At 73.0% G+C, this 115,343-nt stretch carries 65 protein-coding genes (2 of these 65 only partly in view); 38 read left to right on the forward strand and 27 right to left on the reverse strand.

Annotated elements, in window-relative coordinates:
* The 7 genes in view from SD460_RS22190 to SD460_RS22220 are tightly spaced (at most 44 nt apart) and all read right to left on the reverse strand, a layout consistent with a single transcriptional unit that may run on beyond the window.
* Positions 1–608, reverse strand: the beginning of a protein-coding gene (locus tag SD460_RS22190) for a type III PLP-dependent enzyme domain-containing protein (RefSeq protein WP_318306661.1). 676 nt of this gene lie to the left of the window's left edge; 608 of the gene's 1,284 nt are visible here — the first part of the coding sequence; it begins with the start codon at positions 606–608; the stop codon falls past the left edge of the window.
* The gene (locus tag SD460_RS22195) at positions 592–2,094 is read right to left on the reverse strand and encodes a class I adenylate-forming enzyme family protein (protein WP_318306662.1); all 1,503 of its coding nucleotides are present in this window, start codon (positions 2,092–2,094) and stop codon (positions 592–594) included. Before SD460_RS22195 ends, SD460_RS22190 begins: the two co-directional genes overlap by 17 nt.
* Complete coding sequence (locus tag SD460_RS22200) at positions 2,091–3,197, reverse strand: acyl carrier protein (protein WP_318306663.1); 1,107 nt, start codon at positions 3,195–3,197, stop codon at positions 2,091–2,093. The genes SD460_RS22195 and SD460_RS22200 overlap by 4 nt, the downstream gene beginning before the upstream one ends.
* Positions 3,187–4,536 carry a TrpB-like pyridoxal phosphate-dependent enzyme gene (locus tag SD460_RS22205; RefSeq protein ID WP_290056786.1) on the reverse strand — a complete coding sequence of 450 codons (1,350 nt, stop codon included), beginning with the start codon at positions 4,534–4,536 and terminating at the stop codon, positions 3,187–3,189. Before SD460_RS22205 ends, SD460_RS22200 begins: the two co-directional genes overlap by 11 nt.
* The gene (locus SD460_RS22210; RefSeq protein WP_290056785.1) at positions 4,533–4,772 is read right to left on the reverse strand and encodes an acyl carrier protein; all 240 of its coding nucleotides are present in this window, start codon (positions 4,770–4,772) and stop codon (positions 4,533–4,535) included. Before SD460_RS22210 ends, SD460_RS22205 begins: the two co-directional genes overlap by 4 nt.
* Before the next feature lie 44 nt (positions 4,773–4,816).
* A complete protein-coding gene (locus SD460_RS22215) occupies positions 4,817–5,560 on the reverse strand; it encodes an alpha/beta fold hydrolase (protein WP_290056784.1) in 744 nt (247 codons plus the stop codon).
* A complete protein-coding gene (locus tag SD460_RS22220; RefSeq protein ID WP_290056783.1) occupies positions 5,560–6,864 on the reverse strand; it encodes a glutamate-5-semialdehyde dehydrogenase in 1,305 nt (434 codons plus the stop codon). Before SD460_RS22220 ends, SD460_RS22215 begins: the two co-directional genes overlap by 1 nt.
* A 145-nt stretch (positions 6,865–7,009) precedes the next feature.
* On the opposite strand from SD460_RS22220, the gene SD460_RS22225 reads away from it, so the two are divergent.
* The 4 genes from SD460_RS22225 to SD460_RS22240 are packed head-to-tail and all read left to right on the forward strand — an operon-like array spanning position 7,010 to position 11,164.
* The gene (locus SD460_RS22225) at positions 7,010–8,011 is read left to right on the forward strand and encodes an aldo/keto reductase family protein (RefSeq protein ID WP_290056782.1); all 1,002 of its coding nucleotides are present in this window, start codon (positions 7,010–7,012) and stop codon (positions 8,009–8,011) included.
* A gap of 15 nt (positions 8,012–8,026) precedes the next feature.
* The gene (locus SD460_RS22230) at positions 8,027–9,082 is read left to right on the forward strand and encodes a fatty acid desaturase family protein (protein WP_290056781.1); all 1,056 of its coding nucleotides are present in this window, start codon (positions 8,027–8,029) and stop codon (positions 9,080–9,082) included.
* Positions 9,069–10,406 (forward strand): O-acetylhomoserine aminocarboxypropyltransferase/cysteine synthase family protein, encoded by a 1,338-nt coding sequence (locus SD460_RS22235; RefSeq protein WP_290056779.1) that lies wholly within the window; start codon positions 9,069–9,071, stop codon positions 10,404–10,406. The genes SD460_RS22230 and SD460_RS22235 overlap by 14 nt, the downstream gene beginning before the upstream one ends.
* Entirely contained in the window at positions 10,403–11,164 is a 762-nt protein-coding gene (locus SD460_RS22240) for a gamma-glutamyl-gamma-aminobutyrate hydrolase family protein (protein WP_318306664.1), read from the forward strand. Before SD460_RS22235 ends, SD460_RS22240 begins: the two co-directional genes overlap by 4 nt.
* On the opposite strand, the gene yczE is transcribed toward SD460_RS22240, so the two are convergent.
* Positions 11,113–11,748 (reverse strand): membrane protein YczE, encoded by a 636-nt coding sequence (gene yczE, locus SD460_RS22245; RefSeq protein WP_290056776.1) that lies wholly within the window; start codon positions 11,746–11,748, stop codon positions 11,113–11,115. The two genes, SD460_RS22240 and yczE, sit on opposite strands and share 52 nt — an antisense overlap.
* A gap of 116 nt (positions 11,749–11,864) precedes the next feature.
* On the opposite strand from yczE, the gene SD460_RS22250 reads away from it, so the two are divergent.
* On the forward strand, positions 11,865–12,173 hold the full coding sequence (locus SD460_RS22250; RefSeq protein ID WP_290056775.1) for an EthD family reductase: 309 nt from the start codon (positions 11,865–11,867) through the stop codon (positions 12,171–12,173).
* Here SD460_RS22250 and eno read toward each other — a convergent pair.
* Positions 12,157–13,440 carry a phosphopyruvate hydratase gene (gene eno / locus SD460_RS22255; RefSeq protein ID WP_318306665.1) on the reverse strand — a complete coding sequence of 428 codons (1,284 nt, stop codon included), beginning with the start codon at positions 13,438–13,440 and terminating at the stop codon, positions 12,157–12,159. The two genes, SD460_RS22250 and eno, sit on opposite strands and share 17 nt — an antisense overlap.
* 123 nt (positions 13,441–13,563) lie before the next feature.
* Between eno and tsaA the strand changes: the two genes are divergently transcribed.
* Together tsaA and SD460_RS22265 are read left to right on the forward strand one after the other, a co-directional pair.
* Entirely contained in the window at positions 13,564–14,088 is a 525-nt protein-coding gene (gene tsaA / locus SD460_RS22260; protein WP_290056772.1) for a tRNA (N6-threonylcarbamoyladenosine(37)-N6)-methyltransferase TrmO, read from the forward strand.
* 40 nt (positions 14,089–14,128) lie between these two features.
* Positions 14,129–14,479, forward strand: coding sequence for a UBP-type zinc finger domain-containing protein (locus tag SD460_RS22265; protein WP_290056770.1), 351 nt, complete (start codon positions 14,129–14,131; stop codon positions 14,477–14,479).
* A 7-nt stretch (positions 14,480–14,486) separates the two neighbouring features.
* Here SD460_RS22265 and SD460_RS22270 read toward each other — a convergent pair whose 3' ends face one another.
* Positions 14,487–15,140, reverse strand: a complete 654-nt coding sequence (locus tag SD460_RS22270; protein WP_290056769.1) for a DUF4230 domain-containing protein — start codon at positions 15,138–15,140, stop codon at positions 14,487–14,489.
* Between the two features lie 89 nt (positions 15,141–15,229).
* Between SD460_RS22270 and SD460_RS22275 the strand changes: the two genes are divergently transcribed.
* The 8 genes from SD460_RS22275 (at position 15,230) to SD460_RS22310 (ending at position 53,805) form a co-directional block, all read left to right on the forward strand.
* Entirely contained in the window at positions 15,230–15,364 is a 135-nt protein-coding gene (locus tag SD460_RS22275; RefSeq protein WP_290056767.1) for a hypothetical protein, read from the forward strand.
* Between the two features lie 30 nt (positions 15,365–15,394).
* Complete coding sequence (locus SD460_RS22280) at positions 15,395–17,470, forward strand: hypothetical protein (protein WP_290056766.1); 2,076 nt, start codon at positions 15,395–15,397, stop codon at positions 17,468–17,470.
* A gap of 791 nt (positions 17,471–18,261) precedes the next feature.
* On the forward strand, positions 18,262–19,560 hold the full coding sequence (locus SD460_RS22285; RefSeq protein WP_290056765.1) for a serine hydrolase domain-containing protein: 1,299 nt from the start codon (positions 18,262–18,264) through the stop codon (positions 19,558–19,560).
* 80 nt (positions 19,561–19,640) lie between these two features.
* Complete coding sequence (locus SD460_RS22290) at positions 19,641–37,241, forward strand: non-ribosomal peptide synthetase (RefSeq protein WP_438860850.1); 17,601 nt, start codon at positions 19,641–19,643, stop codon at positions 37,239–37,241.
* Positions 37,238–37,438 (forward strand): hypothetical protein, encoded by a 201-nt coding sequence (locus SD460_RS22295; protein ID WP_318306667.1) that lies wholly within the window; start codon positions 37,238–37,240, stop codon positions 37,436–37,438. The genes SD460_RS22290 and SD460_RS22295 overlap by 4 nt, the downstream gene beginning before the upstream one ends.
* A gap of 10 nt (positions 37,439–37,448) precedes the next feature.
* Positions 37,449–52,187 (forward strand): non-ribosomal peptide synthetase, encoded by a 14,739-nt coding sequence (locus SD460_RS22300; protein ID WP_318306668.1) that lies wholly within the window; start codon positions 37,449–37,451, stop codon positions 52,185–52,187.
* A 209-nt stretch (positions 52,188–52,396) separates the two neighbouring features.
* Complete coding sequence (locus SD460_RS22305) at positions 52,397–53,608, forward strand: MFS transporter (protein WP_318306669.1); 1,212 nt, start codon at positions 52,397–52,399, stop codon at positions 53,606–53,608.
* Positions 53,608–53,805 (forward strand): MbtH family protein, encoded by a 198-nt coding sequence (locus SD460_RS22310; protein ID WP_318306670.1) that lies wholly within the window; start codon positions 53,608–53,610, stop codon positions 53,803–53,805. The genes SD460_RS22305 and SD460_RS22310 overlap by 1 nt, the downstream gene beginning before the upstream one ends.
* Before the next feature lie 163 nt (positions 53,806–53,968).
* Here the strand turns inward: SD460_RS22310 and SD460_RS22315 are convergent, their stop codons facing one another.
* The gene (locus SD460_RS22315) at positions 53,969–55,204 is read right to left on the reverse strand and encodes an NAD(P)/FAD-dependent oxidoreductase (RefSeq protein WP_318306671.1); all 1,236 of its coding nucleotides are present in this window, start codon (positions 55,202–55,204) and stop codon (positions 53,969–53,971) included.
* Positions 55,201–56,574 carry a DUF2867 domain-containing protein gene (locus SD460_RS22320; RefSeq protein WP_318306672.1) on the reverse strand — a complete coding sequence of 458 codons (1,374 nt, stop codon included), beginning with the start codon at positions 56,572–56,574 and terminating at the stop codon, positions 55,201–55,203. The genes SD460_RS22315 and SD460_RS22320 overlap by 4 nt, the downstream gene beginning before the upstream one ends.
* Positions 56,575–56,766: 192 nt before the next feature.
* Between SD460_RS22320 and SD460_RS22325 the strand changes: the two genes are divergently transcribed.
* Positions 56,767–57,618, forward strand: coding sequence for an oxygenase MpaB family protein (locus SD460_RS22325; protein WP_290062873.1), 852 nt, complete (start codon positions 56,767–56,769; stop codon positions 57,616–57,618).
* 69 nt (positions 57,619–57,687) lie between these two features.
* Entirely contained in the window at positions 57,688–58,539 is an 852-nt protein-coding gene (locus SD460_RS22330) for a MerR family transcriptional regulator (RefSeq protein ID WP_290062872.1), read from the forward strand.
* Here SD460_RS22330 and SD460_RS22335 read toward each other — a convergent pair.
* Positions 58,508–58,795 carry a DUF3099 domain-containing protein gene (locus SD460_RS22335; RefSeq protein ID WP_290062870.1) on the reverse strand — a complete coding sequence of 96 codons (288 nt, stop codon included), beginning with the start codon at positions 58,793–58,795 and terminating at the stop codon, positions 58,508–58,510. The two genes, SD460_RS22330 and SD460_RS22335, sit on opposite strands and share 32 nt — an antisense overlap.
* A gap of 28 nt (positions 58,796–58,823) precedes the next feature.
* Positions 58,824–60,392, reverse strand: a complete 1,569-nt coding sequence (gene qcrB, locus SD460_RS22340; RefSeq protein WP_318306673.1) for a cytochrome bc1 complex cytochrome b subunit — start codon at positions 60,390–60,392, stop codon at positions 58,824–58,826.
* A 183-nt stretch (positions 60,393–60,575) separates the two neighbouring features.
* Between qcrB and SD460_RS22345 the strand changes: the two genes are divergently transcribed.
* Positions 60,576–61,058, forward strand: coding sequence for a TspO/MBR family protein (locus SD460_RS22345; protein ID WP_290061906.1), 483 nt, complete (start codon positions 60,576–60,578; stop codon positions 61,056–61,058).
* A gap of 4 nt (positions 61,059–61,062) precedes the next feature.
* Here the strand turns inward: SD460_RS22345 and SD460_RS22350 are convergent, their stop codons facing one another.
* Complete coding sequence (locus SD460_RS22350) at positions 61,063–61,341, reverse strand: hypothetical protein (protein WP_290061904.1); 279 nt, start codon at positions 61,339–61,341, stop codon at positions 61,063–61,065.
* A gap of 138 nt (positions 61,342–61,479) precedes the next feature.
* Between SD460_RS22350 and SD460_RS22355 the strand changes: the two genes are divergently transcribed.
* The gene (locus SD460_RS22355; protein WP_290061902.1) at positions 61,480–61,848 is read left to right on the forward strand and encodes a hypothetical protein; all 369 of its coding nucleotides are present in this window, start codon (positions 61,480–61,482) and stop codon (positions 61,846–61,848) included.
* Between the two features lie 96 nt (positions 61,849–61,944).
* Positions 61,945–63,390: an aldehyde dehydrogenase gene (locus SD460_RS22360; RefSeq protein WP_290061900.1), complete on the forward strand. Its 1,446-nt coding sequence runs from the start codon at positions 61,945–61,947 to the stop codon at positions 63,388–63,390.
* A 13-nt stretch (positions 63,391–63,403) separates the two neighbouring features.
* Here the strand turns inward: SD460_RS22360 and SD460_RS22365 are convergent, their stop codons facing one another.
* Positions 63,404–64,645: an exonuclease domain-containing protein gene (locus SD460_RS22365; protein ID WP_290061899.1), complete on the reverse strand. Its 1,242-nt coding sequence runs from the start codon at positions 64,643–64,645 to the stop codon at positions 63,404–63,406.
* Positions 64,642–65,346: a DUF6218 family protein gene (locus tag SD460_RS22370; protein ID WP_290061898.1), complete on the reverse strand. Its 705-nt coding sequence runs from the start codon at positions 65,344–65,346 to the stop codon at positions 64,642–64,644. Before SD460_RS22370 ends, SD460_RS22365 begins: the two co-directional genes overlap by 4 nt.
* Before the next feature lie 129 nt (positions 65,347–65,475).
* Here SD460_RS22370 and SD460_RS22375 point away from each other — a divergent pair, with 129 nt between their 5' ends.
* On the forward strand, positions 65,476–65,943 hold the full coding sequence (locus SD460_RS22375) for a DUF4231 domain-containing protein (RefSeq protein WP_290061897.1): 468 nt from the start codon (positions 65,476–65,478) through the stop codon (positions 65,941–65,943).
* A gap of 40 nt (positions 65,944–65,983) precedes the next feature.
* On the opposite strand, the gene SD460_RS22380 is transcribed toward SD460_RS22375, so the two are convergent.
* Both SD460_RS22380 and SD460_RS22385 read right to left on the reverse strand, forming a co-directional pair.
* Positions 65,984–67,435, reverse strand: a complete 1,452-nt coding sequence (locus SD460_RS22380) for a hypothetical protein (protein WP_318306674.1) — start codon at positions 67,433–67,435, stop codon at positions 65,984–65,986.
* Between the two features lie 14 nt (positions 67,436–67,449).
* Positions 67,450–68,940 carry a PKD domain-containing protein gene (locus SD460_RS22385; RefSeq protein ID WP_318306675.1) on the reverse strand — a complete coding sequence of 497 codons (1,491 nt, stop codon included), beginning with the start codon at positions 68,938–68,940 and terminating at the stop codon, positions 67,450–67,452.
* 284 nt (positions 68,941–69,224) lie between these two features.
* Between SD460_RS22385 and SD460_RS22390 the strand changes: the two genes are divergently transcribed.
* Entirely contained in the window at positions 69,225–74,069 is a 4,845-nt protein-coding gene (locus tag SD460_RS22390; protein WP_438860851.1) for an RHS repeat-associated core domain-containing protein, read from the forward strand.
* Between the two features lie 12 nt (positions 74,070–74,081).
* Here SD460_RS22390 and SD460_RS22395 read toward each other — a convergent pair whose 3' ends face one another.
* From SD460_RS22395 to SD460_RS22405, 3 genes are all read right to left on the reverse strand, one after another.
* Positions 74,082–77,816 (reverse strand): DUF8616 domain-containing protein, encoded by a 3,735-nt coding sequence (locus SD460_RS22395; RefSeq protein ID WP_318306677.1) that lies wholly within the window; start codon positions 77,814–77,816, stop codon positions 74,082–74,084.
* A 97-nt stretch (positions 77,817–77,913) separates the two neighbouring features.
* Positions 77,914–78,897, reverse strand: a complete 984-nt coding sequence (locus SD460_RS22400; RefSeq protein WP_290061604.1) for an SdiA-regulated/phytase-like domain-containing protein — start codon at positions 78,895–78,897, stop codon at positions 77,914–77,916.
* A 104-nt stretch (positions 78,898–79,001) separates the two neighbouring features.
* Entirely contained in the window at positions 79,002–79,439 is a 438-nt protein-coding gene (locus SD460_RS22405; protein ID WP_290061605.1) for a hypothetical protein, read from the reverse strand.
* Between the two features lie 207 nt (positions 79,440–79,646).
* On the opposite strand from SD460_RS22405, the gene SD460_RS22410 reads away from it, so the two are divergent.
* The 3 genes from SD460_RS22410 (at position 79,647) to SD460_RS22420 (ending at position 85,088) form a co-directional block, all read left to right on the forward strand.
* Positions 79,647–81,593, forward strand: coding sequence for a potassium transporter Kup (locus SD460_RS22410; protein ID WP_290061606.1), 1,947 nt, complete (start codon positions 79,647–79,649; stop codon positions 81,591–81,593).
* A 170-nt stretch (positions 81,594–81,763) separates the two neighbouring features.
* Positions 81,764–84,118, forward strand: coding sequence for an ABC transporter permease subunit (locus SD460_RS22415; protein ID WP_318306678.1), 2,355 nt, complete (start codon positions 81,764–81,766; stop codon positions 84,116–84,118).
* A 10-nt stretch (positions 84,119–84,128) separates the two neighbouring features.
* Entirely contained in the window at positions 84,129–85,088 is a 960-nt protein-coding gene (locus tag SD460_RS22420; RefSeq protein ID WP_290061608.1) for a glycine betaine ABC transporter substrate-binding protein, read from the forward strand.
* A 12-nt stretch (positions 85,089–85,100) separates the two neighbouring features.
* On the opposite strand, the gene SD460_RS22425 is transcribed toward SD460_RS22420, so the two are convergent.
* Positions 85,101–87,320, reverse strand: coding sequence for a hypothetical protein (locus SD460_RS22425; protein ID WP_318306679.1), 2,220 nt, complete (start codon positions 87,318–87,320; stop codon positions 85,101–85,103).
* 61 nt (positions 87,321–87,381) lie between these two features.
* Complete coding sequence (locus SD460_RS22430) at positions 87,382–90,330, reverse strand: AfsR/SARP family transcriptional regulator (protein ID WP_318306680.1); 2,949 nt, start codon at positions 90,328–90,330, stop codon at positions 87,382–87,384.
* A 299-nt stretch (positions 90,331–90,629) separates the two neighbouring features.
* Between SD460_RS22430 and SD460_RS22435 the strand changes: the two genes are divergently transcribed.
* The 11 genes from SD460_RS22435 (at position 90,630) to SD460_RS22485 (ending at position 106,762) form a co-directional block, all read left to right on the forward strand.
* Entirely contained in the window at positions 90,630–91,802 is a 1,173-nt protein-coding gene (locus SD460_RS22435; protein WP_318307203.1) for an ROK family transcriptional regulator, read from the forward strand.
* A 231-nt stretch (positions 91,803–92,033) separates the two neighbouring features.
* Positions 92,034–93,218, forward strand: a complete 1,185-nt coding sequence (locus tag SD460_RS22440) for an ROK family protein (protein ID WP_290059206.1) — start codon at positions 92,034–92,036, stop codon at positions 93,216–93,218.
* Positions 93,215–94,714: a sugar ABC transporter ATP-binding protein gene (locus SD460_RS22445; protein ID WP_290059205.1), complete on the forward strand. Its 1,500-nt coding sequence runs from the start codon at positions 93,215–93,217 to the stop codon at positions 94,712–94,714. The genes SD460_RS22440 and SD460_RS22445 overlap by 4 nt, the downstream gene beginning before the upstream one ends.
* Positions 94,711–95,709, forward strand: coding sequence for an ABC transporter permease (locus SD460_RS22450; RefSeq protein WP_290059204.1), 999 nt, complete (start codon positions 94,711–94,713; stop codon positions 95,707–95,709). The genes SD460_RS22445 and SD460_RS22450 overlap by 4 nt, the downstream gene beginning before the upstream one ends.
* A gap of 20 nt (positions 95,710–95,729) precedes the next feature.
* Positions 95,730–96,785 (forward strand): substrate-binding domain-containing protein, encoded by a 1,056-nt coding sequence (locus SD460_RS22455; RefSeq protein WP_290059203.1) that lies wholly within the window; start codon positions 95,730–95,732, stop codon positions 96,783–96,785.
* 78 nt (positions 96,786–96,863) lie between these two features.
* Positions 96,864–98,012: a Gfo/Idh/MocA family protein gene (locus tag SD460_RS22460; protein WP_290059202.1), complete on the forward strand. Its 1,149-nt coding sequence runs from the start codon at positions 96,864–96,866 to the stop codon at positions 98,010–98,012.
* Positions 98,009–99,013 carry a sugar phosphate isomerase/epimerase family protein gene (locus SD460_RS22465; RefSeq protein WP_290059200.1) on the forward strand — a complete coding sequence of 335 codons (1,005 nt, stop codon included), beginning with the start codon at positions 98,009–98,011 and terminating at the stop codon, positions 99,011–99,013. Before SD460_RS22460 ends, SD460_RS22465 begins: the two co-directional genes overlap by 4 nt.
* Positions 99,014–99,022: 9 nt before the next feature.
* Positions 99,023–99,877 (forward strand): TIM barrel protein, encoded by an 855-nt coding sequence (locus tag SD460_RS22470; RefSeq protein ID WP_290059198.1) that lies wholly within the window; start codon positions 99,023–99,025, stop codon positions 99,875–99,877.
* Positions 99,878–99,895: 18 nt separating this feature from the next.
* A complete protein-coding gene (locus tag SD460_RS22475) occupies positions 99,896–100,873 on the forward strand; it encodes a multicopper oxidase domain-containing protein (protein ID WP_318306681.1) in 978 nt (325 codons plus the stop codon).
* An 11-nt stretch (positions 100,874–100,884) separates the two neighbouring features.
* Positions 100,885–104,832: a ThuA domain-containing protein gene (locus tag SD460_RS22480; RefSeq protein WP_318306682.1), complete on the forward strand. Its 3,948-nt coding sequence runs from the start codon at positions 100,885–100,887 to the stop codon at positions 104,830–104,832.
* Positions 104,833–104,929: 97 nt separating this feature from the next.
* A complete protein-coding gene (locus SD460_RS22485; protein WP_290059195.1) occupies positions 104,930–106,762 on the forward strand; it encodes an OmpL47-type beta-barrel domain-containing protein in 1,833 nt (610 codons plus the stop codon).
* 75 nt (positions 106,763–106,837) lie between these two features.
* Here the strand turns inward: SD460_RS22485 and SD460_RS22490 are convergent, their stop codons facing one another.
* From SD460_RS22490 to SD460_RS22500, 3 genes are all read right to left on the reverse strand, one after another.
* Positions 106,838–108,379 carry a hypothetical protein gene (locus SD460_RS22490; RefSeq protein WP_290059194.1) on the reverse strand — a complete coding sequence of 514 codons (1,542 nt, stop codon included), beginning with the start codon at positions 108,377–108,379 and terminating at the stop codon, positions 106,838–106,840.
* A 2-nt stretch (positions 108,380–108,381) separates the two neighbouring features.
* The gene (locus tag SD460_RS22495) at positions 108,382–110,355 is read right to left on the reverse strand and encodes a hypothetical protein (protein WP_318306683.1); all 1,974 of its coding nucleotides are present in this window, start codon (positions 110,353–110,355) and stop codon (positions 108,382–108,384) included.
* A 247-nt stretch (positions 110,356–110,602) separates the two neighbouring features.
* Positions 110,603–113,479: an AfsR/SARP family transcriptional regulator gene (locus SD460_RS22500; protein WP_318306684.1), complete on the reverse strand. Its 2,877-nt coding sequence runs from the start codon at positions 113,477–113,479 to the stop codon at positions 110,603–110,605.
* Between the two features lie 110 nt (positions 113,480–113,589).
* On the opposite strand from SD460_RS22500, the gene SD460_RS22505 reads away from it, so the two are divergent.
* Complete coding sequence (locus tag SD460_RS22505) at positions 113,590–114,342, forward strand: hypothetical protein (RefSeq protein WP_318306685.1); 753 nt, start codon at positions 113,590–113,592, stop codon at positions 114,340–114,342.
* Between the two features lie 59 nt (positions 114,343–114,401).
* Positions 114,402–115,343, forward strand: the 5' portion of a protein-coding gene (locus tag SD460_RS22510) for a hypothetical protein (RefSeq protein WP_318306686.1). 255 nt of this gene lie beyond the right edge of the window; the window shows 942 of its 1,197 coding nt (coding positions 1–942); its start codon is at positions 114,402–114,404; its stop codon lies off the right edge, out of view.

Consider the following 115,343-nt stretch of genomic DNA (forward strand, 5'->3'; position numbering starts at 1 on the left):
TCGTCGACCTCGGTGAGGTTCGTGCCCATGTACAGGTGCAGGCCCGCCGCCTCGGCGTGCTCGCCCCCGGCGAAGCGGGCGGGCTCGGCGAGGATCCAGCCGGTGTCGGCGCCGAACTGCGACGGCACGCCGGTCATCGCCAGGCCCTGGCCCGGCACCGGCTGGTCGTCGTTGACGCGCAGCAGGTAGCGGGCGTGGACCCCGGCCTCGCCGGCGAGCCGGTCGAGCTGGGCGACGGCGTGCGGGGAGTCCACGGAGAACTCCCGCACCCCGGCGCGCAGGGCCGCCGCGACCTCGGCGTCCCGCTTGGCGGGGCCGGTGTAGAGCACCTGCGCGCCGGTCCAGCCGGCGTCGAGCGCGGCCCGCAGCTCGCCGGAGGAGCAGACCTCCGGGCGGGCCCCGGCCTCGCGCAACGTGCTCAGCACGTCCGGGTGCGGGTTGGCCTTGAGCGAGTACAGCAGCCCGGTGCCGCGGGGCAGGGCGCCGTCGAGCCGCCGGTGGTTGCGGCGGACCTCGGCCAGGTCGTAGACGTAGGCGGGGGTGGGCAGCGCGGCGAGGTCGCCGGGCAGGTCCGCGAGCCCCGCGGGACGCTCAGCGAGCAGCTCCACCGGACACCTCCTCGGCCAGCGACGCCAGCGCCTTGCGGTCGACCTTCCCGTTGCCGGTCAGCGGAAGCGCCTCCACCCGCAGGCAGCTCGCCGGGATCTTGAACTCCTCGATCCGGGTGCGCATGCCGTCGAGCACGCCGTCGGCGGCCAGCTCGCCGGTGACGAACAGCAAGGCCGGGCGGGTGTCCTTCGGGACCAGCACGGCGGCTTCCCGGACGCCGGGCACGCCGCGCGCGGCGGTCTCGACCTCGGTCGCGCTGACGCGGAACCCGCGCTCCTTGTAGATGTCGTCGCGGCGGCCGTCGAAGTAGAGGTAGCCCTCCTCATCGAGCCGGCCGTAGTCGCCGGTGCGCAGCTCGGGGAACAACCCGGCCACCCGCGGGAACTTCTCGGCGGTGAGCTCCGGGCGGCGCCAGTACCCGGCCATGACGTTCGGGCCGCGCACCACGATCTCGCCGACCTCGCCGGCGGGCAGCCGCTCGCCCGCCTCGTCGATGACGAACACCTCCGTGCCGGGCAGGGCCCGGCCGCTGGAGCCGGGGCGGGCCAGGTCGCCGTCCACCGGCATGATGGTGGCGCGCTTGCACTCGGTGAGCCCGAACATCAGCTGCACCCGGAGGCCGGGAACGGCTTCGCGCAACGATTCCAGCGTGCCGGTGGGCATCGCCGCGCCGGTGTTCGTCAGCAGCCGCAGCGCGGGGGCGGGCTTCGGGCGGCGCCGCAGCAGCGCGCTGAGCGCTTCGGCGACGGCCGGGACGGCGGGCAGCACGGTCGCGCCGGAGCTCACCAGGTTGCGGACCAGCGACGGCCCGACCTCGGTGGGGGCGCCCAGCACCAGGTGCGACCCCGCCGTGACGGACAGGAAGACCTGGTACAGCCCGTAGTCGAAGGACAGCGGCAGCGGGCTGTAGACGACGTCGTCGGTGCGGTACTCCAGCACCGAAGCGATCGCGCCGGTGGCGAACAGCAGCTGCTGGTGGGTGCTGACCACGGCCTTCGGCAGGGACGTGGTGCCCGAGGTGTAGATCAGGCACACCGGGTCGACCGGCAGCGGGGGAGCGGGTAGGTCGACGGCCCGGCCGGGACCGGCGGCCAGCTCCGCCACCGGGACGGCCGGGACGCCGGCCGCTTCGGCCGAGTGCCGCACGTCTTCGTCGTCGGTCACCACCAGCACCGGCTCGGAATCCGCCAGCACGTGGTCGAGGCTGCTGCCGCGGACCTGTTCGTGCAGCAGGGAAAACGCGACCCCGGCCCGGGCGGCGCCGAAGACCACGGCGGGCAGCAGCGTGCTCGCCGGGGCGTTGATCAGCAGCCGGTCGCCGCGGCGGGCGCCCCGGGCGGCGAGGGAGGCGGCGACCCGCTGGGCGGCGCCGGCGACCTCTTCGTAGGTCGCGGAGGTGCCGCGGCAGGTCAGCGCGGTCCGGTTCGGCCACAGCCGGGCGGCGTGGTCGAGCAGTTCGTGGAGCACTCGCGGTGCGTAGGTCATCGGGTTCCTCCTGCGGCCACGACGGCCCGGCACAGGCCGTCGACGTGGGTGAGTTTTTCCGGGACCAGGTCCTCGGCCGCGAATTCGACGCCGAGGTCGCTCTCGAGCCGCTCGACGATCTCCATCATGCGGAAGGAGCTGAAGCCGGGGATGTCGCCGAGCGTGCGCGCGTCCGCCGGGGGCTCGGTGCCCAGCACGGTCCCGATCACCGCGGTGACGGAGTCCCGGATCGTCACCGGCACGTCGATGGTGTCCACTGTGGATACCGCCGGGGTCTCGACCGGTCCGCTGAACGCGATGTGGTCCGCGGCGAGGCACTCGGCGAGGCGGGGGAACAGCGCGCGCGGCTCCTCGCGGCCCGCGCTCACCCGGCGGCTGGCCAGGTAGACCTGCTTCGCGATCGCGTCCCACTCGGCCAGGTGCGCCCGCACCGGATCGGTGTCCAGACCCATGGCCGCGGCGTGCAGGCGGCGGCTGCGGGCGAGCAGCCAGGTCTGCAGGGTCAGTCCCCGCATCGCCCGCTCGCGGTCGGGGTGGTCGGCGTAGGTCGCCACGAACGTGTCGGCTTCGGCCAGCTCCACCAGGGGCGTCCGCGCCGCCGGGGGCTCCCCGGCGGCGAGCTCGAACGTCAGCGCGCCCTCGGGAAGCGCTTCCGCGAACTCCGCGTGGCCGAGCGTCCACCGGCCCGGCCGGGCCGCACCCCACTCGGTGTCGTTGTGGTAGCCGTCCACGACGGTCACGCCGTCCTCGGCCGGCTCGACCAGGAAGCTGTGCTCCAGGTGCTTCCTGCGGTGGTAGGGGACCCAGGGCAGGTGGTAGGCGTCCGCCACCGCGTAGCAGCCGGGGCCGGGTTCGAGCTGGGCGGCGGTGTCGATCCGGGCGCGCCGGGTGACGCGCAACCCCAGCAGGGCGGCCGATTCCGTCACGTGGTCGTCGACCCGCGGCTCGACGGTGGGCAGCCCGTCCGCGCCCGGTCGGGGCCAGAAGCGCAGCAGCCGGCCCAGCGCGAGGTGCGTGCCGTCGCCGTGCCGCCGGTCGGCGAGCTCGGCCAGGTTCACCTGGACGCAGTCGAAGAGGCGGTGGTCCATCGGGTCAGAAGGCATGTCCACTCCCGGCGATCGCGAGTCCCGGGACCGGCTGCAGCCGGTCCATGGCCGTGACCAGCGCCTGCTCCGCGGGCGGCTCGGTGGTGAGCTCGCCGTCGAGCAGCTGCTGGTACGCGGAGAGGTCGAGGTAGCCGTGCCCGCTCACGCAGGCGACGACGCCGCGGGACGAACCGCCGTCGGCCGCCAGGCGTGCGGCGACGGCCAGCGCGTGCCCGGACTCCGGTGCGGGCAGCACCATCTCCGACCGGGTGAAGGTCTGGCCGGCCTGCAGCGCTTCGACCTGCCCGACAGCCTGCGCGGTGACCTGGTCGCGGTGCCGCATGGCGGAAATGACCTTCGCGGCGCCGTGGAAGCGCAGGCCCGCCGAATGCGAGTCGGGGATCGGGTAGCTGCTGCCGATGGTGTACATCGCCTCCATCGGGCTGACCCCGGTGGCGTCGGTCTTGTCGTAGGCGTAGACGCCGCGGGTGAGCTTCGGGGTGGTGCTGGACTCCGCGGCCACCAGCCGCGGGCACTCCGTCCCGGTCGTGGCGGCGTCGGCGAAGAAGGGCAACGCGATCCCGCCGAAGTTCGAGCCGGCGCCGACGCAGCCGACCACACTGTCCACAGTGGCCTCCAGCTCGGCGAGCTGGTCGATGGCCTCCAGCCCGATGACGGACTGGTGCAGGATGCTGTAGGTTTCGCCGCTGCCGATGCAGAACGCGGCCCCTTCGGTGCGCCCGGCGTATTCGACGGCCTCGCCGATGGCCAGCGCGAGGCTGTTCACCCCGCCGCCGACGCGGGCGGCCACGTCGGTCAGGTCGCTCGGACTGGCGTGCACGGTGGCGCCGAGTGCCCGCATCAGCGTGCCGCGGTAGGGCTTCTTCTGCAGGCTCGTGCCCACCATGAACACGCGGCAGCGCAACCCGAACATCGCGCAGGCGGCGGCGAGCGCGGTGCCCCACTGCCCGGCCCCGGTGCCGGTGACCAGCTCCTTGACCCCGGCCTTCGCGTAGTAGTGGGCTTGCGCGAGCGCGGTGTTCAGCTTGTGGCTGCCGGAGATGTTGCCGCCTTCGTACTTGACGTAGATCGGCACCCGCGCGCCGACGGCGTCCTCGAACCGGCGGGCCCGCCACAGCGGCGTGGGCCGGAAGGCGCGGTAGGCGTCGAACACCTCGGCGGGGATGTCCCAGAACTCGCGGTTCTGGGTGGACTGGCGCACCAGCGCGAACGGCAGGTTCACCGCCACGCCGTCCGAGCCGCCGGCGGGCGACTCCGGGCTCTGGTCCGGGGGCAGCGGCTCGTCCAGGTGCGGCAGCACGCTGCGCCAGCTGGCGGGCGGGGAAACGGTGTTCATCGCAGGGCCTCCGTCCCACGGGTTCCTTCGGCGACGACGTCCACGAGGTCGTCGACCGTCTTGAACGTGCGGCCGACGAACAGGTCGTCGGGCAGCTCGACGTCGAGCGCGTCCTCCAGGTGCACGAGCATGCCGACGAACCCCAGCGAGTTGAGGTGCAGCAGGTCGCCGTTGAGCGGCTCGTCGTCGTGGATCTCCTCCGGCGCCAGCGAAAGCCGCGATTCGGCGATCACCACGCGTTTCACGGAATCGGAGACCGTTTCACGATCTGGTCCGTTCGTCATCGTTTCCCTCCTGTTTTCGTGATTCGGGCGGGTTCTCCGGTCAGGAATTCGTCGAGATGGGTCAGTAGAGCGGGAAGCGCTTTCCGGTCGAAAACGTCGAAGTGACCGCACTCCAGTTCGCGGACCCGCAGCCGGGCGGACAACCGCGTCCAGTTCTCGACCTGGGTCCGGCGCTGCGGGCCCGCGCAGGCCACCAGCAGCGCGGGGCCGGGGTGGGTGCTGGTGACCCGGTGCCGTCCCGACGCGGTGACGTGCGCGTGCGCGGTGGCTTCGGCCCAGCGCTGGTCGCGGGGCGCGACCCTGGCGTGCACCGATCGCATGATCCGCTCGACGACCGCGGCCCGGTCCGTCGTGCCGAACTCGTCGCGCCGGGTGAAGCTGTCGATCATCACGACGGCGGGGGCCGGTCCGGTCGTGGACAGGCGCGCGCCGAGTTCCCAGGCGAGAACGCCGCCCATGGACCAGCCCACGAGCAGCTCCGGGCGGCGGGGCAGGGTGTCCAGCAGCGGCAGGTACCGCTCGGCCATGGTTTCGACGTCGTCATCGGGCCGTTCGCCGGCGAACAACCCGCCGGCCCGGATGCCGCTGACGCCGTGGCCGCGGGCGAGCCGCAGGGCGAGCGGCGTGTACGGGCTCAGGCCGCCACCGCCGGGGTGCACCAGAACCGCTTGCGCGGCGTGCGGACGCCGGCTGAGCGGAACCAGCAACGGCGGTGGCGCGAGCCGCGCCGGGGCCGACATCAGCTCGCCTCGCGCAGCCGGCCGTTGGCCTCGATCACCCAGCAGTAGTTCACCAGCGCGGCCAGCGTGATCGGCCCGCGGGCGTGCAGCCGGCTCGTGCTGATCGCGATCTCCGAGCCCAGCTCCAGCGTCGGCCCGTCGTTGAGGCGCAACGACCCGTTGACGACGATCGTCGCCGCGTCCACCCGGTCGGTGAACTCGCCGGTGACCGCCGGGTCGGTGGCCGCGATCGCCTCGCTGTGGCCGGAACCGTGGCGCTGGATGAACTCCACGGCCTCGCCGGGGGAGTCCACCGCCACCACGCCGACCGTGCTGTCGAGGAACTCGCGGCCCAGGTCGTGCTCGCCCAGCGGTTCCACCCGCCAGTCGCCGCTGGTTTCCGGCCGCTGGAGGCCTTCGCCGACCCGCACGGTCAACGGCCTGCCGTCGCGGCGGGCACCGTCGAGCAGGGCCGTCACGAAGTCGTCGGCCACCGGGCGGTCGACCAGCGCGATCTCGAGCGAGGTGCAGCCGGCCGGGGCGGGCAGCTTGCTGTCCAGCGCGATCGCGACCGCCTGGGCCAGGTCGGCGCTGCGGTGCACGTACAGGTGGTTGACGCCGCCGCCGCTGGCCAGCACCGGGATGGTGCTCGCGCGGTGGCAGTAGTCGATGAGGGACGGGCTGCCGCGGGGGATCAGCACGTCGATCGCGTCCGGACGGCGCAGCAGTTCCCGCAGCACCGAGCGGCTGGGGTCGTCCAGCACGGTGACCAGGCCCGCCGGCAGTCCCGCGTCTTCCAGTGCGGCGGTGACGGCGGCGCCGAGTTCGGCGTTGGTCCGCGCGATCTCCTTGCCACCGCGCAGGATCACCGCGTTCCCGGCGGCGGCGTTGAGCAGCGCGCCTTCGACGGTGACCGTCGGGCGAGCCTCGAAGATCATCAGCACCACGCCCAGCGGCCGCGGCACGCGGTGGCGCACGCCCCAGTCGCCGATCGGGGTGCCCGGCGGGCGGCTGGTCAGCTCGCGCAGCTCGCCGGCGACCGTCGAGGTCATGGTGACCAGCCCGTCGAGGTGCTCCTCGGTCAGCCGGAGCCGGTCGACGAGCACGTCGGGGAGGCCCTGGTCCCGCGCTCGTCCCACGTCGGTGTCGTTGGCGGCGCGGATCCGCGGCCACGCCGTGGTGAGCCGGTGGGCCAGGCTGGTGCAGAACCGCCCGTACGCCTCGGTGCCCAGCGGCGGTGCCGCGGTGGTCGCCGCCCGTGCGGCGTCGATGATCTCGTCGACCATTGTTCTCCCGATCTCGATTTCCCCCGTCGGATACTTCACGTTCTCAGCGGGAAATGATCGGGGCAAACGTGATCATGGACCTATTGATGGGGTCATCAATAGTTTTGATGACCCCATTCGCGGCCCCTTGTTCCGCGGTTTCAAACGTTGACTACGCGGAAATTTGCTTGGAGTGTCTTGGGGCATGGAACATCGTCGACTCGGCCGAAGCGGCCTCTCCGTGAGCAGGATTTCCTACGGCAACTGGATCACCCACGGCTCGCAAGTGGCGGAAGAAGAAGCCCGTAACTGCGTGGAAGCGGCGCTGGACGCCGGGATCACCACGTTCGACACCGCCGACATGTACGCCAACACCCGCGCCGAAGAGGTGCTGGGCCGCGCGCTGTCGGGCCGCCGCCGCGAGAGCCTGGAGATCTGCACCAAGGTCTACTGGCCGACGGGACCCGGCGGCCCCAACGACCAAGGACTGGGACGCAAGCACATCATGGAGTCCGCGCACGGCTCCCTGCGCCGGCTCCAGACCGACTACCTCGACCTCTACCAAGCCCACCAGTTCGACCCGACGGTCGAGCTGGAGGAGACCATGCTGGCCTTCGCCGACCTGGTGCGGCAGGGCAAAATCCTCTACGTCGGCGTTTCGGAGTGGACCGCCGAGCAGATCACCCGAGCCGCCGCGCTGGCCCGCGAACTGCGCGTGCCGCTGATTTCCAGCCAGACGCAGTATTCGATGCTGTGGCGGGTCATCGAGGCCCAGGTCATCCCGGCCTGTGAACGCGAAGGCATGGGCCAGCTCGTCTGGTCCCCGATGGCCCAGGGCGTGCTCACCGGCAAGTACCTGCCGGGCCGGCAGCCGCCGCCCGGCTCCCGCGCCACCGACGGCGAAGGAAGCGGTTACATGGTCCGCTGGCTGCAGGACGACGTGCTGCGCCGCGTGCAGGAACTGCGGCCGGTCGCCGAGCAGCTCGGCCTGACCATGGCGCAGCTGGCGCTGGCCTGGGTGCTGCAGAACCCCAACGTCGCCACCGCGATAACCGGTGCCTCGCGCCCGGAGCAGCTCACGGACAACCTCAAGGCCGTGGACGTCGTGCTCGACGACGCGGTGCTGCGGAAGATCGACGAGCTGCTCGACGGCGTCAGCCGCTTCGACCCGACGTTCATCGGCGTGCCGCTGACCGCCCTCGTCTGACCCCAGGGAGTACGCGTGTCCGAGACCGAGTGGGCCTACGACGGGAAGCGCTACCGGATGCACCGCTTTCCCGGCGAAGTCCGGGCCCGGATGAAACCCCTCAACCGCAGCGACAACTGGCACGCCGGACTGGCCTGGCTCGAGGACGCCGCCTGGATCGCGGCCTGCGTCTGGCTGTGCGTGGCCGTTTCGTGGTGGTGCTACCCGCTCGCGGTGCTGGTCATCGGCGCGCGCCAGCGGGGGCTGTCCACGATCCTGCACGACTGCGCGCACGGCGTCGGCGCCGCGGACCACCGGGTGCGGATGCTGCTCGGCACCGTGCTCACCGCGTACCCGATCTTCCAGCAGCACTACGCGTACAAGGTTTCGCACGTGTTCACCCACCACCCGCGGCTCGGCGACCCGGACCGCGACCCGGACCTGCGGTTCTTCATCGAGCAGGGTGCGTACCGGGCCGCCTCGCCGCGGACCTACGTCCGCCGGGTGGTGCTGGTCCCGTTGCTCGGCTCGCAGACGTGGGCCTACCTGCGGTACCTGGTCCGCAACCGCTACCAGGTGCTGCGTGCGGGCCGGACGGAGGAGGTGCCCCAGGTCCAGCGCCGCAAGCGGGTGCTCGACCGGGCCGGCTTCTGGGGGTTCTGGGCCGTCGTCGCCGCGGTGTGCTGGTCGCAGGGGTGGCTCGGCGAACTGCTGCTGTTCTGGTTCGTCCCCTACCTGACGAGCTTCCAGATCCTGGGCTGGTACATCGAACTGTCCGAGCACACCCCGCTCGTCCGGGACGCCCGCGTCGACCTGCACATGACGCGCAACCGCAAGAGCCGCGGCTGGGAGAAGTTCCTCACCGGCATCCACAACGACAACTACCACCTGGAACACCACCTCGATCCGCGCACGCCGTTCTGGAACCTCGGCAAGGCGAGGCGGGTGCGGCTGGCCGATCCGGACTACGCCGCGGTCGACGCCGTGCTGGGCGGGCTGTTCACCCGGGGTCCGCAGGGGCAGCCCAGCGCCGTAAGCGCGATCGTCACGTCCATGTCCGAACCGAGGGAGCTTTCCCATGCCGGTCACTGAACGGCCCGCCAGCACACCGAAGGAGTTCCGGCGGCCCGAATCCGCCGTGATGCACGCGGGCGCCGAGCTGCGCGCCGGCCCGACCGCGCCGGTGATCACGCCGATCTTCCAGACCGCGGCCTACGAGCTGCCCGGCACCGGTGCCGCCGCGGGCATCTTCGACCTCAGCGAGGACGGGCACGCCTACACCCGCCTCAACAACCCGACCTGCGACGTGCTCGAAGCGCGGATCGCCGCCGTGGACGGCGCCCCGGCGGCGCTGGCCGTCTCCACCGGGCAGGCCGCGACCACCGTGGCGCTGCTCAACCTGTGCCGGGCCGGGGACAACATCGTCAGCTCCGACGAACTCTACGGCGGCACGTGGAACCTGCTGGCCAACACCTTCGCGCGGTTCGGCGTCGAAACCCGGTTCGTCAGCCCGGAAGACCCGAAGAACTTCGCCGCCGCCACGGACGAGCGCACCCGCGCCTACTTCGGCGAGACCCTGCCCAACCCGAAGCTGCGCATCTTCCCGATCGAAGACGTCGCCGGGCTCGCGGAGCAGGCCGGCGTGCCGCTGGTGCTGGACAACACGCTGCTCCCGATGGTCTGCAACCCGCTGGACTTCGGCGCGAACATCCTGGTGTATTCGGCGACGAAGTACATCGGCGGCCACGGCAGCGCGCTGGGCGGGCTCATCGTGGACGGCGGCACCTTCGACTGGACGCGCCACGCCGAGCGGCACCCGCTGCTGACCGAGCCGGACCCCGCGCACGGCGGCGCGGTGTGGACCGAGACCGGCGCCGGGCTCGACAGCGCGCTCGGCCGCAGCCCCTACCTGCTCAAAGCGCGGGAAACGCTGCTGCGCGACCTCGGGGCGTGCCTGAGCCCGTTCAACGCCTTCCTGCTCATCCAAGGCATCGAGACGCTCCCGCTCCGGATGCGCGCGCACGGGGAGAACGCGGCCGCGGTCGCGCGGTTCCTCGCCGCGCACCCGGCGGTGTCCTCGGTCAGCCACCCGGCCCTGGCCGGCGGCGAGCAGCAGGACCTGCTGCGGCGCTACCTCGGCGGCAACGGCGGCCCGCTGGTGCAGTTCGAGCTCACCGGCGGGCAGGCGGCGGGCCGCCGGTTCATCGAGGCGCTCCGCCTGTTCGCGCACGTCACGAACATCGGCGACGTCCGGTCGATGGCGACGCACCCGGCGTCCACCACCCACGCCCAGCTGCCGGTGGCCGACCAGCTCGCGGCGGGCGTCACCCCGGGCTCGATCCGGCTGTCGCTCGGCCTGGAGCACCCCGACGACCTGCTCGAAGACCTCACCCGCGCGCTGGAGCGGGCCCGGTGAGCGCCCGGCCGCTGGTCGCGCTCGCCGCGTCGGCCGAATCCGTCGACGGGGTACCGCACACGGCGGTGCGCGAGGTCTACGTCCGGGCGCTGGAACGGGTTTCCGGCTGCGCGGTGGCCGTCGTGGGCGGTCCGGCGCCGGGGCTGGTGGACGTGCTCGACCGGTTCGACGGCGTCGTGTTCGGCGGGCACCAGATCGACGTGGCGCCCCCGCGCTACGGCGGCTGGCCCCGCCTCGCCCCGGTCGACCCGGACCGCGACGAACTCGCGCTGCGGGTGCTGCCCGCCGCGCTGCGGGCGGGGCTGCCGGTGCTGGGGATCTGCCGCGGGCTGCAGGAGCTGAACGTCGCTCTGGGCGGCACGCTGCGCGACCTGCCCGACGGCTCGCACCGCGAGGACGTTTCGCAGCCCCGGGACCGGCAGTACCGGCCCGCGCACGACGTCCACCTGCCCGAAGGCGGCGTGCTGCGGCAGCTGCTGGGGTACGCGAAGGTGCCGGTGAATTCCCTGCACCACCAGGCCATCGACCGCGTCGCCCCGGACCTGCGGGTGGAGGCGGTGGCCGACGACGGGGTGATCGAGGCGGGCTCGGCGGGCGACGGGTTCTGCCTCGCGGTGCAGTGGCACCCGGAGTGGTACGCGGAGACGGACCCGGTCTCGACGGCGATCTTCCACGCATTCGGCGTCGCGGCCCGGTTGGCCGCTCGTCAGGACTTTCCCTTGCCCCGCCCCATGTCCAGCATCGGCATGAACAGCTGAGCGAGCGGCCCGATCGCGCAGGCGTACAGCAGGGTCCCGATGCCCACGGTGGCGCCGAGGGCGAACCCGATCACGAGCACGGCGATCTCGATGCCCCACCGCACCGCCCAGATCGGGTACCCCCGCTGCGCGAGCCCGGTCATCAGCCCGTCCCGCGGCCCGGGGCCGGCTTGGGCCCCGATGTAGCAGCCGGTGGCGAAGCCGTTCAGCACGATGCCCGCCACGAGCACGACCCAGCGCAGCCACAGCTGCCCGAACGGCGGCAGGACGGCGAGTGCGAGGTCCATCGAGGTGCCGACGAGCAGGACATTGCAGAGCGTGCCGAGTCCGGGTTTCTGGCGCAGCGGGATCCACAGGAGGAGGACGAGGGCGCCGATGAGGTTGGTCCAGACCCCGATGCTGAGCCCGGCGGTGCGGGTCAGCCCTTGGGCGAGCGCGTCCCACGGTTCGACGCCCAGCCCCGCGGCCACGACCATGGCGTCGCTGACGCCGTAGAGGACCAGTCCGGAGAGGAGCTGGGACAGGCGCCGGACGGGCCTGCCGGGTGGTACCAACGGCGACTGCACCAGTTCGGCCACCCGCACGCGTGATCCTTCCGTTCGGCGTTTTCCCATCGTGCCACCCGCACCGCGACGCTGCGCGCCCGGCGTCCACGGCGAAGTGTGCGAGGGTGGAGGGGACCACCGACGAAAGAGGATCGATGCACCGGCTCACCGTGCTCTACCCGCCGCCCGCCGACGAAGCCCACTTCCGGGAGTACTACGAGGGCACCCACCTGCCGCTGGCCGCGAAGCTGCCCGGCCTGCTGCGCTCGCAGTACTCCTTCGACGTGGCCTCGCTCGCCGGGGACCGCAAGTACTTCGCGGTCTTCCACGCCGACTTCGAGTCGGCCGAGACCATGGCCGCCGCGCTCGGTTCCGAAGCGGGCAAGGCCGTGGCCGCGGACGTCCCGAACTACGCCACCGGCGGGGTGGAGATGATCCACTACCCGCTCAGCGGCGACCGCTGATCGTGCTCGCGCCGGCGTAGCGCGCCTCGGCACCCAGCTCTTCCTCGATGCGGATGAGCTGGTTGTACTTGGCCGTGCGGTCGGCGCGGGACAGCGAGCCGGTCTTGATCTGCCCGCAGTTGGTGGCGACGGCGAGGTCGGCGATCGTGGTGTCCTCGGTTTCGCCGGAGCGGTGGGACATGACCACGGAGTAGCCCGCCTTGTGCGCGGTTTCCACGGTGGTCAGCGTTTCGGTGAGGGTGCCGATCTGGTTGACCTTGACCAGGATCGAGTTGCCGATGCCGCGTTCGATGCCGTCGTCGAGCAGGTTCACGTTGGTGCAGAAGACATCGTCGCCGACGAGCTGGACGCGGTCGCCGATGGTGTCGGTCAGCTGCTTCCAGCCGGCGTAGTCGTCCTGGGCCAGACCGTCCTCGATGGACACGATGGGGTAGCGGGCGGTCAGGTCGGCGAGGTAGGCGACGTGCTCCTCGACGCTGCGCTTGCGGCCTTCGCCGGTGTAGTCGTAGACCTCGCCGGTGTAGAACTCCGACGCGGCCGGGTCGAGCAGGAGGGCGATGTCCTCGCCGGGGGTGTAGCCGGACTGCTCGATGGCGCGCAGCACGAACTCGAGCGCCTCGTCGGCCGAACTCAGGTTGGGCGCGAACCCGCCTTCGTCGCCGACGTTGGTGCTGTGCCCGGCGTCGTGCAGCGACTTGCGCAGCGTGTGGAAGACCTCGGAGCCCATCCGCACGGCCTCGGCGAACGTCGGCGCGCCGACCGGGCCGATCATGAACTCCTGGAAGTCGATCGGGTTGTCCGCGTGCGCGCCGCCGTTGATGATGTTCATCATCGGCATCGGCAGCAGGTGGGCGAACACCCCGCCGGCGTAGCGGTACAGCGGCAGGGAGCTGGCGGCCGCGGCCGCCTTGACCACCGCGAGCGACACACCCAGCGTCGCGTTCGCGCCGAGGCGGGCCTTGTTGGCGGTGCCGTCCAGCGCGATCAGCGCGCGGTCGACCTCCGCCTGCGCTTCGGCGTCCAGGCCGACGACCGCCTCGGCGATCTCGGTGTTGACGGCGTCGACGGCCTTGCGCACGCCCTTGCCGTGGAACCGGCTCTTGTCCCCGTCGCGCAGCTCGACCGCTTCCCGGGTGCCGGTGGACGCGCCCGAAGGCACCGCGGCCCGGCCGAGCGAGCCGTCCGCCAGCTCGACGTCGACCTCGACGGTCGGGTTGCCCCGGCTGTCCAGGACTTCGCGGCCCTTGACCCGGACGATGGCAGTCATTCGCGCTCCTCGGTGAGTTCGCCTAGCGGGGCGGCGCCACGGTGAGCCGCGAGAACAGGCGCGAGGCTAGCAGAAATCTCTGAATCGATCCCGAACTTTTCGTGGCCGGTCTAGGGTGGGGACATGGTCGATCCGTGGCGCGCGATCGGAGTGGTGCACACGTCCCGGCGGGACCTGGAGCGCACGCCGGTCCAGGCGGGCGCGAACCGGGCCGAGGAGGGCACGCTCGAGATCCACGAGCCGTACGTCGAAGGCCTGGCCGGACTGGCCGGCTTCGACTACGCGTGGCTGCTGACCTGGCTCGACCGCCCGGACACCCCCGGTCCGCCGTCGTTGACGCAGGTCCCGTACCTGCTGCGGCGAACGGGCCGCCGGCTCGGCATCTTCGCCACCCGTGGCCCCCGGCGCCCGAACCCGATCGGCCTCAGCCTGGTGCGCATCCTCGACGTCACCGGTGCGACGATCCGCTTCGCCGGCGTCGACCTGCTCGACGGCACGCCGGTCGTCGACCTCAAGCCCTACGTGGCGCGGTTCGACCGCCCGCCGGGGGAGCCGGCCTGCGGGTGGTTCGACGAGGTGGCGGTACCGGACGGCGTGACCCCGGCCGACCTGGCGGGTCCGGCGGCCGGCCGGCCCGGTTCGGTTTAGAGTCGGGTTCGCCCCCGCAGTCCCGAGCAGAGGAGTCCGCATGCAAGGAGTCGACCCCGCGGTGCCGCCGAGTGGCCCCGGCTGCGCGGACTGCGACGCCGCGGACCCGCAGGGCTGGTGGTTCCACCTCCGCCGGTGCGCGGCCTGCGGCCACATCGGCTGCTGCGACTCCTCACCCGGCCAGCACGCGAGCGCCCACGCCGCGTCCTCGGGACACCGGATCGTGCGCAGCTTCGAACCGGGGGAGGAGTGGTTCTGGGACTACGAGGAGGAGGCGATGTACGAGTCCGGTCCCGCGCTGGCCGCCCCGGAACACCGCCCGCTCACCCAGGCGGCCCCGGGCCCGGCGGACCGGCTCCCCGAGGACTGGCCCCAGCGCCTGCACCGCTGACGCGAAGTCAGCCTCCGGCGGGGTTGTCGGCGTAGTTCACGGCGACGGTCTTGAAGCCGAGCGACTGCAGCAGGCCGGTCAGCATCGTCTTAGTGTTCCGCTCCGCGTCGGCCACCAGCGTGCTCTTCGCGGCGGCGGCCTGGATCTGCTTCTGGGCGAGCTCGTACAGGGCCTGCTGCGAGTTCGGGTTGCCGCTGAGGAACTCGTTGATGCGGGTGAACAGGCCCTGCTGTTGCGCGTAGACGTGGGACTCGTGCACGTCCAGCGTCGCCGGCTCCAGCTGGGCGTGGGGAAGTCTGATGGTGGCTGATCGGCGGTCGTCCGAAACTTGGACGGCGTCGCCCTTGAGGCCGGAGAAGTCCACGTAGGCGTTGTCCGTGCCGACGCCGATGAACATCGTGTCGCTGCCCACGAGGAAGCTGGGCAGTGCGGAGGTGGTCGTGATGTCGACGACCACCTGGAACGACCCGCTGGCGGCCTCGTAGCGCGACAGCTCGACGATCGACTGCAGCAGCACCGGACCGGAATGCTCTTCGGTCTGCTGGGCGAACGGATTGCGCAGTTGGGGTAACAGGTGAACCGCCGATCCGACGAGCACGGCGGCCGCCAGTACCACGATCGCCACGCCGATTCCGATGAGCCGCTTGCCCCATGCACCCATGCCGGAGGGGATACCCAGGCACGCGCTTGGCGAACCGGCGTCGTGGGTACGTACGCGAGGCCGAGTTCCGCCGACGAGGGGAAAACGCCGTGCGCAAGTCACTGTGGCTGTGGGTCCTGGTGATCGCTCTGGTCATCTTGGTACTGGGCTTGATCTTCGGTGGCTATCGGAAGGGCGAGAAGCTCGGCGCGCCGGTGGCGGTCTGGACCACACTTCGGGGATGAACCGCGGGGGCCGGCGGGTAGATTGAGGCGGTGGCGGAGGGTGTCTCGAACGAGGTCGGCACGGCGTACGGGCCGGTCGTGCAGGCTCGGGACATCCACGGTGACGTCCACGTCCACCAGCCCGTTGCGCCGCCGCCGGTGGCTGCCCGGCCGATTTCCGGGTGGAGTGCGCGGGAGCTGGGGGTGCACGAGGCGATCGCGCTGGAGCCACCGGTGTCTGCCGGGCCGCCGCAGTACGTCGTGCCGCATCACCACGAGGCGATCGCGCTGGAGTCGCCGGTGCCCGCCGGGCCGCCGCGGTACGTCGTGCGGCGGCACGACCACGAGGTTCGGCGGCTGCTGGCGGAGGCCGCCGACGACAGCTTGATGGTCGTGCTGGTCGGAGGTTCGGCGTCGGGCAAGACCCGCGCCGCCTACGAAGCCGTGCGGGCGGTGCCGCACCTGCGGGACTGGCCCGTTGTGCGGCCGAGCGGGCCGCGGCAGCTGGTGGAACTGCTCGCCCGCGGCGGGCCGCCGCGGCGGGTGTGGTGGCTGCCCGATCTGCGGCGGCGGTTCCTCGACCTGCCGCACGGGCCGGCTGTCGCCGAAGCACTGGCGCATGCCCTGTCCGGTCCCGGGCCGTTGCTGGTGGTCGCCGACGTGTGGACGGCGGACTGGGCCCGCTTGTCCACTGTGGACGCACCGGCGCTGGTCGACCTGCCCCAGGTGCGGATGGTGCGGATCGCGGACAGCTTCGCGGGCGAGGAGGCGGAACTGACCCGGTGCGCCGCCCTCGATCCGCGGCTGGCGCTGGCCACGCGCACCGCCGAGCGGCTGGCGGTGACCCAGGTGCTGTCCGGCGGACCTCAGCTGCTCCGCTACTACGCCGAGGGCCTGCACGACCCACGGACGCACGCCGTCATCACGACGGCGATGGACGCGGCGCGCCTCGGCTGCGAAAGCGCGGTCTCCGCGGAGGTCCTGCACACGGCCGCGGCGGCCTATCTCGACGAACCGGACCGCGTGACCACCGGCGACTGGTTCGCCGACGCGCTGACGGTCGCGACCCGGCCGCACCACGGCATCGCCGCGTTGACACCGACGAGACGGGCGCCGGGACTGGGACCACCGGACGGCTTTGTCCTGCACGACTTCCTCGACCACTACGCGCGCGACGCACGGGCCCGCTGCCACCCACCGGCCGGCCTGTGGGCCGCGCTGGCCGAGCACGCAACCGCGGTCGACGACCGCGCGCGGCTGGCCGCGTCGGCCTGCCGGCGCGGCTTGTACCGGCTGGCCGCGCGGTTCGCCGAGCCCGCGGCCGAGTCCGGTGACGTCTCCGCGATGCGGCTGCTCGCCTTCCTGCTGGAGCTGCGTGGTGCGGTCGCGGAAGCACAAGCGTGGCGCCGGCGCACCGGCGACCTCGACCGTTCGGCGGCGCCGGTGGGGTTGCTGCTGTGGTATGACGACGCGGTTGAGGACGAGTCGCAGGCCGCGCCGGGTGAGCCGGGGCGAGGCGGCACGGCCGAAGACGAACCCCGGGCCGCGCCGGATGAAGCGGAGCTGTGGCGGCGAGCCGATCGTGGGGAGGCGCTCGCGGTGTCGATGCTCTCCGTCCGGTTGCGGCGCCGCGGCCTCGAACAGGAAGCCGAGGCGCTGCTCCGCTCCCACGCGCGGAACGGTGATCCCGCCGCGATGTGGTACCTCGCCTACCTGCTGGTGGACCACCAGGAGATCGACGAGGCGGTCGGCTGGTTCCGGCGAAGTGCAGAACTCAGCCTGCAGGCGGTACCGCTGCTGGTGGACGTCCTGGCCGGCCTCGGCCGCCTCGAAGAAGCCGAGGAGCCGCTGCGGATCCAGGTCGGGAACGGGCACGGGGTGGCGGCTGAGCGGCTGGCCGGGCTGCTGGAGCGGCTCGGCCGCGTCGGCGAGGCCGAGGCCCTGCTCCGGTACTGGCTGGAAGACGGCGACGAGTGGTGGCTGGCCGAGCCCCGTCGGCTGCGGTTGCTCGCCGGGTTGCTGGAGCGGACCGGTCGCGCCGGTGAGGCGGCTCGATTGGGCCGGTACGGGATCGAACCCGGCGGTCGCACCGCGGAACCCTGGGAACCGGAGCACTCGGTCAGCTGAACCGCGGATTCCGCCGCGCCGTGCGCTGAGCAGCCGCAGAAACCGGCGGACGGTTGCGGTGTCGCGAACCGACCTCGTGCTCCATTCGGAGAGCTTTCCGGCTAACGAACGCGGCCGCTTTGGTGAACGTCCGGGGACGCCGAAAAGGACGGTAACCCTCCGAATTGCGTGGCCTATTTCGTTACGGTCCAATCGGGTGGTCCGGTACTTGTCCGTTTTCTCGGACCGTGGGACGCGCGGCAAATTATGCGAAATAAAACCGCATCGGGTGCACGATACGGTGCACGTGCTTCCGGTTGTGCTGCTTGACTCCCCGGTAATCTGCGTGAGATAGGTCAAAAATCCGTGTTTCCGCAGTTGACGGGCTTGCGACGGTGTGGCGGGCCGGGCGCCGGAAAATCGGGTGAGATCAGCTGTTTAACCCCTCAGGTGGCCGGGTAACAGGGTTCCGCGGCTCTGGAAGGGCCGGGTGAACCACTCGGCGGGGGTGGTACGGCGATGGGCCGCTACCCGCCGTTGTTCGTCGTGCCCGCTGCCAGGAGAAACCGACGGGTAAATGGCGGTTCAACTCGTGGAATGCTGTCCTCGATGTTGCTACGTTGGGTAACTCCGAACCGGGGCGAACCTATGTTGGGATCCCACGATTGGCGGTACTGACGATCACCGGCGAACAGGCAGCGTATTAATTCCAGCGGCCCCCGCGAGGCGTTCTGGTGGGGATTGTGCGGGGCGGCCGCGGGCGTGGGCATTCGCAGTGGGCGAGTTTTCGGGCGATATCGGAGGGTCGGGTCATGCAATCCGTGCGAGACGGTCACAACGCCTCGGACAAGCAGCAGGTGACGGCGGAACGGCTGGACGCGGTGCTCGGCCGCGCCGCTCGCCGGCACCGGGTGCCGGGGGCGCAGCTCGCGGTGCTGCTGGACGGTGAGCGGGTGGTGGTCCAGACCGGTCTCGCGGACCAGGACCGGGGCACGCCGATGACCGGGGACTCCGCGGTGCCGTCGGGTTCGGTCACCAAGGTGGCCACCGCGACGGTGGTGATGGCGCTCGTCGCCGACGACGACCTGGAGCTGGACCACCCCGTCGGTGACGTCCTGGGCGTGGCCGGCCTGGACCGGACGCTGACCCCGCGCCGGCTGCTCAGCCACACGAGCGGGCTGCCGTCCGACCCCGCCGACCCCACCGCCGGGTGCCTGCGCGAAGTGCGCGAGGCGATCCCCGTCTGCCCGGCGGGCACCGCGTTCTCCTACTCGAACCTCGGGTACGCGCTGATCGGGGCCGTGATCGAAGCGGTCACCGGGATGACCTGGCGGGAGGCCGTCGAGGCGATCGTCCTGCGGCCGTCGAAGATCGAGCCGGTCTACGCCGGGAGCGCGCGCTGCGTCTCCGGGCACGGGCGGGCGACCGGGCCGGCCGGGGCGCGGCCGGTCGAGCAGGTGCTGCCGCCGATGCTGGAACCCGCCGGGGCGCTCGCGCTGAGCGCGCGGGACCTGGTCGAACTCGGCCGGATCCACCTGGGCAAGCCGGGTCTGCTCGACGTCGTGACCGCCGCCGACATGCACCGGCCCGTCCCGGAAGCCGAGCCGTTCGGGCTCGCGGACGGCTGGGGCCTCGGCATCGCGCACTTCGGCACCGGCGACGACGGCTGGCTCGGCCACGACGGCACCGCCGACGGCACCTCCTGCCACCTGCGCATCGACCAGGCCGGTGCCTGCGTGGTCGCCTTCACCGCGAACGGCGCGGCCGGCACGGACATGTGGCACGACGTCGCGGGTGAGCTGCGCGAACTGGGCCTCGACCTGCCCGCCCCGCGCTTCGGCGTACCCGGCGCCCGGCCCGTACCGGTTCCGGACGGCGACTTCGGCACCTACCGCAACGGGGCCATCGACTACACCGTCCGCCCCGACGGCGAGGGCGCCGCGCTCGTCGTCGACGGCGAGGTCTACCCCGAGCTCGTCCTGCACGACGACGGCAGCTTCACCGTCCGCGACCCCGCGACCGGCCGGGCCACCCCCTGCGGCCGCTTCCGCGGTGACCGCGGCGCGTCGACGGCGGTCGAAATCGGCGGCCGCCTCGCGCGGCGCTGCTGACCCCGGTACTCCGTTTCCCTTGGCCCGCCCCGCCGGCGGGTTCCTCAGCCTGCGCCCGGAAGGTGCGACCGACGATGACCGTGCAAGACTCCCCGGCGAGAACCGGGGCACTGACCGAACTGTTCGCCGCGCGCGTCCGTGAGACCCCGGACGCCGTTGCGGTCGACGGCGAAGACCGGCTCACCTACGCGGAGCTGGCCGACCGCGCCGAGCGGCTCGCCGCCCACCTGCTCCGGCTGGGACTGTCGCCGGAGGACCGGGTCGGCCTGCTGCTGCGGCGCTCGGCCGAGCTGGTCGTCGCCGAGCTGGCCGTCGTCCTGGCCGGTGGCGCCTACGTCCCGCTCGACCTGCGGGCCCCCGACGACCGGCTCCGGCTGGTGCTCGCCACCGCCGGGGTTTCGGTGCTGGTGACCGACGAACCCGAGCGGGCCGACCGGGTCCACAGTGGACCGGTGGTCGAAGCCGGGCGGCAGCTGCCGGAACGGGATCGCGAACTGCCCGATGGGGACGGTGACCGGCTCGCCTACCTCATGCACACCTCGGGCTCGACCGGCGCGCCGAAGGGTGTGGCGGTCCGGCACCGGGACGTGGCGGCCCTCGCCGCGGACCGCCGCTTCGCCGGCGACGCGCACCGCCGGGTGCTGCTGCACTCGCCCGCCGCGTTCGACGCGACCACCTACGAACTGTGGGTACCGCTGCTTTCCGGCGGCACGGTGGTCGTCGCCCCGCCCGGCGACCTGGACGTCGAAACCCTGCGCGGACTCCTCGAGCGGCACGCCGTCACGGCGCTCTGGCTGACGGCCGGGCTGTTCCGGATCGTGGCGCAGGAAGCCCCGGACTGCTTCCGGGGCGTGCGGGAGGTCTGGACCGGCGGGGACGTCGTCCCGGCCGGCGCCGTGCGGCGGGTGCTGCGGGCCTGCCCCGGCCTCACCGTGGTGGACGGCTACGGCCCCACCGAAACCACGACCTTCGCGACCAGTCACCGGATGCCGTCCGCGGACCGGGTCCCCGACGCGGTCCCGATCGGCCGCCCGCTGGACGACGTCGGCGTGCGGGTGCTGGACGGCGCGCTGAACCCGGTCCCGCCGGGCGAGCCCGGCGAGCTGCACCTGGCCGGGGCCGGGCTGGCCCGGGGGTACTGGGGCCGGCCCGGCGCGACCGCGGACCGGTTCGTGGCCGACCCGGCCGGCGCGCCCGGTGAGCGAATGTACCGCACCGGGGACCTGGTGCGCCGCAACGCCGACGGCGAGTTCGAGTTCCTCGGCCGCGCCGACGACCAGGTCAAGGTGCGTGGCTTCCGGGTCGAGCTCGGCGAGATCGAGACGGTGCTCGCCGCCGCGCCCGGGGTCGCCGAGGTCGTGGTGGTGGCCCGGGAAGACCGGCCCGGCGTCAAGCGGCTCGTCGCCTACGTCGTCGCGGCACCGGACGCCGAGCCCGGCGACCTGGGGAGCGTCGCCGCCGCGGCGCTGCCGGACTACATGGTCCCGTCCGCGTTCGTCGTCCTCGACGCGCTTCCGTTGAGCGGCAACGGGAAGGTCGACCGCCGGGCGCTGCCCGCGCCGCCCGCGGACCCCGGGGAGCACGGCACCGAGCCGCGGACGGACACCGAACGCGAGGTGGCGCGCCTGCTGGCCGACGTGCTGGGCGTGCCCCGTCTCGGCGTCGACGACGACTTCTTCGCCACCGGCGGCGATTCGATCCTCGCCGTACAGGCACTCTCGCGGGTGCGCCGGACGTTCGGCGTTCGGCTTTCGGCACGGGCGATCTTCGACGCGCCGAGCGTCGCCGGGCTGGCCCGGCTGCTCGAAGCCGCACCCCGTGCCGACGAGACCGTGATCCCGGTGACCCCGCCGGCCGAGGTGCTCCCGCTGTCGGCGGCCCAGCGGCGGCTGTGGTTCCTGGACGAGCTCGCGGGCGGCAGTGCCGAGTACAACACCGCCGTCGGCCTGCGGTTGTCCGGACCGCTCGACGTCGACGCCCTGCGCGGGGCCCTGGCGAAGCTCTGTGCCCGCCACGAATCACTGCGGACGACGTTCGATTCGGTGGACGGCGAGGGCGTGCAACGGATCGCCCCGACCGGGGAAATCCCGCTGCGAATCAGCGAAAACGCAGCCGACGAAGACGTGCTCGCGGCCGAGCTGGCCACTCCGTTCGACCTGCGCACCGGGCCGCTGACCCGGGCCGCGCTCTACCCGCAGGGACCCGACGAGCACGTGCTCGTGCTGTGCCAGCACCACATCGTCACCGACGGCCGGTCGATCGGCATCCTGACCGGCGAGCTGCTGGACCTCTACGCCGGGGACCCCCTGCCGCCGCTCCCGCTGGGCTACCGCGACTACACGCGCTGGCAGCAGCAGTCCGAAGTGGACACCCAAGCCGCATACTGGCGCGAACGGCTCGACGGGCTCGAACCGCTCGCCGTGCCGACGGACCGCCCGCGCCCCGCGCAGCGCGACACCGCGGGCGCCGTCCACCACCACGACCTGCCCGCCGATCTGGTGCGCCGGGTCACCGAGGCCGGCCGTCCGGCCGGGGCGACGCCGTTCATGACGCTGACCGCGGCCGTGCAACTGCTCCTGGCGGCCTACGGCGGGCAGCGCGACATCGCCGTCGGCACCGCCGTGGCCGGGCGCGACCGGCCCGAACTCGAACCGCTGACCGGCTTCTTCGTCAACACCCTCGTGCTGCGGTCCGAAGTGGACGGCGAGCGGCCGTTCGCTGACTTCATCGCCGGGTTCCGGGAGACCGTGCTGGAGGCGTTCGCACACGGCGACGTCCCCTTCGACCGCGTGGTCGAGGAGGTCCAGCCGGACCGCGATCCGTCCCGGACCCCGCTGGTGCAGGCCGTCGTCGTGCTGCAGACGCCGCTGGTCCGGCCGCGCGAGGTGGCCGGGCTGCGGGTGCGCGAGCACGACCTGCCGCGGCCGTCCGCCCGGTTCGACCTGGTCATCGAGTTCTGGCCGCGTGACGACGGCCTGCGGGTCACCGTGGAGTACGCCACCGCGCTCTTCGACGCGGCCACGATCGCCCGGCTGACCGCGAGCCTGGAGGTGCTCCTCGAAGGCATCGCCGCCGACCCCGCCCGTGCGGTGGGCGAGTTGCCGCTGCTCACCGAAGACGACCGGCAGTTCCTCTTTTCGGCCGCGGTCGACGCCGTTCCGCGGGAAACCGTCACCGACCGGTTCGACCGCGTCGCGGCCGAGCACGCCGGCGCACCTGCCGTGGTCTTCGGCGACGTCAGCTGGGACTACGGCGAACTGCGCGCGCGGGCCGACCGGCTCGCCCGGCGGCTGGTCCGCCTCGGCGTCGGCACGGAAGACCGCGTCGGCGTGCTGATGGACCGCTCGGCCGACCTGGTCGTGGCGCTGCTGGCGATCCTCAAGGCCGGTGGCGCCTACCTCCCGCTCGACCTGCGCGCGCCCGCCGACCGGCTGCGGCTGCTGCTCGACGGGACGGACGTCCTGCTCACCGACGACCACTGGCACGACACCGCGACGACCGTCCACGACGGACAGACGCTGGTCGTGACCGATGTGGACGAACCGGCGACGGCTCCCGGCCGCCTGATCCACCCGGACAACCTGGCCTACGTCGAGTACACCTCCGGCTCGACCGGCCTGCCCAAGGGCGTCGCGGTCCGGCACGCCGACGTGGTCGCGCTGGCCGCCGACCCGCGGTTCGCCGGCGGCGCCCACGAGCGGGTGCTGGTGCACTCGCCACTGGCCTTCGACGCGTCCACGTACGAACTGTGGGTGCCCTTGCTGTCCGGCGGCACCGTAGTCGTCGCGCCGCCGGGAGACCTCGACGCGGCGGCTGTCCGCACGCTCACCGCGGCGCACGGGGTCACCGCGATGTGGCTGACGGCGGGCTTGTTCCGCCTGTTCGCCGAGGAAGACCCGGCGTGCTTCGCCGGGCTGCGGGAGGTCTGGACCGGTGGGGACGTCGTCCCGCCCGAGGCCGTGCGCCGCGTCCTGGCCGCGTGCCCGGGCCTGGCCGTCGTCGACGGGTACGGCCCGACCGAGACCACGACGTTCGCGGCCTCCTACCGGATGACGGGCGTGGTGCCCGAAGTGGTGCCGATCGGCACGCCGCTGGACGGCATGCGCGCGTACCTGCTGGACGAGCACCTGCGCCCGGTACCGCGCGGGGCGCTCGGCGAACTCTGCGTCGCCGGTCCCGGCCTCGCCCGCGGCTACGCGGGGCGTCCCGGCGCGACCGCCGACCGGTTCGTCGCCTGCCCGTCCGGGATCCCCGGCGAGCGGATGTACCGCACCGGCGACCGCGCGCGGTGGCGCACCGACGGGACCCTCGAGTTCGCCGGCCGCGCCGACGACCAGGTCAAGATCCGCGGCTTCCGCGTCGAACCGGCCGAAGTGGAACGCGCGCTGGCCGCCGAGCCGGCCGTGGCGCAGGCGGTGGTCGTGGTCCGGGTCGCCGGGGGGCGCAAACGACTGGTCGGCTACGTCGTCCCGGCCGAGGGCGCCACTGTGGACACCGAGGCGCTGCGCCGCGCGCTCGGGCGCACGCTGCCGGACTACCTGGTGCCGTCGGCGCTGGTCGTCCTGGCCGCGTTGCCGTTGAGCGCCAACGGGAAGGTCGACCGGCGGGCGCTGCCGGACCCGGTGTTCGAGACCGGTGGCCGCGCGCCCCGCACCGAGCGGGAGGCCGTGCTCGCCGGGATCTGGGCCGAGGTGCTCGGCGTCGAACGCGTCGGCGTCGACGACAATTTCTTCGCCAGCGGCGGCGATTCGATCCTCAGCATCCAGGTCAGCGCCCGCGCCCGGCGGGCCGGCCTCGAAGTGACCACCGCCGACCTGTTCCGGCACCAGACGATCGCGGCACTGGCCGCGGTGGTCACCGAGGCCGGGGCGAGCCCGGTCCGCGGGCCGGTGTCCGGCGCCGTCGTGCCGACGCCGATCCAGCGCTGGTTCTTCGACACCGTCCGGGTACCCGGACGGTTCGACCAGGCGATCACCGTCGAACTGACCGAGGACGCCGACGAAGCCGCCCTCACCGCCGCGATCGCCGCCCTGGTCGAGCACCACGACGCCCTGCGGACCCGGTTCACGCGCGACGACGACGGCACCTGGCGGCTGCACAACGCCGCCGCCGGGGAGGAACATTCGTTGCTGCGCTGGTCGTTGTCGGGCCGCGTGCTGCACCTGGCCGCCCACCACCTCGTCGTCGACGGGGTCTCCTGGCGGATCCTCCTGGAGGACCTCGAAACCGCCTACCGCGGCGGGGACCTCGGCCCGCGGACGACGTCGTTCCAGGAGTGGGCCGGACGGCTTTCCGCGCACGCGGAGGCGGGTGGCTTCGACGACGAACTCGGCCACTGGCGCGCCTTGCCGGCCGCCACGCCGCTGCCGGTCGACGGCTCCGGGCCCAACACCGTCGCCCGGGAGCGCACGATCACCGCCGGGCTCACCGCCGAGGAGACCCGGACCCTGCTGCGGCAGGTCCCCGACGTCTACCGCACGCAGGTCAACGACGTCCTGCTGACCGCGCTGGGCCGGGTGCTGCGGGACTGGACCGGCGAAGTGCCGGTGATCGACCTGGAAGGTCACGGGCGCGAGGAGCTGTTCGACGGCGTCGACCTGTCCCGGACGGTCGGCTGGTTCACCAGCATGTTCCCGGTCGCTCTCGACGTCCCCGAAGACTGGGGCGCGGCCCTGAAATCGGTCAAGGAACAGCTGCGCGCGGTCCCGCGGCGGGGGATCGGCTACGGCGCCCTGCGGTACCTGACCGGCACCGCGCCGGCCATCGACCCGCAGGTCAGCTTCAACTACCTCGGCCGGTTCGACCTCCCCGGCGACCTCTACGCGGGCCCGCCCGGCGACGTGACCCTGGACGCCGACCTCGCCGACCGCCGCCCGCACCTGCTCGACGTCGTCGGCCAGGCCGACGGCGACACCCTGCGGTTCACCTGGCACTACGCCGAGAACGTGCACGACGAGGCCACCGTCGCCCGGCTCGCGGAGAGCTTCCTCGACGCCTTGCGCGGGATCATCCGGCACTGCGCCGAGCCCGGCGCGGGCGGGCGCACGCCGTCGGACTTCCCGCTCGCCGGCCTCGGCCAGGCCGCGGTGGACGCGCTGGGCGCGCACGTCGAAGACGCCTACCCGCTGACCCCGATGCAGGCCGGGATGGTCTTCCACGGCCTGGCCCGCCGCGGTGACCGCAACTACTTCGAACAGATCTGCTTCACCCTCGACGACGTGCCCGACCCGCGCCGCCTCGGCGAGGCCTGGCAGCGGGTCGTCGACCGGACGCCGGTCCTGCGCAGCCGGATCGCCTGGGAGGGCGTTCCGGAACCACTGCAGGTCGTCCAGCGGGCCGCCGAAGTCCCGGTGTCCTACCCGGACTGGTCCACAGTGGACGCGAACGCGGAACTGGAACGGCTGCTGGCGACCGACCTCGCCGACGGCCTCGACCTGACCCGGGCGCCGCTCATGCGGCTGGTCATCGCGAAGGACTCGGCCACCTCGGTCCGGGTGGTCTGGACGTTCCACCACGTGCTGCTCGACGGCTGGAGCGTCTTCGGGGTGCTGTCCGACGTCCTCGCGGTGCTGCGCGGCGCGGAACCACCCGTCCGGCGGCCGTTCCGCGACTACGCCGCCTGGCTCGCCGCCCAGGACGACGAGCGCGCCGAAGCGCACTGGCGGGCCGAACTCACCGGCGTGACGCCGACGCCGCTCCCGGGTGGCCGGACCGCCACCCGCGCGCACACGGCCAGCTCGACCGGCCGCGTCCCGGTCGAGCTCGACGACGAAGCCTCGGCTGCGGTCCAGGCGTTCGCTCGGCGGCACCACCTGACCGTCAACACGGTCGTGCAGGGGGCCTGGGCGGCGCTGCTGGCCCGCTACAGCGGCGAGGCCGAGGTGTGCTTCGGCGCCACGGTGTCCGGCCGCCCGGCCGAGCTGCCCGGCGCGGACGACGTCCCCGGCCTGTTCATCAACACGCTGCCGGTCCGGGTGCGGCTCGACCGCGAGCGCGGCGTCGCGGAGTGGCTGCGGGAGCTGCAGGCGAACCAGGCCGAGGCCCGCCGGTTCGGCCACCTCGGGCTGACCCGGCTGCAGGCGCTCGGCGGCAGCTCCGGGCAGAGCCTCTTCGACAGCATCGTCGTCTTCGAGAACTACCCCGCCGCGGAGGTACCGGGGCTGCGGGACGTCCGGGCGGCCGAGCGCACCAACTACCCGCTCGGCGTCGTGGCCTACCCGGGCCGCCGGTTGTCGCTGGTCCTGAACCACGACCCGGACGTGATCGCCCCCGCGCTCGCCGTCCGGCTGGCGCACCACCTCGCCGCGCTGGTCCGCGGGTTCGCCGCCGCCCCGCACGAGCCGGCGACAAGGATCCCGATGCTCTCGGTTTCCGAGACCCGGCAGCTGCTGGAGGAGCGCAACGCGACCGCGTGCCCGCTGCCCGGCGGCTCCCTGCCCGAGCTGTTCGCCGCCGCCGTCCGCCGCGACCCGGATGCGGTCGCGCTGGTCACCGACGAGGAGACCGTCACCTACGCCGAGCTGGACGCGCGGTCGAACCGACTGGCCCACCGGCTGCTCGAGCTCGGCGTGCGGCCGGAAGACCGGGTCGCGGTGCTGATGGACCGCTCGCCCGCGCTCGTCGTGGCCGAGCTGGCGATCGTCAAGGCCGGCGGGGCGTACCTCCCGCTGGACCTGCGGGCCCCGGCCGAGCGGATGCGGCTGCTGCTGCACGAGGCCGGCGCCGAGGTCCTGGTGGCCGACCGGAACTGGCTGGCCACCGCCGAAGACGTCCACAGTGGAGTGATCGTCACCGGCGCGGGCGACGCCCCGGCGACGCCGCCCGCCGTCACGGCCCACGCCGACCAGCTGGCCTACGTCATCTACACCTCGGGCTCGACCGGGACACCCAAGGGCGTGGCCGCGCGCCACCGCGACGTCGCCGCGCTGGCCGCCGACCGGCGTTTCGCCGCGCACGACCGCGTGCTGCTGCACTCCCAGCAGGCCTTCGACGCCGCCACCTACGAGCTGTGGGTGCCGCTCCTGAACGGCGGCACGGTCGTCCTCGCCCCGCCCGGAGACCTCGACGTGCACACGCTCGGCCGGGTGCTCACCACCCACGGCGTGACCGGCGCGTTCCTCACCACCGGCCTGTTCCGGCTGGTCGCCCAGGAAGCGCCGGAGGTCTTTGCCGGCGTCCGCGAGGTGTGGACCGGCGGGGACGCCGTGCCCGCGGTCGCCCTGCGCCGCGTCCAGGCCGCCTGCCCGGACACGCTGGTCGCCGACGTCTACGGGCCGACCGAGACCACGACGTTCGCGACCGTGCACCCGCTGCCCGGCGAGGTCCCGGACGTCGTGCCGATCGGGGCGCCGCTGGACAACACCCGCGTCTACGTCCTCGACGACGAGCTCCGGCTCGTCCCGCCGGGTGCGCCCGGCGAGCTGCACATCGCCGGTGCCGGGCTGGCCCGCGGCTACCTCGGCCGTCCCGGCCTGAGCGCCGAGCGGTTCGTGGCGGACCCGTTCGGGCCACCGGGGGAGCGGATGTACCGCACCGGCGACCTCGTGCGCTGGGACGACGAAGGCGCGCTGGAGTTCGTCGGCCGGGTCGACGAGCAGGTCAAGGTGCGTGGTTTCCGCGTCGAGCCGAGCGAGATCGAAGCCGCGCTGGGCGAGCACCCGGACGTCGTGCAGGCCGCGGTGCTGGCCCGCGCGGACGGCGGCGTGAAGCGGCTGGTCGCCTACGTCGTCGGCGAGACCGACGGCCTGGCCGAGTTCCTCGGCCGGACGCTGCCGGACTACATGGTGCCGGCCGCGTTCGTGCAGCTCGACCGCTTCCCGGTCAACGTCAACGGCAAGCTCGACCGCCAGGCCCTGCCCGCGCCCGACTTCGGCGGCCGCGACCACGTCGCCCCGCGCACCGACCGGGAGCAGCAGCTGACCGCGATCTGGGCCGAGGTCCTCGGCGTCGAGCGCGTCGGCGTCACCGACGACTTTTTCGAGCTGGGCGGCGACTCGATCCTCAGCATCCAGGTGGTGTCGCGGGCCCGCCGCGCCGGGCTGGAACTACTGCCCGGCGACCTGTTCACCCACCGCACGCCGGCCGCGCTGGCGGCGGCCGCCCGCACCGCTGAGGCGGCCGTCGAGCGCGGCCCGGTCAGCGGCCCGGTCCCGCTCACCCCGATCCAGCGCTGGTTCTTCGCGACCCAGACCGCCGACCCGGCGCACTTCCACCAGTTCGTCCGGCTGGGCCCGGACCAGGTCGACCTCGCCGCGGCCCGCCGGGCGGTGGACGCGCTCCTGGAGCACCACGACGCCCTGCGCATGCGGTTCACCGACGAGCGGCAGGAGAACGGCCCGGTGGGGGCGGAAACCCCGTTGGTGCGCCTGGACCTTTCCGCGCACGAAGTCCGCCTCGCCGTGCACCACCTCGTCGTCGACGGCGTCTCGTGGCGCGTGCTGACCGAGGACTTCGACCGCGCGTACGCCCAGGCGCTGGCGGGTGCGCCGATCGACCTCGGGCCGCGCACGACGTCGTTCCGCGAGTGGGCGACGCGGCTCACCGAGCACGCGGCGGCCGGCGGGTTCGACGACGAACTCGGCCACTGGGGTCGCCTGACCGGGGAATCCTCGATCCCGGTCGACGGCGAAGGGCCGAACACCGTCGCTTCGATGCGCTCGGTCACCGTCCGGCTCTCCGCCGCGGAGACCGAAGCGCTGCTGCGCGAGGTGCCCGCGGCCTACCGCACGCAGGTCAACGACGTCCTGCTGGCCGCGCTCGGCCGGGTGCTGCGCGACTGGACCGGCGGCGTGCCCCTCGTCGACCTGGAAGGCCACGGCCGCGAGGACCTCTTCGACGGCGTCGACCTGTCGCGGACGGTCGGCTGGTTCACCAGTGTCTTCCCGGTCGCGCTGGACGTCCCCGAAGACTGGGGCGCGGCGCTGAAGTCGGTGAAGGAGCAGCTGCGCGCGGTGCCGCGTCGAGGCGTCGGCTACGGCGCCCTGCGGTACCTGACCGGGACGGTCCCGGCGATCGACCCGCAGGTGAGCTTCAACTACCTCGGCCGGTTCGGCTCGGGCCGGCTCGAGTCCGACGAGAGCCCGCGCTCGGCACGGGCGCACCTGCTCGACGTCGTCGGCCGCGTCGAGGGCGGAGAGCTGGAATTGACCTGGTACTACGCCGAGGGCGTGCACCGGGAGTCCACTGTGGAGCAGTTGGCCGCCGGGATGGTGGCGGCGCTGGGCGAAATCGTCCGGCACTGCGGTGCCCCGGGTGCCGGCGGACGCACGCCGTCCGACTTCCCCCTGGCGCGCCTCGACCAGTCCACAGTGGACGAGCTGGCCGGTGACGGCCGGGACGTCGAGGACATCTACCCGCTCACCCCGATGCAGAGCGGCATGGTCTTCCACGCCCTCTCCCAGCGCGAGGAGCGCGTCTACTTCCAGCAGGTCGCCTTCGTCCTCGAAGGCGTCGAGGACCCCGAGAGGCTCGCCGGGGCCTGGCAGCGGGTCGTCGACCGGACCCCGGTGCTGCGCACGCGGATCGTCTGGGAAGGCGTACCCGAGCCGGTGCAGGTCGTGCGGCGGCAGGTCACCGTCCCGGTCACCCACCTCGACTGGCGGGGCACCGAACAGGACCAGGCGTGGCAGGACGTCGTCGCCGCGGACCGCGCCGAAGGCCTCGACCTCACCGCGAGCCCGCTGCTGCGGCTGACCCTCGTGCGGCTCTCGGACACCGAAGTCCGGGTCCTGTGGACGTTCCACCACGTGCTGCTCGACGGCTGGAGCGTCTTCGGTGTGCTCTCGGACGTCTTCGCCGCCTACGCCGGCGGTGAGCTGCCCGAGCGGCCGCCGTTCCGCGACTACGTGGGCTGGCTCGGCCGCCAGGACGACGCCGAGGCGCAGCGGTACTGGCGCGCCGAACTCGGCGACCTCGCCGCCCCGGCGCGGCTGCCCTTCGACCGCGCGCCGGCCCACGCCCACGCGACCCGCTCGTCGCGGTGGCTGCGCGTGCCGGTGGAGAGCTCGGCCCGGCTGCAGGACGCGGCCCGCCGCGCGGGCCTGACGATGAACACCGTGCTGCAGGGGGCATGGGCGGTGCTGCTCTCGCGGCTGAGCGGCGAGCGCGACGTCTGCTTCGGCACCACCGTGTCCGGCCGCCCGGTCGACCTGCCCGGTGCCGACGAGATCACCGGCATCTTCATCAACACGCTGCCGGTGCGGGTCACCGCGGACCGTTCGCCGGTCGCGGACTGGCTGGCCGCGCTGCAGGCCCGCCAGGTCGAAGCCCGCCGGTACGGGCACCTGCCGCTGACGAAGCTGCAGGCGTGGAGCGGGACCACCGGCAGCCTCTTCGACAGCCTCGTCGTCTTCGAGAACTACCCGGTCGACGCCGCCGCGGGCGCGGCGCACGGGCTGCGGCTGCGCGACGTGGACGCCGCCGAGGCGACCAACTACCCGCTCAGCGTCGTCGCCTCGCCGGGGGAGCGGATCACCCTCGACGTCGGCTACGACCCGGACCTGTTCGACGCCGCGACCGCCGAGCGGATCGCCTCTCAGCTCACCCGCGTCCTCGACGCCTTCGCCGAGGACCTGCACCGCCCGCTCGACGGCATCGACCTGCTCACCGCCGCCGACCGCCACCAGGTGCTGACCGCCTGGAACGACACCGCGCACCCGGTGCCGGACGGCACCCTGGCCGAGCTGTTCGCCGCGCAGGTGGCCCGCACCCCGGACGCCGTCGCGCTGGCCGGCGACGACGTCGAAGTGAGTTACGCGGAGCTGGCCGAGCGCGCCGGGCGGCTGGCCCGGCACCTGGCGTCCCTCGGCGCCGGGCCCGAGACGGTCGTCGGCGTGCTCCTGGACCGCTCGCCGGACCTGGTCGTCGCCGAACTCGCCACCGTCCTGGCCGGGGCGGCCTACCTGCCGCTCGACACCCGCGCCCCGGCCCCGCGGCTGAAGACGCTGCTGACCGGCGTGCCGATCCTGATCACCGACGAGAGCCGGGCCGGGACCGCGGCCGAGGTCCACAGTGGACACCTGGTGGCGCCCGGTGGTTCACGGGCGGAAGCCCCGGTGCGGCAGGCGGTTCCGGGCAACCTCGCCTACGTCATGTACACCTCGGGTTCGACGGGCAAGCCGAAGGGCGTCGCCGTGCGGCAGCGTGACGTCGTCGCGCTGGCGGCCGACCGGCGGTTCGCCGCGCACGAGCGGGTGCTGCTGCACGCTTCCCCGGCGTTCGACGCCTCGACGTACGAACTGTGGGTGCCGCTGCTGAGCGGCGGCACGGTCGTCGTCGCCCCGCCCGGCGACCTCGACGTCGACACCTACCGGCGGATCATCGCCGAGCACCGCGTCCACGGTGCTTTCTTCACCGCGGGTCTGTTCCGGCTGCTGGCGCAGGAAGCCCCGGACACCTTCCGCGGCATGCGGGAGGTGTGGGCCGGCGGCGACGCCGTCCCCGCCGCCGCGGTCCGGCGGGTGCGGGAAGCCTGCCCGGAGACCACGGTCGTCGACGGCTACGGCCCGACCGAGACGACGACGTTCGCGACCTCGCACCCGATGCCGGGCGCGGTGCCCGAGACCGTCCCGATCGGGAAGCCGCTGGACAACATGCGGGCCTACGTCCTCGACGCGGACCTGCGGCCGGTGCCGCCGGGCGCGCCGGGCGAGCTGCACCTGGCCGGCGCGGGACTGGCCCGCGGGTACTTCGGCGATCCCGGCCTGACCGCCGACCGGTTCCGGCCGGACCCGTTCGGGCCGCCGGGGGAGCGGATGTACCGCACTGGCGACCTGGTCCGCTGGAACGCGCGCGGCGAGCTGGAGTACACCGGCCGCGCCGACGAGCAGGTCAAGGTCCGCGGGTTCCGGATCGAACCCGGCGAGATCGAGGCCGCGCTGGCCGCGCACCCGGGTGTCGGCCAGGCCGCCGTGCTGGCCCGCGAGGACCACGGGATCAAGCGGCTCGTCGCGTACTACACCGGCGACGCCGGCGACCTCGCCGCGTTCCTGGGCCGCACGCTGCCCGACTACATGGTGCCCGCCGCGTTCGTCCGGCTCGAGAGCTTCCCGTTGACCGTCAACGGGAAGTTCGACCGGCAGGCCCTGCCCGCGCCCGAGTTCGGCGCGGCCGGCGCGCGCACGGCTCTCACCACCGACGCCGAGCGGACGCTGGCCGCGATCTGGGCGGACGTGCTCGGCACCGGCGAGCTCGGCGCCGACGCGAACTTCTTCGCACTCGGCGGCGACTCGATCCTCAGCATCCAGGTCGTGTCGCGGGCCCGCCGCGCCGGGCTGACGCTGCTGCCGCACGACGTCTTCCGGCACCCGACGCTCGCCGCGCTGGCCGCCCAGGCGGGCGGCGACCCCGGGCCGCGGGGTGAGCAGGGCCCGGTCACCGGCACCGCCCCGCTCACCCCGATCCAGCGCTGGTACTTCGCGGGCCAGCCGGACCGGTTCGACCAGCGCGTGGTGCTGGAGTTCGACGGCGACGTCGACGAACCCGCGCTGCGCCGGGCCCTGGCCGCGGTCTGGGCCCACCACGACGCGCTCCGGCTGCGGTTCGAGCAGACGCCGCGCGGGCGCGTCCAGCACGGCGAACCGGTCTGGCCCGCCGATCTGCTGGCCGAGCACGTCGACTTCGACGTCGAACACGGACCGCTGCTGACGGCCGTGGCCGAGGGGCGGCGGGTGCTGCTGGCCGTGCACCACCTCGTCGTCGACGGGGTTTCCTGGCGGATCCTGCTGGAGGACCTCGAAACCGCCTACCGAGGCGGGGACCTCGGGCCGAAGACGACGTCGTACCTCACGTGGGCCCGGCGGCTCGCCGGGCACGCCGCGGCCGGCGGCTTCGACGACGAGCTGGCGCACTGGCGGGCGCTCCCGCCGGTTCCGCCGCTGCCCGCCGACGGGGACGGGCCCGCGACGATCGGCGGGACCGCCGAGGTGACCGTCCGGCTCACCGGCGACGAGACGCGTGCGCTGCTGCGGGACGTGCCGGAGGTCTACCGCACGCAGGTCAACGACGTCCTCCTGGCCGCGCTCGGCCGCGTGCTGCGCGACTGGACCGGTCAGGTGCCGGTGATCGACTTGGAAGGCCACGGCCGCGAGGAACTCTTCGACGACGTCGACCTCTCGCGGACGGTCGGCTGGTTCACCAGCGTGTTCCCGGTCGCCGTCGACGTCCCCGAAGACTGGGGCGAGGCGCTGAAGTCGGTGAAGGAGCAGCTGCGTGCGGTGCCGCGGCGGGGGATCGGCTACGGCGCGCTGCGGTACCTGACCGGGACCGCGCCGGACATCGATCCCTTGGTGAGCTTCAACTACCTCGGGCGTTTCGACGACGCCGACGGCGGTCCGTTCCGGGCCGGGGCGCTCGACGCCGACGTCGACCCGGACGCGCCCCGGACCCACGCGCTCGACGTGGTCGGCCGGGTCACCGGCGGGACGCTGGAGCTGACCTGGGCGCACGCCACCGGGCTGCACCACCGGGCCACGGTCGAGGCGCTGGCCGAGCGGATGCTGGCCGCGCTGCGGGAGATCATCGCCCACTGCGCCGAGCCGGACGCCGGGGGCCGCACGCCGTCGGACTTCCCGCTCGCCGCGCTCGATCAGGCCGGAGTGGACACCCTGGTCGGCGACGGGCGGGCCGTCGAGGACGTCTACCCGCTCACGCCGATGCAGGGCGGGATGGTCTTCCACGGGCTTTCGCAGACCGAGCAGGGCATGTACGTCGAGCAGGCGACGTTCGTGCTCGACGGCGTCACGGACCCGGGGCGGCTCGGCGAGGCGTGGCAGCGGGTCGTCGACCGGACCCCGGTCCTGCGCACGGCCTTCGTGTGGGCCGGCGTCGAAGAGCCGTTGCAGGTGGTGCGAAACGAGGTGCGGCTGCCGGTCCGCCACCTCCACTGGACCGGGCTCGACGCGGCCGCGGAACTGCCGAAACTGCTCGCCGAGGACCGCGCGCAGGGGCTCGACCTCGCCGTCGCGCCGCTGATGCGGGTCACGCTCGCGCGGGTGTCGGCGACGGAAGTCCAGGTGCTGTGGACGTTCCACCACGTGCTGCTCGACGGCTGGAGCGTCTTCCAGGTGCTTTCGGACGTCTGCACGGCCTACGCCGGCCAGCCGCTGCCCACCCGGCCGCCGTTCCGCGACTACCTGACCTGGCTGGCCGGCCACGACCAGGCGGACGCCGAACGCTTCTGGCGCACCGCGCTCGCCGGTGTCGAAGGCCCGACGCCGATCCCGGGTGACCGGGCGTGCGCGAGCGTGCCCTGCTCGTCGGAGTGGCTGCCGGTGCACCTGACCGAAGCCGAGACCGCGCGGCTCGACGCGTTCGTCAAGCGGCACGGCCTCACCCACAACGTCGTGCTGCAGGGCGCGTGGGCGCTGCTGCTGGCCGCCTGCAGCGGGCACGACGACGTCGTGTTCGGCGCGACCGCGTCCGGCCGCCCGGCCGAGATCGCGGGCGTCGACGAGATCACCGGCATCTTCATCAACACGCTGCCGGTGCGGGTCGAGGTCGACCGCGGCGCCGGCGTGGCCGGGTGGCTGGCCGGGGTGCAGGCCGCGCAGGCCGAGGCCCGGCGGCACGGGCACCTGCCGCTGGCCCGCGTGCAGGGCTGGGCCGGGCTGCCGGGCGGGGTGAACCTGTGCGAGAGCCTGGTGGTGTTCGAGAACTACCCGATCACGGCCGCCGAAGCCGGGCACGGCCTGACCGTGCGCGACCTCTCCGCGCGGGAGACGACCAACTTCCCGCTCACCGTCGTCGCCTCACCCGGCCGGGAGCTGGCGGTCGACTTCGGGTACGACCCGGCGCTGTTCGACAGTTCGACGGCCACCCGGCTCGCGGGGCACCTGCTCACGCTGCTGCGGGAGCTGACCGCCGACGGCGGCCGGCCGGTCGGCGAGGTTCCGATGACCACGCCGGACGAGGAACGGCTGCTGCGCGAGTGGACGGCGACCGGCGCGGAGCCGCCGCCCCGCTCGCTGCCGGCGTTGTTCGCCGATCAGGTCCGGGCCCGGCCGGACGCGGTGGCGGCGGTGCTGGACGGCGAAGCGGTCAGCTACCGCGAGCTGAACCGGCGCGCGAACCGGCTGGCCAACCGGCTGATCGGGCTCGGACTGCGGCCGGAGGAGCCGGTCGGACTGGCCGTCGGGCGGGCCGGGGCGGTGGTCGCGGAACTGGCCGTGGTCAAGGCGGGCGGGGCCTACCTCCCGCTCGACACGCGGGCCCCGGCCGAGCGGCAGCGGCTGCTGCTCGACGGCGTCCGGTTCGTCGTCGCCGAAGCGGACCAGCCGTACGCGACGACCATCCTGCTGTCCTCCGTGGACGATGAACCCGACGCCGACCCGGCCGTCGACGTCGACCCGGAGCAGGTCGCCTACGTCATGTACACCTCCGGCTCGACCGGCACGCCGAAGGGTGTCGCGGTGCGCCACCGCGACGTCGCCGCGCTGGCCGCGGACGAGCGGTTCCGCGGCGGCGCGCACGAGCGGGTCCTGTTGCACTCGCCGCTGGCGTTCGACGCGACGACGTACGAACTGTGGGTGCCGCTGCTGAACGGCGGCACGGTCGTCGCCGCGCCCGGTGACGGCGTCGACGAGGTGACGTTGCGGGAGCTGGTCCGCGAGCACCGGCTGACCGCGATGTGGCTGACCGCGGGCCTGTTCCGGGTGCTGGCGCAGGAAACCCCGGACTGTTTCGCGGGCCTGCAGGAGGTCTGGACGGGCGGCGACGTCGTGCCCGCGGCTGCGGTGCGGCGCGTGCTGACGGCGTGTCCCGGGCTTCGGGTCGTCGACGGCTACGGCCCGACCGAGACGACGACGTTCGCCACTTCGCACCCGATGGCCGACGTGGTCCCGGACCGGATCCCGATCGGCCGTCCGCTGGCCGGGATGCGGGCCCGCGTGCTGGACCGCTCGCTGCGCCCGGTGCCGCCGGGCGTCCCGGGCGAGCTGTACCTGGCCGGCGCGGGGCTGGCGCGCGGCTACCGCGGCCGTCCCGGCCTGACCGCCGACCGGTTCGTCGCCGACCCGGCCGGCCCGGCGGGGCACCGCATGTACCGCACGGGCGACGTCGTCCGCTGGACGGCGGCGGGCACGCTGGAGTTCCTCGGCCGCGCCGACGACCAGGTCAAGCTGCGCGGCTTCCGCGTCGAACCCGGCGAGGCCGAGGCCGTGCTGGCCCGCCACCCCGAGGTGGCGCAGGCGGCGGTCGTCGTCCGCGAGGACCGGCCGGGGGTCAAGCAGCTCGTGGCGTACGTGGTGTCGGACGCCGGCCCGGAGACCCTGCGCGCGTTCCTGGCCGGGGTGCTGCCGGACTACCTGGTGCCGTCGGCGATCGTGGCGCTGGAGCGGATCCCGGTGAGCGCCAACGGCAAACTCGACCGGCGGGCCCTGCCCGCCCCGGCCGCGGGACCCGCCGAGCACGTCGAGCCGTCGACCGACACCGAGCGCGCCCTCGCGGCGATCTGGGCCGAAGTCCTCGGCACGGACCGCATCGGCGCCGAAGACAGCTTCTTCGCCCTCGGCGGCGATTCGCTGAAGAGCCTGCACATCGCGGCGAAAGCGAGCGCGCTGTTCGCGGTCCGCGTGACCCCGGCGGACGTGCTGACGTCGCGCACGATCGCGGGGCTCGCGGGCACCGTCGAGGAACTCATCTTGGGCGAGCTCGAAAGCCTCGCCTCCGACCAGGAGTCCCGATGACCCGCGAAGACCTGCCCGGCGCCGATGCCGCGAAGCTCCCGGATGCCCCCAATGTGGCGTTGGGTGCGCTGGACGCACCGAACGCCACATTGGGTGCGCTGGACGCACCCAACGCCACATTGGGGCGCATCGGCCCGCCGTTCCGCCAACTCATCTTGGGCGAGCTCGAAAGCCTCGCCTCCGACCAGGAAGCGTGAGGACGTCCCCATGACTTCGTCCAGACAGGACCGCATCGCGGCACTGCCCGCCCACCTGCGGGAACAGTTGCGCGCGCGGATGGCGGGGACGGCCGGTCCGGCTTCGGGGATCCCGGCCGCCGACCGTTCCCGTCCGCTGCCGCTGTCGTCCGCGCAGCGCCGGTTGTGGTTCCTCAGCCGGTTGCGGCCCGACGACCCCGAATACAACAGCGCCTTCGCGTTGCGCCTGACCGGCGTGCTCGACGTCGACGCGCTCGCGGCCGCGCTGAGCGCGCTGGTCGCCCGGCACGAACCGCTGCGGACGACGTTCGCCGAGGTCGACGGCGAGCCCGTGCAGCGGATCGAACCGCCGTACGAGGTCGCGCTGCCCGTCGTCGACGTCGGGGCCGCCGATCTGGACGCGGTCCTGCGGGCCGAGTACGCGAAGCCGTTCGACCTCGCGCGCGGGCCGGTGCTGCGCGCGCTGCTGGCCCGGCTCGGGCCGGCCGAGCACGTGCTGCTGGTGAGCGTCCACCACATCGCCACCGACGGCGCCTCGATGGGCGTGCTCACCGACGACCTGAGCGCGCTCTACCGCGGCGCGGACCTGCCCGCGCAGGCCCTGCAGTACGCCGACTTCGCGGCCTGGCAGCACGATCGCCCCACCCGGCCGGCGGGGCTCGCGCACTGGAAGCGGCAGCTCGCCGGGATCACCCCGCTGGACCTGCCCACCGACCACCCGCGGCCGGCGACCAAGGGGACCGCCGGCGCGGTCGCCGAGTTCGCCGTGCCCGACGCCGTTTCCGCGCGGCTCGCGGAGCTGGCGCGGACGTCGGAGACCACGCTGTTCACCGTGCTGCTGGCCGCGTGCCAGGCGCTGTTCGCGCGCTACTCGGGGCAGGAGGACATCGCGCTCGGGACGGTCGTGCAGGGGCGGGACCGGCCGGAACTGCAGCGGGTCGTCGGGTTCTTCGTCAACACCGTCGTGCTGCGGTCCACTGTGGACGCCGAACGGTCCTTCGCCGAGCACCTGGCGGCGGCCAAGCAGACCGTGCTGGACGCGTTCGCCCACGACGACGTGCCCTTCGACGAGCTGGTCGACGCCGGCCGCGATCCGGGGCGCAACCCGCTGTTCGACGTGATGGTGCTGCTGCACACCGCGACCGGCGGCGGGCTGTCGCTGCCCGGGCTGGCGGTCGAGCCGATGGGGGTCGGGCGTGACTCGGCGAACTTCGACCTCACGGTGGAGTTCGAAGAGTCCGGCGGGCGGCTGGCCGGGCTGGTCGAGTACCGCACGGAGCTGTTCGACGCCCCCACGATCGACCGGCTGAGCACGCACCTGGTGCGCCTGCTGACGGCGATCGCGGCGGAGCCGGCGCGGCCGATCGCCGAGTTGCCGCTGACGTCCGAAGCGGAGGAGCGGCGGCTGCTGGAGTGGGGGAGCACCGCCGGTGACGTCCCCGGCGGCACCGTCGTCGCCCTCCTCGACCACCAGGCCCGCACCCGGCCCGAAGCCACCGCGCTCGTCTGCGGCACCACCCGGCTCACCTTCGCCGAACTCGCCGCCCGCACCGACGCGCTGGCCGCGGACCTCGCCGCCCGCGGTGCCGGCCCGGACCGGGTCGTCGCTGTGCTCCTGCCGCGGTCCGCCGACGCCGTCATCGCGCTGTTCGCCGTGCTCAAGGCCGGTGCCGTGCACCTGTCGATCGACCCCGGCCTGCCGCCCGAGCGGGTCCAGGTGCTGCTGGCCGACACCGACCCGGTCGTCGTCGTGCTGGACGACGCCGGGGCCACCGGCGGCCCTCGGCCGGAGGGGCCGCACCCGGCCGACGCCGCCTACGTCATCCACACCTCCGGCTCGAGCGGGACCCCCAAGGGCGTCGTCGTCGAACACGCGGCGCTGATGAACCTGCTCGCCGACCACCGCACCGTCTTCGGCCGCGAACCCCTGCGCGTGGCCCTCACCGCGACGCTGTCCTTCGACACCTCGTGGGAAGGCCCGCTCCTGCTCGCCGACGGGCACGAGCTGCACCTGATCGACGACGAGACCCGCCTCGACCCGGCCGCGCTGACCCGGTACGTGCGGGACGAGCACGTCGACTTCCTCGACGTCACGCCCTCCTACCTGCGGCAGCTGCTGCCCGCCGGCCTGCTGACCGGCGAGCACCGGCCGCGGTTCCTCATGGTCGGGGGCGAAGCCCTGCCCGAGGACCTCTGGCGCGAACTCGCCACCGCGGACACCGAGGCGCACAACTACTACGGTCCCACCGAGTCCACTGTGGACGCGACCAGGACCCCGATCACCGGTGCGCGGCCGGTGATCGGGCGGCCGCTCGGGAACGTCCGCGCGTACGTCCTCGACGACCACCTGCGGCTCGTCCCGCCCGGCGTCCCCGGCGAACTCTGCCTCGCCGGCGCCCAGCTCGCCCGCGGCTACCTCGGCCGCCCCGGCCTGACCGCGGACCGGTTCACCGCCGACCCCTTCGGCGCACCCGGCACCCGGCTCTACCGCACCGGCGACCGCGTCCGCTGGACCGCCGACGGGCAGCTCGAGCACCTCGGCCGCCTCGACGACCAGGTCAAGGTCCGCGGCTTCCGCATCGAACCCGGCGAGGTCGAGGCGGCTCTCCGCGCCCAGCCCGGCGTCACCGACGCCGCTGTGGACGCGCGCGGCGGCCGGCTCGTGGCCTACGTCGTCGGCGACCCCGGCGGCCTGCGTGCCGCCCTCGGCCGGACGCTCCCGGCCCACCTCGTGCCGTCCGCCTTCGTCGCGCTCGACCGGCTCCCGCTGACCCGCCACGGCAAGCTCGACCGCCGCGCGCTGCCCGACCCCGAACTGGCCGCCGCCACGGAGTACGTGGCGCCGCGCACCGAACGCGAGCAGCTGGTCGCCGACGTCTGGGCGGAAGTCCTCGGCGTCGAGCGCGTCGGTGTCGACGACGACTTCTTCGACCTCGGCGGCGACTCCCTGCGCGGCATCCGCGTGGTCGCCCGGCTGCGGGACGCGCTCGGCACCGACGTCCCGGCCCGGCTCGTCTTCACCGCGCCGACCCCGGCCCGGCTGGCCGCCGAACTCCCCGACGCGGCGATCCCCGCGGAACGGATCCCGCTCCTGCCGCGCGACGGCGGCCGCCTCGAAGCGCCGCTTTCCTTCGCCCAGCAACGGCTCTGGTTCCTCGACGAGTTCGAACCGGGCAGCACCGAGTACGTCTCGCCGACCGTGCTGCGCCTGCGCGGCGAGCTCGACACCGCCGCGCTCGACCGGGCCTTCACCGCGCTCGTCGCCCGCCACGAGTCCCTGCGCACGACGTTCACCACGGTCGACGGCCACGGCGTCCAGGTCGTCCACCCGCCGCACGCCGTCCGGGTGCCGATCACCGACGGCGACCTCGGCTCGGCGCTGGCCGGCGCGGGCGGACCGGTGGACCTGCACACCGGCCCGCTGCTGCGGGTCGCGCTCACCCGGCTCGCGCCGGACGACCACGTGCTCACCATGGTGCTGCACCACATCGTCACCGACGGCTGGTCGGCCGGTGTGCTGCTGCGCGAGCTGGCCGCGCTCTACCGCGAAGAGGAACTGCCGCCGTTGCCGGTGCAGTACGCCGACTACGCGGTCTGGCAGCGCCGTCGCCTCGAAGGAGCCGAGCTCGAGGAGCAGCTCAGCTACTGGCGCCACCGCCTCGACGGCGTCCCGGTGCTGGACCTGCCGGCCGACCGGCCGCGCCCGGCGGTCCGCACGAAGAACGGCGCCCTGCACGAGTTCAGCATCCCGGCCGGGACGACCGCGCGCCTGCAGGAGCTGTCCCGGCGGCACGGCGGCACCCTCTTCATGACCCTGCTCGCCGCCTGCCAGCTGCTGTTCGCCCGCTGGTCCGGGCAGCGCGACATCGCGGTCGGCACCGTCGTGTCCGGCCGCGAGCGCACCGAACTCGAAGGCCTGGTCGGGTTCTTCGTCAACACCCTCGTCCTGCGGTCCACAGTGGACCTGCGGCAGGGCTTCGGCGAGTTCCTGGCCGGCGTCCGCGACACCGTGCTCGACGCGTTCGCCCACCAGGACGTCCCCTTCGACCGCGTCGTCGACGACCTGCAACCCGACCGCGACACCAGCCGCACCCCGCTGTGCCAGGCGATGGTCGTGCTGCACAACACCCCGGACGCCCGGTCCGCGATGCCCGGGCTCGACATCGAAGAACTGGCGCCGCCGGTCGTCACCGCGGGCTTCGACCTGATGGTCCACTTCCAGGAGACGGCCGGGCGGCTCGACGGCGTCGTCAACTACAACACCGACCTGTTCGGCGCGGCCACGATCGAGCGGCTGACCGGCTGGCTGGGCACGCTCCTCGACGGCATCGCCGCGGCCCCGGACCACCCGCTGGCCCGGCTGCCCTGGACCACCGCCGCCGACCGCGACCTCGTGCTGACGCAGTGGAACCCCACCGCGGTCGCTCCGGCGGAACCGACGCTGCCCGAGCTGTTCGCCGCGCAGGCCGCCCGCACGCCGGACGCCGTCGCGGTGACCAGCGGGACCACCGAGCTGACCTACCGCGAGCTGGACGAGCGCGCCAACCGCCTGGCCCACCGGCTCATCGCCGAGGGTGCCGGGCCGGAGCGGCTGGTCGCGCTGCGGCTGCCGCGCTCGGCCGACCTCGTGGTGGCGGTGCTCGCCGTGCTCAAGGCGGGCGCGGGGTACCTGCCGATCGACCCCGCCTACCCGGCGGCGCGGATCGAGGCGATGCTGGCCGACGCGAACCCGGTGTGCGTCGTCGACGACGTGACCGCCGACGGGCGGCCGGACACCGATCCGGGCGTGCGCGTCGACCCCGCGAACACCGCGTACGTCATCTACACCTCGGGCTCGACCGGCGTGCCCAAGGGCGTACTCATCCCGCACGCCAACGTCACGCGGCTGTTCTCCTCGACCGCGCACTGGTTCGGGTTCGGCGAGCGGGACGTGTGGACGCTGTTCCACTCCTACGCCTTCGACTTCTCGGTGTGGGAGCTGTGGGGCGCGTTGCTGCACGGCGGCCGGCTCGTCGTCGTGCCCGCCGACACCGTCCGCTCGCCGGAGGACTTCCTCGCGCTGCTGGCCGAGGAGCGGGTGACCGTGCTCAACCAGACGCCGTCGGCGTTCTACCGGCTGGGCACGCTGCCGTCCGCGCCGCTCAGCCTGCGGTACGTGATCTTCGGCGGCGAAGCGCTGGACGCGTCCCGGCTCGCCGAGTGGCGACGGCGGCACCCCGGCGGGCCGCGGCTGGTGAACATGTACGGCATCACCGAAACCACCGTGCACGTCACCCACCGGGAGCTCGGCGAGGACGGCCCGGCCACCGCCGGCGTGCCGATCCCCGACTTGCGCGCCTACGTCCTCGACGCCGGGCTCGCGCCGGTCCCGCCCGGCGTCACCGGCGAGCTGTACGTCGCCGGGGCCGGCCTGGCCCGCGGGTACCTGAACCGGGCGGGCCTGACCGCGTCCCGGTTCGTCGCCGACCCGTTCGGCGCGCCGGGCACGCGGATGTACCGCACCGGCGACCTGCTGCGCTGGACCGCCGGCGGCGAGCTGGACTACCGCGGCCGCGCCGACCAGCAGGTGAAGATCCGCGGCTTCCGCATCGAGCTAGGCGAAGTCGAGGCCGCACTGAGCGCGCACCCCGACGTCACCGGCGCCGCGGTGCTGGCCCACGGCACCGGCGACGCGCGCCGGCTCGTCGCCTACCTCACCGGCGCCGTCCCCGGCACGACGGCGCTGCGGGAATTCCTCGCGCGCTCGCTGCCGTCGCACATGGTCCCCGCGGTGTTCGTGCCGCTGGAAAAGCTGCCGCTCAACGCCAACGGCAAGCTCGACCAGCGCGCGCTGCCCGAACCCGGCGCCCGCACCGAAACCCGGTACGTGGCCCCGCGCACGGACGTCGAGACCACGCTCGCCGGGGTGTGGTCGGCGGTGCTCGGCGTCGAGCGGGTCGGCGTCGAGGACAACTTCTTCGGCCTCGGCGGCGATTCGATCCTCAGCATCCAGGTCGTCGCCCGGGCGCGGCAGGCCGGCCTGACGGTGTCGTCGAAGGACCTGTTCCGGCACCAGACCATCGCCGAACTCGCCCGCGTCGTCACGGCCGGTGCCCCGGTGGTGCCCGCCGCGGCGGATCCCGGCGGGCCCGCGCCGCTCGGCCCGATCCAGTCGTGGCTGGTCGAGCACCTGCCCGAACCGTGGCGGCTCACCATGTCCGTGCACGTCGTGCTGTCCTCTGTGGACGTGCCCGCGCTGGCCTCCGCGTTGCGCCGAGTCGCCGAGCGCCACGACGCCCTGCGGATGCGGTTCTCCCGCACCGACGGCGGCTGGACCCAGGAGCCGGCCGAAACCGAGGACGCCGAGCTGCTGCGCCAGGTCGACCTGTCCGAAGTGGACGACGTGCCCGCCGCCCTGCACGCCGAAGCGCTGCGCGCGCAGACGTCGCTCGACATCGTCGCCGGACCGGTGTGGCGCGCCGTGCTGTTCACCTTCGCCGACCGGCCGCCGCAGCTGTTCCTGACCGCGCACCACCTGGTCATGGACGGCGTGTCGTGGCGCATCCTGCTCGCCGACCTGGACCGCGCCTACCACGGCGAAGCGCTGGAGCCGGTCGGCACGTCGTTCACGCACTGGGCCCGCACCCTGGCCGGACACGCGCAAGCGGGACGCCTCGACCACCAGGCCGGGTACTGGGAAACCGCCCTGCGCGAGGCGAGGGCGGAGCTCCCGGTCGACCGCTCCGGCCGCGCCACCGCCCGATCGGGGCGCGCGGTCTCGATGTCACTCGGCCGGACCGAGACCGCGGCGCTCCTGCAGGACGTGCCCCCGGCGTACCGGACCGAGGTCAACGACGTCCTGCTGAGCGCGCTCGGCCGCGTCCTCGCCCGCTGGACCGGGGAGCAGGCGGTGCTGCTCGCCATGGAAGGCCACGGCCGCGAGGAGATCGCCGCGCCGCACGACCTGTCCCGCACGATCGGCTGGTTCACCGCCCAGTACCCCCTGGCCCTCACCGTGCCCGGTGGCGACTGGGGCGAAGTCCTCAAGAGCGTCAAAGAACAGCTGCGCGCGGTCCCCGACAAGGGCGCCGGCTACGAAGCCCTGCGCTACCTGAGCGACGCCGGGTTCCGCGACCACCCCGCGCCGCGGATCTCGTTCAACTACCACGGCCGCTGGGACGTCGGCACCGGCGACGACGGCTGGTACCGCGGCCGGGGCGAAAGCCTCGGGCACGACACCGACCCGGACGCCACCCGGCCGTACCTGCTCGACGTCATCGGCGTCGTCGAGGGCGGCGAGCTGCACCTCACCTGGGAGTACTCGGCCGACGTCCACGACGAAAGCACGGTCCGCGCCCTCGCCGAGGAGACCCTGGACGCCCTGCGCGGCATCATCGGCCACTGCGCCGTCGCCGGCGGGCGCACGCCGTCGGACTTCCCGCTGGCGCGCCTCGACCAAGCCGCCGTCGATCGACTGGCCGGCGACGGCCGCGACGTCGAGGACATCTACCCGCTCACCCCGCTGCAGGCGGGCATGCTGTTCCACAGCCTGGTCGACCACGGCTCGAACGCCTACTTCGACCAGTTCCGGCTCCGGCTCGCCGGGGCCGGCGACCCGGCGGCGCTCGCCGAGGCGTGGCAGCGCGTCGTCGACCGCACGCCGATCCTGCGCACCAGCACCGTGTGGGACGGCGTCGAGGAGCCGCTCCAGCTGGTCCACCGCGACGTCCGCGTCCCGGTCACGCACCACGACTGGCGCGGCCGCACGCCGGCCGAGCAGCAGGCGGCCCTGACGGACCTGCTCGCCGCGGACCTCGCCGCGGGCATGGACCTGACCACGCCGCCGCTGATGCGCCTGGCCATCGCGCGGCTCACCGACGACGAGGTCCAGCTGCTGTGGACCTCCCACCACGTCCTGCTCGACGGCTGGAGCACGGCGCAGGTCTTCGGTGAGGTCGTCGAGCAGTACACGGCGATCGCCGGCGGCCGGGCCGCACGGCTGGTGCCCCGCCGTCCCTTCCGCGACTACCTGGCCTGGCTCGCCGAGCAGGACGCCGGCGAGGCCGAAAACCACTGGCGCGAGGCGCTTTCCGGGTTCACCACGCCGACGCCGCTGCCGTACGACCGGCGGCCGCGGGAAGCGCACCGCGCCGAGTCCGCGGACGCGGTGCTCGTCGAGCTCACGCCCGAGGAGTCGGCCGGCGTGCACGCCGCGGCGAAGGCCGCCGCGCTGACGGTGAACACCGTCGTGCAGGGCGCGTGGGCGGTCCTGCTGTCGCGTTACGCGGGGGAATCCGACGTGCTGTTCGGCACCACGGTGTCCGGCCGCCCGGAGAGCCTGCCGGGTGTCGAGGCGATGATCGGCATGTTCATCAACACCGTGCCCACCCGCGTCGAAGTCCGGAGTGGACAGCCGGTGGCGGAGTGGCTTCGTGAGTTGCAGGCGGCGCAGGCCGAGGCTCGCCGCCACGACTTCCTGGCCCTGTCCCAGGTCCAGGCGTTCGCCGGCGTCCCGTCGGGCACCGCGTTGTTCGACAGCGTCGTGGTGTTCGAGAACTACCCGATCGAGGACAGCGGGCAGGACGGCGTGCGCGTGGTCGACGTCGACTCCCTCGACACCACGAGCTTCGCGCTGAACCTGACCGCGTACCTGCACGACCGGCTGGGCCTGGAACTGTCCTACGACCCCCGGTTGTTCGACGCCGCCACGGCGGAGCGCTTGGCCGGGCAGCTCGCCGGGCTCGTCCGCGCGTTCGCCGCCGACCCGGAAAGCCGCCTCGGCTCGCTGTCTTCGCTGACCCCCGGCGAGCGGAACGACTTGCTCACGTGGGGGAGTGGCGAGCCGCGCGAGATCCCCGAGGGCACGGTCCTGGACGTGTTCGAGGCGACCGCCGCCCGCATCCCGCACGAGACCGCTCTCGTCTTCCGCGACACGGTCCTCGACTTCGCCGAGGTCGACGCGCGGGCCACCCGCCTGGCGCGGGAGCTCGTCGCCCAGGGCGCCGGGCCGGAGCGGGTGGTCGCGGTGGCGCTGCCGCGCTCGGCCGAGGCCGTCATCGCCGTCCTGGCCATCTTCAAGGCGGGCGCGGTGTACCTGCCGATCGACCCGGACCTGCCCGAGGAACGCGTGCGGTTCCTGCTCGACGACGCCCGCCCGGTGCTCGTCCTCGGCCGTCCCACCGACCCGGTGCCGCCCGCGGAGCCGGGCCGGGCGAGCGCGGACACCGCCGCCTACGTGATCTACACGTCCGGCTCGACCGGCACGCCCAAGGGGGTCGTGGTCGAACACCGCGGCCTGATGAACCTCCTGGCGGCCCACCGCGGGGTCTTCTTCGGCGACGCGCGGCAGCGGTTCGCGCTCACCGCGTCCTTGTCCTTCGACACCTCGTGGGAAGGGCTGCTGGCGCTGGCCGACGGCCACGAGCTGCACGTGCTCGACGACGACACCCGGCTCGACCCGGCCGCCGCCGTCCGCTACCTGCGCGAGCACCGGATCGACCTGCTCGACCTCACCCCGGCGTACCTGCGCCAGCTCGTCGACGCCGGGTTGCTGACCGGCGAGCACCGGCCCGGCACGGTGATGGTCGGCGGCGAGGCGACCGGCGAAGCGCTCTGGCGGGAGCTGGCCGCGTCCGGGATCACCTGCCTCAACTACTACGGCCCCACCGAGGTGACGGTGGACGCCGTGCACGCGCCGGTGACCGGGGACCGCCCGCTGATCGGGCGGCCGCTGCCCAACCTGGGCGCGTACGTGCTCGACGACGGCGGCGAGCCGGTGCCCGCTGGAGTGCCCGGGGAGCTGTTCCTCGCCGGGCCCCAGCTCGCCCGCGGCTACCTCGGCCGCCCGGGGCTGACCGCGGACCGGTTCGTGGCCGATCCCTTCGGGCCGCCCGGGAGCCGGATGTACCGCACGGGCGACCGCGTCCGCTGGACCGGCGACGGCCGGCTCGACTACCTCGGCCGCGTCGACGACCAGGTCAAGATCCGCGGCTTCCGCGTCGAGCCCGGCGAGGTCGAGGCGGTCCTGCGCCGGCACCCGGCGGTCGCCGACACCACCGTGGCCGCCCGCGACGGCCGGCTCGTCGCCTACGTCGTCGGCGAGACCGCCGGGCTGCGCGACTGGCTGCGGGACCGGCTGCCGGCCCACCTCGTGCCGACCGCGTACGTCTCCCTCGACGCGGTGCCGCTGACCCGGCACGGCAAGGTCGACCGCCGCGCGCTGCCCGCGCCCGGGCGGGACACCGCCGCCGGGTTCGTGGCCCCGCGGACGGACACCGAACGGCGGCTGGCCGAGATCTGGGCCGGCGTGCTCGGCGTCGAGCGGGTGGGCGTCACCGACAGCTTCTTCGAGCTGGGCGGCGATTCCCTCCTCAGCATGCGGATCACCTCGCGGGTGCGGGCCGAACTCGGCGCCGAGGTCTCGCCGCGCGTGCTGTTCACCGCGCCGACCCTCGGCGCGTTCGCCGCCGCGCTGCCGGCCGGGCGGTCCACTGTGGACCCGATCCCGGTCGTCGCCCGCGACGGCGCCCTGCCGCTTTCCTTCGCCCAGCAGCGGTTGTGGTTCCTCGACGAGTTCGAACCCGGCGGCACCGAGTACCTGTCGCCCACGGCGCTGCTGCTGCGCGGCGACCTCGACGTCGAGGCGCTGCGGCGGGCGCTGGACACGCTGGTCGCGCGGCACGAGTCGCTGCGCACGACGTTCGAAGCGGTCGACGGCCGCGGTGCCCAGTTCGTGCGGGAGCCGTACGCGGTCGAGCTGCCCGTCGAGGACTTCACGGAAGAAGCGCTCGCGCGGGAGGCCCTGCGGCCGTTCGACCTGCGCACCGGCCCGCTGCTGCGGGCGCGGCTGTTCCGGCGGGGACCAGGCGAGCACGTGCTCCTGCTGGCGCTGCACCACATCGTCACCGACGGCTGGTCGGCCGGGGTGCTGGCCACCGAGCTGGACCTCGGTTACGCGGCCCACGTCCGGGGCGAGGAGCCGGACCTGCCGCCGTTGCCGGTGCAGTACGCGGACTTCGCGAGTTGGCAGCGCGACCGGCCCGAGCCGGCCGAGGAGCTGGACTTCTGGCGCGACCGGCTGGCCGGGCTCGCCCCGCTGGAGCTGCCCACCGACCGGCCGCGCCCGGCCGTGCGCGCAGGCGAAGGGGAGTGGCTCGGCTTCGACGTCCCGGCCGGCGTCACCGCGAACCTGCGGGCGCTGGCGGGGGCCCAGGGCAGCACGCTCTTCATGACGCTGGTGGCCGCCTGCCAGGTGCTGCTGGCCCAGTGGGCCGGGCAGGACGACGTCGCCGTGGGCACGGTCACGGCCGGGCGGGACCGCGCCGAACTGGAGCGGCTCGTCGGCTTCTTCGTCGGCACGCTGACCCTGCGCTCCACAGTGGACACCCAGCGGTCGTTCCGCGAGTTCCTGGCCGGGGTTCGGGAAACCGTGCTGGACGCGTTCGCGCACCAGGACGTGCCGTTCGAGCGGGTGGTGGACGCGGTGCAGCCGATCCGCGACCCGAGCCGGACGCCGCTGTTCCAGGCCATGGTCGTGCTCCAGAACACCGGCGACCGCCCTGGCGGCGGCACGCTCGTCGCCGGTGAGGTCGCGCTGCCTTCGGTGTCGGCGCCGTTCGACCTGCTCGTGCAGTTCGAGGACGACGGCGGCGCGCTGTCCGGCGCGATCAACTACAACACCGGCCTGTTCGAGGCGGCGACCATCGAGCGGCTGGTGACCCGCTTGCGGGCGCTGCTGAGCGCGCTCGTGGCCGACCCGGACGTGCCGATGGCCGCGCTGCCGCCGTTGCCCGCCGGCGAAGCGGACCGGTTGCGGGCCTGGAACGACACCGCGCGGCCGGTCCGGCCGGTGTCGCTCGCGGAACTGGTCGAGGCGCAGGCGGAGCGCACACCCGACGCGGCCGCGCTGGTGTCCGAGGAGGACGCGCTGACCTTCGCGGAGCTGAACGCGCGGGCGAACCGGCTGGCCCGGCTGCTCGCCGGGCGCGGCGCGGGACGGGAGCGGGTGGTCGCGGTGCGGCTGCCGCGGTCGGTCGCGCTGGTCGTCACCGAACTCGCCGTCGCCAAGACCGGCGCCGCGTTCCTGCCGGTCGACCCCGGGTACCCCGCCGAGCGCATCCGCTTCATGCTCGAGGACGCCGCTCCGGTGTTCGTGGTCGACGCCGAGCTCGACGCGACGGCGTACCCGGACACGGATCTCGGCCTGCCGATCGACCCGGACACCCCGGCGTACGTGATCTACACGTCGGGTTCGACCGGGCGGCCCAAGGGCGTCGTCGTCACCCACCGCGGGCTGGCGTCGTTCTCCGCGGCCGAGATCGAGCACTGCCGCGTGCGCACCGGGGACCGGGTGCTCGCGTTCAGCTCGCCGAGCTTCGACGCGTCGATCCTCGAGCTGTGCCTTTCGCTGCCCGCCGGGGCGGCGCTGGTCGTGCCGCCCGAAGGACCGCTGCTCGGCGACCAGCTCGCGGATGTCCTGCGGCGGCACGGGATCACGCACGCGCTGATCCCGCCGGTCGCGCTGGCGACCGTGCCCGACGTCGCCCTGCCGGACTTCCGCACGCTGCTGGTCGGCGGCGACGCGTGCCCGGCCGAGCTGGTGGCGCGGTGGGCACCCGGCCGCCGGATGATCAACGCCTACGGCCCGACCGAGGCCACCGTCGTCACCTCGTGGAGCGCGCCGCTCGAACCGGGCGGCACCCCGCCGATCGGCGGCCCGATCCCGAACACCGCGGTGTACGTGCTGGACGCCGCGCTGCGGCCGGTGCCGATCGGGACGCCCGGCGAGCTGTACGTCAGCGGCCCGGGCCTCGCCCGCGGCTACCTGGACCGGCCGGGACTGACCGCGGACCGGTTCCTCGCGAACCCGTTCGGTGCGCCGGGCACCCGGATGTACCGGACCGGCGACGTCGTGCGCTGGACGCCGGCGGGCGAGCTGTGCTTCGCCGGGCGCGTCGACGAGCAGGTCAAGATCCGCGGGTTCCGGGTGGAACTCGGCGAGATCGAGGCGGCGCTGCGGCGGCACCGGGACGTGCGGGAAGCCGTCGTGGTCGCCCGGGAGATCGAGGGGCACAAGCGGCTCGTCGCCTACGTCGTCGGGGAGACGGCCCAGCTGCGCGCCCACCTGGGCGACACGCTGCCGGACTACCTGGTGCCGTCGGCGTTCGTGCCACTGGCCGCGGTGCCGGTGACGGCGAACGGGAAGGTGGACCGGGCGGCGCTGCCGGAGCCGGACCTGACGGCGGTGCGGACCGCGGAGTTCGTGGCCCCGCGCACGGACGTCGAGACGGCGCTCGCCGGCGTGTGGTCGGCGGTGCTCGGCCTGCCCCGGGTCGGCGTGACGGACAACTTCTTCGAGCTCGGCGGTGACTCGATCCTCGCCATCCAGGTCGTGCACCGGACGCGTCAAGCGGGCTGGGCGATGCGGTCGAAGGACCTGTTCACCCACCAGACGGTCGCCGAGCTGGCCACCGTCGTGCACGCGGCCGAGGACGCCGTCGAGGACCGCGAGGCCGTCGTCGGCGACGTCCCGCTGACCCCGATCCAGCGGTGGTTCCTGGACTCGGAACCGGCGAACCCGGCGCACTTCAACCAGTCCGTGCTCGTCGAACTGGCCGGCCCGGTGGACGAAGAAGCCCTGCGGCAGGCGCTCGACGCGGTGATCGCGCACCACGACGCCCTGCGGCTGCGCTTCGAACGGACGCCGGAGGGGTGGACCCAGCACAACGCGCCGGTGGAGGCGGGCGCGGCGCTGCGGGTGGTGCCCGCGGCCGACCTGGAGCGGGCGGCCGACGACGCGCAGGCGAGCTTCGACCTCGCCCGCCCACCCCAGCTGCGCGCGCTGCTGTCCGACCGGCGGCTGTTCCTGGCCGCGCACCACCTGGTCGTGGACGCGGTGTCGTGGGGCATCCTGCTGGAGGACCTGGAGCGGGCGTACCGGCAGTTCGAGGCGGGGGAGAAGGCGGACCTCGGCCCGAAGACGACGTCCTTCCGCGACTGGGCGCACCGGCTGCGGGAGTTCACGGTTTCCGGTGGTCTCGACGATGAGCGGGCGCACTGGGCGCGTGATTTGCCCGGCTGCGCGGTCCCGCGCGACCGGACGCCGGCGCCACCGGGCGCGGATGTGGTGACGGTGGCGGTCGACGAGCGGGCGACGGATGCGTTGCTGCACCTGGCGCCGGGGGCGTACCGGACGCGGATCAACGACGTTCTGCTCGCGGCGCTGGCCCGGGCGCTCACCCGGTGGACCGGGGAGCCGGCCGTGTCGGTGGATCTGGAGGGGCACGGGCGCGAGGAGATCCTCGAGGGCGTGGACCTTTCGCGGACGGTCGGCTGGTTCACGACGTTGTTCCCGGTGGCGCTGACGGTCGACCCGGCCGCCGGGTGGCGTGACCTGGTGAAGGCGGTCCGGCGGCAGTTGCGGGCGGTGCCCGGCAACGGGTTCGGGTTCGGTGCGTTGCGGTGCTACCGCGATCCTTCGCTCGGGGCCCGGACTCCGGAGGTGGCGTTCAACTACCTCGGCCAGGGCGACCACGCCGCGTCCGGCGAGGGGCTGTACCTGCGGGCCCACCCGCCGATCGGGCGGGAGCAGGACCCGGCGAACCGGCCACCGCACGTGCTGGAGGTGGTCGGCGGGGTGCGGGACGGGCGGTTGGAGTTCTCGTGGTTCTTCCGGCCGGATCTGCATTCGACGGCCACGGTGACGGCGGTGGCTTCGGACTTCGCGGACGCGTTGCGCGCGATCGCGGCCGACTGCCGGGGGGAGCGGTGATGACCGGAGGCGACCACCTGCCGGGGGATGCCCCGGACGCGGCGGCTGACGGCAGCAATGGCGTTGCTGCGGCGGCTGGCGGCTTTGGCGCCGATCGTTCTGCGGCTGGCGGCGCCGGCCACGCCACGACAACCGACCCTGCACCCGACCGCGTCGCGGACAGTCCCCGCCGACCGCCGACCAAGCTCGGCGGTAACCGCGACTACCGGTTGCTCTGGACCGGCCAGGTCGTCTCCGAGGCCGGGTTCAGCACCACCATGATCGCGTTCCCGCTTCTCGTCCTCGCGCTCACCGGGTCGGCCGCGCAGTCCGGGCTCGTCGTCGGTGCCGTCGCCATCGCCCAGCTCGTCGCCGGGCTGCCTGCCGGGGCGCTGGTCGATCGCTGGCCGCGCAAGGGGGTCATGCTCGCTTGCGAGGCGGTGCAAGCGGTCGCGGCCGCCGGGCTGGTGCTGGCCCTGTGGTGGGGCACGGCCGGGGTCGGGCTGCTGGTCGTCGTGGCCGTGGTGATGGGGGTGTGCCGTGCGCTGTTCGAGCCCGCCGAAGAAGCGAGCCTGCCGCGGCTGGTTCGGGACGACCAGGTGCCGGCCGCCGTCGCGATGAACGCGGCTCGGACCAGTGCCGGGCAGTTGTCGGGGACCGCGCTCGGCGGGTTCCTGTTCGCGGTGGGGCGGCTGGTGCCGTTCGCGTTCGACGTGCTGGCGCACGTGTTCGCGTTCGTGTCGCTGGTGTTCGTCCGGCTGCCGGGCCGTCCCGAACGGTCCGCTCAGGCGCCCGCGCACCTCGGGCGGGAGATCCTCGAAGGGCTGCGGTGGGTGTGGCAGCAGCCGCGGCTGCGCGTCACGGTCTTCTGCGTGGTCAGCCTGAACCTGTTCTTTTCGGCGTACTACCTGGTGATCATCGTGCTGGCGAACGAGCGCGGCATCCCGTCCGGCGAAATCGGCGTGATGGCCGCGATGCTCGGCGCGGGCGGCATCCTCGGCTCGCTCGCGGCGCCGTACCTGCACCGCAAACTCAGCCCGTACCTGCTGATCGCCGGCGTGTTCTGGGCGCTGACCGCGCTGACCCCGCTCGCCGTCTTCGTCCACAGTGGATACCTGATGGGCGTGCTGTTCGCGGTGATCGCGTTCCTGCCGCCGGCGGCCAACACGACGATCAGCACCTACCAGCTCCTGTTCACCCCCGACCACCTGCGCGGCCGCCTCGGCGGCGTCCTGGGCGTGACGGGCGGCCTCGCGGCGGCCCTCGGCCCGGCCCTCGGCGGCTGGCTGGTGGAAGCCCTCCCCGGACCGGCGGCGGTCCTCGCCTGCGCGGCGGCCATCGCCCTGGTCACCCTCCTGACGACGTGCAGCGGCACCCTCCGCGGCTTCCCCGCGGCGACGCAGGCACGCGAGCTCGATCCCGCAACGGAAAGGAACACCTGATGGACGAGAACACCACCTTCCAGGTCCTGGTCAACGACGAGGAGCAGTACTCGCTGTGGCCGGCGGACAAGGAGGTACCGGCGGGCTGGCGCCCGGACGGCACGACGGGCACCCGCCAGGAGTGCATGGACCACGTGGACGAGGTGTGGACCGACATGCGCCCCCGCAGCCTCCGCGAGCGCATGGCCGCCCAGTAGGCCGCCGGACCGGGGCGGCCCTCGACGGAGGACCGCCCCGGTCAGCCGGGACCCGGGCTCGCCGAAGCAAGTGCGTCGCCTCGCGCGGGTCCGGTCCGAGCACCGCGCGGTCGGCGGCCTGGCTGCACCTGGGTCGCAACGCCGTCCGGGCCGTGCCGGTCGCTCAGCGGGCTCCGCTGGGCGACCGGTCGGCCAGCACCGCCCGCGCGGTGCGGCCACCCGAGGCGAGGGCGCCCTGCAGCGAACTCGTGTCCCGGTGGTCCCCGCACACGTAAATCCCGTCGCCCCACCGGATTTCGCGGCGGATCGGGTGCGGGGCCGGCATGGCCGGGAGCGCGTGCGGGATCTCGTACCGGCCGACCTGCGGCCAGCGGGTCGCGTCGGTGCGGTACATCCGGCCGAGCGCCGCCCGGACCTCGGGCTCCGCGACGGTGGTCAGCGCCGACGCGCTCACCAGGACGGCTCCCGGTGGCGCGTACGACGGGCACACCTCGGTCAGCACGGCCGTGTTCACCACCGGGCCGCCGCGGGCGTCGACCATGATCACGGGCTCGCGCAGCGGCCGCTCGGCCGGCGCGAAGTACCAGGTCGTCACGCCGTTCCACAGCGGCTCCGCGACGCCCTCGACGAGCCGTGACGCCGTCGTGCCGTCGGTCGCCACGACGACCGCGCGAGCGGTCCAGACGTCGCCGTCCGCGGTGCGCACCTCGCCCGGCCCGATCCGGTCGACCGGCGTACCGGTGCGCACGGCGGGCAGGGGGCCGGCCAGCTGCCGGGGGAGCGCGCCCATCCCTTCGGCGGGCAGCGAGGGCGCGGAGCGCAGGAAACTCCGCCACACCAGCTGGAAGAACCGGGCCGATGTGCTGAGCTCGGCTTCGAGGAAGACGCCGGACAGGAACGGGCGCAGGACGGTGGCCACCGCCCGGTCGGACAGCCCGGCCCGGCTCAGCTCGTCGGCGGTCGTCCCGTCGCCGCCCCGCACGATCGCGCGCGCCGGGCCGGCCGCGACGCGGGCGGAGAACGCGCCGAGCGCGGCCAGGTCCTTCGCCGAGAGGTACCGGCGGGCGGCGACGTCGCGCAGGGCCTTCGGGGCGTCGAACGGGTGGCCGAGCAGCGAGACCCGGTCGTCGTCGGCGACGCGGACCGCGCGCCAGAACCGGCCCAGCCGCAAGGCGTCGACGTCGACGAGCCGCCGGATCGCCGGGTAGGCGGGGTTGAGGATCTGGAAGCCGCGGTCGAGGCGGAAGCCGTCGACGACGTCGGTGCGCACGCGCCCGCCGACGTCGTCGGACGCCTCCAGCACCGTGCACTCGACGCCGGCCTCGTGCAGCCGCCGGGCGGCGGCGAGCCCGGCCAGCCCGGCACCGATGACGACGACGTCCGTTTCGTGGGTGGTCATCGTGTTCCCTTCCCGCTTCGTTCGGCTTCGCGGACGATCGCTCGCGCGAGCCGGCCGAACACCAGGTCGTGCGCCGGTTTCTGGAGTCTCCAGTAGACGTCCCCGAGCGGGCCGGCCGGCGCGAACCGGACGCGCTGCCGCAGGCGGGAGCCGGTTCCGTCGGGTTCGGCGTGCAGGCTCAGCTCGGCGTCGCCGGGCACGCGCATGTCCGTGCCGAGCACGAGCAGGCGCCGGGCGTCGTCGCGGTGCCGGACGGTCCAGGAGTCGAGGACGTCGCCCCGCCGCGGGTGCGGCGGACGGCCGCGGTAGCCGCCGACCCCGCCGAGCAGGTGGTCGAGCAGGCCGCGCAGGGCCCACGCGGGGCGCGGCGGGATCCCGTCGCCCAGCCCGGTGATCGCCCGCCAGACCAGGTCCGGGCCCGCGTCGCTGGCCCGGACCTGGTCGTCGACGTAGGCCCGGCCCGCGGGCGCCGCGGAGACGGGGACGCCGAGCGCCGCGCGCAACGCGTTGTCGAGGCTCACCGGTCCGCCGGGCGGGGGCGGCAGCACCGTCTCCGCGGGCGCGTCGGCGGGGAGCAGGTCGTGGTCGAGGGACCCGAACAGCGGCGCGGCCACCGCGGCCGGGACCGGCGAGGTCAAGCCCGCGACGAGCGCGGCGGCCCGGTGCGACCACAGCGGGGCGGGCACGGCGAGTGCGGCGGGCCGGCCCAGCACGCGCGCGCAGCGGCGGACGAGGTCGTGGTAGCTGATCTCTTCGGGCCCGCTGACGTCGTAGCGGCCGCGCAGGGGAGCGGATTCGACGGCGGCCGCGAGGTAGTGGCGGACGTCGGCGAGCGCGACCGGCCTGCTGCGCCGGGTGGTCCAGCCCGGCCGCGGCCGGACCGGCAGCCGGGCGGTGCGGGCGAGCAGCTCGAGCCCGGCCGACCCGCGGCCCAGGATCATCGACGCCTGGAAGGCGACGGCCGGTACCGGGCCGTCGAGCAGCACCTCGGCGACCTCGGATCGCGACGCCAGGTGCGCCGACGTCTCCCCGGCCGGTCGCGGGCCGCCGAGGTAGACGAGCTGCCGGACCCCCGCTTCGGCGGCGGCCGAGGCGACCCGCTCGGCGATGACGCGGTCGCGGCCGGCGAAACCCGGTTCACGCAGGGAGTGCACCAGGTGGAAGACCACGTCCGCGCCGGCGAAGACCTCGGCGAGCGAGCCGGGATCGGCGGCGTCGCCGCGGGTCACGGTGACCGCCGCGGGGAGGTCGTGCGGCGGGGACCGGGCGAGCACGTGCACGGGGTACCCCGCGGCGACGAGGTCGGCGGTCAGCGCGCGGCCGACGAACCCGGTCGCGCCGAGCACGGCGCAGCGACGGGTGCGCGCCATGCCTCTCCTTCCCAGAGCCGATGCAGGGCCGATGCAAATCTACGGTCGCTCCCGGCTGTTCGCCGAACGAGTGGCGCGCGTCCCGCGTGCTGCTGTCACCCCAATGAGGGAAAATGCAGCTAGACTGCGGTTCCGGCGGCCGTCAGCGCGCCGGATCTGCATCGAAGGTGAATCGCGAAGGGCGGTGACGGGATGGCCAAGGTCGATGTGCGCGCCCAGGTGCGCGACGCGCTGTTCGCGCGGGTGGCCGGCCCGGACGGCCCCCGCAACCGGGCACGCATCCACGACACGGCCGGCCCGCGCTGGTTCGCGCCGGACAGCGCGATCCAGCGGGTGCACGGCGACACGTCGATGTTCGTCGGCGGGCTGCGCGCGCTGCTGCTGCAATCCCTGCACCCGCTGGCGATGGCCGCCGTGGCCGGGCATTCCGGGTACCGCGGTGACCCGTGGGGGCGGCTCCAGCGCACGAGCACTTTCCTCGCCGTGACGACCTTCGGCACGGCGGACGACGCCGAGCGGGCGGTGGCGACGGTGCGGGGCGTCCACGCCCGCGTGCGCGGGACGGCGCCGGACGGGCGGGCCTACCGCGCCGACGACCCGCACCTGCTCACCTGGGTGCACATCGCCGAAGTCGACAGCTTCCTGCGTGCCCACCAGCGCTACGGCGCCCGCCCGCTCGACGAGGCGGGCTGCGACCGCTACGTCGCCGAAGCGGCGGTGGTCGCGCGCGAACTCGGCGTCCCGGATCCGCCGCGGACCCGGGCCGAGCTCGACGCCGCCCTGGCCGCGTACTGGCCGGAGCTGCGCGGCACCCGGGAAGCCCGCGAGGCGGCGCGGTTCCTGCTCCTCACGCCGCCGATCCCGTGGCCGGCCCGGGTGCCCTACGGGGTGCTGGCCGCCTCGGCGGTCGCGATGCTCCCGGCGTGGACGCGCCCGCAGCTGCGCCTGCCGTTCGTGCCCGTGGTGGAGGCGACCGCCGTGCGGCTCGCCGGGCGGGTACTGGTGAAAGCGGTGCGCTGGGTGATGACCGCGCCCGCCGGGTGAACGGTCCACTGTGGCCGGACGGGGTGTGGTTCAATCGCGATCATCGGGGACGCGGCTGGAGGAGGCCGGATGAGCGGCACGTCCGGGGCGCGGCTGCTCGGCTCGAGCGAGGTGGCGCGGACACTGGGGATCTCGCAGGTGACACTGCGCACCTGGGAGCAGCGGTACGGCATCGGCGCCTCCGAGCGCGCGGAGAACGGCCGCCGCCGGTACACGACCGCGGACGTCGAGCGGCTCCGCCGCATGCGGGCGTTGCAGGCGCAGGGCACCGGCGCGCGGGAAGCCGCCAGCCTGGTGCTGTCCCGTTCGGCCGCGGCGACGACCGCGCGGCAGCGCGGGGAACGGCTCGCACTGGCCGCCGAACAGCTCGACCTGCCGGTGCTGGGCGGCCTGATCGACGACGCGCTCGGCAGCCTCGGCGTCGTCGAGACGTGGACCGAAGTGCTCTCACCGGTCCTGCGCGCGATCGGTGACCGCTGGGCCCGCCGCGGCGACCGCAACGCCATGGCGGCGGAGTGGGCACTGGCCACCGCGGCCTCGGCCGCCATCGACCGCTACCCGGCGCCGGCCCCCGCCCGGTCGGGCCGCGCCCCGGTGCTGTTCGTGTGCGCCCCGGCGGAGCGGCACGAGCTGCCGATCAAGGTGCTCAGCTCGGCGTTGAGCGACGACGGCGCGCCGTCGATGTACCTCGGCGGGCTGGTCACGCTCGACGTGCTCCGCGTGATGGCCGCCCGGTTCACCCCGGCGGACGTCGTGGTCTGGTCGATGACATCGCAGTCCGCGGACGTGCGGATCCTGCGGACGCTGGGCGCCGAAGGGGTGCCGGTCCGCCCGGCCGGCCCGGGCTGGCGCGGGCTGCCCACGGTGGGGGAGCCGCTGCCGCCGTCGTTCACCGGCGCGCTGGCGGCTTTCGGCGGGTGAGCGCCGCCTGGGGGAGGCGGTGAACCTTTTCCCGGCGGCGCGCCGGGACGTCGTTGGCGATCAGGACGGCGGCCCACGGCAGGGGGATCGAGATCGCGAGGAAAGCGAGCGCGAGCCACCAGACGTGGGCCGTCAGCCCGGCGAGCACCAGGCACGGGATCCGGCAGGCCATCATCACCACGTACTTGCGGCGGCGCCGGGCGAGCTGCTCGTCGGCCGACGGCGCGGCTTCGGTGATGAGGACAGGACGGTTCACGCGGTACTCCTCGGTCCGATGTGGACGGTCAATGCCGTTCCCGTTCCAGCGCACGGGTTTCCTCGTCCGGGTCGGGGCTCAGGAACGAACCCGGAAGGGGACGCCCGGCCGAACCGAGCTGGTTCATCTTCTTCGGCACCGGCGCGCCCTGGTACTCGAGCGGGACGGCGGCGAGCGGCTGGTGGATCTCGACGAACTCGCCGTGCGGAAGGCGTTTGATGATGCCGGTTTCGATGCCGTGGTCCAGCACTTCGCGGTCGGCGCGTTGCAGGCCGACGCAGATCCGGTAGGTGACGAAGTACGCCAGCGGCGGCGCGATCAGCAGCCCGATCCGCCCGGCCCAGGTCGTCGCGTTCAGCGACAGGTCGAACTGGACGGCGAGGATGTCGTTGAAGCTGGACAAGGTGAGCACGAGGAAGAACGCGAGCGCCATCGCCCCGATCGAGGTGCGCACGGGTGCGTCCCGCGGCCGCTGCAGCAGGTTGTGGTGCGCGGTGTCCTTGGACAGCTTCCGCTCGATGAACGGGTAGCTCAGCAGCAGGGTCACGAGGACGGCGATGCCGATGGCGCCGGCGAAGAAGACCGGAGGCACGGTGTGGTCGCCGAGGTAGAGCTCCCACGGCGGCCAGACGCGCAGCAGCCCGTCGGCCCAGCCCATGTACCAGTCCGGCTGGGACCCGGCGGAGACCTGGGTCGGGTTGTAGGGGCCGAAGTTCCACACCGGGTTGATCTGGAACAACCCCGACATCAGCGCCAGCACCCCGATGACCAGGGTGAAGAACGCCCCGCCCTTCAACGCGAAGTACGGCATGATCCGCACCCCGACGACGTTGGTCTCCTTGCGCCGCACCCCCGGGAACTGGGTGTGCTTCTGGTACCACACCAGCGCCAGGTGCGCCCCCACCAGCGCCAGCATGATGCCCGGCAGCAGCAGGATGTGCAGCGTGTACAACCGCGGGATGATCTGATCGCCCGGGAACTCCCCACCGAAGAGCGCCCAGTGGATCCAGGTCCCCGCCACCGGCACCGACAGCACGATCCCCGACAGCGTCGCCCGGATACCGGTACCCGAGAGCAGGTCATCCGGCAGCGAGTAGCCGAAGAAGCCTTCGAAGCAGCCCAGGATCAGCAGCAGCCCGCCGATCACCCAGTTCGCCTCACGCGGGCGCCGGAACGCGCCGGTGAAGAAGATCCGCAGCATGTGCACGGCCATCGACGCCACGAAGATCAGCGCCGCCCAGTGGTGCAGCTGCCGCATGAACAGCCCGCCGCGCACGTCGAAGGAGATGTCCAGCGTCGTGCGGAACGCCTGCGACATCTCCAGGCCCTGCATGTTCTTGAAGCTGCCGTGGTAGACGACCTCCTGCATGGAGGGGTCGAAGAACAGCGTCAGGTACACACCCGTGAGCAGCAGGATGATGAAGCTGTAGAGCGCGATCTCGCCGAGCAGGAACGACCAGTGCGTCGGGAAGACCTTGTTGAGCTGGTGCCGCAGGCCCTTGGCCGCGTGGTAGCGCTGGTCCGCGTTGTTCGCCGCGTCGCCCAGCGCCTTCTCGACCGGGCTCGACCCCTTGGTCGGCGTGGTGAGCGAGCTCATCGGTGCCACCTCCTCCCGGTCGTCCCTCGCTTCCGACCGTGACACCGATGGCTCCGCGCTGCAACGAAAGGGCCCGCGTTGCATCGAACATGGATCGCGATGACCTTGATTCACCAGGCGATCCCCGTTTCGGGAAAGTAGACTTCGCATCGACCCTGCATCGCTGTCGGAGGAGAAGTCGACGTGACGACACTGCCCCGTTCCCGTCCCGCCCCGGTGGTGGTCCTGGCCGGGTTCCTCGCCGCGGTGGCGGTGGTGGCCGTCGTGGGCGGCCTCGCGGCGACACGCTCGCGAGAGGTCTACGGCCAGCTCGTCCAGCCGTCGTGGGCGCCGCCGTCGTGGCTGTTCGGTCCGGTGTGGACGGTGCTGTACATCCTGATCGCGATCTCGGGCTGGCTGTGCTGGCGCGCGGCGGGCACCCGCCGTGAGTTCGCCTGGTACGCGGCCGGTCTGGTGCTCAACGCGGCGTGGACGCCGCTGTTCTTCGCGGCGGGCGCGTACCCGGTGGCGCTGGTGGAGATCGTGCTCCTCGACGTCGTCATCGCGGTGACGCTGGTGGTGTTCGGTCGCCGCTCCCGGCTCGCGGCGGCGTTGCAGTTGCCGTACCTGGCGTGGACGTTGTTCGCGACGGCCCTGAACGCGGCGATCGTCGTCTTGAACCCCTGACCGGCTACCGGTCGCCGGTCAAGAACTCCGCCACCCAGCGGAGGGCGGTCGCGCACGCGGTGGCCTCGTCGCCGCGGAAGTGCTGGACGACGTCGCCGCCGGACCACAGCATCAGGGCGACGATGCCGGGGCGGATGGGGGTCAGGCCGAGGAGGCGGTGGTGGCCGTCGCGCTCGAGGGTGCGTTCGGCGGTGAGCCACTGCCCCGTCGTGGCGGTGCGGGTGACCACCCAGTCCGGGTCCGCCGCCAGGTCGGCGACGGATCTCGGTGCTTCGGCGTGCATGCGGTCCAGCTTGACACAACTCTGCCGCCAGGTGATCGTCCGATGAACGGCAGCTGAACATGTCGTGCCGCCCGCTCAGCGGCGAGGGAGTTTCCACTACGGTGGCCCGACCTGGGGGCCGCGACCGCAGGAGCCGCCATGCCGACCCTCACCACCGTGGCCGATTGGACGATCGTAGCGTCCGGCGACACCGCGACCGTCAGCCATGCCGCCGCGTCGTGGTCGCCGCGCGGGCTCGCGATCGCCGAGGCCGACCTCGCCGCCTTCGACAAGGCGCTGGGCGAGGTGATGAAGCTGCCCGTCTACTGGCTGGCCCGCGCGCGTCGTGACGCCGAGGAGGGCGAAGCGGCGGTGTGGTCGGTGCCGCGCTACGACCCGGACGCCGAGCTCGTCCACCTCGCGGGTCCGTGCCGGGCCGACGAGGCCGGGTTCGCCGTCGACCTCGTCCACCTGCGCGGGCTGCGGATCCGGATCGCGTCGTTCCGGGCCGCGGGGCCGCCGCGCTGAAGCGGGGGCCGAAGCACCGCACGAACGGATAATCGCCCTTCCCCGGCCGCTGCTTTACTGGCGGCACTGCCGGTGGTCGAGGGACGGAGTCGGACCGTGGATCTGGTCTACGAATCGCTGTACATCGGCGGCAAGTGGGTCGCGCCGGCCACGGCCCGGACCATCGAGGTCGTCTCGGCCAGCACGGAAGCGGTCATCGGGCGCGTGCCGGAAGCGGCCGAGGCCGACATCGACGCGGCGGTCGCGGCGGCCAGGACGGCGTTCGACGACCCCGTCGGCTGGAGCTCGTGGGAGCCGGCCGAGCGCGCGGCGGTGATGGAGCGGCTGGCCGTCGCGCTCGACGCGCGGGCCGGCGAGATCGCCCGCCGGGTCAGCAGCCAGAACGGCCTGCCGATCTCGATCGCCAACGCCGTCGAAGGCGGGTTCCCGCAGCTCATCCTGCGCTACTACGCGGGCCTGATCCGGACCGCGGTGCTCGACGAGGCACGGGACGGCCTGCTCGGCGGCAAGGTCCGCGTGCGGCGGACGCCGGTCGGTGTGGTCGGCGCGATCGTGCCGTGGAACCTGCCGATGACGCTGGCCGCGTTCAAGCTCGGCCCGGCGCTGGCGGCGGGGTGCACGCTGGTCCTCAAGCCGAGCCCGGGCACGGTGCTGGACGCGCAGCTGTTCGCGGAGGCGGTCGACGAGGCCGGCTTCCCGCCGGGCGTGGTCAACGTCGTGCAGAGCGGCCGTGAGGGCGGCGCCCACCTGGTGTCCCACCCCGGCGTGGACAAGGTCGCGTTCACCGGCTCGACGGCGGCCGGGCGCCGGATCGCCGAGACGTGCGGCCGCCTGCTGCGCCCGGTCACGCTCGAGCTGGGCGGCAAGTCCGCGGCGATCGTGCTGGACGACGCCGACCTGAGCGCGAACCCGCAGGACCTGTTCCTCTCGACGCTGGTCAACAACGGCCAGACGTGCCACCTGACCACGCGCATCCTGGCGCCGGCGAGCCGCTACGACGAGATCGTCGAGACGTTCACCGGCTTCGCGGCGAGCCTGACCGTCGGCGACGCCCTCGACCCGGCGACCCAGATCGGCCCCCTGGCCTCGGCGGCGCAGCGCGAGCGCGTCGAGGGCTACATCGCGAAGGGCCTGGCGGAGGGCGCCCGCCTGACCACGGGCGGCGGCCGTCCGGCGGCGCAGTCCCGCGGCTGGTTCGTCGAGCCGACGGTGTTCGCCGACGTGGACAACCACTCGACGATCGCCCGCGAGGAGATCTTCGGCCCGGTCCTGTCGATCATCAGGTACGAGACGGACGAGGAGGCGATCGCCATCGCGAACGACTCCCCGTACGGCCTCGGCGGCACGGTCTGGACCACCGACCCGGCCCGCGGCCAGTCGATCGCGACCCGGATCCGCACGGGAACGATCGGGGTGAACACGTACACGGTCGACCCGGCCGCCCCGTTCGGCGGGGTGAAGGACTCGGGCCTGGGCCGGGAGCTGGGGCCGGAGGGGTTGACCGCGTACCAGTCACTGCAGTCGATGCACCTGCCCGGCTGACCGGATCAGCTCGTCACGCGAGCCTCGCCAGTGCTCGGAGGAATGCGGCCTCGGAGACCACCGGGACACCGCATTCACGGGCTCGCTTGGCCTTGCCCGACATCGAGTCCGGGTCGGCCGCGGCGAGCACGCGCGTTTGCCTGCTGACCGAGGTGGTGACGCGGATCCCGGCCGCGGCGGCCTCCGCCACGATCTCCGCGCGCCCCCGGTGCATGTCCCCGGTCAGCACCACCTTGTCGCCGGGCCGCAGGGTGAGGCCACCGACCTTCCGCGTGTCCCTCGGAGCGGGTACCCGCACGGCATCGCGCTCCTCGTCGATCATCGTCGCGACGATCCCGGGATCGAGGGCCAGCAGCGTGGCGACGGTGAGCAGATCGTTCCGCTCTTCGTCGGTGACCACCTGGTCCGCCCAGGCTTCGCGCGCCAGGTCGCGCAAGTAGCTCAGGTGCAGGGCCACGACTTCGTTCTTGTGCAGGCCGAGGTCGTGGGCGACTTCGACGAGTGCGTCGCCTTCGGTGGCCGAGATCTGCCGGTCGAGCAAGGCGTCGTCGAGCATCGCGAAGTACGCGTCGACCGCCGGTTCGCCGTCACGCGGCAGCCGTTCGACGAGCCTCGCGAGGAAGTGCGGCTCGACGTGCCCGACCGCCGTGCGCTGAACGGTGCGTACCGCGCTTCGATCGAGCCGGGGCCAGTCCCAGCTCGCCGCACGCAGCTGGGCTTCGGTCGCGGCAACGGCGTTCGGTGCGGTCCGCAAGAAGAACCCGAGCAGGTCACCGGCTCCCCGTGCGTCGTCGAGCGCGGTGTGCCACGAACGCTCGGGCAGCCTCGCCGCGGCGCAGCAGTCGATCAAGGACCGCCCGGAGCCCAGTCGCGCCCGGCCTGCCGCGCGCATGGTGCAGAGCCCGGCGTCGGTCTCGAACGGCGTGTCGATGCCCAGCCTGCCGAATTCCGCACGCAGGTGCATCGCGTCGAACGCCCAGTTGTGCGCGACCACCACGCGACCGCTCAGCCGCTCGACGAGTTCCCCGGTGAGGTCCTCGAACCGGGGCGCCCGGCGCGCGTCGGAGGCCCGGATACCGTGGATGGCCTGGGGACCCAGGTCGCGATCGGGATTGACCAGCGTCACCCACTCATCGGTGACGTTCCCGTGCGGGTCCACGTGAACGACCGCGATCTCCGCGACGCGGTGGTGCCAGCCGGTGAGGATCCCGGTGGTCTCGGTGTCGACGACGGCATAGCCGTGTGCGGGCTTCACAGCGGCAGCCGGTTCGAGCCGGCGGCTTGGACGGCGGCCAACCACCCGGGCGGCAGCGGTTCGGCGTCCCCGTGCGCGGCCTGTACGTACCGGCGGCGGCCCTTCACCTGCTCGGTTTCCGCCCAGACCGCTAGCAGCCACCTCAGCGTGCGCGCGATCGAAAGGACTTCGGAGACCACGGGCGTCCCGGGTGCGGCCGAAATGCGGGCTACCCGTTGCAGCGAAGCGAAGTCCTCGATCTCGGTGTCGAGGGGGAGGTCGTGCGTCCACTCCAGCGGGGTGATCGTCTTGCTCTCCTTGCGCGCGGCCTCGACCGTGAGGTCATACTGCCTTCGCCGCCGGGCGGCTTCACGGAACGCGTCCACCGGCGAAAACAGCTGCCGCTGCCACCAGCCGTCCTCGATGCCGGACTCCGCCGCGGCGGTCAGCCGCTTGAGCCACTCCGGCAGCTCGTCCGCGTGCACGGCGGCGATCGCGCGCCGCTCGACGAGGGTCAGGAGACGCCGTGCCGTCTCCGTGGAGGTGAACGCTTCGGTCACGGGGACGATCCACGCCCCGGTGGGTTCGCCGCCCGGGCTGACGTGCCAGATCGCCAGCGACTCGGCCTCGTGGTCACCGGTGCCCACACAGAGCACGGCGCTCCCCGGCGCCCGCAGCGCCTCGAGTCTCTCGAACGGTTCCACCATGGTCAGGTCCGTCACCGACCGCCTCCTTCGTCGACCGACATCAAGTCGCCGACGCGGGCGGGTTGTTACACGGCGAAGTCCGCACGGCCGCCGCAATCGCGCTGATGGGCCGTTGAGCCGCCGGTGAAGCGCTACTGTCGCGCCATGAATTCGCGAAGTCCTCGCGCCGGGGACGCCGTCGATCCCTGGGATGAACCCGATCCCGCGCTCGCCGTCGCGTTGCGGGAGCTGTCGTGGTACCGGCGGAACGCCGACTACAACCGGCTGGCGAACCGGGTCACCGAAGTCGTCCTGCTGCTGGGTTCCGCGGCCACCACCGTCGCCGCCGCGCTCGGGGCCACCGCTTGGGTCACCGCCGTGCTGGCCGCGACCACCCTGGTCGTCACCGGGCTGCGGCGGTCCTTCGACTGGCACGAGAACTGGGTCGAGTTCATCGCCCGCTGGTCGGAGCTGCGCAGCGTCGTCCACCAGTACCGCCTGCAGCCCGAAGACCGCCGCGGGGAGGCGGAGCGGCGGGCGCTGCTCGCCGCCGTCGACGAGGTCGTTGCCTCGGAGACCCAGCGGTGGGCGTCCCGGCGGCGCAAGCTGCAGGAGAGCACCAGCCGGTCGTGAGTGGCAGGCAGGCCTGGCCTGCCACCCACGACCCGCGGCGCTAGCGGACCGCCGTCGTGCCCAGCAGTTCGTTGTCGGCGGGGCGGGCGTCGCCGGGGTAGGGGGCGTCGATGCTCGCCACCACCTTGAACGACGTCTTGCCCGCCGCGACGTCCGCCGCGGTGTAGGTGTAGGCGAACGGGAACACCACCTTGCGGCCCGCCGCCGCCGGCACCCACCGCTCGGACTGCCCGAGCTGCTGGTAGTAACCCTGGTCGGTCAGCCGGTACAGCGTGACCGTCACCGTCTCGTCGTAGCGGGCGTTCGCCACCGACACCTTGATCTGCTTGGTCTCGTCCACCCGCGCCTTGGCCGGCACGACGAAGTCCGACAGCGACACGTCGTGCGTCTCGACCTTCAGCGTGGTCGCGCCGGTTCCGGTGCGGCCGTCGGCGGTCGAGCCGGTCACCTCGACCCGGTATTCGCCGTCCGCGACGTAGCGGTGCGTGATGGGCGCGCCGGTGATGGGGGCCGAGCCGCCGTCGCCGAAGCGCACCTCGCCGCGCACGAAGTCGCGGCGGAGGCTGTCGCCCGTGTACGGGGTCAGGGTGACGTCGTCGTAGACCGTCGGGGTGTCGGGGTACGTGCCGATCCACGGCGACAGCGGCGGCGCCACCTCGAGTTCGATGTTGTACAGCGACGCGGCATCGGCGTCGTCGGCGACGCGGATCTGGTACGTCTCCCCGGCGACGCCGTCGAACACGGCCGGCCGCCGGTCGCCCGAAGCCACGCAGTCCACTTCGGACAGCGCGTCCGGTGCGGTGCCCCGGTACACCGTGATGCCAGGACCCCAGTCGTACATGGCCAGCACGCTCACCGCCCGGGTGCGGTCCGGGGTGAACCGGAACCACACGGACCGCTCGGCGGCCGGGTCGCAGCTCGGCCGGACCTCGCCGGGCTCGGCCGAAGCCACCGTCAGGTCCCCGGCGTACTGCCCGGGCACCGCGACCGCCACGCCGTCCGCGAAGCCGTCGTTCGGCGCCGGCGGCACCGCCGCGAAGTCCACGGTCAGGTCGCCCTGGTTGTACTGCTGGGCGAGCAGGACGTGGTAGGTCGTCCCGGCGGTGGCGTGGAACGTCGCCGTGCCGGGGTTGCTCCACGCCGCGCAGGCGCCCGGCACCGGGGTCAGCGCGCCGCGGTCGCCGGTGTAGACCGCGACGAACGGCCGGGCCGAAGTGCCGGACGACGGCGTCACGCGGACGAGCGCGTCCGCGGCGGCGGTGTAGTCGTACCAGACGTTCCAGGTGGTGTAGGTCCCGCACGGCGACGGGTCGCCGGGCGCGGTCGTCGCCTCGCGGGCGTCCTGGGACGCCGTGAACGGCAGCGCGGTGACGGCGGTGGCGGAGCCGAAGTCGTCGTTGGACGGCGCGGCCGCGTGGGCGACGCCGGGTGCGAACAGCGCGGCCGTGACGGCCACGAGGCCCGCGATGAGCGGGCGGACGGACGGTTTCATGGTGTTCCCCCTGGTCAGACGGCGGTGATGCGCGTGGCGGGCGGCTTGACGGTGGTGGCGAGCGAGATCACCTGGTTGTCCGCCGGGTAGGCGTCGTCCACCGGGTACTGCAGCCGGGCCTCCGCGCGGAACGCGACCTTGCCGGACAACGTGTCCGCGGGACTGAAGGTGTAGGAGAACGGGAACCGGACCTTGCCGGTGGGCCGCGCGGGCACCTGCAGCGTGAGCCGGCCGACCTCGGTCCACGAGTCCGCGGACTGCTTGGACAGCACGACGGTGACCGTCTCGGCGTACCGCGTGTTGGTCACGTCCACCGAGATCGGCTTGCTTTCCCCCTGCCGCGCCGAGGTCGGCACGACGAACTTGGCGATCCCGACGTCGTGCGTGGTCACCGTGATCGGGGTGTCGATCGTCGCGGTGCGCCCGTCGGGCGACGTCGCGTGGAGCGTGGCCGGGTAGACGCCGTCGGCCGCGTAGCGGTGGTACACGGTCTCGGTGCCGACCGGGGCGCCGGTGCCGTCGCCGAAGTCCCACGTCCCGCCGAGCGGCTGGTCGATCGGGTGCCACGACGAAGCCGAGAACCCGACCTTGTCGAACACGGACGCCGACGTCGGGGACACGTAGACGTACGGGTCCAGCGGCGGTGCTTCGGCCAGCACCAGCTCGAACGGCCCGTAGGTCCGGCGCGCCCCGGTGAGGCGGACGGCGTAACGGGTGCCGGCGGCCGCCTTGAACGCGATCTGGTCGACGGAGTTCCGGCCGCACGCGACCTGCGTCAGCTCCGCCAGCGAGTTCCCCGAATACACGGTGACGGCGGCGGCGGTCCCGCCGGCCGACGCGGTGAGCGAGCGCGCCGCGTCCGACGGCGGCAAGGTGTACCAGACCGAGGGCTGGGCCTCGTCGTCCACGCAGGTCGAGTCCGGCTCCCCGGCTTCGGCGGAGGCGGCCGTGAGGTCCGGCTGCCGCGTGAACGGCAGGGCGGTCACCGGCTCGGCGTCCGCGAAGGCGTCGTTGGGCGCCGGCGCGACCGCGCCGAGCGAGAACGACAGCGCGCCGCCCGGGGTTTCGATGCCGGAGACCTGGAAGGAGTACGTCGTCCCGGCGGTGGCGCGGAACGTGATGGTGGCGTCCGTCCCGTAGTCGCAGGCGTCGGCGACGGGCTGCAGCCGGCCGCGCGAGCCGGTGTTCGCGGACAGCAGCGTCCGGTGGTCGCTGCCCGCCGTCGTGGCGCGCAGCAGGCCGTCCTCGGTCGCGGTGTACCGGAACCACACCGTCCCGCTCGCGGCGTCACCCTCGCACCACATCGGGTCGTCGGCCGCCTCGGTGGCCGCGCTGGTGTCCTCCTGCGTGGTGAACGGCAGCGCCGTGACGGCGGCCGGGCTGTCGAAGTCGTCGTTGGCCGGTGGCGCCGCCGCGTGCGCGACGCCCGGCACGACCGCGGCCAGCGCCGCGGTCAGCACGGCGACCACCGCTGTCCGGTTTCTCGAGCGCAGTGAAAACAGCACGAATCGTTCCCCCTCGTGAACTCCCCGCCCCCACGGCGAAGATCCCTGCCGGACGTATCGGCGCTAGGCCGTCCGATGTGACCGGGTGGCGGCCGAATTACACCGGATGCCGCAACGGGCGGGGACCGGCTGACAAAACCGGACAGCGGGCGAGCGGCCGCGGGCACACTTTCGGGTGCGGTCGGGCAACGGGCACCCCGCTTCCCCGCGGGGCCGGGAGGCCGGCGGCGGCTTCGTGCTTTGATGGAACTGTTCCAGGAAGTTTCACGGGGAGGTAAGGCGCCATCAGCAACCCGTTGGTCGCGGAGACCAAGGACTCGACCAAGGCGTATTCGGGCATTTCGCTGCTGGAGTCGGCGAACGACCTGAAGTCGGCGATCGAATCAGGCGACTGGGCCTCGGTGGCCATGGGCGCCGTCGGCACCGCTCTGGACGCGCTTTCGATGGCCATGGACCCCTTCGGGGCGGTCCTCGCCGCCGGTGTCGGCTGGCTGATGGAGCACGTCGGACCCCTCAAGGAAGCGCTCAACGGCCTGACCGGCAACGCCGACGAGATCGCCGCGCAGTCGGAGACGTGGAAGAACGTCGCGACCGAGCTGGGCAGCATCGGCGAGGACCTGACCGGGATGGTCAAGGCCGACACCGCGTCGTGGACCGGGCCGGCCGGGGACAGCTACCGCCAGCGCGCCCAGGACACCGTCACGCTGCTGGAGACGGCGCAGAAGGGCTGCGAAGGCGCCTCGAGCGGGGTGAAGACGGCCGGTGAGGTCGTCGCGGCGGTGCGGGCGCTGGTGCGGGACATCATCGCGGAGCTGATCGGGCACCTGATCAGCTGGGCGCTGCAGGTGGTGTTCACCCTCGGGATCGGGTTGACGTGGGTGGTGCCGCAGGTGATCGGGGCGGTCGCGAAGACGGCGTCGAAGATCGCCGATCTGGTGAAGCGGCTGGTCACGGCGTTGAAGGCGCTGGTGCCGCTGCTGAAGCGGGCGGGGGACCTGTTCGCCGACGCGGCGAAGGCGTTGAAGAACATCAAGCCGGGCAAGGCCGGGCCGCCGCCGAAGCACGCCGACATCAACGGCAACCCCAAGGGCATCGACGGACCGGGCGGCAAGGGCGGTCCGGACGGGCCGGGCGGCAAGGGCGACGACGGCACCCACGCCTCCGGCGCCAAGGGCGATCCCGACGCCCCGCCCAAGACCGACCCGCCACCCAAGCCGGACACCCCACCGAAGAACGATCCGCCGGCGAGCCCGCCGCCGCCCGGTACTCGTGGCGGTCCCGACGGGAACTCCACCACTCCGTCGGGCACGCCGAAGGGGAAGCCCAAGGACGGGCAGGACCCGGCGAAGACCAAGGAACCGGACGAAAAGGTCTGCGAGTTCGACCCGATCGACGTCGCGACCGGCGACGTGCTGTTCACCGAGGTCGACCTCGTGGTGCCCGGCGCCCTCGGCGAGCTGATCACCCGCAACCACGTGTCGTCCTACCGGGACGGCCGCTGGTTCGGCCCGTCCTGGACGGCGCTGCCCGACGAACGGCTGACCCTCGACGCCGGCCTGGTGCGCTACCACTCGGCCGACGCGATGGTGCTCACCTTCCCGCTGCCCGCACCGGGTACGTCGGCGAGTTCCCAGCACGGGCCCCTGCGCCTGCTGCACGCCGACGGCGACGACTACGTCGTCACCGACCCCGGCCGCGGGCAGGCCCGGCGGTTCGCGCCGGCCGGCGACGGCGAGCTGCTGCTGCGCGAAGTCCGGACCGAGGACGGGGAGTTCGTCGAACTCGACCGCGACCCCGCCGGCGCGCCCCTGCTGCTCACCCACTCCGCGGGCGCGCGGATCGCGTTCGACACCGCGGGCGGCCGGATCCGGGCCGTGCGCGCGCTTTCGCCCGGCGGCGACGTCCCGGTCGCGCGCTACGACTACGACGCGCACGGGCACCTCGCCGTCCGCACGAACTCCACGCCCCGCCCCGCGCGCTACGACCACGACGCCGAAGGCAGGCTCACCGGCTGGACCGACCACAACGGCGCCTGGTACCGCTACGTCTACGACGACGTCGGCCGCTGCGTCCGGACCGTCGGCGACCAGGGCTACCTCGACGGGTCCCTCGCCTACGCCGAAGGCCGCACCACGACCACCGACTCGCTCGGGCACCGGAAGGTCTTCGAGTTCGACGCGGCGGGCAACCTGGTCGCCGAGACCGACAAGCTCGGCGGCGTCACGCGCAGCGAATGGGGCCCGCACAACCGGCTGCTGGCCCGCACCGACCCGCTCGGGCGGCGCACCGAGTTCGAGCACGACACCGTCGGCATCCTGCGCGCGGTGCTGCGCCCGGACGGCACCCGCGTGCTGCTGACCGAACACACGGAGACGGACCTCGAAATCGAGGTCGCCGCCGCCGGGGGAGTGTTCCGCCGCCGCTACCCGGCCACGGCCCTGCCCGATCCCTACACCGATCCGCTCGGCGTGGCCGAGGACCAGGACACCGAGCAGCCGCCGGCCGCCGGGCAGCCGTGGGCGCCCGGTGCCCCGGCCGAGCCCGACCTGTTCGGCCGGCCGCGCACGGTGCGCGACGGCGGTGGCCGCGCCGCGCTGACCTGGACGGTCGAGGGCGACCTGCGGGCCGTCGTGGCCGCCGACGGGGCCCGCCGGCTGTGGACCTACGACGGCGAGGGTGGGGAGACGTCGCACACCGACGCGCTCGGCCGCGTCACCGTCACCGAGCGTGGCCCGTTCGACCTGGTCATCGCGACGACCGACCCGTCGGGCGCGCGCACCACCCGCCGCTACGACACCGAGCTGCGCCTGCTCGCCGTGGTCGACCCGGCCGGGCGGACCTGGGAGTACACCTACGACGCCGAGGGCAGGCTGCTCACGCAGTCGGACTTCGACGGCCGGGTCACCCGCTGCGCCTACGACGCCGCCGGGCAGCTGGTCCGCGTGGAGAACGCCGCCGGCGAGGTCGTCGAGTACCGCTACGACCCGCTCGGCAACCTGACCGAGCGCGTCACCGCCGCGGGCACCGAGACCTACCGCTACGACCCGGTCGGCCGGCTCGTGCACGCCGCCGGCCCGGGCGGGACGATCGAGCTGGCCCACGACGCCGAGGGCCGGGTCGTCCGGCAGACCACCGGCGGCCGCACCACGACCTTCGGCTACGACAGCGAAACCGCGACCCGGCGGCGCACTCCGTCCGGAGTGGACGTTCACTGGCGCCGGACGGAAGCCGTCGACCTGCTGGACGTCGCCGGCGCGAGCCTGGTGCTGCAGCGCGACGACGCGGGCCGCACGGTGGCCGTCGCCTTCGGGGCGAATCCGTTGGTGCAGCAGGAGTTCGACCCCGCGGGCCGGCTCGCGGCGCAGCGGACGCCGGCCGGGACGCGGCGCTACCACCGGCGTCCGGACGGCAGCGTCGTGGCGCGCGAAGACCCGGAAGGCGCGGTGCGGCACGAGTTCGACGCGACCGGTCGGATCACCGCGGTGCTGCGGCCCGGCACGGCCGAGCGCTACGCCTACGACGTCCTGGGCCACCTCGTGTCGTCGTCCCCGGGGACCGGGCCCGAAGCCGGGCCGCGCCGCTACACCGGCGGCGTGCTGGAGGCGGCCGGCGCGGTGCACTACGCCCACGACGCGCAGGGCCGGCTGGTGCGGCGGACCGTCGGCGACCTGACCTGGACGTTCGCCTGGGACGCCCAAGACCACCTGACGGCGGTGCGCACCCCCGACGGCGCCGAGTGGCGCTACCACTACGACGCGCTCGACCGCCGGATCGCGAAGCAGCGCCTCGACGCGGCGGGCGCGGTCGCCGAGCAGGTCGAGTTCACCTGGGACGGCAACGCACTGGTCGAAGCCCGGCACACGCTGGGCGGCGTACCGGCCGAGACGTGGACGTGGGTGCACCACCCCGACGACGGCCGTCCGGTGGTGCAGGCCGTCACGACCCCCGACGGCCGCACGCGGCTGGCCGCGCTGGTCACCGACGACGTCGGCACGCCGGTGGAGCTGGTGGGCGTGGACGGCGTGGTCCGGCCCGTGCGCACGAGCCTGTGGGGCCTGTCCGGCGCGGGCGCGGCGGAGACCCCGCTGCGGTTCCCCGGGCAGTACCTCGACCGGGAGACCGGGCTGCACTACAACGTCTTCCGCTACTACGACCCGGCCAACGCCCGCTACATCTCGCCCGACCCGCTCGGCCTCGCGCCGGCCCCGAACCCGCTGACCTACGTCGGCGACCCGCTGATCGCGGCCGACCCGCTCGGCCTCACCCCCGGCGGCTTCGGCTCGGATCCGGGCGACCAGCGCCGCTTCTCCGGCCGGTCGAACGCGGGCAAGTGTTCGAAGGCGGCCACCCAGGCGGCGGCGCCGTACCCGAAGACCAAGCCGAAGAAGGGCAGCGGCTCCGGCGGGACGTCGTCGAACCAGCCGGCCGGCCCCTCGAAGCCGTGGGGCAGCAAGGACCCGGCCAGCGGCCGCACGACCTCGCAGGGTGGCGGCACGACGTCCGGTACGCAGACCCTCGACGGGTCGGCGCGCCCCGGCGGCTCGAAGCCGCAGCCGGGCGAGCTCACCGACGTCAAGGACCTGGAGAACACCAAGCACTCCAGCTACAGCCCGGAGCTGCAGAACGAGCTGAACAAGGTCAACGGCTACAACCCGGACGGCAAGAACCGCTGGATCCGCGGGCACCTGCAGAACGACAACCTCGGTGGCCCGGGCCTGTCGGACAACATGACGCCGCTGACGTCGACGGCGAACAAGAACATGTCCGGCTCGTTCGAGGGCCCGTTGAAGAACGCCAACACCCGCCTCGACCAGCTGAAGTCCAAGATGCCGTCGGACAACGACCTCAAGCGGGCCGGCTTCGACCCCAGCGAGTACAACAAGGTGCGCGACGACATCAAGAACCTGCACGTGGAGTACTCGGTCAACGCGAGCCCGAACGTCAAGTTCCCGAACTCGACCAACCCGTTCGAGCGGTCCATCCGCGACCACCTGGAGCTGAACGCCGAGTACAAGGGGCTGACACCGGAGGTGCAGAAGTACATCGGTTTCGCCAAGGAGAAGAACTTCCTGCCGCAGTTCCCGCCGAAGGGCACCAAGATGGACACCCTCACGGGCGACTTCAGCTGACCGGCGGGCCGGTCACGGCCGGCGCGTGGTGATGGAGAGGTCGAACTCCTGCGCCACGTAGCCGGCGTACCGGTCGGCCGGCCGCTCGGCGGCGCGCATGGCGCGCAGCTGCTCGTCGGTGTACCCGCTGAGATCGGCCTTTTCGACCTGCGCCTTGACGTGGAAGTAGCGCAGCTTGCCGGCGTCGAGCTGAGCTTCCATCTGGCGCGCATGGGTGGCCTCGGGTTCGCCGCGTTCGATCATCTTGGCGATGATGTTGCGGACGTACTCGGGGTGCCCCTGCTGGTAGCCGCCGTTGGCGTTGTAGCCGGCCGAAGGCCCCTTCGCCTCGACGATCACGTAGTTGCCGTCGGCGTCCTGGTAGACCTGGTCGAAGTGGTGGGCACCCCGGTCGGGCACGGCCACCCGCTGCAGCGGGTGGACGTGCTGCCCGAGCCCGTCCGCGACGGCGTGGTCGGCGGCCAGGTCGCCCAGCCGGTTGTTCCAGTGGTTGCTCTGCACGTCGTTGAACCCGGCCTGGTCGAACTCGTCGAGCGGGGTGTCGAACCGGCTTCCCGGCAGGGGAGTGCCCCGGACGGAGTGGTTGGCTTCGTCCAAATAGGACCAGATGTGCGGCCGCCCGGCGGCGAGCATGTCGGCGTCCGCCAGCAGTTCCGGCGGCGCGGTGTCCCGGCCCCCGGTGCGCCTGCTGCCGTCGATGACCTCGGACGGGACGTTGGTGCTCGCGTTGGCGGGCTGGTGGATTTCGTAGTCGCCGTTCTCGTTGCGGCGCAGCACGGGGAGTTCGACACCCTCGTGCTCGGCGTTGGTCCGACGGCGGCTGATGACCTGGTCGTCGCCCTCGATCTGCCGCCAGTACTTGCGGAGCAGTTCCTCGGCTTCTTCGTCGTGCCGGTTGAGCCTCTCGATGAGCTCGTCGTGGACCTTCTTCTTGTGCGCCTCGGCGTCCCCGCGGGCCCGCGCGCTGTCGGCGTCTTCGCCGCGGGGGGTCCCGGGTGCGTGCCCGTCGTCCCCGGCGCGGTGGGTGGTGCCGTCGGGGTGGTGGGTGTTCCATTCGCCGTCGGGCGGGATGCGGGGTCGCATGCGGCCGTCGGGGCCGATTTCGTAGTCGGAGGAGAAGACGCGGCCGTGGGAGTCGGTCCAGGCGGGGCGGGTGGGGGCGAGGACTTCGGTGTCGAGTTCGCGGGAGAGGCGGTGGGCGAAGTCGTTGGAGGAGGCGTCGCAGCCGATGAGCCGGACGGGGCGGCCGTCGTAGTCGGCGTTGCGGCGGAGGATGTCGGCGAATTGTTCGGGGGTGTAGTGGTGGTTGCCGATGCGGGCGTGTCCGTCGGGGGTGACGTGGACGTCGACGGTGTAGCGGCCGTGGGGGTCGGGTTGGACGCGGTGGGGGAGGTCGCCCATGTGGGGGTCGCCGGCGTGGTAGGAGCTGCCGGAGGGGGTGTGTTCGGCGTGGCGGGTGTTGACTTCGTCGGGGGTGAGGGGGGTGTGGTCGCCGTCGGGGGTGTGGTGGCCGTCGCCGTCCGGGGTGTGGTGGCCGGTGTCGTCGGGACTGTGGTGGCTGTCGGGGGTGTGGTGGCCGTTGCCGTCTGGGGTGTGGTGGCCGGTGCCGTCGGGGCCGTGGGTGCCGGGCGGGTTGGTGGGCCTGCCGTCCGGGCCGTGGGTGGCGGGCCGGTTGGTTGGGGTTTCGGCGCCGGGTGCGCGGGTACCGGGGCCGTTGCCGCGGGCGACCGGGGCGTCGGGTGTGCTGGGGCGGCCGGCGGGCAGGTCGCCGCCGGGGCGAGGACGGGCAGGGGTGTCGGGGTGCGGGGTGCGCGCGCCGGGACTGCCGGGGGTGCCGGTCCAGCCACCGCCACCGCCACCGCCGGTGCCGCTGCCGGTGCCGGTGCGTGGGGAGCCGCCGCCGAGCCCGCCGCCACCGCTGGCGGGTGGCATCCCGCCGCCACCGATCGGCGCGCCGCCTTGGGGCGGGACACCGTCTCCGCCGCGCGGCGATGGGACCGTGCCCGGCTCGCCGGTTCGCGGGGCGGTGGGTGCGGTGCCGCTGGCGGAGGTGGTGCCATCGGCGCGGGGAGGGGCAGCGCTGCTGGGGGTGTCGGTGCCGGAGTGCGAGCCAGGTGCGGGCGAGGAGCCGGAGTGCGTGGGCGAGGGACTGCTGTCCCCGGAGTGGGATGGCGTGCCGTCGCTGCCGCGCACGGGGGACGGGTCGCTCTCCCCGGCATGCGACGGGCTACCGCCTCGGGCGGGTGAGGCGCTGCTGTCGCCCGCGTGCGATGGCGTGCCGCGGGTAGGCGAGGGACTGCTGTCCCCAGCGTGCGAGGGCGTGCCGTCGCTGGCGCGCGCAGGTGTGGGATCGCTGGCATGGGAGGGGGTGTCGCCGCCGCGCACGGGGGACGGGCTGCTCTCCCCGGCATGCGACGGGGTGTCGCCTCGGGTGGGCGAGGCGCCGCTGTCGCCCGCGTGGGACGGCGATCGAGTCGGTGACGGACCGCTGTCCCCGGCGTGCGAGGGCGTGCTGTCGCTGGCGCGCGCAGGTGAGGGATCGCTGCCGCGCGTGGGTGACGAGCCGGAGTCACCAGCCCGCGAGCTGTCCCCGGCGCGGGTCGGCGACGGGCTGGAGTCGCCGGCGTGCGAGCCGTCCGAGTGCGGGCTGCCGTCCGGCGAGCTGTCCCCACCGTGCGAAGCGGAGCTGTCCCCGCTCGAACTCCGACGTGAGGAGTCCGGGTCCGAACTCGGCGAATCCCCGTCCGCATGACCGGGATCCGGCGAAGACCCGTCCCCGTCCGCATGGCCGGAATCCGGCGAAGACCCGTCCCCGTCCGCATGACCGGAATCCGGCGAGTCCCCGTCCCCACCATGGGCCCGGGCATGCACCCCGCCGCCCTCACCCTTGGGGATCTTGTGGACGAACCCGCCCTCCTTCACCTTCAACCCGTCCAGCCCGGAGACCTTGCCCAGGACCTTGCCGAACACCTTCGCGATCTTCTCGAAGACGTCGACCAGCTTCGACAGCAGCGGCGACACTTTCCGGATCGTGTCGGTGAGCTTCTTGAGCAGCTCCCCGATCTTCTTCCCCCACTTGGCGATCGCCGCCGACGCCTGCGCCACTACCACCGGGGTGCCGAAGCCGAGGGAAAAGACCTCCTCCATCACCCACGCGATCAGTTTCCCGACCAGGTCCGCGATCAGCTGCCGCACGGTCTCCCGCACGAACGACACGACCTGGCCCATGATCATCGTGACCGTGCTGATCGCCCCGGCCACCGTCGCCGCCCCCGACAGGGCCTCGGAGTGTTCCGCGGCGAACGTGCGGTAGGCGTCCGCGCCGGCGCCCTGCCAGCCGGTGGTGCCGTTCTTGACCGCGTTGTCGAAGTCGGTTTTGCGTTCGCCCAGCGCCTTGGACACGTTGCCCCACGTGTCGGCATACGACTGGATCACCGGCGGGTTGCCCGCGATCGAGTCGAGCATGTCCTTGAGGGGCTGGATGTGTTCCATGAGGAACGAGGCGACCGAGGACATCAGGTAGCCGAAGGGGTCGATCGCGGCGCCGGCGATTTCTCCGGCGAGGGAGAGCATGCCGAGGCCGCCGGAGACCCAGTCGCCGTCTTTGATGCCGTTGAAGGCGTCCATGGAGGATTCGGCGATGCCGATGCCGCCGGCCCAGCCGTAGTCGCCGTTGCCGGCGGTGAACGCGCCGGGGCCGTCCGGGTCCTGCTTCGACTCCGCGACGAGCGGATTCCCCTCCGGCATCGGGACACACCCCCTTGGCAGCCCTCATACTGACGTGCCGCGGGAAGCCCGGGTTCCGGAAGGCCGCGAATTGCGCCGATCGGCCCACCGCACGCCGTCAGCCGCAGGGCAGGGTGCCCGTCCGGAGGGCGTGGCCGCCGTCGTTGCCGTCGTCGGCCCACACGACCGCCTTGCGGCCGGACGAACAGGTCGAGCCCGGCGCGATCGCGAAGCCTTCGTTGTTGTAGTCCGGCATCTTCGACGGCCGCGCGTACGTCGCCGAGACCGTGAACTTGCCGTCGACGAGCTTCAGCGTCGCCGTCTTGCCGGCGCAGGTGTCGTCGCAGACCGACCAGAGGCGGCCGGTGTCCGGCTCGAACTCCAGCTCCATGACGTTCGGGAACCCGGACGACAGGGTCGCCACCTTGCTGAACCCGCCACCCGACTGGTCGAGCGCGTACGCGTAGATCTTGCCGGTGTCCTCGAGCCCGACGAAGTAGAGGCCGGTGCCGTGCCCGGCGTAGTTCCCCGGGGCGTACGGCGCCTTCGTGCGGTCGTCGCGGAAGCCGCCCGCGGTCAGGAACGCGTCCGGGATCCAGGTGATGCCTTCGAAGCCGCCGTTGTCATCGACGGCGGGCAGGTCACCGGTGAGATCCCACTCCGCGACCGCGTTCAGCGACTTCGCCGTCGACGCCGTGTCGAACCGCAGCACCTTCAGCAGGCTGCCGTCCCCGTCGTTGTCACGCTCGGTCGCGGCGAAGACGCCGTCGGGGGTGGCGACCACGCCCTCGGCGTCCGGGTCGCCGCTGCCGCCGCGGTAGTGCAGGGCCTTCCCGGACGACCAGCCGGCGTCCGGTCCCCAGGTCGTGCCGGTGCGGACGAGCCGGTACAGCGTGCCGGGGCCGTTCTTCACCGCCCACAGCACGTCGGCGCCCGCGAAGGAGAGCCCGCTGAGGTTGTCGCCGAACACGCCGGCGGCATCGGCGACCGCGACGGCCGGGTCGCCCGGCCACTTCGCGGTGGCGGCCTGCGCGGTGCCCGGCGCGGCGAGCAACGCCGAAAGGAGGATGACGGGTGCCGTGAATCGGCGGAAGATGCGCACGTGTGCTCCTGGGGCCGATGGGACTCGGTCGAAACAAACGCGGCGTTGCCAAAGTTTCCCCTGACGAACCGGACTGTACCGCCTTGATCCACTAGGGGCAAACGTCACCGGGCCGGCTTGGTTTCGCACCGCACCAGCGGCGCCGCCTCGGTCCCGGACGCGACGCAGTCAACGCCCTGTCCCGGCCCGGGAACCGGGTAGCGGAACACGATCGGCCCGTCGCCGTCGCGGCCGGCCGAGAACTCGAGGACGGCCGGCTGCCCGGTTCCGTTGCCGTGCAACGTCTTCGAGTAGTACGTCGTGCGCGGCCCGATGGCGGTGACCCGGCCTTCGCCGTCGTCGTCCCGCTCGCGCACGTTCAGCACGTAGTCCCCGGCGGTGTACTTGCCCTCGGTCTCGTGCCCGGCTTCGGCGGGCGTCGCGCTGACGACCTCCGGTGCGACCGGATCGGCGGCGTTCGCCAGCACGGTCGCCCCGATGGCGACCGTCGCGCCCGCGGCGACCGCCACAGCCACCCAGACCCGCTTGGCGGTGAACTCCATGAAGGCGAAGCTAGGGGAGCGCGCCGGGCGGCCACTTCGGCCGAAGGGACAGCGGACCTCGTCCTTTCGGCCGATGCTCGCGGACCGGCGTCAAGATTCCGTAAATTCACCCGGGAAACCGCCGGTCCCGCGCGCGGGCGGCGGGGTCCGGCCACAGTGGACCGGTAGGGTCCGCTCCGGCGCACCCGGTGGCCGAAGGGGGAACACGTGCGGCACGAAACGACCACGGCGCAGGAACCGGCGGGCGGGGCGTCGTCCGTGCGCGACACCGTGCGGCTCGGCCTCGTCGTCGGGGCGCTCGGCGTGGTGTTCGGCGACATCGGCACCAGCCCGATCTACACCCTGCAGACGGTCTTCAACCCGGCCGACCCGCACCCGGTCCCGGTCAGCCCGGACAACGTCTACGGCGTCGTCTCGCTGATCTTCTGGTCGGTGACCGTCATCGTCACCGTCACCTACGTCCTGCTGGCCATGCGCGCCGACAACGACGGCGAGGGCGGCATCATGGCGCTGATCACGCTGCTGCGGCGGGGGACGGTGAAACGCGGTAAGCGGGCCGCGGTGGTGCTGGCCGGGCTGGGGATCTTCGGCGCGGCGCTGTTCTTCGGCGACAGCATGATCACGCCGGCGATGTCGGTGCTGTCGGCGGTCGAGGGCCTCAAGGTCGTCGACCCGTCCTTCGAAGGCTGGATCGTGCCGATCACGGCGGTCATCGTCGTGGTGCTGTTCCTCGTCCAGCGGCGCGGCACCGCGGCGGTCGGGCGGGTGTTCGGGCCGGTGATGATCGCCTGGTTCGTGGTGATCGGCGGCGTCGGGATCACCGGCATCGCCGGGCACCCGGAGATCCTCAAGGCGCTTTCGCCGACCTACGCGCTGGGCTTCATGGCCGGGCACTTCGGCATCGCGTTCTTCGCGCTCGCCGCCGTCGTCCTGGCGGTCACCGGCGCCGAGGCGCTCTACGCCGACATGGGCCACTTCGGCCGCAAGGCGATCACGCGCGGCTGGCTGCTGCTGGTCTTCCCGGCCTGCGTGCTGAGCTACTTCGGGCAGGGCGCGCTGATCCTGGCCGACCCGGCCAACACCGCCAGCCCGTTCTTCCTCCTGCTGCCCGGCTGGGCCCGGCTCCCGATGGTGCTGCTGGCCACGGCCGCCACCGTGATCGCGTCCCAGGCGGTGATCACCGGCGCGTATTCGGTCGCGTCGCAGGCGGCGCAGCTCGGCTACCTGCCGCGGCTGCGGATCGCGCACACGTCGGAGACCGAGCGCGGCCAGATCTACGTGCCGTGGGTCAACTGGCTGCTGCTGGTTTCGGTGCTCACGCTGATCTTCGCCTTCCGCAGCTCGGCGGCGCTGGCGTTCGCGTTCGGCATGGCGGTGACCGGCACGATCACGATCACGACGCTGCTGTTCTTCTACGTGGCGCGCGCGAAGTGGGGCACCCCGCGCTGGATCGTCGGCATCGGCGCGGGCCTGCTGCTGTCCGTCGACCTGCTGTTCGTCGGCGCCAACCTGACCAAGCTCGTGCACGGCGCCTGGCTGCCGCTGCTGATCGGCCTGACGGCGTTCACGGTGATGATCACCTGGCAGCGCGGCCGCGAGATCGTCACCGCCGAGCGCGAACGCCGTGAAGGTTCGCTGCCGGAGTTCATCGAGCAGCTGCGCGACCGCGAAACGCCGACGCAGCGGGTCCCGGGCACGGCGGTGTTCCTCAACCGCGGCAGCCGGACGGCCCCGTTGGCCCTGCGCGCCAACGCCGAGCACAACCACGTGCGCCACGAGCACGTGGTCATCGTGTCGCTGGAGACTGAACCGATCCCGCGCGTCCCGGCCGAGGAGCGCGTGACCGTGGCCGACCTGGGCCACCGCGACGACGGGATCGTCTTCGTGACCGCGCGGTACGGCTACATGGAGACCCCGGACGTGCCCGGCGCCCTCGCCCGGCTGGACCCGGAGCAGACCGAGGGGCGGCTGGACCTCGCCGGGGCGTCCTACTTCCTGTCGAAGATCGAGCTGCAGCGCGGCCCGGAACCGACGATGGCGCCGTGGCGGAAACGCCTGTTCATCGCCACTTCGTACATCACCGCGGACGCCGCCGAGTACTTCGGCCTGCCCCGCGACCGCACGGTGATCATCGGCTCGCACATCGACGTCTAGGGGTAGCGGGCGGTGGACAGGAGCACCGCCGGCGTGTTGGGCTGGGAGCCGGCCGCACTCCGGACGCGGTCGGTGAATCGCCGCCCGCGACGTGGAGGAGCGAAGCCCTGAGCTGGTGGGAGTACCTCCGCGAGAACTGGATCGACGTCGTCAACGACGCGATCCTGCACGTGGACCTCACCCTCGCCGCGGTGGCGCTGGCCGTGCTGATCGGCACCACCCTCGGCGTGCTGACCTACCGGCGCCGCTGGCTCGGCGAAATCGCCACCACGACGACCGCCGCGTTCCTGACCATCCCGTCGATCGCGCTGCTCGGCATCCTGATCGGCCCGTTCGGGCTGGGGCTGACGAACGTCCTGTTCGCGCTGGTGCTCTACGCGCTGCTGCCGATCACGCGCAACACGATCGTCGGCCTGCGCGGGGTCGACCCGGCTGTCGTCGACGCCGCGCACGGGATGGGACTCGGCCGGGTGCGGGTGCTGTGGCGGGTGCGGCTGCCGCTGGCGTGGCCGGTGATCCTGTCCGGCATCCGGGTGTCGACGCAGATCACGATCGGGATCGCGGCCATCGGCGCCTACGTCAAGGGGCCCGGCCTCGGCAACGAGATCTTCGACGGGCTCGGCCGGTTCGGCTCGGTCAACTCCCTCAACCAGGTGCTGACCGGGACGGCCGGGATCATGGTGCTGGCGCTGTTGTTCGACCTCGCCTACGTCGTCGTCGGCAAGCTGACGGCGTGGCGGCGCCCGCGCACCCGCCTCGAAGCGCCGCCGGGGGAGCCGACCGGCACCGGCGGCGAGACGATCGAGCTGCGCGAGGTCAGCAAGCTCTACCCCGGCCGCGCGGTGCCCGCGGTCGACCGGCTTTCGATGCGGATCCCGGCGGGCGAGATCGTCGTGCTGACCGGCCCGTCGGGCTGCGGCAAGACGACGACCATGCGGATGATCAACCGGCTCGTCGAACCCACCTCGGGGGTCGTCACGCTCGGCGGCACCGACGTGGCGGCGCTCGACCTCGACGAGCACCGGCGCCACACCGGGTACGTCATCCAGCAGGTCGGGCTCTTCCCGCACCTGCGGGTCGACGCCAACATCGGCGTGGTGCCGCGGGTGCTCGGCTGGACGCGGCAGCGCATCGCCGGGCGCGTGCGCGAGCTGCTCGACGTCGTCGGGCTGACCCGCGAGCACGGGCTCCGCTACCCGCGCGAGCTCTCCGGCGGCCAGCAGCAGCGCGTCGGCGTGGCGCGGGCGATGGCCGCGGACCCACCGGTGCTGCTGATGGACGAGCCGTTCGGCTCCACCGACCCGATCACGCGTGCCCGGCTGCAGGACGAGCTCCTGCGCCTGCAGCGGCAGGTGCGCAAGACGATCGTGTTCGTCACGCACGACTTCGACGAGGCCCTCAAGCTCGGCGACCGGATCGCGGTGCTGCGGCCGCGGTCGGTGCTCGCGCAGTACGACACGCCCCAGGCGATCCTGGCCGCGCCGGCCGACGACTACGTCTCGGCTTTCGCCGGCTCGAAGCGGAACCTCAAGCGGCTCGCGCTGATCCCGGTGACCGACGTGCCGCTCGGGCCGGTGGCCGGCGGGCTGCCGTCGATCGCCGCCACGGCCACGCTGCGGGACGCGCTGGACACGATGGTCCGTACCGGCAGCACCGCGGTTTCGGTGACGGAGAACGGCGAGGCGCGGGGCGTCTGCGACGTCGCGCGCCTGGTGGCGGCGCTCGAACCCGCCGTCGAGCCGCCTCCGCCCGCGGTCGTGGAGACGCCGGAGAAGACCGCGCCGGCCGCGAAGCCGCGGCGCCGGCGGCTCGGGCTGCTGATACGCCCGGTCCTGCTCGCCCTCGCGCTGCTGGCGTTGTTCCTGATCGTGCGCGCGCACCCGATCGACTCGATCGAACAGCGCTACCTCAACGCGAACGAGATCTTCGCCGAACTCGGCGCGCACCTGCGGCTGACGCTGATTTCGACGGCGTGCACCATCGCGATCGCGCTCCCGCTCGGCATCCTGCTCACCCGCGCCGGCGCCCGCTGGGCCCGGCCGATCGGGCTGGGGCTGGGCAACCTCGGCCAGGCGATTCCGTCGATCGGGCTCGTCGTCCTGCTCGCGCTGTGGATCGGCACGGGAACCACGACGGCGGTGACGGCGCTGGTCGTCTACGCGACGCTGCCGGTGCTGCGCAACACGATCGTCGGGCTCGACGGCGTCGACCCCACGCTCGTCGACGCCGCGCGCGGCATGGGCATGACGAAGACGGCGATCCTGTGGCGGATCGAACTGCCGCTGGCGGTCCCGGTGATCCTCGCCGGGATCCGGACGGCGCTGGTGCTCACGGTCGCGAGCGCGACGCTGGCGACGTTCATCGACGGCGGCGGCCTGGGCGGCGGGCTCGTCGCCGGGATCGGGCTGTACCGCCCGATGCTGAGCCTGACCTTCGGCATCGTCGTCGCCGCGCTGGCCCTGTTCGCCGACTGGCTGGGCCTGCTCGCCGAGGAAGTCCTGCACCCGCGCGGAACCCGACCCTAGGAGTCCCACCATGCGACGCACGATCGCCGCCGTCTCCGCACTCGCCGTGGTGCTCGCCGCCGGGTGCACGATCGGCAAGGACCAGACCGGCGCCCAGGTGGGCGAGGGCTCCATCAAGAAGATCGACGCGCTGAGCGGGGCGCAGATCCGGGTCAGCTCCAAGGAGTTCGACGAACAGCTGCTGCTGGGCCAGATCGCCGTCGTCGCGCTGCAGGCCGCCGGGGCGAGCCCGCAGGACAAGACCAACATCACCGGCTCGAGCAACGTCCGCCAGGCGCTCACCAGCGGCGCGGTCGACCTGTACTGGGAGTACACCGGCACCGCCTGGATCAGCTATCTCAAGCAGACCAAGCCGATCGCAGACCCGCAGGCGCAGTACGACGCGGTCAAGCAGGCCGACGCCGCCAACAACGTCACCTGGTGGGCCCGTTCACCGGCCAACGACACCTACGCACTGGCCGGCAATCCCGCGGCGATCGCGAAGACGGGCGTCAAGACGCTCTCGGACTACGCGGCGCTGGTGAAGCGCGACCCGGCCGCGGCATCGACGTGCATCGGCCCGGAGTTCAAGAGCCGCGACGACGGCTTCCCGGGCCTGGAGAAGACGTACGGCTTCGACCTGCCCGCCCCGCAGGAGCACCTCCTCAACGACGCGGTCATCTACCCGACGGTCGGCAAGGGCGACACCTGCGGCTTCGGCGAGGTCGCCTCGACGGACGGCCGCGTGGCGGCGCAGAAGCTGACGGTCCTCGAAGACGACAAGCACTTCTTCCCGACGTACAACCCGGCGATCTCGATCGCGTCGGGGGTGGCGCAGAAGTACCCGCAGCTGGAGCAGGTCTTCACCCCGATCGCGGCAAAGCTGGACACGGCGACGCTGACGGACCTGAACAAGAAGGTGAGCGTGGACGGCCAGAAGCCGGCGGAGGTGGCCAGGGACTGGCTGAAGTCGGCGGGCTTCATCAGCTGAGGCCGGGGGCCGTCACCTCCGCAGGTCGTTCCGGATCCGTTCCCGGGTCCGGGTGGAGGTCGCCGGGTCGTCGGCGAGGGCTTCCACCAGTGCCCGGCCGCGTTTCGGGTCGATTTCCCAGGCCTGGTTAGCGGCCGCCCGCCGCACTTCGTCTCCCGCTTTCGGGTCGTGCACGATGCTGGTGAGCGCGCCCACCACCGCCGGTCCGGGGAGGCTGAGCGCCGCGGCGATCCGGACCCTGCCCGGCGTCGCCCGCTTCACCAGCTTCTCGAGGGCGGCCCGTCCGCTTGCCCGGTCGATTTTGTACAGCGCCTTCGCCGCAGCCAACCGAAAGGAGTCGGGGCGGCCTTTCTGAGCGAGGTTCTGCAGGGTGTTCTTTCCGTAGGTGCCTGCCTCGCGCGCGGCGGTGAGCCGGAACTGGGGCTTCTCCTGCGCCCGGTCGGCCACCTTCCCCATCAGCCGCTGGCCCTCGGGGTGATTCATGGCGATGACCTTCCGCGCCGCGGTCAGCGCGCTTTCGCCGTCGGCCGTCTCGACGATCTCGGCGTAGAGACCGATGGTGACGGCCGTTTTGAGGGGCGCGCCGACGAGTTCCACCGCTCGCAGCCGGAGGTGCCCGGCGACGAGCTGGTGCTTCGCCAGCTCCACGATCTCGGGTTCGGCCTGCCGTGAGTCGATCTGGTAGGCCCGTTGCAGGAGGGTGAACCGGCCCGCGTCGGTCGGCGGCTCCGATCGCGCGATCGTCACCAGCAACTCCGCACAGGTCCGCGGGTGGATTTCCTCGAGCGTCCCGGCCGCCTTGGCCCGGTCCGCCCACTCGATGCGCGAGTCGTTCGCCAGTGCGACCACCGCGTCGATCGGCCCGCCGTGCTCGGTCATGATCCGCGTGGCCGCCCGGAGCCGGACCCGGAAGGTCGCGGACCCGCTTTCGGAAAGCCGCACCAACGCGGGAACGGCTTGCCCCGGGTCGATCTCGCCCACCAGGAGAGCCGCCCGGTACCGCACTTCACTGTCCGCTCGCTCGTCTTCCCGCTCCGCGGTCCGGGCCGCCATCCGCAGCGCCGCCCGGCGGTCGAACGGCCTGACCTGCTCGGCGATCCGCAGCGGCGTCTCGTCGTCGGCCGTGGTCTCCGCGAACCGTTCGGCGAACGTGATCGCGGTGTCCGACTCCAGTCTCAGGAGTTCCCCGAGCGCCTTCGAGCGCGCGTCGTCGGACAGGCGGCCCTCTTCGGTGACGAGTTCGCTCAGCAGATCGCGACGGCCGAGAGCGATCGCGGCGTCCACGCGCAGATCGGCCATGTCCTCGGTGGCGGCGAGCTGCTGCATGGCCACGACGCCCTCCGCCGGGTCCAGGTCGCGGATGAGGATCGCCGTGTCGAACCGGTCCTGGGCGGTGCCGGTCGGGTTCCTCGCCAAGATCCTCACGGCTTTCATGCCTCGCGGGCGGTCGTGATCGATCAGCGCGACCACGGCCTGGTAGCGGCGGCGTGAGCTGGCGGTCGACGCGGCGAAGCAGACCATCGCGTCGAGTTCGTCCGCGGCCGCGGCCGGGTCGATCGCCTGGAACTGCCCGACCGAGGCCGTCCAGCGCTCGTCGTCCAGTTCGTCGTCGCGGAGCGCCTCGCGCAGGACGTCGAGGGTTTGCTCCCGGAGAAGATCGCTTCCCGGCAGCAGGTCCCGGTGGAGCAGGTCGACGACGAACCGGATGTTGGGAGCGCGGTGCCGTCTGTGCAGGAGGTTCCGAAGCCGTCGCTCGATCGCGGGTTTCGCGGGCCGCCACCAGAGCGCGGCGAGGAAGGCCTGCACGCCGCCGTCGGGCCACGGCCAGTTCTTCCTCGGGACGAAGTACTTCCACGTCGTGGGTGCCGCCAGCCGCGGGCCACGCGGATGGCGGCGGAACACGTGGTGAGCGGCCAAGTAGTCCCGGACCTCCGTACGTGCGAAACGCAGCTGCCCGTTCGCGGCCTCGAAGACACCGCTGCTCGCGAGCAGCCCGCTGAGGGTCTCGCGCCGGTTCTGCCAGGTGAGGTCGGCCGGTGATCGAAGCCGGGGTGAAGCCGAGGCGAGGTCGAGTATTTCCGGGCCGCCGTGACGATCGCGGCACCGGTCGGCGATCTCTTCCAAGAACAGCCGCGCGTCGTCCGGCAGGTGCTCCGTCCGGTTCAGCACCCGCTCCGCCGACCGGATGATTGCTTCGAGCTCGTCGATTTCCCCGCTCGGCGCGTTCGTCACAGCTCGGCATGCTAGTTCAGAGATCGACGTGCGCACAGGTCAAAGACTGGACAGCAACGCGCTAGTCCAAGCCCGCCAGTTCCGCGCGGATCCCTTCCACCGCCGCCGATTCCAGCTCCGTGTGGATCGAGATCGCCAGCTCGTAGTGCTCCCGCGCGCCGTCGACGTCCGTCGCGGCGATGGCTCGGGCGAGGCCGTGGTGGGCGCGGGCTGTCTGGTCGCGGCACTCCGTCCGGATGGCCAGCAGCAGCGCCGCCGCGAAGTTCTCTCGGGCCGTTACCGCGTAGCCGCAGGCGTGGCAGGCCTCGCCCAGGCCGTTCAGCGCCCATGCTTCGCCGACCCGGTCGCCGTTGCGGCGGAAGAGGTCCAGGGCCAGGCGGTGGTGGCCCGCCGCGTCGAAGAGGCGGCCGGCGGTGGCCTCCGCGCGGCCGAGGCCGTCGATGGCCCAGGCTTCGCTGGCGCTGTGGCCCAAGATGCCGAAGATCCCGGCCGCTTCCGCGTGGCGGCGGACGGACTCTTCGGGGCGGCCTTCGGCGGCGGCCAGCTCGCCCAGGCCGAGCTGGACCCACGCCTCGCCGAAGCGGTGGCCGGCGCGGGTGTGCAGCTCCAGTGCCTGCCGCAGGTGGTGGTGGCCCGTCGTGGTGTCGCCGGTGCGGACCTCGACCGTGCCGAGGCGGGTCAGGAAGTGCGCGCGGCCGCTCGTGTCGCCGATCCGGTCGAACATCGCCAGCGCCTGCTTGAAGTAGCCGGTCGCCGGGCGGTAGCGGCCCGCGCTTTCCTCGATCATGCCGACGTTGCCGACCGCGCGCGCCTGGCCGAGCACGTCGCCGAGCTCCTCGTACAGCCGATGAGCGGCCCACATTTCCGCCGCGGCGGGCTCGCCGCGGCCGGCCTGGTTGTGGACGTTGCCCAGTGCGATGCACGCGTTGGCCTCGGCCGCGCGGTCGCCGGTGGCGTGCGCCGCGGCCCGCGCGTGGGTGTTGATCACCAGCGCCACCGCCTCGTGGTGGCCGTCGAGGTAGCGGAACAGGAGCGCCGACAGCGTCACGGCGTGTTCCGGCCGCTCGCGCGTCGCCGCGTGGACGACGAGGGCCTGCACCGCCGGGAGTTCCGCGTCCAGCCACTCGTGCGCGGCCTCGGTGTCCGCGAACGCCGGCACCGGGCTGACGGCGGCGGGCACGGACGGCCGCCGGTGGGATTCGCCGGGGTAGAGGCGGTCCATCGCCGCGCCGATGGTCGCGAAGTAGTAGCGGTAGACGCCGTCCAGCGGGAACTCGCCGCCGGTTTCCGCGGCGTACGCCTTGAGCAGGTCGTGCATGCCGTACCGGTCGGCGCCGGCGGCGTGCACGAGGTGCGCGCGGACGAGGACGTCCAGCAGCCGCCGGGCTTCTTCGAGCGGGCGGTCCGCGAGCGCCGCCAGCGCGTGGGCGTCGAACAGCGGTGCCGGGTGCCGGCCGAGGGCGGCGAAGGCGCGGTTGGCCTCCGGGCTCAGCTGCCGCAGCGACCACGAGAACACCGCGCGGACGGCGGCCCGGCTGTCCCCGCCGCCGCTGAGCACGTCCAGGGTGTCCTGGGCCGCGCTCAGCTCGTCGACCAGCCGGGACAGCGGCGTCGCCGGGCGGGACACGGCGTGCTCCGCGGCCAGGCGCAGGGTCAGCGGCAGCCGCACGCACCGCTCGGCCAGCGCCGCCGCGGCCGCCGGTTCCGCGGCCACGCGGCCGCCGATCAGCCGCCGCAGCAACGCGACCGCGTCGTCGGCCGGCAGCCGGTCCAGCTCCACGCGGTGGGCGCCGTGCAGCGCGACCAGCCCGGCGAGCGAGTCCCGGCTGGTGACCACGACGACGCAGCTGGCCGTGCCCGGCAGCAGCGGCCGGACCTGCTCGACCGTCGCCGCGTTGTCCAGCACGAGGAGCATCCGCCGGGCCGCGACTGCCGTCCGGAGCCGGGCGGCGCGCTCGGCGGGCCGCAGCGGGATTTCCGTGCCGGGCGGCAGCACCGCGGTCAGCAGCACGGCCAGCGCGTCGGCCGGGGACACCGGTTCGCCCGGGTCGTACCCGCACAGGTCGAGGTACAGCTGGCCGTCCGGGAAGCGGTCGCGGGAGCGGTGCCCCCAGTGCACGGCCGTGGCCGTCTTGCCCGCGCCGGGCGTGCCGGTGACGCAGACGACCACCGGTTCGTCCCCGCTCCCGCCGGCGACCCGGTCGAGCTCGGCCAGTTCGCCGTCCCGGCCCATGAACGCGGTCGCGTCGGCGGGCAGCTGCGCGGGAACGGCGACGGTGGGCACGGCCGACGTCCGGAGGTCGTGGCGCAGCACGGCTTCGTGCACGGCGGCGAGCCCGGGGCCGGGATCCACGCCGAGTTCTTCGCGCAGCGCCCGGCGTGTCCGCTCGAACAACGCGAGCGCGTCGGAACCGCGGCCGACGGCGTAAAACGCGCGCATCAACGCCGCGGCGGCCCGTTCCTGCAATGGATTTTCGTCGGAAAGCTCGGTCAGCCGCGCGATCGTCGACGCCGGGTCGCCGGCGCCGATCTCGGCTTCGGCCCACGCCACGACGGCGTCCGCGTGTTCCTGGCGCAGGGCCCGCCGGGTCCGTTCCGCCCAGTGCCCGCGCAGCCCGGCGAGCGGTTCGCCGTGCCACAGCGAAAGGGCGCGCCGCAGGGCACCGGCGTCGGCGGGGTGTTCGCGCACGACGCTGCGGAACCGGAAGACGTCGACCTGCTCGGGCCGGACGTCGAGGCGGTAGCCGCCGGAATCCCGCGCCACGCGGGCACCCCCGGGATCGGCTTGTTCGAGCACGCGCCGGATCCGGGTGATGTGCGCCTGCAGCGACCGGCGGACCTGCTGCGGCGGCGATTCACCCCAGACCCGGTCGACGAGCACGTCGACCCCGACGGTCCGCCCCGCCTCGAACAGCAGCACGGCGAGCACCGCTTGCCGGCGCGGCTCGCCGAGCTCGACGGGCCGGCCGCCCGCGTCCAGGCGGAGCGGTCCCAGGACCCGGAAATCCACGCTGCCCTCCCCGGCGGACGGAAACTTGTCGCATTTGTCCCTCGGCGCATGGTAGAGCCGCCATTTCCAAGACCACAACGCTATTTGCGGCCGGAATCGTTTTCCTGAACTGGCGTGGAAAACCGTTCATTTTCGCCTTCACCAGGGCAGGGAGGAAAATCGCGCACCGCGGGCGGTGGGCGTCGAAAAGAGCGGCCGCGCCCGGCGCCTGGCGTCCGTCCACTCGGGACGGCGGGAGGTCCGCCGCCGGACGCAGTAGGCTGAGGCGAATGAGCGCGGTATCCGGCACGGAGCACTCGATGGTCGAAACCCGGCACCAGACCCGGTTGCTGACCCTGCTCCGGGACGAAGGCCCGATGTCGCGGGTCGAACTGGGGGAGCGGCTCGAGCTGCCGCGGGCGCGGGTGGGCGCCGAGGTGGCCCGGCTCGCCGAGGTCGGGCTGGTCGAGGCCGCCGGGCCGTCGGCCAGCCGGGGCGGGCGGCGGTCGACGCTGGTGCGGCTGGCCGGTGACCTGCGGGTGCTCGCCGTCGACGTCGGCGCGACGTCGGTCGGGGTGGCGGTCACCGACGCCTCGTGCGAGGTGCTCGCGCACGCCGTCGAGGACTGCGACGTGCGGCAGGGCCCGCACCCGGTGCTGCGGCGGGTCGCCGAACTCGCCGGGAAGGTGCGGGACGAGGCACCCGGGCGGCTGGTCGCGGCCGGGATCGGGCTGCCGGGGCCGGTCAGCTTCGCCGAGGGCATGGCGGTCGCGCCGCCGATCATGCCGGGGTGGGACCGGTTCAGCGTGCGCGACCACCTCAGCGGGCTGTGGGGCTGCCCGGTCGCGGTGGACAACGACGTCAACGCGATGGCGCTCGGGGAGCGGCACGCCGGGGTCGCGCGGTCGACCGACGACCTGATGTTCGTCAAGATCGGCACCGGGATCGGCTGCGGCATCGTGCTCGGCGGCAAGGTGTACCGCGGGGTCGCGGGCACGGCCGGCGACATCGGGCACATCCGGCTCGACGACTTCGGCCCGACCTGCGCGTGCGGCGAGGTCGGCTGCCTGGAGGCCTACTTCGGCGGCGCCGCCCTGGCCCGCGACGGACTGGCGCTGGCCCGCAGCGGCCGCTCGGCGCACCTCGCCGAGGTGGCCGCCGACGGCGGGGCGGTGACGGCCCGTGACGTCGGCCGCGCGGCGGCGGCGGGCGACTTCGGCGCGGTCAACCTCATCCGCGACGGCGGACGGCGGCTCGGCCAGGTCATCGCGTCGCTGGTCTGCTTCATCAACCCGGGGATGGTCGTGATCGGCGGCGGGGTGGCGCAGCTCGGGCACCAGCTGCTGGCCGAGGTGCGCAGCGCGGTGTACCGCCGGTCGCTGCCGCTGGCGACGGGCAACCTCCCGATCGTGCTGTCCGAGCTCGGCGACACGGCAGGCGTGATCGGCGCGGCCTGGTCGGCGACGGACCGCGCGTTCACCTTGAGCAGCTGACCCCGCCGCTGGCCGGCTCACGTTCGGTGGCTGAACAACCCCGAGAAGTAACGTCGAGATCGGACAGACTTTTGCACTGTGCGATCGAAAGTCTGTCCGGTTTCGCACGTCTATCCGGGTGAAAACCGGGCATAGAGCGACCACTTCACCTTGACGAGTGACCCAGACCACCCTACTTTCGCTGCCTGAGCGACAAAGTCCGTTCAGTGGGCAGCACAAGTTGGGGGCATCGTGGCCGTCACCGGGACCAGGCGAGCCGATCCGGCGAGCCCGCGTACCGCGAACCTGGCCGCGGTCCTGCGAGCGCTGCGGGGCGGACCGCTCTCGCGGACGCAGCTGGCCGCCCGGTGCGGGATCGCGAAGTCGGCGGTTCCCGGCCTGCTCACCGACCTCGCCGGGCGCGGGCTCGTCCGGCCCGCCGGGGTCCTGCCTGGTAACGGGCGGCCGAGCCGGCTGGTCGAGCTGCACGGCGAGGACGCGTACGCGCTGGCCTTGAGCATCGAAGCCGACCGGCTGGCGGCGGTGGTCACCGATCTGTCCGGGCGGGTGCTGGCCGAGCGGGCCGAGACCGTCGACGTCGCCGCGCTCGGCCTGTTGAGAGGCATGGACGAGCTCGCCCACCTCGCCCACCAGGTGCTGCCCGGCGCCCCGGTCGGGGTCGCGATCTCGGTGCCCGGCCTGGTCGACTCGGCCGCCGCCGTGCTGAGACTCGCGCCGGCGCTGCGTTGGCGGGATGCCGAGATCGCCGGCCTGATGGCCGCGCGGCTGGCCGTCCCGGCCGAGGCCATCGCCGTTGACAACGATGCCAACCTTGGCGCGCTCGCCGAATCGGTCGACGGGGCCGACGACCTGTTCTACCTCAGCGGCGGGACGACCGTCGGCGGCGGCCTCGTCTCCGCCGGCACGATCCTGCGCGGCGCGCGCGGGTTCGCGGGCGAGGTCGGGCACATCGCCGTCGACCCGTCCGGCGAGCGCTGCGCGTGCGGCCGGACCGGCTGCCTGGAAACCAAGGCGAACCTGGCCGCGGTCCTGCGCGCCGCCGCGCCGCCCGGCGATCCGCTGCACGATCCCGCCCTCGGCGTCGAAGGGCGGGTCGGCCTGCTCGAAGACCGCGTCCGGCGGGGCGACCAGCGCGCGGTCACGGCGGTGCACGAACTCGGCGTCGCCCTCGGCATCGCGCTGTCCACCGTGGTCGACGTGCTCGACCCGGACGTCGTCGTCCTCGGCGGCTACTTCGCCGAGCTCGGCGAGTGGCTGGTCGAGCCGGTCCGCGTCGAGCTCGCCGCCCGGCCGCTCGGTCACGCCCGGGTCGTGCCGTCCCGGCTCGGCCTCAAAGCCCCGCTGCGGGGCGCCGCGCACCTGGCCGCCGAGCGGCTGTTCGCGAACCCGACGCTCGTCGAGGAGGCCACGGTATGACGCTGCTGTCCGTCCGCGGGATCGTGAAGGCCTTCCCCGGCGTCCGCGCGCTCGACGGCGTCGACCTCGACGTCGAGCCCGGCGAAGTGCACTGCCTGCTCGGCCAGAACGGCGCGGGCAAGTCGACGCTGATCAAGGTCCTCGCCGGCGCGCACCGGCCGGACGCGGGGGAGCTCAGGTGGCAGGGCGAGCCCGTCTCGCTCAGCTCGCCGGTCGACGCCCTGCGCCTCGGCATCGCCACCATGTACCAGGAACTCGACCTGGTGCCCGGGCTTTCGGTGGCGGACAACATCTTCCTCGGCCACGAACGCGCCCGCTTCGGGTTCACGCGGATCTCGCAGGCCCGCGACGAGGCCGCCCGCCTGATGGCCCGGCTCGGCCACCCGGACATCCGCCCGTCGACCGAGGTCGGCAAGCTCTCCGCGGCCGGGCAGCAGCTGGTGTCGATGGCCCGCGCGCTGGCCCACGACGCCCGGCTGCTCGTGATGGACGAACCGACCGCCGCGCTGGCCGGCGAGGAGGTCGACAACCTCTTCCGCATCGTCGGCGAGCTGACCGCCGACGGCGTCGCGGTCGTCTACATCTCGCACCGGCTCGAAGAACTGCGCCGGATCGGGCACCGGGTGACTGTGCTCAAGGACGGCCGGACCGTCGGCACCGGCCTCGACGCCCGCACGACGCCGACCGCCGACCTGGTCGCGCTGATGGCCGGGCGCAAGGTCGAGACCGTCTTCGGGCCGCGCCACGAGGGACACGCCAAGTCCACGCCGGTGCTCGAAGTCGCGAACCTGTCCCGCAAGGGCGAGTTCGAGGACATCGGCTTCACCGTCCACGCGGGCGAGGTCGTCGGCATCGCCGGGCTGGTCGGCTCCGGGCGCAGCGAGCTGCTCGAGACGATCTTCGGCGCGCGCAAGCCCGACACCGGCACCGTCGCGGTGCAGGGCAAGCAGCTGCGGACCGGCAGCGTGCTCGCCGCCGTCAAGGCCGGCATCGGCCTCGCGCCGGAAGAGCGCAAGAGCCAGGGCCTGCTGCTGGACCTGCCGGTGGTGCACAACGTGACCCTGGCGAGCCTCGACCGCTACGCGAAGCTCGGCTTCAGCGAGCGCGCGAAGGAACTGGAGGACGCCGGCGCGAGCCTGCGCCGCCTCGACCTGCGGCCCGCCGATCCGCGGCGGATCGTCCGCACGCTGTCCGGCGGCAACCAGCAGAAGGCCGTGCTCGCGCGGTGGCTGGTCCGCGGGTGCCGGGTGCTGCTGCTCGACGAGCCGACGCGCGGCGTCGACGTCGGCGCCCGGGCCGAGCTGTACCGGCTGATCGACGAGCTGGCCGCGACCGGCGTCGCGATCGTGCTGGTGTCCAGCGAAATCCCCGAGGTGCTCGGGCTGTCCGACCGGGTGCTGGTGCTGCGCGAGGGCCGCGTCCTCGCCGACCGGCGCTCCGGCGGGCTGACCGAGGCCGAGGTGCTCGACGTGATCCTGGAGGGCAGCGCGGCATGACCGAAACCCAAGCACCGCCACAGGAAGCGCTTCCCGCGCCGAGGCGGCGGTTCACCTTCTCCGCCGATCCACGGCTGCTCGGTCTCGCCGGCGTGCTCGTGGTCCTGTGCCTGGTCGGCCAGTTCACCCGGCCCGAACTGTTCTTCACCGAAAGCAACATCTCGACGATCCTGCGGCTGGCCGCCGCGATCGGCGTGGTCAGCGTCGGGATGACGTTCGTGATCATCAGCGGCGGCATCGACCTGTCCGTCGGCTCGATGGTCGGCCTGGCCGGCGTCTGGCTGACCACGCTGGCGACGCAGTCGTACGGCCCGTTCGTGATGGTCGTCTGCGGGCTCGCCGTGGGCCTCGGCTGCGGGCTGGTCAACGGCGTGCTCGTCGCCTACGGCAAGGTCGTGCCGTTCATCGCGACGCTCGCGATGTACGTCTCGGCGCGCGGGCTCGCCGAGCGGATCAGCGGCCGCCGCACCCAGGTCGTCGCCGACCAGGACTTCCTGGCGTTCTTCCGCGGCGGGTTCCTCGGCATCCCGACGCTGATCTGGCTGTTCGCGCTGGTGTTCGCGGTGGGATGGGTGGTGCTCAACCGCACCACCTTCGGCCGCCGGACGTACGCGGTCGGCGGCAACCCCGAGGCGTCGCGGCTGGCCGGGATCAACGTCAAGCGGCACCTCGCGCTCGTCTACGGCGTGGCCGGGCTGTGCTGCGGGATCGCCGCCCTCATGGTCGTCGCGCGGACGACGGCGGGCGCGTCGACCAACGGCATGTTCTACGAGCTCGACGCGATCGCCGCGGTGGTCATCGGCGGCACGCTGCTGACCGGCGGGCGCGGCTCGCTGATCGGCACCCTGATCGGCGTGCTGATCTTCACCGTGCTGTCGAACATCTTCACGCTCAACAACCTGGACACCGACATCCAGAACATCGCCAAAGGCGTGATCATCGTGCTCGCCGTGCTCTTGCAGTTCCGGGCCAGGAAAGCCAGGACCGGTCCGTAGAAAAACCTTTGGAGGCCGTCATGACCGAACAACCCTTCCTCGGCCGCCGGGGATTCCTGCTGGGCGGGGCCGCCGTCGGCGCCGGCGCGCTGCTGGCCGGCTGCACGTCGAACACCCCCGCGAACTCGGAGTCGAACGCGCCGGTCGCCAACGCGGGCAGCAACGCCCAGCCGGGCAAGCCGGTCACGATCGGCTTCTCCGCGCCCGCGGCCGACCACGGGTGGATCGCGGCGATCACCAAGAACGCCAAGGCGCAGGCGCAGAAGTTCAGCGAGGTGAAGTTCAACGCCACCGAGGGCACCAACGACGTCAACCAGCAGATCTCCCAGGTGGAGACGCTGATCAACGCCAAGGTCGACGTGCTGGTGATCCTGCCCTTCGACGGCAAGGCGCTCACGTCGGTGGGCCAGCAGGCGATGGACGCCGGCATCCCGGTGATCAACCTCGACCGCGTCTTCGACACGCCGCTGGCGTACCGGACGTGGATCGGCGGCGACAACTACCGGATGGGCGTGAACGCGGGCAACTACATCGCCGCGGAGCTCAAGAAGAAGAACGTCGCGAACCCGATCATCGGCGAGGTGGCCGGGATCGACTCGCTGCCGCTGACCCAGGAACGCAGCAAGGGCTTCGCGGACGCGCTGGGGCGCAGCGGTTTCAAGGTCGGCCCGCGCGTGTCGGCGCAGTTCACGTCGGAGTCGGGCGAGCAGCAGACCGCGAACCTGCTCCAGGGCGCGCCCAAGCTGGACGCGCTGTGGAACCACGACGACGACCAGGGCATCGGCGTCAACGCGGCGATCGACACCGCGGGGCGCAAGGAGTTCATCATGGTCGGCGGGGCCGGCTCGAAGAACATGATGAACCTGATCAAGGCGGATGCCTCGCCGATCAAGGCGACCGTGCTCTACAGCCCGTCGATGGCCTCGACCGCGGTCGCGCTGGCCCGCCTGCTCGGGCAGGGCAAGGGGATCGGCGACCTGGCCGAGCACGACATCCCGGCCGAGATCACCACGTACTCGGCGGTCGTGACCAAGGAGAACGTCGACCAGTACCTCGACGTCGGCTTCGACTCCTGACCCCCTCGTGAGTGTTTAGGAGGGTTCTAACCCTCCTAAACACTCACGACCACTTGCACCGAAACCAAAAGGAGGGGTATGAGCCCGGGACGGGAAACCATCGGGATCGGCATGGTCGGGCACGCGTTCATGGGGGCGGTGCACTCGCACGCCTGGCGCAGCGTGCACCGGTTCTTCGACCCGCCGCTGGTGCCGAGGCTCGCGGTGCTCGGCGGCCGCGACGAAGCCCGGGCCACGGCGGCCGCGGAGAAGTTCGGCTGGGACGCGGTCGAGACCGACTGGCGGAAGCTCGTCGCCCGGGACGACGTCGGCCTGGTCGACGTCTGCACGCCGGGGGACAGCCACGCGGAGATCGCGATCGCCGCGCTCGAGGCCGGCAAGCACGTGCTGTGCGAGAAACCGCTGGCCAACACGGTCGCGGAGGCCGAGGCGATGGCCGAGGCGGCGCGGCGGGCCCGTGAACGCGGGGTGCGGGCCATGGTCGCGTTCAACTACCGCCGGGTGCCCGCGCTCGCGCACGCCAGGAAACTGGTGGCGAGCGGGGCACTCGGGGAGATCCGGCACGTCCGGTCGGTGTACCTGCAGGACTGGCTGTCCGATCCGGAAGCACCGATGACCTGGCGGCTCCGCAAGGAGTCCGCCGGGTCGGGGGCGCTGGGCGACCTGGGCGCGCACATCGTCGACGCCGCCCAGTTCGTCACCGGCGACCTGATCACCGGCGTCTCGGCGCTGACGAACACCTTCGTCAAGCAGCGCCCGGCCGAGAACGGCGGCACCGACGACGTGACGGTCGACGACACCGCGTTGTTCCTGGCCCGGCTGGCCGGGGGAGCGGTGGCGACCTTCGAGGCGACCCGCTTCGCGCTCGGCCGCAAGAACGCGATGCGGCTGGAGGTCAACGGGTCGAAGGCGAGCCTGGCGTTCGACTTCGAGTCGATGAACGAGCTGCAGTGGTACGAGGGCAGCGGCACCGAAGCCGGCTTCCGCCGCATCCTCGTCACCGAGCCGCAGCACCCGTACGTCGGCGCCTGGTGGCCGCCGGGGCACCTGCTCGGCTACGAGCACACGTTCACCCACGAGGTCGCCGACTTCCTGGACGCCATCGGCGCGGGCACCGATCCCGCGCCGAGCTTCGACGACGGCCTGCGGGTCCAGCGGGTGCTCGACGCCGTGGAGAAGAGCGCGGCCGCCGAAGCGAAGTGGACCGCGGTGGAGGAGGAAAAGTGAGCCGTCCCGTCACGTTGTTCACCGGCCAGTGGGCCGACCTGCCGTTCACGGAGGTCTGCAAGCTGGCCGCCGACTGGGGGTACGACGGCCTGGAAATCGCCTGCTCGGGCGACCACTTCGAGGTGGACCGCGCCCTGGCCGAAGAAGACTACGTGCCGGGGCGGCTGCGGCTGCTCGCCGAGCACGGGCTCAAGGTGTGGGCGATCTCGAACCACCTCGTCGGCCAGGCCGTCTGCGACGACCCGATCGACGCCCGCCACCGCGCGATCCTGCCGTCGCGCATCTGGGGCGACGGCGAACCCGAGGGCGTCCGGCAGCGGGCGGCCGCCGAAATGGCCGACACCGCGCGAGCCGCGGCCAAGCTCGGCGTGGACACGGTAATCGGTTTCACGGGGTCGAAGATCTGGAAGTACGTCGCGATGTTTCCCCCGGTCACGCGCGATGACATCGATGACGGTTACGCGGACTTCGCCCGGCGGTGGCACCCGATCCTCGACGTCTTCGACGAGGCCGGCGTCCGGTTCGCGCACGAGGTCCACCCGTCGGAGATCGCCTACGACTACTGGACGACCAAGCGCGCGCTCGAGGCTGTGGACCACCGGCCCGCGTTCGGGCTGAACTGGGACCCGTCGCACTTCGTCTGGCAGGACCTCGACCCGGTCGGGTTCATCCTCGACTTCGCCGACCGGATCTACCACGTCGACTGCAAGGACACCCGCAAGCGCTTCGACGGCCGCAACGGACGGCTCGGCTCGCACCTGGCCTGGGCGGACCCGCGGCGGGGCTGGGACTTCGTGTCCGTCGGCCACGGCGACGTCCCGTGGGAGGACTGCTTCCGGGCGCTCAACTCGATCGGCTACGCCGGCCCCATCTCGGTGGAGTGGGAAGACGCCGGGATGGACCGCCTCCGCGGCGCGGCGGAGGCGGTGAAGTACCTGCGCGAGCACCTGTTCGACCAGCCGTCGGCGGCTTTCGACGCGGCTTTCAGCAACCAGAGATGAGGGAGTTCCATGTGCGGTCCTGAAGCTGAGCAGCACTCCCGACGAACGTTCCTGAACGTGGCGACGGCGGCCCTCACGGTGGGGGCGGCGGCCATCGCACTACCTGGCACCGCGGACGCCTCCCCGGCCCGCCGGCGCGTCCCGCTCGACCGGATCAGCATCCAGCTCTACTCACTGCGGTCGCTGCTGCAGAACGACCCGGAAGGCACGCTCTCCGCGCTGGCCGACATCGGCTACCGGAAGGTCGAGCTGGCCGGGACGTACGGCCGCAGCGCCACCGAGTTCCGCGCCATCCTCGACCGCAACCACCTCGAGGCGTCCTCGACGCACGTCGGGATCGACGGCGACCTGAACCAGACCATCGCCGACGCCAAGATCCTCGGCAACTCCTCCGCCGTGGTGCCGTACGCGAACTTCGGCACCATCGCGGAATGGGAAGCCTTCGCCGGCCGCATGAACACCGCCGCGGTCGCCTTCAAGAAGGCCGGGCTCGCGCTCGGGTACCACAACCACGACCACGAGTTCGCCCCGATCGGCGGGGTGGTGCCGTACGACGTGCTCACCGCGAAGACGGACAAGCGGCTCGTGCACCTGGAGATCGACCTGTTCTGGGCGGTGAACGGCGGCGCGGACCCGGTCGAGCTGTTCCGGCGCAACTACCCGCGTGTCAAGCAATACCACGTGAAGGACCGGACCGCGGACGGGCAGATGGTCGACCCCGGCGCCGGCGTCATCAACTTCCCGCGCATCTTCGCCGCGTCCTGCCACACCATCGGCGAGTACATCGTCGAGCACGACCAGCCCGCCGACCCGCTGAACACCGCCAAGGCCGGTTTCGAATACCTCCGCACCGTGCGGTTCTGAGACCCCGGGGGAATCCACATGCGAGTGTCACGTCGGTCGATGCTGGCCGGAACCGCCGCGGGCGTCCTCGCGCCCGCGGTCGGGATGGCCGATTCGGCCTACGCGGCGGGCTTGAACCGCCAGATCACCATCTACGCCGAAGCCCTGCCCGGCGGCCTCTACGGCTACGGCCTCGAGCCGGGCAAGGCCACCATCCCCGGGCCGCTGCTGGAGATCTACGAGGGCGACACCCTCGAGATCGAACTGGTCAACCGGACCGACCAGCGGCTGTCGATCCACCCGCACGGCGTCAACTACGACACCGGGTCCGACGGCGCCCCGCTCAACGCGTCGTTCAACAAGCCGGGCGAAACCCGGACCTACACGTGGAAAACGCGCGCCCGGTACGACGCGGGCGGCGGGTTCTGGATGCCGGGCAACGCCGGCTACTGGCACTACCACGACCACGCGATGGGCACCGACCACGGCACCGCCGGCCTGGCCCGCGGGCTCTACGGCGGGTTGATCGTGCGCAAGCGCGGCGACCTGCTGCCCAGCAAGCAGTACACCGTCGTGTTCAACGAGATGATGATCAACCACAAGATGGCGCCCGACACGCCGATCCTCGAGGCGCGGCTCGGCGAGCGCGTCGAGTGGGTCTGCATCGGGTACGGCAGCCTGCCGCACACGTTCCACCTGCACGCCCACCGCTGGGCCGACACCCGCACCGGGATGCTCAGCGGCGCCGCTGACAACGCTGCCATCGTCGACAACAAGAACCTCGACCCCGGCAGTTCCTTCGGCTTCCAGGTGATCGCCGGCGAAGGCGTCGGGCCGGGGGCGTGGATGTACCACTGCCACGTCCAGACCCATTCGGACGGCGGGATGGTGGGCCTGTTCCTGGTCCGCAACGCCGACGGCAGCCTGCCGGACGGGGCCCAGGAAGCGATCGACCGGTTCAAGCTGCATGACCACTCAGGGCACGACATGAGCCCGGACGGGCGGACGCACGCATGAGGACGGGAGCTATGAGAAAACGGTGGTTCGGAAGGCGCGGGGCGCTCGTGCTCGCCATCGGCTCGGTCCTCGCGGCCGGTGCCCCGCTGATCACGACGCCGGTGGCGCAGGCCGCGCCCGCCGTGGTGAACGTGCCCGTCAACGTGCTGGTCTTCCACGGCGCGGCGGCGGACCAGAAGGACCCGGTGCTGCGCGCGGCGGACGCCATCGCGCGGCTGGGCACCGACAACGGCATCACGGTGACGGCGTCCTCGGACCCGGCCGTGTTCACCAACGCCAACCTCGCGAAGTACCGCGGGGTCGTCTACCTGTCCGCGCAGGGCGTCACGCTCAGCCGTGACCAGGAAGGCGCGCTGCAGGCGTACATGAAGGCCGGCGGCGGGTTCCTCGGCATCTCCGACGCCGCCCGCGCGCAGGACTCGTCCCAGTGGTTCACCGGCCTGATCGGGGCGCGCCCGGTCGGGGCCCGGCCGACACCCGAAGCGGTGGCGACGGTGACCGCGAGCGCGGAGAACCCGCCGAACGAAACCAAGGAGAAACTGGCCGACAACAACGAAAACACGAAGTGGCTGACGTTCGCGAACACCGGCTGGGCGGCCTACAAGATGGCCACCCCGGTCGCGGTCAGCAGCTACTCGCTGGTGTCGGCCAACGACTTCCCCGGCCGCGACCCGAAGAACTGGACCCTGCAGGGTTCGGCCGACGGGAGCACCTGGGTCGACCTGGACACGCGCACGAACGAGGTGTTCCAGGAAAGGTTCCAGACCCGGACCTTCACCTTCGCCAACACCACGGTCTACCCGAACTACCGGCTGAACATCACCGCGAACGCGGGTGAGCCGCTCATCCAGCTCGCCGACCTCAAGCTGTTCAAGGACACCTCGACGACTCCGCCGCCGCCCGAACCGGCGCCGCAGCAGGCCGTCGTCGACGTCCTCGACGCGCAGCACCCGGCCACCGCCGGGCTGCCGCAGAACTGGACGCGCACCGACCGGTGGCTCAACTGGGAGACCAACCCGGTCGGCACCGTCCACACGGTCGCGCAGGTCGAGGAGAAGGGCTACACCCCGGGGGTCGGCGCGAACGGCGCGTTCCACCCGATCTCCTGGTGCCGCGACTACGACGGCGGCCGGTCCTTCTACACCGGCATGGGCCGCACCGAAGGGTCCTACGGCGAAGACCAGTTCCGGAAGCACCTGCTCGGCGCGCTGCGCTGGACGACCGGGATGGTCCGCGGCGACTGCCAGGCCGGGATCGCCGCGAACTACAAGATCGAGCGGCTGACCGGCAAGAACGCGACCGGGCAGCTCGACCAGATCGGCGAGCCGCACGGGCTCACCATCGCCCCCGACGGCAAGGTGTTCTACATCGGCAAGGCGGCCTGCCCGACCGGCCCGGTCGTCAGCTGGGACGACCCGAACGTCGGGCTCGGCTGCGGCACGATCCACCAGTGGGACCCGGTCACCAAGAAGCCCAAGCTGCTCACGACGTTGCGCGTGATGGGCAACCGGGGCAGCGGCGACGAGCTCGTCAAGAACGAAGAAGGCCTGCTCGGGCTGACGCTGGACCCGAAGTTCGCCGAGAACGGGTACATGTACGCCTACTGGATGCCGCACGAGTCGATCGACCGCGACAAGCGGATCGGCAAGCGCACGGTCTCGCGGTTCACCTACAACCTCACCGCGCAGACGCTCGACCAGGCCACGCGCAAGGACCTGCTGTCGTGGGACGTCCAGATCCACAGCTGCTGCCACGCCGGTGGCGGGATGGCGTTCGACAAGGACGGCAACCTCTACATCGGGTCCGGGGACAACAACTCCTCGGGCGGCTCGAACGGCTACTCGGGCAACAACTGGACACTCGACTACAAGGGCCTTTCGTTCCAGGACGCGCGCCGCACGGCCGGCAACACCAACGACCTCGGCGGCAAGATCCTGCGCATCCACCCGGAGGCCAACGGGACCTACACCATCCCGGCGGGCAACCTGTTCCCGAACGGGCCGGCGGACAAGACGCGCCCGGAGATCTACGTGATGGGCGTCCGCAACATCTCGCGGCTGCAGATCGACCCGGTGCACAACTGGATGACCGCGGGCTGGGTCGGCCCCGACGCGTCTTCGCCGAGCCCGGAGCTCGGGCCGGCGAAGTACGAGACGGCGACGATCATCACCGAGGCGGGCAACCACGGCTGGCCGTACTGCATGGGCAACCGGCAGCCCTACCGCGACCGCAGCAGCACCAACGCCGCGGAGCTGACCGGCTGGTACGACTGCGACAACCCGGTGAACACCTCGCCGCGCAACACCGGCCTGGTGAACCTGCCGCCGATCAAGGACAACATGATCTGGTACTCGCCCGACGGCGGTGGCCCGGTCTTCCCGAAGCGGCCGGGCTCGTCGATCCCGACGTACAACGCGGCGGACGCCACTTACACCCAGCCGTACCTGCGTGGTGGTGGTCAGGCCGTGATGTCCGGGCCGACTTACCACCGCTCGCTGGTCAACACGAACAGCGGCGTCGCGTGGCCGTCGTACTGGGAGAACAAGTGGTTCATCGGCGACGAGTCCAACTCCCAGAACCGGGTCGCGGTGACCGTCGACCCGGCGGGCGTGCCGACGCACCAGCCGCCGGTGTTCGCCGAGACGTTCCGGCAGATCATCCCGGGCGGCTCGGGTGACACCAAGGTGCAGAGCTGGATGGACGCCAAGTTCGGGCCGGACGGCGCGCTGTACGTCCTGGACTACGGCAACGGCTTCTTCTCCCTGGACGCCAACCAGAAGCTGCTGAAGATCAGCTACACCGGCGGGGCGGCGACCCCGGCGCCGGCGGCGACGTCGACGATGGTGCAGAACAAGGCGCTGACGGCGGCGTTCACCGGCTCGAAGTCCGGCGGCGTGTCCTACCGCTGGGAGTTCGGCGACGGCTCGGTGTCCACCCAGGCCGACCCGCGCCACACCTACCCGCGCACGGGGATCTTCACCGCGAAGCTCACCGTGACCTACGCGAACGGCGAGGCGGTGACCACCCGGACGGCGATCAACGTCGGCTGCGCGGTGGCCGATCCGAGCCCGGTGGTGACCTTGGGCGACAGCATCACGAAGGTGGTGAACCGCAACGCCGGCGGTGGCTGTACGGTCGACGACTTCCTCGACGACGAAGGCGTGTGGACGACGCACGCGGCGTTCGTCAACCACGTCGAGCAGGCCACCGAGACGCTGTCGGACCTCGGGGTGCTCAACGACGCCGAAGTGGCGGAGCTGAACGCGGCGGCCGAAGCGTCGCCGATCGGGAAGCCGGGCACGACGGGGTACGAGGCGCTGTTCGACGGCACGGCCGCGTCGCTGCGGGCGTGGGAACAGGCCCCTTCGGGCCAGTTCACGCTGCAACCCGACGGGTCGATCCGCTCGGCGGGTGGGCTGGGCATGCTCTGGTACGCCCAGCGGCAGTTCGGCGACTTCTCGGTGAAGGTCCAGTTCAAGGACATCGCACCGGACGGGTTCCGGGCCAACAGCGGCGTGTTCGTCCGGTTCCCGGACCCGCGGACGCCGCTGGAGCAGCGGCCGCCGGGCAGCTGCGGCACGGTCGGCTCGGCGCGGACGTCGCAGGCGTGGGTGGCCATCTACTGCGGTCACGAGATCCAGATCTACGACGGTGACACCGGTGAGCCGCAGAAGACCGGGTCGGTCTACAACTTCGACCCGCGCACGCTGGACCAGGCGGGCGCGCGGCCGAAGGGGACCTGGAACGAGTACGAGATCAAGGTCGTCGGGCAGCACTACACGATGATCCGCAACGGCGTGGTGATCAACGAGTTCGACAACACGCCGGGCCAGCAGTCGTCCCGCGCGGGTGACCCGCCGACCGACCTGCGGCAGTTCGTCAGCGGGTTCATCGGGCTGCAGAACCACAGCGACAACGACCTGACCGAGTTCCGCAACATCCGGGTGCGGCAGCTGTAGTTCCGCTGTGGCTGGTCGTGAGTGGTAAGTCGGGTTCTAACCCGACTTACCACTCACGACCCTCCTGCGGCCCCCTCTTCAGGAAGGTCTTCCGGCGATGTCCCCACGACTGATCACAGTGCTGCTGGCCGGGTTGCTGGCCGTGCTCGGGCTGGCCACCCCCGCGGTGGCGGCGCCGATCCAGACCCTGACCTGGACGGGCAACAACAGCACCACCGAATACGCGTCCGCGCCCACCGGCGCGCTGCCCGGCGAGACCACCATCGTCTTCGAGAACAGCGAAGCCACCGGCAACACGACCGGGATGTCGCACACCCTCACGTTCGACACCTCGACGCCGGGCTACAACCACGACGTCTCGCTCAACATCCTGGCCAACCCGTTCGATCCGCAGAACGGGCGGCACGAAGCGACCGTGACGCTGACGCCGGGCAAGTACCGGTACTTCTGCACGATCCCCGGCCACACGGCGATGGTGGGGGAGTTCGTCGTCTCCGACGGCACCGGCGACACGACGCCGCCGGTGGTGACCGCCGCGGTGGCGGGGGACAAGGACCCCTCGGGCAACTACATCGAGTCGGCCACGGTCACGCTGTCGGCGACGGACGCGGGATCGGGCGTGGCGTCGGTCGAGTACCAGCTCGACGGCGGCACCTGGACGACGTACGCGGCGCCGGTCGTGGTGTCCGCGGTCGGCATGCACATGTTCCACTTCCGGGCGACCGATGTCGCCGGGAACGTGTCCGAGGAGGGGATGGAACACTTCACGATCGTCGAGGGCCAGGGCGACACGACCCCGCCGACGGTGACGGCGTCCCTCTCGGGGGACAAGGATTCCGCGGGCAACTACCTCGACGTCGCCACGGTTTCGCTGACGGCGACCGACGCCGACTCCGCGGTGGCTTCGGTGGAGTACCAGCTGGACGGCGGCGCGTGGACGCGCTATTCGGCGCCGGTCGCGGTGACCGGGGCGGGTGCGCACATGTTCCATTTCCGGGCCACCGACGCGGCGGGCAACACTTCGCCGGAGGGCATGTCGAGCTTCACGGTGGTCAAGCGGGACACGACCGCGCCGGTCGTCACGGCTTCGGTCGCCGGGACGCAGGACGCGGACGGCAACTACGTCGGGAAGGCGACCGTGACGGTGACGGCTTCGGACGCGGGTTCCGGGGTCGCGGCGGTGGAGTACAAAGTGGACAGCGGGGCGTGGACCGCGTATTCGGCACCGGTTCCGGTGACGGCGGTGGGCGCGCACACGGTCGGCTACCGCGCCCGGGACGTCGCCGGGAACGCGTCCGCCGAGGGATCGGTGTCGTTCGCGGTGATCGCGGGCGGGGACACCACCGCGCCCTCGGTTTCGCTGCAGGTCACCGGCAAGCAGGACGGCGGCTGGAACTACGTGGGCTCGGCGACGGTTTCCGTCTCGGCTGCGGACGCGGAGTCCGGAGTTGCGTCGGTGGAGTACAAACTGGACAGTGGCGCGTGGACGCGCTACTCGGCACCGGTGGCCGTGCCGGCGCTGGGTGCGCACACGGTGCGAGCACGGGCCACGGACGTCGCCGGCAACGTGTCGGCGGAGGTGTCGGGGGCGTTCACGGTGGTGGCGGCCCCACCGCCCCCGGACGCGTGCCCGAACTCGGACACCCGCGACACGGTGGTGATCGGCGGCGTCGACAGTCAGGTGGAGAACATCGACACGGGCAACGGCTGCACGATCAACGACGTCATCGACGAGAACGCGGAGTACGCCTCGCACGACCGGTTCGTGAAGCACGTGAAGGCGGTGACCCAGGAGCTGGTGGGCAACGGAGTCCTGTCGTCGGGCGACCGCAACCGCATCGTGACGGCGGCGATCGAGTCCGACATCGGCGGCCCGCCGGCCACCAGCGCCAAGCCGCAGGCCAAGCCGGACGTCAAGAAGCACCTGTAGGCAGTCTGCCGCGGCTGGTCGTGAGTGATAAGTCGGGTTCTAACCCGACTTATCACTCACGACGGCGGGCGGGGGTCAGGAGTAGGTCCAGTGGCCGAGCCAGGACTCGCGCCAGGCCACCGTCAGCTCGCTCACGCCGTCCACTCCTGAGCGGTCCACCTGGGCCTTCCACGCCTCCTCCACCATCGCGCACAGCTTCGACGCCGGGAGCTCGGCCCCGCCCGAAGCGAACTGGCGCAGGACCGTCTTCGGGACCGCCAGCTTCGCCTTCCCGCGGATCACCGACTGCTCGGTCGCGCGGCAGATGAGGTACTCCACCGTGGCCAGGTCGCCCGCCGAAGCGACCTGGCTCAGTGCGCGGTACAGGCAGTCGAGCGGGGCCGCCAGGCCCTGGTGCTGGCGGGCGATCTCCCACGACACCCACACCGCCAGGCAGTCCGGCATCTGGAACGGGCGGTAGGCGAACGCCGGGCCGGCGAACGTCTGGTAATCGGCCGTCGGGTCGGTCGAGGCCGGGGCCGCGTCTTCGGGGTCCGGGGGCAGGCCGAGCCGCTTGAACAGCTCGCGCAGCAGCTTCTGGGGGCGCGCCGGGGTCGACGACTCGGCGAGCAGTTTGGCCAGGATGCGGTTGAGCCGGTCCGCAGCCACGCCGTGGATCGACAGCTGCAGGTGGACGAACGCCACGTCGGACAGCGTCGTGCCCGCGCAGCCGACCACGCCCACCTGCGGGTAGCGCTGCAGGAACGACACGATCGCGTGCGTCGAGCCGATGCGGGCCGGGCCGACGAACGTCACTGGCAGGCACGTGCCGATGCGCTGGCGGGACCGGAGATCTCCGTTGTACAGCGGGGAGAACTCGCCGTCGGCGTGGTAGACCTCGAACCAGTTGCCCTGCCGGTGGCCCGGGCGCGTGTCGGCGAGCCAGAAGCTGTAACCGTGCTTCTCGCACAGCTCGCGGAAGCGGTCGGCCAGCTCGAACCGCGCCGCCGCGGACACGTCCCGCAGCGCGATCGCGAAGCGGACCGCCAGCGACGCGCACGGCGACGCGATCTCCTTGCGGGTGCGCAGGTCGTGGTTGCGGGTCTTCACGACCAGCGGCAGCTGCGCCGGGCACTGCAGCGACAGCAGCGGCGCGTCGATGAAGGCGGCCGCGGCGTCGGAGATCTCCCGCACCAGGTCGCGCACGGCCAGGCCGTGCCACTCGGAGACCTCCCGGGCCGCCGGGTCGATCGAGATCAGGCCCTCGAACCGCTGCTCGGACTCGTAGATGAACGTCGGGTTGGGGGACGTCGTCTGGTGGAAGACCCAGCCGCCGTCGTTCTGCTGCGGGCGTTCCGCCGGCCGCCTGCCGTCGACGTGCTCGACGATCTCGGTGCCGTCCAACGGTTTCCGGGTGCGCGTGCCGATCACGACGCCGGCGCCGTTCGTCGCCGAACACAGCGTTTCCAGGAAGACCGTGTTGTCGGCGCCGGTGGAGACGAGGTCGCGCAGGTAGCCGTGGCGGGCCATCGCGTGGTGCACCTCGAAGTCCACTTTGGTCACCGGCTGCCGCGCGATTTCGAAGCCCGCGCGCGCGAGATCGGCGACGTTGCGCACGGACACCCGTTGGCTGCGCATCTTCACCATCCCCCCGAAGAGTCGAACCGGACGTCGGCTTCCAGCGGACGGCGGCGGTCCCAGGCCCCCGACCCCGCCCACCGCGGCGCCCCGATGCGCGAGAGCGGGATCGCCGATTCGCGCCAGGACGCCTGCCCGAACAGCACGAGCGCGGCGAGCACCGGCAGTGCCACCGCGACCGTCAGCGCCACCTGCACGACTTCGCCCTTGCTCTGCGTCGCGACGGTCGCGGCGAACGCGGCGATGGCCGCGATGCTCAGCTGGACGAGCGCCTGCGGCAGCGTCCCGAGGTAGCCGAGCACGGTTCGCCGCGGCGGCAGCGACAGGCGGCTGTAGAGGAAACCGGGCAGCAGCAGCAACATCGTGATCACGGACTGGCCGTCGCCGATGTGCCCCAGCGCCTCGGTGGCCGCCCGGCCGTACGGCCACGGGCTGCCGACCAGCAGCCACCCGAGCACGAACGACACCGTCGCGACGGCGAGCGCGTAGAACGTCACGTTGAGCGGACCGGACTTCGTGGAGTCCTTGAGGACGAGCGTCGCGCGCACCCGGACGTGGTCGCCACGCGGGTCGCGGCCGCCGGAGCGGCGCCAGTACGCGCGTGCTTCGTTGTCGGCGATCCCGTTGACCAGCACGAGGTCCTGCCCGAACTCCCGCTCGGTCAGCTCGCGCGCGGCTTCGCGCAGGTTCGCGGCGGTGAACTCCGGGTGCCGCCGCAGCGAGTTGTCGAGCTCGTTGGTGCCCGTCCGCACCGCCTCGCCCGTGGTGGCGGCCGCGGCCAGCCGGTGGCAGGCGGGCAGGCTGCGCGGGGAAAGCTCGACGCCGGACTGGCCGGCCTCCCACTTGCGGCGGCGCAGGAGGTCCGCGAGCCCGCGCAGCACGGTCTGCGCCTGCAGCTCGAGGATCTTGTGCCGGGCACCGTCGGCTTCCTGCAGCGGGGCGGCGTCCTGCCGTTCGGCGAGCGACCCCAGGTCCTCGGCGAGGCCTTCCACCTGGTGCTGATCGGCGTCGGTGGACAGGTACATCCGGGAGATCTCGGCTTGCGGCGCGGTCTTCGCCACCAGGTGGTAGGACTTCAGCGTCGCGGGGATCATGGTCTCGTAGTTCACGACGTACCCGCGCCGGCTGGCGGCCAGCCGCCGCCACTGCTCCCTGGCGACCGGCTGCCGCGCGTCGACGTGCAACGGCGTTTCGTAGCTGAGCCGGTGTTCCTCGACGGAATCGTCGAGGGCGACCACCAGCATGTAGTCCCGGACGGCGACGTTCAGCAGGTAGGCGTACTCCACCAGCAGGTCCGCGCAGCCGTCGAGGATGCCGAGCGCCAGCTCCCGGCACTGCCGCCCGTACCCGGGAACCGTGCCGCCGGCCGCGGCGAGCGCGAACTCCTCCTCCGGGTGGTTCCGCTCGGTGAGCAGCGTCAGCAGCGCCTGCTGGATCAGCCACCGCGGTTCGTGCACCTGGAACAGGAAGGTGTTGAGCTCATGCTTGGCGGTCTGCGCGTTCTCATCGCTGCCGAGGATCCCGCGCAGCAACCGGTAGAGCCCGGCGGCGACCAGCCGCGACGCCTCGTGCTGGGTGAGCCGCGGCAGCTTCTGGCCGGAGCTGTCGAAGACGTCGATGGGGGAGACGTCCCGCCGCGGCAGCCGGGCCAGCGGCACCCAGAGCGACCGCTGCCGCGCCGGCCGGGAGGCGGCCCGCTCGCCGTGTTCCTGGCCGATGAGGTCCTGCAGCTGCGCGGTCGCCTGGCGTTGCCCTTCGTCGAGGAGCTTGAGGCTGACGTCGACTTCGGTGCTGCGCCGCGCGGTCCCGTGCTCGACAACGGTGAGCCGTTCGGTCAGCCGCCGCACGTGGTTGAGCCGCAGCGAGGTGTCGAGCAGCGCGAGCCCGACGGCGGCCCCCTGCCGCGACAGCCGGGGCGGGGCGCCGGGGATGGGGATCGTTTCGATGGCGTGCCGGAGACTGTCGATGCCGTCCACGACACTGAGAGTAAGAGGTGCGGGGTCGTGATACGAGCGAACGCCGAATCTTGGGCCGATCGGGCGCGACGCGGGTCCGGCGATGCCGTGAATGACTCATTCATGGCGTCGGACGACAGGAATGAGTCATTCACTACGTTCGGGGTGAGGGCCGGGCGGGAGCGGGCGGGGCGGGAGCGGGCGGGGCGGGGTTGGCCGGGCCGGGCGGGGTCAGCGCCGGGCGGGGCAAGCCCGGGCCGGCGCCGGGTCAGGATCGGCGGACGCAGCCCGAGTTGGCCGCTCGCTTCTCCACCTCGTCCGCCGCCGGGTGCAGACCCCGCGCCCGGTACAGGTCGATCGACTGCTGCCACGCCTCGCGCGCCTCGTCCGCGCGGCCGAGGGCGTGGTACGCGTCCCCCATCACCGCCAGCGTGCCTGCCTGCCGGTAGGTGTTGTCCAGGTGGCGCCACAACGACAGCGCCTGGTGGGACTGGCCGAGCGACTCGGCGGGGCGGCCGGTCTCCGCCGCGATCGTGGCCAGGCTGTCGAGGGCGTCGGCCTCGCCGTAGACGTCGTGGCGTTCGCGGCACAGGGCCAGCCCGGACTCGGCGTGGCCGCGAGCCTCGTCGTGGCGGCCCAGCCGGCTCAGGCACGCGCCGATCAGGCTGAACGCGCGGGCCTCCCACTTCCCGTCCGCCAAGCCGCGGTAGAGGTCGAGTGCGCTGAACGCGTGGCCGAGCGCCCGCTCGTCGTCCTTCTCGTGCGTCCAGTGCAGCGCCAGGACGAAGTGGACGCCCGCCTGCCCGAGCGTGTCGCGGATTTCCTTGGCCAGCGTCAACGACCGGTTCAGGTGGTGCAACGCCTCTGCCGGCTGCCCGAACGGGCCGTAGACGAGGCCGAGGCGGCGGTGCGCGCGGGCCTGCACCGCGAGGTCCTCCAGGCGTTCCGCGGCGGCCAGGCCCGCCAGCCACGACGTGATGTTGGCCTGGAGGTGGCCGCGGCGGTAATGAAAGTTGTCGAGCGTCCACGCCAATTGCCAGACGCAGGTGTCCCAGCCCGCGTCCTCGGCCGCCTGGCGCGCGGCGAGGACGCACTGGTGGTTGACGTCGAACCAGGTCATCGCGGCCGCGTCGTCGGCCAGCGGGGCCGGGACGCAGCCCTCCGGTGGCTCGCCCACGTCGATCGGCGGGTGCTGCTGGTCGAGCAGGCGGCTGCCCCGGTGGCCGGTGTGCAGGTGGAAGCCGACCAGCCGGCGCAGCGCCGCCCGGCGCTCCGGTTCGGGCTCCTCGATCTGCGCGGTGGTCTGCGCGTGCTGGCGGACCAGGTCGTGGAAGCGGAACCGGCCGGTCACCGGCTGCTGGAGCAGGTGGTCGTCGACGAGGCTTTCCAGCAGCCGCTCGGCTTCGAAGGGGGAGACGGCCGCGAGCGCCGCGGCGGCGGGGACGTCGATGTCGGGGCCCGGGTTCAGGCCCAGCAGCCGGAACATGCGCCGCTGCGCCACGTCCAGGTGCCCGTAGGACAACGCGAACGCCGCCGCGACACTGCGATCGCCCGCCGACAGCTCGGCCAGCGGCCGCCCCGCCTGGCGCAGCCGGTCGGCCAGGTGCGCCACCGTCCACGCGGGCCGGGTGCGCAGCCGCGCCGCCGCGATCCGGATGGCCAGCGGGAGGTGCCCGCACAGCGCGACGACGTCGCGGACGGCGGCGGCTTCGGCGGCCGGCCGGTCGTCGGCGACCACACCCGCGAACAGTTCGACGGCGGTCGCCTCCGGCAGCACGTCCAGTGACAGGGTGTGCGCCGCCTCCAGGCCGATCAGCCGCCGCCTGCTGGTGATCAGCAGCAGCGTGCGCGCGCTGCCCGGCAGCAGCGGCCGGACCTGGGCGGCGTCCGCGGCGTTGTCCAGCACGACGAGCATCGACCGGCCGGCGAGTTCCGCCCGCCACAACGCCGCGCGGGCTTCCGGGTCGAGCGGGATCTTCTCCGCCGCGACGCCGAGCGCGCGCAGCAAGGTGTCCAGCGCCGCCGCCGGGGTCACCGGTTCCTGGCCGGAGGTGTGCCCGTGCAGGTCGATGAACAGCTGCGCGTCGCCGTACTGCCCGGCGAGCCGGTGCGCCGCGTGGATGGCCAGCGTCGTCTTGCCGATGCCGGCCATCCCGTCGATCGCCTCGATCACGACGGCCGTCGGCGCGGTGTGCGCGACACCGTCCCGTGCGGACAGCAGCCGGGACAGCTCCGCCTCGCGGCCGGCGAAGTCGGCGATGTCGCCGGGGAGGTCGTTGCGGCCCGCCACCACCGGCCGGGCCGGTCCGGTGGCGGAAACCGTGGCGGCGGGCAGCAACCGGGGGTCGTTGTCGAGCACGCGCCGGTGAATTTCGGTCAGGCGCGGCGAAGGGTCCAAACCGAACTGGTCGACGAGCACGGTCCGCGCACGGGAGAACGCGTCCAGTGCGTCCGCCTGGCGGCCCCCGCGGTACAGCGCCGTCATCAGCTGGCCCCACAGCCGTTCGTGGCCGGGGTGCCGCTCGCTCAACGCGGTCAGCTCGCCGATCAGCGCCTCGCCCGCGCCGGTGGCGAGGTCGGCGTCGACGCGGTCTTCGACGGCGCCGAGCCGCAAAGCGTGCAGCCGCCGCGTTTCCGCCAGCAGCGCGACGGAGCCGGCGAAGTCCTCATAGGCGTCACCGCGCCACAGCGCCAAACCGCGTGACAACTGCTCCGCCGCTGTCACGGGATCGCCGGCCGCCAAAGCGGTTCTCCCGGCGGTCACCAGCCGTTCGAACTCGCGGGCGTCGACGAGTTCGGGGGCCAGCCGCAGGGCGTACCCGGCCGCGCGGGTCTCGATCAGGTCGGCCGTGCCGAGGGCTTCGGCGACCGGTGCCAGCGAGCGGCGCACGCGCGACAGGTAGGTCCGCACCGTCCGCGGGGTGCCGGGAGTGGCGTCGACGTCCCACAACGCGTCCGCCATGGTGTCCACTCCGGTCACCCGCCCGGCGTTCGCGATCAGCAGCGCGAGCAGCGTGCGGATGCGGGGACCGCCCAGGTCGAGCGGCCGGCCGCGCAGCCGGACCTCGAACGCGCCGAGCACGCGGAACTCCGGTCCTGCCGGTCCCTGAGCCGTGCGGGTTTCGCTCGGGTCGTCCTTCCCCACCTTTCTCAGGAGGGCCGGAAGCCGGGGTGGATACAGGTCCGTTCGGCCCAACTTCGGTGCTGTCGACCGGTTGTCGACGGGTTGTCGACCGGCCCTGCGACGGTGGGCCCATGGACGTCGACAGCGAGATCGTGCTGCGGCTCGCCGATCCGGCGGCCCGCGCTTCCGTGCTGACCGCCGACGCGCTGCTCGCGATCGGCACCGTGGCCTACGACCTCGACCCGGCGCTCGTGACCGAGCCGGTGACGGCCGTCTTCGACCGGTTCGACCTCGCGGTGCCGCTCGACCCCCGGGTGTCCGCGATGGCCCAGTTCCGCCGGACCGGGGAACCGGTGCCGTGGGAGGTCGCCGCGTCCTGGGACACCGGGCAGGCCCCGCCCGTCGCGGCCGACGCGGTGTGGACCGGGGCCGTCGTGGTCCGCACCGCGGTGCTGGACGGCACCATTGTGGACGTCACCGCGCGACAGTCCGGTGTGGACGATCCGGTCGCGCTCGACGCCACCGTGGCGATGGGCACGCCGGGGGCGGACCCGCCACCGGCCCCGGTCCCGCTGCCCGTGCTCGTGGCGTTCGTCGCCGCGGCCGCGGACACGAGCCCCCGGGACCTGTTGCGGGCGACGCCGGCGGCCCGGCTCGGCGCGGCCCGCTACGCCGTCGCCGACGCCCCGCCCGGGGCGCCGGAACGCCGGTTCGACCGCCTCGTCTGCTGGGTCGTGCCCGCCACGGCGTTCGACGACCCGGGCTGGCCGGGGGCGCGGACCGGCGTGCCGCCGGAGCAGCGGCGGTCCGACCGGCTGGGCGCCGCGCGGAGCTGGCTCGCCGGCCAGGGCGTCGCCGTCATCACCACCACGGAGCCGACATGACCACCAAGTCCCGCGCCCAACGCGCATCGAGCACGCCCGAACCCAGTACGGAGATCGGTATGGCCACCCTCGTACAACCGGCTTTCCCCTTTGTCGACGTCGTCATCGACACCAGCGCGCTGGTCCCGGCCGCGCAACGCTCGCCCGGCGTGGTCGCCGTCGTGGGCAACGCCGACGGGGCCGCCGCGCCCGCGTCGACACCGCTGGTGGTCACCGGCCACGCCGACGCGCTCGCGCTGTTCGGCAAGGCGGGCGCGGCGACCGCGCTGAGCAAGAGCCTCGACCTGGTGCTCGCGCAGGACCCGCGGCCGACCAAGGTCTACGGCGTCCGCACGCCCGCGGCCGCCAACTACGCCGCCGCGCTCGCCGGGCTCGAGGCCGCGGACGACGTCACGTTCGTCTGCCTCGCGGGGGAGACGAACGTCGGCGCGGCCACCACCGGCAGCACGCCCGCGACCGGGCTGCGCGCGCTGGCCGAGCACGTGGAGAACATGTCCGCGGCGGGCAACCGGCGGATGGCGGTCGCGATGATCGACCCGGCCACGCCCCGGAGCGCGACCTACGTGGACACCGTGCTGGCGGCCAACTCCTACGGCGCGCTGAAGAGCGCGACCGGCCGGATGATCCTCGTCGCCGCGCGCGGTGCGACCACCGACGAGACGGTGAGCCCGAACCCGGTCGCCGACGCGGCCGCCGCCGTGATGGGCGCGATCGCCGGCCAGGCCCCGGCCACCAGCGTCGTGCTCAAGCAGGTGCGCGGGTTCACCATCCCGGTCACCCAGCAGTACGTGCCCGCGGAGGTCACCGGCCTGGCCGGCCAGGGCGCGATCCCGCTGATCGACCCGGCGCTCGTGCCCGGCACCGGGCTGTTCCTCGGCGACGGCGGCACCTTCTCGTCCGACCCCGCGCGCAACTACGTCGACATCTGCCGGGTGCTCGACGACCTCGAGTTCCGGCTGCGGGCCGGGCTGATCGGCACGGTGGGGGACGCGCGCATCACC

The organism is Amycolatopsis solani, assembly GCF_033441515.1.
In the GTDB taxonomy this organism is placed as follows: Bacteria; Actinomycetota; Actinomycetes; order Mycobacteriales; family Pseudonocardiaceae; genus Amycolatopsis; species Amycolatopsis solani.

Excerpts from the sequence above, each read along its gene's own strand:
- SD460_RS22195 (WP_318306662.1), bottom strand. The coding sequence starts at position 2,094 with ATGACCTACGCACCGCGAGTGCTCCACGAACTGCTCGACCACGCCGCC.
- SD460_RS22200 (WP_318306663.1), bottom strand. The coding sequence starts at position 3,197 with ATGCCTTCTGACCCGATGGACCACCGCCTCTTCGACTGCGTCCAGGTG.
- SD460_RS22205 (WP_290056786.1), bottom strand. The coding sequence starts at position 4,536 with ATGAACACCGTTTCCCCGCCCGCCAGCTGGCGCAGCGTGCTGCCGCAC.
- SD460_RS22215 (WP_290056784.1), bottom strand. The coding sequence starts at position 5,560 with ATGTCGGCCCCGGCGCGGCTCGCGCCACCGCCGTTGCTGGTTCCGCTC.
- SD460_RS22225 (WP_290056782.1), top strand. The coding sequence starts at position 7,010 with ATGGAACATCGTCGACTCGGCCGAAGCGGCCTCTCCGTGAGCAGGATT.
- SD460_RS22235 (WP_290056779.1), top strand. The coding sequence starts at position 9,069 with ATGCCGGTCACTGAACGGCCCGCCAGCACACCGAAGGAGTTCCGGCGG.
- SD460_RS22250 (WP_290056775.1), top strand. The coding sequence starts at position 11,865 with ATGCACCGGCTCACCGTGCTCTACCCGCCGCCCGCCGACGAAGCCCAC.
- eno (WP_318306665.1), bottom strand. The coding sequence starts at position 13,440 with ATGACTGCCATCGTCCGGGTCAAGGGCCGCGAAGTCCTGGACAGCCGG.
- tsaA (WP_290056772.1), top strand. The coding sequence starts at position 13,564 with ATGGTCGATCCGTGGCGCGCGATCGGAGTGGTGCACACGTCCCGGCGG.
- SD460_RS22265 (WP_290056770.1), top strand. The coding sequence starts at position 14,129 with ATGCAAGGAGTCGACCCCGCGGTGCCGCCGAGTGGCCCCGGCTGCGCG.
- SD460_RS22270 (WP_290056769.1), bottom strand. The coding sequence starts at position 15,140 with ATGGGTGCATGGGGCAAGCGGCTCATCGGAATCGGCGTGGCGATCGTG.
- SD460_RS22285 (WP_290056765.1), top strand. The coding sequence starts at position 18,262 with ATGCAATCCGTGCGAGACGGTCACAACGCCTCGGACAAGCAGCAGGTG.
- SD460_RS22295 (WP_318306667.1), top strand. The coding sequence starts at position 37,238 with ATGACCCGCGAAGACCTGCCCGGCGCCGATGCCGCGAAGCTCCCGGAT.
- SD460_RS22300 (WP_318306668.1), top strand. The coding sequence starts at position 37,449 with ATGACTTCGTCCAGACAGGACCGCATCGCGGCACTGCCCGCCCACCTG.
- SD460_RS22310 (WP_318306670.1), top strand. The coding sequence starts at position 53,608 with ATGGACGAGAACACCACCTTCCAGGTCCTGGTCAACGACGAGGAGCAG.
- SD460_RS22315 (WP_318306671.1), bottom strand. The coding sequence starts at position 55,204 with ATGACCACCCACGAAACGGACGTCGTCGTCATCGGTGCCGGGCTGGCC.
- SD460_RS22320 (WP_318306672.1), bottom strand. The coding sequence starts at position 56,574 with ATGGCGCGCACCCGTCGCTGCGCCGTGCTCGGCGCGACCGGGTTCGTC.
- SD460_RS22325 (WP_290062873.1), top strand. The coding sequence starts at position 56,767 with ATGGCCAAGGTCGATGTGCGCGCCCAGGTGCGCGACGCGCTGTTCGCG.
- SD460_RS22330 (WP_290062872.1), top strand. The coding sequence starts at position 57,688 with ATGAGCGGCACGTCCGGGGCGCGGCTGCTCGGCTCGAGCGAGGTGGCG.
- qcrB (WP_318306673.1), bottom strand. The coding sequence starts at position 60,392 with ATGAGCTCGCTCACCACGCCGACCAAGGGGTCGAGCCCGGTCGAGAAG.
- SD460_RS22350 (WP_290061904.1), bottom strand. The coding sequence starts at position 61,341 with ATGCACGCCGAAGCACCGAGATCCGTCGCCGACCTGGCGGCGGACCCG.
- SD460_RS22355 (WP_290061902.1), top strand. The coding sequence starts at position 61,480 with ATGCCGACCCTCACCACCGTGGCCGATTGGACGATCGTAGCGTCCGGC.
- SD460_RS22375 (WP_290061897.1), top strand. The coding sequence starts at position 65,476 with ATGAATTCGCGAAGTCCTCGCGCCGGGGACGCCGTCGATCCCTGGGAT.
- SD460_RS22380 (WP_318306674.1), bottom strand. The coding sequence starts at position 67,435 with ATGAAACCGTCCGTCCGCCCGCTCATCGCGGGCCTCGTGGCCGTCACG.
- SD460_RS22395 (WP_318306677.1), bottom strand. The coding sequence starts at position 77,816 with ATGCCGGAGGGGAATCCGCTCGTCGCGGAGTCGAAGCAGGACCCGGAC.
- SD460_RS22405 (WP_290061605.1), bottom strand. The coding sequence starts at position 79,439 with ATGGAGTTCACCGCCAAGCGGGTCTGGGTGGCTGTGGCGGTCGCCGCG.
- SD460_RS22420 (WP_290061608.1), top strand. The coding sequence starts at position 84,129 with ATGCGACGCACGATCGCCGCCGTCTCCGCACTCGCCGTGGTGCTCGCC.
- SD460_RS22435 (WP_318307203.1), top strand. The coding sequence starts at position 90,630 with ATGGTCGAAACCCGGCACCAGACCCGGTTGCTGACCCTGCTCCGGGAC.
- SD460_RS22445 (WP_290059205.1), top strand. The coding sequence starts at position 93,215 with ATGACGCTGCTGTCCGTCCGCGGGATCGTGAAGGCCTTCCCCGGCGTC.
- SD460_RS22450 (WP_290059204.1), top strand. The coding sequence starts at position 94,711 with ATGACCGAAACCCAAGCACCGCCACAGGAAGCGCTTCCCGCGCCGAGG.
- SD460_RS22455 (WP_290059203.1), top strand. The coding sequence starts at position 95,730 with ATGACCGAACAACCCTTCCTCGGCCGCCGGGGATTCCTGCTGGGCGGG.
- SD460_RS22460 (WP_290059202.1), top strand. The coding sequence starts at position 96,864 with ATGAGCCCGGGACGGGAAACCATCGGGATCGGCATGGTCGGGCACGCG.
- SD460_RS22470 (WP_290059198.1), top strand. The coding sequence starts at position 99,023 with ATGTGCGGTCCTGAAGCTGAGCAGCACTCCCGACGAACGTTCCTGAAC.
- SD460_RS22475 (WP_318306681.1), top strand. The coding sequence starts at position 99,896 with ATGCGAGTGTCACGTCGGTCGATGCTGGCCGGAACCGCCGCGGGCGTC.
- SD460_RS22480 (WP_318306682.1), top strand. The coding sequence starts at position 100,885 with ATGAGAAAACGGTGGTTCGGAAGGCGCGGGGCGCTCGTGCTCGCCATC.
- SD460_RS22485 (WP_290059195.1), top strand. The coding sequence starts at position 104,930 with ATGTCCCCACGACTGATCACAGTGCTGCTGGCCGGGTTGCTGGCCGTG.
- SD460_RS22490 (WP_290059194.1), bottom strand. The coding sequence starts at position 108,379 with ATGCGCAGCCAACGGGTGTCCGTGCGCAACGTCGCCGATCTCGCGCGC.
- SD460_RS22505 (WP_318306685.1), top strand. The coding sequence starts at position 113,590 with ATGGACGTCGACAGCGAGATCGTGCTGCGGCTCGCCGATCCGGCGGCC.